Raw genomic sequence first — 115,343 nt, 5'->3', positions numbered from 1 at the left:
CCGGCATGGTTCGTAGCGGGAATCCGTCAGTTTTTGGCAGCATTGATCATGCTTGTGGTACTTCTTTCAAGAAAAGAGTTTAAATGGATCGGCTGGAAAAATCTAGGCTATCAGATTGTTTTTGCTTCTCTGATGCTGATCGTGGCGAACGGAATGACGACAGTAGCTGAGGAAACCGTATCCAGCAGCCTGGCTTCATTAATCAGTGCCTGTTCCCCGATTCTGGTATTCCTGGGAAGTCTGGCAGTTGGTCTTCAAAAGTTCAGTTTCAGAGCGCTGGCTGGTGTTCTGCTGTGTTTCAGCGGCATCCTTTTTATTTTCTGGGATGGCATACAGGATCTTGCCAATCCGGAGTACAGAATGGGAATGATCTTTCTTTTCTGTGCCATAGCAGGGTGGGCTTCAGGAACTATTTTCACCAAGAAACTCAATATACAAAGTGGTAATATCACGCTGAACCTGTTTTATCAGTTCCTGTTTGCAGGTGTAGTACAGATTATTTTTGCTTTCCTGTTTTCAGAAAATTATAACTTTGGAAACTGGTCTTTAAAAAGTATTTCAGCAATGATCTATCTGGCTGTTTTCGGTTCTGTCGCAGCATTTTTTGCGTTCCATTATGCTTTAACCAAAATATCTCCTGTGCAGGTTTCCATACTTGCCTATGTGAATACCATTATCGCCATATTTCTGGGCTGGCTGATTATGGATGAAAAAATTTCTCTTAAATTTATCCTTGCAGCTGCCATGATCATCTGTGGGGTTTTTATTATTAATTATAAACCGGAAATGTTTAGAAGACAGAAGGTCGAAGCTTAGATGTCAAAATGCAACGATGATTATTTTCAACCACAAAATGTACAAAAGTTTTTTTAACACTTTAGTTAATCAAAGCTGGCAATAAAATCGCGTAGAAGAGCAAATAAGTTTTCCAAAAATCTAAGATTTTTATATTGACAAAACAACAGAAAATATCTCAATCATCTGTGTTCCTCCGCGAAATCCATGGAAAATAAATAATAACCACAAAAGATGCAAAAGTTTTTAAACACTATAGTTATTTTTAAGTTAAATGTATTGAGTATAAAAAGAACACCTAAGATTTAAAAAATCAGAGATTTTCATGGATAAAATTTGAACCATTAAGATTGGAATTAAGTTTTTAAGATCATTAAGGAAGCTTTGTTTTAATGACTACGGCTTAACAAATCTTTAGATTTCTCTTAACTTGTCTTACCTCCTTCACTGATCTTAATGTTTCAAAAAATAGCCTAAATCATCTGTGAAAGTCCGCGAAATCCTTGGGAAATAAAATAATTAATCAAAAACCTTATTTTTTAAGATAATATTTTAAATTAGAGTCGATACCAGCCAGTAGATTTTATATTTTCCATATTTTTTCTTATATTGTTTACACCAACATCTACAATATGCTAAAAAACACATTTTTCATCCTTTTTGTCGGTTCTTTTCTAATGATCAGCTGTGATTATAAGGAAAAAGAAAAAAGTCTGACGGAAAGAGAAAAACAATTACTCGAAAAAGAAAAAATATTCGCTAAAAAAGAATCCGAATACCAGGCCCTCATCAAAATGAGAGACAGTATCTTTTCAAAGAAAGATTCTGTAGTGATTGCTGCATGGCCCGCAGATATTTCCGGTCCCTGGAATGGAAAGGTAATCTGCACGGAGTCCAACTGCAGTGATTATGCGGTAGGCGATCAGCGAACCGACACCTGGGAATTTGACAGCGACTCTACCCAACTGGTGACCAAGATCGTTAACAATAACAATCTCGTAAGGCTTTACTCCGGAAAGTATGAGAATAACGAAATCAGGCTTTCATTCAAAACCGATTCCACCGCTAAAAAAAGTGTAGAGATGAATGTCCTTCTCAATGACATCTCTGCCAATAAAATTAAAGGAACCAGAACCGTGACGGCTGATAATGGCTGTACCGCCAGATTTTCTGTCGAATTAGTACGTTCCACCAAATAAAAACACCTATGATTTTACTGAGTATACATAATCTGAGTTTTCCTATAGAAGATCCGGTATTAAAATTCCTGTTGGTACTGGTCATCATCCTTGCCGCTCCCCTGCTTTTAAACAAAATTAAAGTCCCGCATCTTCTGGGATTGATTATCGCTGGTGCCGTGATAGGACCAAACGGATTCAATGTACTGGCCAGAGACAGCAGCATTGTGGTGACGGGAACTACGGGGCTTCTCTACATCATGTTCCTGGCCGGATTAGAGATCGATATGGGCGATTTTAAAAAGAATAAATGGAAGAGTCTTACGTTTGGGCTCTATACCTTTATCGTTCCTTTCGTCCTTGGTTATCTCGGAGGATACTATCTTCTGCATTTCTCTGTATTAACGTCTATCCTTTTTGCCAGTCTTTTTTCTTCGCATACCCTCATCGCTTATCCTTTGGTCAGTAAATTGGGCATTGCAAAAAACAAGGCAGTCAACATTACAGTCGGTGGAACGATGATCACCGATATTCTTGCGCTTTTGGTGCTTGCCGTGATCGTGGGAATGTCACAGGGTGATGTAGGGACAGAATTCTGGGTAAAACTTTCCGTTTCCTTTATTGTTTTTGCCCTGATTGTACTAATCATATTTCCCATTATCGGAAGGTGGTTCTTCAAAAGGGTGGATGATAAAATTTCGCAGTATATTTTCGTGCTGGTCATGATTTATCTGGCCGCTATGCTGGCTGAACTTGCCGGTGTAGAAGCCATTATCGGAGCATTCTTTGCCGGATTGGCTTTAAACAGACTGATTCCGCATACCTCATCCTTGATGAACCGGGTGGAATTTGTAGGAAATGCCATCTTTATCCCGTTCTTCCTGATCAGTGTAGGAATGCTGATCGATTTTAAGGTTTTCTTTAAAAGCTGGGAAACGCTTGAAGTGGCCGGAATTATGCTCGTTGCCTCCATCGGAGGAAAATATATTTCTGCAGTCATGACGCAAAAGACCTTCAGACTTTCAAAAGAGGAAGGAAAACTGATTTTCGGGTTGAGTTCAGCTTCTGCAGCTGCAACATTAGCATCGGTTATGGTAGGATATAACATCATCCTCTCCGAAACCGAAACCGGCGAACCGGTAAGGCTATTGAATGAACACGTCCTGAACGGAAGTATTCTGCTGATCCTTATTTCCTGTACAATTTCTTCCTTTATCTCAATGGCAAGCGCGCAAAAAATTGCAGAAAGCGACAATGAGGATACGGTGTCCGGCGACAGTCATGAGGAGGAAAATATCTTGCTGGCCATCAATCACGAGGAAACGGTAGACAGAATGGTAAATCTGGGAATCCTGATCAAAGCCCATTCAAACACGGAAAATCTCTTTGCTTTAAATGTCATTAATGAAGATAAAAATGAATCTTCGGTGAAAAATGCGGAAAAACTTCTTCATCAGGCTGCAGATGCCGCTTCTGCCGCGGATGTGAAGATGCAGACACTTAAGAGATACGACAACGACGTGATTAATGGGGTTAAAAATGTAATCAAAGAACAGAATATCACAGATCTTATCATCGGTCTTGAGGATGAGAAAGGCTTCTCCCCTTCTTTCGTCTATAATCTTTATAACGGATATCTGCAGAATGATGATGTGAATGTACTCGTTTATCACGCTGCACAACCTCTTTCCACGATTAAGAAATATGCAGTGATGATTCCGGAAAACGCCCATAAGGAAGCAGGATTTTTCCATGCCCTTCTGAGAGTATGGAATGTCGCCAGAAACTCCGGTGCAACAGTCGTTTTTTACGCTCCGGAAAATATTCTTGATATTCTTCAGAAAATCGTTAAAAAGGCCAATATAGAAGCGGAATTCATCATTATGAGTACGTGGCAGGATGGTGAAAAAACCGCAGCAAAGCTTAAAGAAGATGAAGCACTTATTGTTCTGATGGCTAAACGAGGTATGCAGTCGTATGTTCCGAGGATGAGACTTATTCCTGAATTATTGAACAGACATTTAAGGGATAACAATTATCTCCTAATCTTCCCGTTCTCAGAATTTGACGAAAACAGTCCAGAGATCCGTTCTGTGGGGAACCATGATGATTTTATGGAGATTGGAAATGTGATTCAGAAGATATTTAAGTAAGGAAGGAAGTTTGAAGCTCGGAGAGGGAAGTTAATGAAGTTTAAGTATAGAACTTCCAGTGTACCACTATTAAACTAAAACAACATTGAAAACAAATAAAATAATCCTGCTGGCTGCCGTTTTAGGTTTCCAATTTTCGTTGGCTCAATTTGCAAAAATCGTTGATAAAGACGGGTATGCGAATTTGAGGAAAGAAGCAGACGGGAAAAGTGATATTGTGGGAAAGATCAATTCGAATGAGATCCTTTATATTTTCAGCCCTGAAGATAACAAGAACTGGCTTAATGCCGATTACACTGATAAAAATGGAAAAAATCTGTCAGGATATATTCACAGTTCAAGAGTCAAGTATATAGAATCTTACGAATCGGTGCCTGCCGTTTCTATTAATGAAAACAAAGCGGTTTTTAACTCAAAAAACATCACTGTTACTATAGAATCTGAACCTTTTAATTACAAGGAAAATAAAAAGTATTTTTCAACTACTGAATACAAAGATTATAAAGTTGAGGATAAATTTAAAGGCCAGCAGATCTGGGGTACGGATGGAACCATTCCGCAGACTCACTATCAATCGATTTCTTTGAAAATAGGAGGAAAAACAATTCAGATTCCCCCAAAGGAGATTGAAAACCTATTCAATATCAATACTGAATCTGCTGCCTGTTATTTTGATTCGGAACATGATACTTTGTACATCAATATGGTGAACTCAGATGGAGCCGGAGGATATGCCGTTCTTTTTACAATAGAAAAGGGAATTTTTAAAGGAAAAACAGTCATCATGCCTTTCTAACAAGAATATCTAAAAAAACATCCATGAAAATCAACTCATTACTCATCCCGTTCATGGCTATCGTTTTATTTTCGTGCAAGGACAAAAAAGAACCTGTTGAACATGAAATGGCGCAGCCTTCTGTCGCTGATACTGTGGTGGCAGCTCCTCCGTTGGAAATAAAAACAGATTCTGCTACGATAAAGGAGCCTGAAAGTATAAAGTCTGAGGAAGCAGAAACGAAAGACTCTGTCATTTCCTATCAATTCGCGTTCAATAAATTCCCTTCAAAGAACTATAAGTTCGTCAAAAAAGCAAAACTGGATTTTTCCAGTGATGAAGGTGCCTCCAATTTCAGAACAAGAATCAAAGATGCCTATGCTGCCGGCACTCCCGATTTCGCCAGTTACTACATCACGGTCACTTTCGGATGTGGAACAAGCTGCATTATGGGAATGATGATGGATGTGCGTGATGGAAAAATCTATGGGCTTCCTTTAGGTGAAGAAACTTCCTGTATGTTTGCAGAAGACCGGGCGATCTTCAATCTGAACAGCAGACTGTTTATAGCCAGCATCTGCAAAGAATCTCCTGAAGATGAGAATGTATATTATCATGCTTTTGTCTGGAATGAGCAAAAGAAGGATTTTGAAAAGGTGGAGGAGAAAGATATTAAGTAAGAAAATTTAATAGGATAAAAAAATAAAAGCTTTCTATATTGAGTTTTTTTTACAGTACTTTTGCACTTCAAAAAAAACCAATACTATGAAACGAATTCTTTCTGTACTAGCCATCTTTTCATTGGCCAGTACCTCAGTCTCTGCGCAGGACGGGTCTCTTGATCTTAACTTTTTTAACAATGGACATGGAGCTCATGATCCTGTTTATAAAATCCTTGTCGCTCCTGATAATAAAATATACCTTTCGGGATCCTTTCTCAACATCAGCAACAATACCCCTCCCGTAAGCCGGGTAGCCCGTCTCAACGAAGATGGTACCATTGACAACACATTTAATGTAGGAGTTGCTACCAATACTGGAAGCGGAGTATCTAACATCAGTCTTCAGCATGATGGCAAATTATTAATAACTGCCGATTTTACACCGTTTTCTTCCATTGAGAGTATGAGAAGGTTTAATGCAGACGGAAGCCTTGACCCGACTTTCAACATGGGCGATATCATCAATTCAGGGCCAACATCCGTTATCCCCTTACCCAATTCTAAAATAATCATTGGGGGCAGTTTTACCCAGGTTGGCGGCAGCGGAAAAAACAGGCTTGCCCGACTTTTACCAGATGGCAATATAGACAATACCTTTAATATAGGCAGCGGCGCCAACGGTACAGTAAGTTTGGTAAAGGTACAGTCTGATGGAAAAATCATTGTAGGAGGACAGTTTTCGAGCTTTAACGGTGTTGATAAAAAAAGATTGGTAAGATTAAATCCGGATGGTTCCATCGACAATACTTTTGTTACCGGAGATGGTCCCAATGCTACCGGAGGTATGCGATCTTCCTTTATCCAGCCAGACGGAAAAATAGTAATCTGCGGAACTTTTACCACTTTCAGCGGACTCAACAGAAACGGTGTTGTAAGACTGAATACCGATGGATCTGTAGACTCTACATTTTCTATTGGAACAGGTCCTAAAAAGAATAGCGGGACTGCTCCGGAGATTAATAGTGTCACTGTTCAAAGTGACGGAAAAATTGTACTGGTGGGATATTTTGACACCTTTAACAATATTGCCAGAAGAACAATTGTAAGACTTAATCCCAATGGATCAGTTGATACATCTTTTATATCACCCGGCGCAACCTATGATGTAGCAACAGGAGGAAGTGATAATGGAAGACTTCATACTGTAGCCATGCATAAAAACAGAATATTGTTGGGAGGATATTTCGTTTCCTATGGTGGTGTACAAAGAGGTTATTTTGCCAGACTGAACAATACAAGTCTTACTCTTTCAACTCATGAACAACTTGCCTCATCAGTTTCAACAACAGTTTCGCCCAATCCGGCCAGAGAATCAGTAAAAATTAAAAGTAATGCTGAAATAGCAAAAATTCAGATATTTTCTCCCGAAGGCAGATTGGTATTAGAAAAAGATACTCAATCTAAGGAAACTGAAATTAATATTAAGTCCCTTACAGCAGGCAGCTATATGATTAAGCTTATGAAGAAGAATGGATCAGTTGAAAGTAAGAAACTTATCAAAGAATAAAAAGAAAAAGCAGCCTGTTATATAGGCTGCTTTTTTTATCTGTATCAAATGACTTATTTATTCCGCGATCACTCTCACCATACTTTTCACTTTCACCAGTTTTTCCATCAATTCTTCTCTGGTATCGGCCAGTACATTGATGTGTCCCATTTTCCTTCCGGGCTTGGTTTCAGTTTTTCCGTATAAGTGGATGTACGTTTTTGGAAGCTTCAGAACATCATCCATTCCTTCGTAAATGACTTTTCCGGCATGTCCTTCTGCCCCTACAAGATTCAGCATTCCGCTGTACCCGAAAGCATCCGTATCAGCTAAAGGCAGGTTTTTCACCACACGATACATTTGCTCGAATTGGGAATTCGCATTTCCTTCCTGGCTTTGATGACCGGAATTGTGTAGCCTCGGCGCGGTTTCATTCACCCATATTTTTCCTTCTTTGTCCAGGAATAATTCGATGGCAAAAAGTCCCGGAGAATTGACTGCATTCAGAAATTTCTCTGTAATAGAATCGATCTGTTTCTGGATATCTTCGCTTAAAAATACCGGACAGATATTAAAATCCAATAGGTTTAATTTAGGATCAGCGACCATTTCAGTCACAGGAAATGTTTTGGTCTCCCCGTTTTCATTTCTGGCAACGATCACGGAAAGTTCTTTGTCGATGTCTACCAGACTTTCGATCACCGATGCTTCTTTCCATACATCCTGATAATCTTCTTCTGTTCTGATTACCTGTACGCCTTTTCCGTCATAACCTCCCGTATTCATTTTCTGTACAAACGGCATCGGCATCATAATCTTCTCATCACTGTTCCACACCACCTGAAATTCAGGGCTTGGAATATCATAGGTTTTGTAGAATTCTTTCTGAAGGATCTTCTGCTGAATGGTTTTAATGATAGCAGCATTCGGAACTACTTTTATGCCTTGTTTTTCAAGCTCGGCCAACGCATCTGCGTTCACATGCTCTATTTCAATAGTCACTACCTCTTTATCTTTCCCGAAGTTCAGTACCGTTTCAAAGTCATTGAAATTTCCCTGGGTAAAGTGGGAAATATTGTTGCACGGCGCATCAGATGCCGGATCCAGCGTATAAAATTCGTCGTCGTATTTCAGTGCGCTTTGTATCAGCATTCTTCCCAGCTGTCCGCCTCCTAAAATTCCTATTTTCATTCTTACTTTTATTTTTTCTGTTAGATTTTCTTAATGGAAAGCTTTATTGAACCTTATCAATCTTTAAATATCCCAGTCCCATTGGATTTTCCTGATTTTCTGCATCAGATTTTGTCAGTACAATAGAATATTTTTCTTTCATTTTTTCAGGAAGGATATCATTGACATTAAAAATATCGTCAATATCAACTCCGTGTTTGTCATCCACATGGCTTACGGCGCCTTCAAAACCCATCGTTGCATAAAATTCCGTAGCTTTTGCCCTTTTGATGATCTCTCCCATTGATTGTCCAACCATCAGATGCTGCTCGTGAAATTCTTCAAAAAAACCTCTCTTGTATCCTCCCAAATTAAGAAAATACAGTTGGTTTTCGGAAGGCTGATCTGTCTTTTCCACGATCTTCACCTCATATCCGTCTGCGAATTTCACTTCCTGATGACAGTCTAAATGGATCTTTCCTTCGGCTTCTTTCCAGAAATCCTTCATATCGGGAACGAGATCTTTAAGATTTTCTGCGATCCCGAAAAACACGTCATGCTGCTCGATATTCCTGCCCTTGGGCGTTGCACCGAGAATGATATAAAATAATTTCATTTCACTTTTCATGCCTACAAAAATACGTCAAATTTATCTTTTTTAAACGTTTGGCAGAGTACGGCAATAGTTTTATATTTGTAGCATGTCAGAAATCATCATTCTGTTCCTCGGCGCGGTTTCAGCCGGTCTTTTAGGTTCACTTACGGGTTTGGGAGGAGGAGTTATCATTATTCCTTTATTAACGCTGGGTTTCGGCGTTCCTATGCATTATGCAATCGGTGCTTCTTTAATTTCTGTGATCGGAACTTCCTCCGGTGCGGCGGTAGCTTTCGTCAAAGAAGGTTTTACCAATATGCGGATAGGAATGTTTCTGGAGATCGGAACTACAGCAGGCGCTATTATGGGAGCTTTGCTTTCCGGAATGCTTAATCCGAATACCATCGGGATCATTTTTGCCAGTATTCTTTTATTGACTGTGGTTTTAAATCTTAAAGGAAAACCAGACCATCAGGAACCTTTGATTAAAGGAAGCCTGGAAGAAAAACTGAAACTCTACGGAACTTTTCCTGATAAAGGCGTTTTAAAAAGCTATTCTGCAAGAAATACCGTTCCTGGATTTTTAATGATGATGTTTGCCGGTGCGATGTCCGGACTTTTAGGAATCGGTTCCGGTGCGCTTAAAGTATTGGCGATGGACAATATGATGAAACTGCCGTTCAAAGTTTCTACAACAACGAGTAACTTTATGATTGGTGTAACGGCCGTAGCCAGTGCCCTGATCTATTTCCAGAGAGGTGAAATCATTCCTGTGATCGTCGCTCCTGTACTGATTGGTGTGGTAGTAGGAAGTTTCATCGGTTCAAAAACTTTAATGGTTTCGAAAACAAAGAAATTAAAAGTTTTCTTTGCGATCGTGATCACCATCCTGTCAGTGTATATGATGTATAACGGTATCAATAAAAGCTTCAGATAATGAAAAAGAATTTTACAGATGTAGATCTGAACCGTTCGGTAGGAAATCTTCTGAGACTTGGCGTTATTTTGTCTGTAGTGACCTCACTGGTAGGTTTTATCAAGCTATTCGTGGAAGGCTTCGAAATGCCTAAAAAATACTCCAGCCTGGATATGGGTTCCTCTTCTGAAAAAGTATGGGGAATGTTCTGGAATTCTCTGTGCAAAGGAGAAGGAATGGCTATTATTCAACTGGGAATTTTATTACTGATCTTTACCCCTTTGGTAAGGATTATCTTCGCTTTGATCGGGTATTTAAAAGAAAAAGACTACGTATATGTAGTCATTTCCTCTATTGTTCTCGTGATTATGGCGATCAGCTTTTTTACAGGCTACGCTCATTAATTTTACATTTCATAAAACTCCAGCGGAAGTTGGTCCGGATCCTGGGTAAAGAAAAACTCTTTTCCGGTATATTCATCTATGCGGATGTCTTCACAGGTAAGGCCTTTGGCTATAAGTTCATCTCTCTTAGCTCCAACATTCTCTACAGAAAACGCCAGATGTCTTAAACCACAGGATTCTGGGCGGGAAGGTCTTTCCGGCGGATCAGGGAATGAAAAAAGCTCGATTACATAATGGTCTCCGATAGCCAGATCAAGTTTGTAAGACTGTCTTTCTTCACGGTACACTTCACGGATGATATTCAAGCCTATCACTTCAGTATAGAATTTCTTTGAAACTTCATAATCTGAACATATAATGGCAATGTGATGGATCTTCATTTTATATTTTTATAGTGTATTAAATTTTTCTATCAACAGTTTTTTATAAATTTTTCTGAGTTTTCTATCTACTTCTGCGGCTTTCAGAGCCTCTCCTATTCTTGCAGAATTTACAATGACTTTTGTTGTATTATTATCTTTTGAATACATATTAAACTGAACATCCCAAATGGTCTGGTCGCCCAGCTGAAGCGTGTTGATTTTATATTCATTACTCTCCTCTATCATTTTGAAAGCTACCGCTTTTATAGAATCATCAGATACATGATAAAATTTTTCGTTATTGTAAAGATTTTTCTGTTCAAATTTCCCCATACCGAAAAACCGTCCTCTGTTCATGGATATAATCCTTGCAGTATCTTTTGCTACTATAATATCCCTCTTCTTTAGCTCCGAAAGCACCTCATTCTTTGATTTATTGATTTCAAAAGAAGTATTATTATTAAAGTTAAGATTCCCGGAATAAGGTACGTATGAAAAATACCTGCTTCCATTTGAGGTTGACATCAAGATCAGCATTGAGGGCAGCAATACAAAGGATGGATTGATCTTCTTAAAAGCAAAATGGTCAATAATTCGTGTATTTTTAATCAACAGATAAGGAACATGAAGTAGCAGCAGAACCAGCAAATCTGTATAATCTACCACCCTGTGAAGCGGAATGGGTGACACGGCATTATACAATTGGATCAGATTCTCCGAATAAGGAGATTTCCAAAAGGTAAATAAGAAACCTGCCACAAAAACAGAGTATTGTTTCAGTTTTGGAAACAGATACGTGAGAAGCATTGGCAGCAGGATAATTCCCACCACATCCGACAGTTTGCCAGTGAACCAGCCTGTATATTGGAATTTAAAAAAATGGTCGTTTAAAAACAGGATAACCAGACAGCTTATAAAGATGTAGTTTAAGATCAGATTTCGGTTCCTCATTATTTTATTTCTCTGCAGTTTTCTTTTCTTCTGGTATCAATGATGTACTGAATTTTCCAGTCGTTCTGCTGTTTCACCAACTGAAAACTATTTGCCCCGCAATGTGAAAACTTCCCTTTAAAATAGAAAGAATATGGGGTAAATACACTGGCAAGTCCTCCGTCTGTATGAACGGCATCGATGATTATTTTTTCATCCAGATCGTCCTTTGAAAATTTGGAAACAGAAGCGATAAATTCCTGTACGTTTTCATTTTTCACAGTTCCGTCCTTGGCGATGCTCTGTAAAATAGCATTTTCCGCAAAAGCTGATTTTACAAGTTCAGGATCAGCATTTTTCATGCCAAGAAACAGATTACGGATGGGTTTTTCAATGTCCTGATTCTGCTGTCCGAAACAGAACGTACAGAACAGTAAAGCGAGTGCAGCAAGTTTATTCATAGGATTATCAATTAATCTGACCCAATAAAATTAGGAAAAAATCCGGGAAATAATTAAAATTAACAAAGTTTAAAAAGTGAATTAGGCTCCATTACCTGGAAATAGATTATTTTTATCCGTTTATTTGATATTATGTGGGGAATTTATTTGTTTTTAATTGCATTACTGGTTCTGTTAACCATACTTCCTAAAATCCAAAATGCACATTGGGTATTCAGAGTTCCGGAATTTGGCAAGATCCAGATCACGTATGTTGTTGTGATTACATTTGTTATAGGCTTTCTGATTGATCATCCTCAAAATTTCTGGTACGGACAGGGGCTTTTGCTCTTACTGTTTGTCCATCATGGGGTGACGTTGGTCAAATACACCCCGCTATATCCGGTAAAAAAATATAAACAGCGTCATCAGTCTTCTAAAAAAATACATTTTATTTCCGCTAATGTGTACCAGTTCAATAAGGAATACAACCGGTTTATTCAACTTATTGAAAAACATAAACCCGAGGTCTTTATGACGATGGAAAGTAATGGCGACTGGGAAAAAGCGATGACCGTTCTTGAAAAAGACTATCCGTTTCATCATAAAGTGACACTTGAAAACACGTACGGCATGCATTTCTACTCAAAACTTGAGATTAAAAGTGCACAGACGCATTATTTTGTGGCTGATGATATTCCGAGTATTGAAGTTCATCTGAAGACGGAAGATGGTTTTTCATTTGTCTTTTTTGGGGTGCATCCGCCGCCGCCAAGTCCTACAGAAGAGGAAACTTCAAAAGAAAGAGACGGAGACTTATTAAGTGCTGCGAAACGGGTGAAAGACATCAAAGAACCTGTGATTGTTGTTGGAGATTTCAATAATGTGGCATGGTCAAAATCATCCATATTATTCAGAAAAACCAGTCATCTGATTGATCCGAGAATAGGGCATTCCTTTGTCTCTACCTTTCACGCCAAGTACCTTCTGCTGAGATTTCCGATTGACTTAATGTTCCACAGTGAAGATATTTTCATCAAAGAACTTAAAACTCTTGAAAACTTCGGTTCCGACCATCTTCCGGTGTACTGTGAATTTTTTATTGATCATCACAACGACGACCAGGAAGATAAAGTAGAAGAAGCTACTACAGAAGAAAAAGCTGAGGCTGAGGAAATGATACAGGAAGGAAAGCAAGAGGATGGAGACCGTGATGCAGTGGTAACAGAGGGATAGAATTTAATTCCCAATAACATACAACGTTACGATCGCAATTTTTTCAAATTAAACCTGTAACTTGTTTAAACTTTTGAGTTGGAAAAGCGCAAAGGAACGCAAGTTTTTTTCTAATTCGAATGCTTTAAGGCGCGAGGATTTTATCTCCGATAAAATTGTAGGCCGTTTAATAAACGCCAATAAAGTTGCTGAAAATCTTGGATTTTCCTGCGCCTTAAATTTATCCTCATTTTGGTCAAGCTTTGCATTCCTTTGCGCTTTTCCAACTCTGAAAGGATATAATAAATGTCTGGCTGAAATGAGTTCATAAAATATTTTCGTTCGCAAGGGTGTTTCACTCAGCAAAAACAGCAATCAACATTAACATAAAAAAGCCGTTCCATCAGTGATGAAACGGCTTTTTCTATTGTTGGATTATTCTTAGAATAATTCTTTTCTGATGATGTTCTGGCTTCTTTCAGGGCCTACAGAAACTAAGTATACATTGATTCCCAGGTATTTCTCGATGAACTCGATGTATTTCTGAGCGTTGTCAGGAAGTTCGTCGTAGCTTCTTACTTTGGTAAGATCTTCGTTCCAACCTGGCAGATCCTGATAGATCGGCTCGTAGTTGTACAATTTCTCCGTTGAAGAAGTGAAATAATCAATGATTTTTCCGTCTTCTGTCTTATAATGCGTTACGATTTTCAGGTTTTCGATTCCTGTAAGAACGTCTAATTTAGTGATAACAAGGTTGTTGATCCCGTTGATCATACAGGCGTGCTTTAAAGAAACAAGGTCTAACCAACCTGTTCTTCTTGGTCTTCCTGTTGTAGCTCCGAATTCACCACCGATCTGTCTGATCTTTTCGCCTAATTCATTATCAAGCTCAGATGGGAAAGGTCCGTTTCCAACTCTTGTACAGTATGCTTTTGCAACCCCGATAAGGTTTTGAAGTGACGTTGGCGGAACTCCTGCTCCTGTACAAACTCCTCCTGTAGACGGAGAAGATGAAGTTACGTACGGATAGGTTCCGAAGTCGATATCAAGCATCAATGCCTGAGCTCCTTCAAAAAGAACGTTTTTACCGTCTCTGATGGCTTCATTCAATTCAACTTCCGTATCTACGATTCTGTCCTGAAGCTGTTTTCCAAGCTCTAAAAATTCATTGTAGATTTCTTCAACATCTAAAGTCGGTTTTCCGTAATATTTTTCGAAAAGAGAGTTTTTAATTTTTAAGTTTTTCTCAATTTTGTCTCTTAAAATTTCAGGATTTAAAAGGTCGATCATTCTGATTCCCACTCTTGAAATTTTATCTTCGTAGCAAGGTCCGATTCCTTTTTTAGTGGTTCCGATTTGCGTACCTCCGTGTTCTTCTTCACGGTAAGTATCCAAAAGAATGTGATAAGGCATGATCACATGCGCTCTTCTGCTGATAAAAATGTGGTCAGTTTTCAAGCCTTTGCTTTCAATCTGGCCAACTTCTTTAATGAAAGATTTTGGGTTTACCACTACTCCGTTCGCAATGATACACTTCCCTTTGCACTGTAGAACTCCTGAAGGGAGAAGGTGCAAAACAAATTTCTCTTCACCCACATAAACCGTGTGACCAGCGTTGTCTCCACCCTGGAAACGAACGACATAATCCGATTTAGCTGATAAAACATCCGTGATTTTTCCTTTACCTTCATCTCCATATTGAAGACCTACAACTACGTAAGTTGACATATTTTTCTTTTATTTTAGATTCATGCAAAATTACTTTTTAAAAATAGGGTGGGCAAATTATGGGAGGATTTTATTTTAAGTAAAAGTAGTTTTATAAGTTCTCCAATGACATAAAACCAGAGACTGTATTCCTGTTGATGGACATCCAATCCCTGGTTTATATTATAATTCTTGTCCGAAAAAAAATGACCGATCATAAATACTCACTGTATATCTTCATCTGGAGGTGGTATATTTACCTGTGCATCAACAGTAAATGATTCTATTTCTTTCACTGTTTTCAGTTCTTTTATATCACTGTGCTCCATAGTCCCTACAATGACACCAAACTCAAAAGTATTATCTACGGACATGCCTAATTCTTCCAGTTTGTCTACAATACTATCCATATGATGAATATTACTGTCGCTGATTGTCAGAACGATGTTTGATTTCATATGATGGTTTAAGGGGCTACCGCAAAACCTGATCCGATATCCATTGCCGGTAAAGGCAACTTTTGGGATATTCTTTTCAGTTCACTAATGATCTCGTAAGGGGAAGCAGAAGGATATTTCTCCCACAAAAGGGCTAAAATTCCGGCTACATGCGGAGTGGCCATACTCGTGCCCGAAATAGTTCTGTATCCCATCGGCATGGGCCATGAAGAATATATATCAACTCCAGCGCATGCAATATCTACTTCACCATATGGGTTAATATGCCTGTTCGAAAAATTGGCCAGATTATTTCCTGAGTCTAATGCTGCAACAGCAAGAACCGAAGGACAGTTGGCAGGGCTTCCAACCGGATTAAACTGATTCCATGCCCGTCTGCTTTCATTGCCTGCAGCGGCCACTACCACCGCACCTTTTGAAAGCGCATTCATCCCTGTTTTTTCATATACAGGATCATATCCCTGTCCGGGAAATATTGGCGAACCCAAAGACATAGAGATAACCTTGCAGCCGTTATTGGCGGCCCAATCCATGCCATTAACAATCCATGCCTGCGCGCCACTTCCTTCATTATTTAAGACTTTCCCGGCATAGATAGCCGAATCTTTTGCAACACCATACCGAACTCCGGTATCATTGGTATTTCCGCATGCAGTTCCTATACAGTGAGTTCCGTGTCCGTGTAAATCATCTACCTCCTCGTCTGGAACAAATGAATAAGTCTGAATATTCCGCCCGATAAAATCAGGATGCTCATAATCAAATCCTGTATCCAGTACAGCAATTTTAACGTCTTTTCCTGTGTAATTTGAGATATCACTTTTTGTTTGCATGATTCCCCAGGTTGCCTGTGGTGCTGAAATAACAGATGGAACTTCATCCGGAACATATACAATTTTTTCCGGTTCCAGATAAAAACCTCTGTCTGATGTTTCTTCCAGTATTTTAATCTGTTCACTGTCTCCGCCAACAAGGGCAATTCCTAATTCATTGTAAAATAAAACATCAGCATCTGCTAGTTTTGCTTCCGTAATAGGCTCATTCCTAAAATCATTGGAACTTGCAACGCTAAGCCCCATATTATTTCGTAATAATTCTGAGATATTACTGAAAGGCTGTTTCTCATCCAGAATTATAAAATAACGGCCTGTATACAATGGGCGGCTATCAAAATCATAGCTGTAATTTTTGGCCATAAAATTTTCAAATGCCTGAAGTCTTTCCGTGTTCTCCGGAAGAAAAGTCTGTTTTCCTAAAATTGGTTTTTTCATAGGTAATAATTTTTAATCGTTAGTTTTTTAATGTAAAACATGAATTATTTTGCAGATTAATATCTGACAAATCGTGTTCTGCCACTCTACTTTTGTTGATACTAAATTAGATTGAAGTAACTTGTGAGTCAATTACCCGTTTGTGTAATTTATATGATAAGTCATCTTCAGATTTACCTTTGGGTTAAATACCAAAAATTACAGTAAAATCAGAAAAGAGTACTTCAGATCAAGAGTAAAATCGCATTTTATATTTTATAAAATCAATTTGAAAGAAAATGAAATTGAAATCATCAAAATCCTTCATCAGCAAATGGATATTTCAAGCAGATTAGATGAATAGATCATAAACCTTTGACCTTTAATCAAATTTATTTATTCACTATCTTTGGTCGTATTCCAAAATAACCATAGTTCCTTCCACCATGAGATCATCCCAAACATCATCCTTCCTTTCCCCATCTCCCACCAGCGAAACAAAGCTCTTCCACACCCTTTTCACGCCCAATGAAGTTCCCGTAAAAGCCACTTTGCTCATCATACACGGCATGCAGGAGCACAGCGGAAGATATGCTGAAATAGCAACTTATTTTGCAGATCAGGGAATAGCCGTACTTACCTATGACCATTTAGGACACGGAAAATCGGTGAAGGAGAAAAAAGGCATCGGGTTTTTCCAGCTTAAGCAACCGGATGAAAAACTTATTTCCGACGCTGAAGCAATGGGCGACCATCTTATACAACAATATCCGGATGTTCCTCATTTTGTTCTTGGGCATTCTATGGGATCATTTGTGACACGCTGCCTTCTTCAGAGAGCCGGAGGTAAATTTAATGGAGCAATCATCACCGGAACCGGAGGTCCTTTGGCAGGCATCAACTTAATCAACGGTTATCTATCGTTGGCCAACAAAATAGCACCTCACTATCCTACTTATCTCAATACTCTTTTTAATACGGTCAATAATAAATCTTTTAAGAACGACAAAGACTTCAGTGATACAAGCTGGCTGAGCCTGAACCCGGCCAACAGAAAAGCATTTGCAAAAGATGAGCTCTGCGGAGTTCCTTTTACCAATAATGCTTTTTATGCCTTATTCAGTATTTACAAAAAAGCTACAGCAAGAAACTGGGCAGTTTCTATTCCAAAATCCTTCCCTCTTCTGTTTGTGAGTGGTCAGAATGATCCTATCGGAGATTTCAGCAAAGGAGTGATGAAAACCGTCGGGTATCTAAAGCAGGACGGATTTAAAGATGTCAGCGTGAAAATCTATCCCGAGATGCGCCACGAGATATTAAATGAGGAAATCAGACAAGAGGTTATCAATGAAATATCTCAGTGGATTTCAAAGTATTTATAAAGCTAAACATTACTGCACTTTTACAAATGGATTGCCGGATTCTCTAATTCTATTTAAATAAGTTGGTTCATAGAAAATTTCAATGTTGACATTTGTCATTGCGAGCCGCAGGCGAAGCAATCTAATTCACATCATCAAAATATAGAGCATAAGATTGCTTCGTCGTTGCACTCCTCGCAATGACAAAAAAGTAAAAATTTCATCTCCGATAAAATTGAATACCACTAACTGAATACTTATTTACCTATCCAACCCTGCTGAAAATCTTGATTTTCTTGCGCCTTAACACTCTTTTAATCATCCCTTGTGCCGTTGCGATAATCCAATAGTAAATACTTTTCACGTTCAAACCTTATAGGTTTTAAAAACCTATAAGGTTTAAATCAACAGCCAATAAAACACAAACATCAGCGAAATCCGCGGAATCTGCGGGAGAAAAAATCAACAGAATATCATTCAATCCAAAATAATCTCCCTCTCCACTCCTATCTCCTCGAGAAAGATCTCATCATGGGAAATCACCAGCAATGTCCCTTTGTAATCCTTAATAGAAGCCGTTAAAATTTCCACATTCTGTAAGTCCAGATTATTCGTAGGCTCATCCAGGATGATCATATCCGGAGCCTTACTGCTGATAGAAAGTCCGCACAGAAGCAATCGTAAACGTTCACCTCCACTTAATACTCCACATTTTTTATCCCAGGCTTCCTTTCCAAACAGAAATCTGGACAGCAAGGTTTTCACTTCGGATTCCTGCATAGCACCGTCATTAAACTCCTGTGCAAATTCATAAACACTGATATCTTTCTTAATCAGAGAATATTCCTGATCAACATATATCGTATTACAATCTGATCTCATCATTTTTCCTTCGGACGGATTCAGATTACCCAACAGCATTTTCAGTAAGGTCGTTTTGCCCGACCCATTTGATCCCTTGATTGAAATTCTTTCTCCGCTACGGATCTCAAGGTTGATCGTATTCTTCCAAAGAGTCTCAATGCCGTATTTAAAATTAATATTTTCAGCACTGATCAGTATTTTTCCGGAATGAAGACTGGAATCATTGAAATTCACTTTCATCTGGTCTGAGTTTTTCAAAGAGGAACGCAAATCCCGGAGATCACCGGAAATCCCACTGATCTTTTCTGCATGGACTCCTTTTAATCTGGACGTATTTTTCTCGGCATTATTGCGGAGTGTATTCATCATAATTCTCGCGACTCCGGATTTTTCCTGCTTCTGTTTTCCTCTTGCATCCAGCTTCTGTTTCCGTTCTATCGTTTCGCGTTCTTTTTCTTTGGCCTTTTTCAGAGCCCGTTCTTTGGCATGAATATCATTGTGAAGTGCCTCCTCCTCTATTTCTTTCTGTTCAGCATAGAAATCATAGTTTCCTCCATATGCAGAAATTCCCTGATTGCTTAATTCAAATATAGTATCCGCAAGATTCAGCAGCGTGCGGTCGTGGCTTACCATAACAACCTGGGCATCTGTTCTCTCGATGAGACTGTATAATAATTTCCTGCCATCAAGGTCAAGATGGTTCGTAGGTTCATCCAATAGAATAAGGTCCGGAGTATTGATCTGAATTCCAGCCAGGAAAACTTTGGCTTTCTGACCTCCGCTCAGGTTTTCCAGTTTCTGGTCTAATTTCAGATCTTCAAGTTTCCACTCATGTAAAGCACTTTGGCTGCGTTCTTCAATCTCCCAGTCGTCATTTAAGATTTCAAAATACTCTTCGTCCACTTCACCACTGGTGATCTTTTGGAGGGCATTTAGTTTTTGGTCAATTTTCAGACATTCTGCGATGGTAAGATGATCAAAGTTCCCGAACATCTGCGGAACATAGTACATATCGCCTTTCACGGTGATACTTCCTTCTAAAGGTTGAATTTCGTGAGCAATTATTTTCAGGAGTGTAGATTTCCCTACACCATTACTTCCGACAAGCGCCGATTTTGTTTGGGATGGTATTGTTAAATGGATAGAATGAAACAGAAGGTCTCCTCCCGGAAACCCGTAGGACATATTTTGCAGTAAGATCATGATTTATTTCTTGTAATAATTAAACATCAGCAACGCACCGGTCACTGTTTGATAACATCGAAAAGAAATTAAATCCTACATGTCTGTATAATTGGGTTTTGGAACTGCAAAGATAGCAATTTCTCTCCAATCCTCTTTTTCCTGATAAAAAACATATGGCTTTTACCCTGTTTCGAGATCGGTCAAAATTATTAGGGTCAGAATTCGCCTCCTTTGTAAAGATAGTCAATCGTAGAATTGACGGGACAATTGAGTGTAATCAAAGATTTTATATCTCTATTATTTTTAATACATTCTCTTTAAACGGGGCATTATGAAATCGGGTGCAAAAGTAGAAAAGATTTTGATCAAAAATCCGTAACTTTGCCAACTACTAAAATTTTTTATGGAAAGCATTAAAGTTCACGACAAAACTTTCGTTCCTTATTTGAAGGACGCCGAGATTCAGCAAATTGTAAAAGAAACAGCTTTAAAGATTTATGAAGACTACAAGGATGAAGTTCCTGTTTTCATCGGGGTTCTGAACGGAGTGATCATGTTCTTCTCAGATCTTTTAAAATATTATCCCGGTGAATGCGAGATTGCTTTCATTCAAATGAGTTCTTATGCAGGAACTGAGTCTACAGGGATCGTTTACCAGAAAATGGAACTGACTAAAGACGTGAAAGACCGTCACATCATTCTTGTGGAAGATATCGTAGACACTGGAAACACTGTTGAAAGTTTATTCAAATATTTCACAGAGACACAGCGTCCGAAATCTGTAAAACTGGCTTCATTCCTATTGAAACCGGATGTATACAAGAAAGACTTCAAACTGGATTATATCGGAAAAGAAATTCCAAATAAGTTTGTTCTTGGTTACGGACTTGATTATGATGAGATAGGAAGAAACCTTGCCAATCTGTATCAACTGGAAGAGGGACAAATCAACCATTAATTTCTGCTACTAGCTTTTGGCTACTAGCCATTAGCTTTAAATATTAAATCGAAATAAAGTAAATATTAACTAAAAAAGCTAAAGGCTGAAAGCGTATTGCTGAAAGCTGCAAGCGAATCAACATTATGATAAACATTGTTCTGTTCGGCCCTCCAGGAAGTGGAAAAGGAACACAAGCTCAAAACCTGATCGAAAAATTCAACTTAAAACAGATTTCAACAGGCGACCTTTTCAGATACAACATGAAAAACGACACTGAGCTTGGAAAACTGGCTAAGTCTTATATCGATAAGGGAGAACTGGTTCCGGATCAGGTAACGACGGATATGCTGATCGACGAGCTTAGAAAGCCAACCGATACCAACGGATTTATCTTCGACGGATACCCAAGAACTACGGCTCAGACGCAAGCTTTGGAAACCATCGTAAAAGAGGAACTGAACGACAAGATTGATATCTGCCTATCCTTGGTGGTAGAAGACAAAACTTTAGTGGAAAGACTTCTGAAAAGAGGTGAAACCAGTGGAAGATCTGACGACAGCAATGTAGAGATCATTGAAATCAGAATTAAAGAATATTATACTAAAACAGCAGAAGTAGCCGAACTTTACAAGCAGCAGGGAAAATATGTTGAAGTAAACGGCGTAGGAGAAATTGCTGAAATTTCCCAGAAGCTTTTCGCTGAAGTCGAAAAAATTAAATAATCGGGATATGGTGTACGGGATTGGAAAAATTCGAATCCCGTAAACCGCAACCCGCAACACAAACTATATGTCTAACTTTGTAGATTACGTAAAGATCCATTGTAAAAGCGGACACGGAGGTGCAGGTTCTGCCCACCTTCGCCGTGAAAAATATATTCCTAAAGGCGGTCCGGATGGAGGCGACGGAGGTCGTGGCGGACACGTCATCATGAGAGGAAATGCTCAGGAATGGACTTTACTTCCACTTCGATACACCCGCCACATCAAAGCGGAACGTGGTGAAAACGGAGCGAAAAGCCAGCTGACCGGTGCTGACGGTGCTGATATTTATATCGATGTTCCAATCGGGACCATTGCTAAAAATGAAGAAGGAGAAATTATCGGCGAAATTCTTGAAGACAAACAGGAAATCACTTTGATGCTTGGAGGAAAAGGTGGAAAAGGAAATGAGCATTTCAAATCTTCTACCAACCAGACTCCAAGATATGCACAACCGGGAATGGATGGTGAGGAAGGATTTGTGGTTTTCGAGCTTAAAATTCTAGCCGATGTAGGTTTGGTTGGTTTTCCTAATGCAGGAAAATCTACACTTCTTGCGTCTGTATCAGCGGCAAAACCTAAAATCGCCAATTACGCATTTACAACGCTGACCCCCAATCTTGGTATTGTGGATTACAGAAATTACAAATCATTTGTAATGGCTGATATCCCGGGAATCATCGAAGGGGCTGCTGAAGGAAAAGGTTTAGGACACAGGTTCTTAAGACATATTGAAAGAAATTCTATCTTATTATTCTTAATTCCCGCTGATTCTGAAAGTCATTTTCAGGAGTTTAAAATTCTGGAAAATGAATTGACGGAGTACAATCCTGAACTACTGGATAAAGATTTCATCATTTCGATTTCCAAATCTGACCTTCTGGATGAAGAGCTGAAAAAAGAAATCGCAGCTGAATTTCCGGAAAACAGAAAACCGTTATTCTTCTCCGGTGTTACGGGAGAAGGCCTTGTAGAACTGAAAGACGCAGTCTGGAAAAAACTTCACGGATAAAAGATGATACAGTCATTAAAGAAAATAACAGCACCCGCTGTTATTTTTGTTTCATTTCTTCTGCCCTCCTCGGCTTATGCTCAAGGGGGTGATTCATTCGTGGAAGCACCCAGATTGGATGAACCGGCACCTTTCAGTGATAAAGCGTTTTTCAGGTTTGAATTCAATAAAAGATTAACCTACAATAAAATTGCTGATCAGGGTACAAGTAATGAAGTAAATGAGGTGATCGAATACTATACCAATGACACGGACCTGTCTGTTCTTTCTTTTAACAACAGCAGAAACGGGTTCATTTACAATTTAAAAAAAGACACCAATCCTGTTCTTCCCGTTCTGATCAAAGACGAAAATAAAGAAATAAAGCCCGGAAATTTTGACTATTTCAAGGGTGATATTCCTTTGGAATCGGAAATTGCGGATATTAAGAAAAGAAAAAAGGCAAAAACCGATCAGGTACTGGAATTGGTGGAAAAGAAAGCAGACAACGATCTGATTCATTACAAGTACAACCTTATTCATAAAGGAAAAACGAATGTCGCAGTGATTGAACTGGACATTGCCAATACAGATAAGGACTTCAATAACAATATCCTGTTTGATATGGAACCTTTGTTCTTCAAGAATAAAATATCCTTTGACAAAGGGGAAATCAAGAGCTATTCTTATTACAACACTGCCAAAAAGAGAACAAAGTACTATGAATCAATGAATATTGACCCGGTACTTATACGATTATCATTCACCAAAGGCTGTTGTGTTTCATCTCTGGAATAAGTTCACTGCTGAACCCAATTCTATTTGGAATAATTATTGAAAGAACCCAGAGAAACCATTCCCTATGAAATATGTATTGAGCCTTTGTGCACTGATATTTTTATTTTCCTGCACTACACAGAAAACGGAATCACAATATTCCAAAATTGAATATCAGGCAGGCGCATGTTTTGGATCCTGCCCTATTTTCACGATGACCATTAATCCAGACAGGACAGCAATACTGGAAGCAGAACACTTCAATTTCTCCAAAGATTTTTCAAAAGGAGAATTTTCAAAACCACGGGAAGGAACTTTTAAAGCCGTAATTAAAGACTCTGACTACAAGAAGCTCGTTTCTTTACTGAACGGTCTTGATGTTAAAAACCTTCAGGATAAGTACGGATCAAGAAATATCACGGATCTTTCCACGTCCTATCTGAGAATTAATTTTACGGATGGAACTTCCAAAAATGTAGAAGACTATGGCAAAAGAGGAAGTGAAAAGCTGAGAAAAGTCTACCTCTTCATTGAAGACCTGAGACATAACCAGCAGTGGACAAAAGTAAAATGATCCGCTTAAAAATATTTAGACTACCTTTGCACCGTATAATTCCTTCACATTGAGGGAATTTTATTTTAAATTAAAAAAAACAGTTCATTTGAATTTTACAGACCTAAACTTAATAGAACCTATTGCAAAAGCAATTGAGGAACAGGGATATACAAACCCTACGCCCATTCAGGAGAGATCTATCCCTGAAATCTTAAAAGGCAGCGACTTTTTAGGATGTGCACAGACAGGAACGGGAAAAACAGCGGCGTTTGCTATTCCTATTCTACAGAATTTATCAAAAAATAAGACCAAAACCAATCATATAAAAGCCCTGATCTTAACGCCGACAAGAGAACTTGCCATCCAGATCGAGGAAAACATTAATGCATACGGAAAATATCTTCCGCTTAAACAGCTCGTTATTTTCGGAGGTGTAAAGCAGGGAAATCAGGAAGCCGCCCTTAGAAAAGGAATCGATATCCTGGTAGCAACCCCGGGAAGACTTCTGGATTTTATCGCTCAGGGAATCATCAGCTTAAAAAATATTGAGATCTTTGTTCTTGATGAAGCTGACAGAATGCTTGACATGGGTTTCGTACATGACGTAAAGAGAGTGATCAAACTTCTTCCACAGAGAAGACAGACATTATTCTTTTCTGCAACCATGCCTTCTGAAATTCAGAAATTAGCAGATTCTATCCTGAATAATCCTGTGAAAGTAGAGGTAACTCCGGTTTCTTCCACTGCAGAAACGATTAAGCAGGCGGTTTATTTTGTAGATAAAGATAACAAACTGAACCTTCTTTCTCATATTCTGGAGAACGAGATCGCTGATTCTGTACTGGTATTTTCCAGAACGAAGCATGGTGCGGACAAAATTGCCAGAAAACTTCAGAAAGACAATATCTCAGCAGAAGCCATTCACGGGAATAAATCTCAGAATGCGAGACAGAATGCCCTGAATAATTTTAAGTCCGGAAAAACAAGGATTCTGGTAGCTACAGACATCGCTGCAAGAGGTATTGACATTGATGAGCTGAAATATGTGATCAATTTCGAACTTTCCGACGTTTCTGAAACCTATGTTCACAGAATCGGAAGAACGGGAAGAGCCGGTGCTGAAGGATCTTCAATCTCTTTTGTAGACAGTCTTGACCTTTTAAACTTAAGAAATACAGAAAAGCTGATCGGGAAGAAAATTCCTGTGGTAAAGGATCACCCTTTCCATACTGAAAATCTGGTCGCACAGAAAAGAGATTCCAATAACAAGCCTATGGCAGCTGGAGGTGGAAGACCAAGGTCTCCTAAGCCTCAAAATAATAACAATAATAAGCCGGCCGGAAGCACTCCTACAGGGTTCAAGAAACCTAAGAATAAGAATTTTACCAGAAAAAAATAATATGAAAGCCCTTTCCAACGAAAGGGCTTTTTTTTATATAAAAATTCAAGGGAGGTACTAAATCCCTTCTATCTCTTTCCGAACTGAAAAGCAGTAAGCCACAATACTGAAAGGCAGGCAGGCCGCCAGATAGGTGGTTGAAAAAAGGTTATCCTGAAAACCAAATCCGAAAAGCAGATACTTTTCCGTTACAAAACTAAGCATCGTTAAGAAGACAATGTAGGCCGAAAAACAGAAGACATCATTTATTTTTCTGACATAAAACGATAACAATAAGGCGGCTGCCAGAAAAACCAGCATGACCCATGTATTACTCTGCCCCTGAAGCGTCAGAGGATTGTGTTCAATGATATACTCAAGATTTTTAGCAGGAAAAAAGACAGTAAATAAAAGGACAGCTACGGTCAGCAGAAAGGCTGCTACGGTTTTTATTTTAGACTTCGTATTGGTTGCTAAAAAAGGTTTAAGCAGGAAAATAATCAAGGGAATAACGACTACACTTCGGGTCAGAAATAAAACACCCAGGCATATTCCTAACAGCACCGGTTTCTGAAAATAATTTTCTTTAAACTTAGTATGCCAGAAAAGGATAAATGCAGCTGCGAAAATAAAGGATGATATAAAATCGCTCTTGCAGACTGCTTCGTAAATATAAGCCAAAGATATTCCCAACATTAATATGGCTGTGAACCTGATCAGGTTGCTTTTAAATTCCAGCATCACAGCATACGAAAACAGCAGAAAAGCAGCTACCTGAAGATAACCTACATTTCCCAAAAGATAAGCAGGAAGAGCCATCAATAGCTGCCCCGGAAGATAGGAGGACAGATTCCCCATAAAATTTCGAGTATCATAAATATATTTTCCGTGAATCCAATGATCTAATGAGAAATCCAATGTCTGCCAGCGGTCGATATTCAACTGGTAAGGATCTTTTAAAACATGGCATAAAGCTATATAACCTACTCCTAAAACACCCGTCAAAAGATAGACGAGCTTTACATTGATCTTTTGGGTCAACAGTTCATTCTTTCTGAGAAAAAACAGTAAAACATGTACAGCAGTAAAAGCAATAATCAGAATACTGATTGGAACCAATGACTGGCGGATCCCATATTTGGTCAGGAATAAAAAATTAACCACAAAATAGACTGCAAATAGCATTAAACTGTTGGCTTTATTGTCTTTCATATAGGTTAAAGTTTTATTCATCTGAAATTCTTAGTTTCCAAAAATTCTTACTGCATTTTCTGTAGTAATTCTGTCGATTTCTGTAAAATTTTTGCCGTAGATATTCACTAATTTTCCGGCTACCAGATCAAGGTAAGAACTTTCATTTCTTTTCCCTCTGTGCGGAACCGGAGCCAGATAAGGTGAATCTGTTTCCATGACGATTTTATCCAATGGAATTTCATTCAGAAACTGATCGATCTTTCCGTTTTTAAAAGTGACAACACCTCCGATTCCCAATATAAAATTCAGATCAATCGCATGCTTAGCCTGCTCCAAATCTCCTGAAAAGCAATGAAAAATACCACGAAGTTTCGGATGTTTTTTTCTCTCCAACACCTCGAATGTTTCATCAAAGCTTTCTCTGGTATGGATGACGATAGGAAGGTCTTTTTCTATGGCCCAGTCGATTTGTTGTTCAAAAGCTTTAACCTGAATATCCAACGTAGTTTTATCCCAGTAAAGATCGATCCCGATCTCTCCTATCGCAGGGAAATCTCTTTCGTCCAGGTAGTTTTTAACGGTTTCAAGTTCTTTCTCCCAGGATTCCGGCTTTACATAGCATGGGTGAAGTCCCATCATGGAAATAATCTGTCCGGGATATTCTGTTTCCAGCTGAAGCATTTTCCCATGGGATTCTGAATCGATAGCGGGAAGATAAAACTTCGTGATTCCTTTTTCTACAGCCCTTTGGATGGCTTCTTTTCTGTCTTCATCAAATTCTTCTGCGTATAAATGGGTATGTGTATCAATCATTTTCTTAAAATTTTAACAGATCTTCATAAGGGTTTTCCAGTTCCATCAGCAGGCCGAACGCCGGCTCCGTCTTCATTCCCTGTTTCTTCAGTTCTATTATTTTATGTTTAAAATCTTCTCCTTTTTCCTGTAATATTCTGTATTCTGCCACCATATGACGGTAGGCATTCTGTTCAGTGGACGGTTTTTTCTGTCCGAAAATCTCTATGGGAAATTCTTCAAGCATAAAGTTCAGGACAATGCATTTTTCTCCGCGTACCACAATATTTTCAACTTTTACATAGGTATCTCCCGGCATTAATCGCCTCATAGCGATTTCATCTAAAAAGTCTTCTTCACATTCAAGATCTACTTCACAAATAATATCCAGATCGCTGCTTTCGATATCAATTTCAATGGGAATTGTTCCCGCCAGAACTGGAGAATAGTCTTTTAATTTTTCGAAAACCTGATATTTTTTCAGGACATCATAGGCTCTTTTCTGTCTTTCATTGCCAGATTTCAGGTATTCAATATGAGTAAAATCAATCATTTAAAAATATTTTATGCCTTACTTTTTCGCGCTGAGCTTCAATCCTTGCATCAAGCTTTTCTCTGAACTCTATATATTTCGGATCCTTATCATCATCTGTTCTGTGTTCCAATGCTTTATTGATCTTAAAACTTTCTTTGATAAAACTTTTCGTCGCATCCGAAAAATAGGCTTCCCCGAACTTATCAAAGATGTAATTGACAGCCTGCGACGTAGGATGAATCAAATCTTCCTTGTAAAAACGGTAATCACGCAGATCATCCATTAAGATCTCATAAACGGGCAGATAATGACAGTTATTCAGCTGCAAAAGTGCTTCATGCACGGCTGTGATCAGTTTGGATTTGCTCAGTTGGTTTTCAATCATTCCATCTTTGGTATGACGTACCGGCGAAACGGTAAACAGGATCTGTACATCATCACGGCAGATATCTTTGAGGTTTAAAACCGTATTATAAATGGAATCCGTAAGTTCCTGATGCGAAAGCAGCCTTTTTTCAAAAAACTTCTGCGGGATCTTGTGACAGTTGGCAGCCAGCTTTTTCTTAGGAATAAATTCATAAATAAATGAAGTTCCGTACGTGATGATCACCCAACCAGCATCCTGCAGAAAACGGTTTCCCACTTCTATTCCGGCATTGATTGTATCCAGAGTCTGGTGGATATATCTTCTGTCGAAGCTGCTGTGATGGTCCAGAGAGATAAATTCATCATTAAATGTGATGAGCTCATCTTCGGTATAAAACTCGGAATCATGAAGCCTTTTGACCGCATTACTGATCGAAAACGGATTAAAGATAGTCCCGAAAGGATTATTCACCGTCTGAAGCTGTCCCTCTCCCAGCAAATCTGTCATTTCAGAAGCAAAACAGGATCCTATTGAAAATATTTTATCTTCGATATCAATCTTTTTTTCCGATGGGGGAATGTCTACTTCGGTTCTGAATTTCATAAATTGATTTGATAATTTGATAATACGATGATGTGATGATGTAACCAAATCATCAAATGATCACATCACCACATTAACTCTCTCTTCTCAACAGGTAGTTTGCCAGTTCAGCAAAAGGTTTTTTCTTGTCTTCCGGGATATTGATCTTCTCAAGGTAGCTCTGTCCGATCTCGTTGTGTTTCTGGATCAGGCGTAATGCTTTCTCATCAACTTTCGTTCTTCTGAAGATCTTTTCTACGCCATATACTTTGTCGATATTATCGGTTTTTTTACCGTACCAGTGATCCAATTCTTTTCTTTCTTCGTCTGTAGCGTGTTCTCTTGCTAAAAGATACAGGATGGTTTTTTTGTTCTCGTAAATATCTCCGGCATGTTTCTTCCCAAACTGTGCCTGATCTCCGAATACATCCAGATAATCATCCATAATCTGGAACGCAATACCGATGTGTTTTCCGAAATTGAAAATAGCTTTGGCATCTTTAAAATTAGCTCTTGCAATAAGTGCCCCTATTTCAAATGACGATGCACTCAGAACTCCTGTTTTGTACGTAATCATTCTGATGTAGTCATCATAAGTTACATCTTCCTGAGTTTCAAAATTGATGTCATACTGCTGTCCTTCGCAAAGAAGAAGTCCGGTATGGGTAAATATTCTGATACACGCTTTGAAGATTTCAGGTTCAAGATCTTCAAAGAATTTATACGCTTTCAGCATCAGTCCGTCTCCGGAAAGAATCCCGACATTGATTCCGTGTAGGGTATGAATGGTAGGTTTATTTCTTCTCAAAGGGGCTTCATCCATAATATCGTCATGGATCAGGGTGAAATTATGGAAAAATTCGATCGCCAGCGCCGGTTTTATGGCCTGTTTCAGATCTCCGCCGAACAGGTCGCACGCCATCAGCACCATAATAGGACGAAGACGCTTTCCGCCGTGGGAAATGATGTAGTTCATCGGGTCATAAAGTTCTGCAGGCTTGTCTTTAAAAGTATACTTCGTGATGGCTTCAGCAACGATTTGCTGGTATCTGTCTAAAAATTCCATAAAATCTTATAATTTGAACAAAAATACAATTTTTCGAGGCTTAGTCTCAAAACTTGAGGAGTAAAATAAAAAATAAAATACACTCAAACCTTATAGGTTTTGAAAACGTATAAAGTTTCTTTAACTAAAATATACCTTTTGTTATTTTTAAGTTCTTTTTTTAACCATAAAGGGTGTTTATAATGATGTGCTCTCGCAAATTTAGCTGATGGAGCAGATTCTCATCTCACGCTTTTTAAACATTAAGATCAATGAAGCAAGTAAGGTTAGTTAAGAAAAAATCCAATGATTTTTTTTAGTTGTACGTCTTACAGCGAAGCTAAAACTTAATATACTTAAAAGCTTAACAGAATCTTAATGGTTTAAAGTTTTTCTCATGCAAATCTTGCAGACAAAGCAGATTAACAAAGATAAAAAATCTGCATCATCTGATTAATCTGCGTGAAATTGTAAAATCATTTGACCAGTCTCCATTCTCTTTTTCGAGGCTTTATAAAACAAAAAACTTTGCCCCGGGGGACAAAGTTTATATTATATATTTCAACTTTTAAATTAAGTTAAAAACGTTACAGCAAGATAAGTAATCGCAGCAACAATTGCCGAAATAGGAATCGTTAGTACCCAAGCCCAAAGAAGACTTACGGTAATTCCCCATCTTACGGCAGAAATTCTCTTCGTTAATCCTACCCCGATGATAGAACCGGTGATGGTATGTGTTGTAGATACAGGAATACTTAACTGATCTGTAATAAAAAGCGTGATCGCTCCAGCAGTTTCAGCACTTACTCCTTCCAATGGAGTCACTTTTGTAATTTTCGTACCCATTGTTTTGATGATCTTCCAACCTCCACTCATTGTTCCTAAACCAATCGCAAGGAAAGATACTAAAGGAACCCAAAGATAATGCTGGGCAAAGTAATCAAAACGACCTGCAGAAGGGATATTCAGATAAACAGGGTCATGAAGCATCTCTACGTGATAGTAGATTAAAGCTGCCCCGATAATCCCCATTACTTTCTGAGCATCATTCAGACCGTGACCTACACTGAAAAGCGCTGAGGAAACAAGCTGTAATCTCTTGAAAGACTGATCTGCTTTGTAAGGGTTTGATTTTTTATAAAGGTGAACAATAATTAATGTAATGATGATGGAGATCACCATCCCTATGATCGGTGCCATAAAAATGAACAGGAAAATAGGAATTACTTTATCAAACTTCACAACACTCTGAGTAGTCAGTTGAAGAAAAGCCTGTTTTAGTGTAGCAAATAAACCTAAATCCGGTTGTGCAGCTACCACATCATGATAATCCAGCATAAAAGCATGCATAAGCGCTGCTCCTAAAAATCCTCCGATCAGCGTATGAGAAGATGAAGAAGGGATACCAAACCACCAGGTTAAAAGGTTCCAGGCAATGGCTGCCAGAAGACCCGAAAAGATCACCTCAAGTGTGATGAAATTCTCATTAACCGTTTTAGCGATCGTATTTCCAATCCTGAATTCACCTATCACATAGGCTGCTAAAAAGAAAGCTGCAAAATTCCAAAGGGCTGCCCAAAGTACCGCCTGAAAAGGGCTTAAAACCTTGGTAGAAACAATGGTTGCAATGGAGTTGGCCGCATCATGAAAACCATTAATATAATCGAAAATTAAAGCCAGAGCAATAATAACCGTAAGTAAAATCGGAAATTCCATTTCTGTTAGTTATAATTGTTTAAGCGTATTTAATCATGATGTTCTCAATCGTGTTGGCAACATCTTCAGCTTTGTCAGTTACTATTTCAAGATAATTAAGTACAGATGAAACTTTGATAATGTTGATGGCATCATTGGTTTCAAACAGGTCTACCATTGAGTTGGAAAGCAGGTCATCTGCAATGTTCTCAATAGAGTTTACTTTGATACAAGCTTCTTTCACCTGATCCATATTCTTAAACCCTTTAAGGTTTTTCATCGCATTCTGAATCTCAAGACAAGCCTTGTGAATCAGTAGTGAGAAATCTGAATACGCCTTCATCTCAGGCGATTTGTATAAGAAAATGTATTTTGTGGAAGCGTAGATGTAATCAGCGATATCATCAAGGCCGGTTGCCAGGGTGTGAATATCTTCACGGTCGAACGGCGTAATGAAGTTTTTTCCTAATTCAACGAAGATCTCATGCGTAAGCTCATCATTTTTGTGTTCGTAGTCGCTCATTCTTTTTAACATCGTGTCGTCGTTAAGATCGAAATCTCTGATCCCGTTGTTAAAGTCTTCCGACATTGCAACTAAATTCTCCGTTACCTTTTCAAAAAGTACAAAGAAGATTTTATCTTTTGGTTGAAAAGCGTGGAAAATATTACCAATTCCCATTTTTATGTATTTATAATTTGGTGCAAATTTCCTAAAAAAGGATTTGCCCTGAAACTATATGACATTAAGTTTTGTTAACATACGATTAACACCTGATTATCAAACAAAAAAACCGGCTAAAAGCCGGTTTGTATAGTGTAGTATGAGTATTAATTAGCCTCTTCAGCTCTCATATCTTTTCCTTTGAATTTCATTGATGCAATATTACTCAAAAGCTCTCCTTTGAATGATTTTTCAATTTCAAAGAAAGAGAATTTCTCTAAAATTTCAATATCACCAATTTCTGCTCTTTTTTTGCTTCCTCCAGCTGGTGAAGTTGCTTTATTAATAATATCCAAAACATCAAGTTTCTTCAATTGATCTTTTTTCCCTAAGTTGAAGAAGAATCTTACCATGTTTTCATTCTTTCTTCTAGGTTTTCCGCCACGTTCTCTTCCGCCATCTCTGCTTCCTCTTACGTCACGGTCTCCACGGTCACGATCTCTTCCTCTGTCACGGTCTCTATCGCGTCCTCTGTCTCTTCTTGAATAATCATCATCTCTGCTGCTCAGTTTCTGCTCAGCAAGGTCATGCTTATCTTTGTAGTAAAGCGCAAGATCTTTCAATTGGAACTGTAGTAATTTATGTACCAGTTCTTCTTTTGTGAATGCACTTAAATCAGGGATTAAGCTGTCATTGAATTCAAAGATATCTTCTTCGTGTTCTGTAAATAATTTTTCAAAAACACCTCCCACCTGAGCTTTGATAATATCATCACCCGTTGGAATAAATTTCTCAACGATATCAATTTTCGTTGCAGATTTGATCTGCTTCAGTTTTCTGCTTTCTTCAGGCTTTATTAGAGCCATTGAAATACCGTCTTTCCCAGCTCTACCGGTTCTTCCACTTCTGTGAACGAATACTTCCGGATCATCAGGTAAAGAATAATGGATAACGTGCGTTAAAGAGTTTACATCCAAACCTCTTGCTGCAACGTCTGTCGCTACAAGGATATCGATGTTTTTCAGTCTGAATTTCTTCATTACCGTATCTCTCTGCGCCTGAGAAAGATCCCCGTGAAGGGCATCTGCCGCATAACCGTTCTGCATTAAGAAATCAGCTACCTCCTGAGTTTCCATTCTTGTTCTACAGAAAAGAATAGAATACTGGTTCGGGTTCGCATCAATCAATCGCTTAAGAGCTTCTTTTTTCTGACGGTATCCTACTACGTAGTATTCGTGCTTGATGTTCTTCTTAACTTCGTTAATAGAACCCACAGAAATACGGTGAGGATTGGTAAGATAATTTTTAGAAATTCTCTCCACTTCTTTATTCATCGTTGCCGAGAACAAGAAAGTCTGCTTTGTATCCGGTGTTTCTCTAAGAATTGTTTCCAACTCGTCTTTGAAACCCATAGAAAGCATTTCATCAGCTTCGTCTAAAACTAACCAATGAATCGCAGAAAAATCAAGTGCTTTTCTGTTGATAAGGTCGATTACTCTTCCCGGAGTACCCACAATAATTTGCGGCTTGTCCTTTAAAGAACGAATCTGATCCATAATACTGCTTCCACCGTAAACCGCTGTGGTTTTGATGTCTTTCATGTACTTGGAATAATTTTTTATGTCTTTAGAAATCTGAAGACATAATTCCCGTGTCGGACAAAGCACCAAAAATTGGATTTTGCGACTCGTTTCGTCAATCATATCCAAAATCGGAAGCGAAAACGCTGCTGTTTTGCCTGTCCCTGTCTGCGCAAGTGCGATCAAATCGCGAATATCTGAAAGAATGAAAGGGATAGTCTGTTTTTGGATTTCTGTCGGGCTTTCGTAACCCAGTTCGCCAACTGCCTTAAGGATGTCAGGACTTAAATTGGACTCCGTAAATAAATTCATTAAATATTTTAAAATTTTTGCAAAGATACAATAAATATTTGATTTGTTTTTGAATAAAGTTCTAAATATGTAAAGTTTAATTCAGAATCCTTTAATATATTTTTAATTTTTAAAAAATTAAATCCAAAAAAACGGGCTTTGCGTTAAAAACATGTTAAACATTATTTTTTTTTATTAAATTGGATTGATTTTTTCGGTATTATTTATGAATTTTCAAAAATAAGACCATTCAATGTAAATTTTTCTTTTTATAACTCCGTTTCTTGTTATTGAAATATTCCCAGTATCCATGCCTTCATTTCAGGATTTACTAACCCGTTAAGAATGTTTAAATTACTGCGAATTCAGGGATTATTTAAAATTATAATTATTTTTTGCAAAATGCAAAATACCTCCCCTTTTCATTGGGTTGCAGCTTTATTTTTATCCTTTTTTAAGTCCAATCATAAAATTCCATGGTTCATTTGACAAGACTTCTATGATGACTTTAAATTTTCAATTCTTAAGAAATAAGAAGACAGAGACCTCCATTTAATTTTGGTCACCATAAGTATATTTTTTAACTTGGTTCATTTAAGTCATATCCCGATTACTATTAAATCCCAAAAAAAAATATGAGCACAATAAAGCCCGAAACATTTACATTTTTAAAAAACCTGACCAACAATAACAACCGTGAGTGGTTTACAGAAAATAAAAACCTTTACACCGAATCTCAGGGAAATGTCATCGCTTTTCTCGATGAACTGATTAAAGAAATGGCTGGATTCGATGAAGAATTAGGCAAGCTTGACGGCAAAAAAGCCCTGTTCCGAATTTACAGGGACACCCGGTTTTCAAAGGACAAAATACCTTATAAAACCAATTTCGGAGCCTCTTTAGGAATGGGAAAAGGCAGCCAGAAAGGAGGTTACTATCTTCATATGGAACCCGGAAAATCTTTTCTTGCCGGTGGTATTTATATGCCTGAATCTTCTGTATTGAAAGAAGTAAGAAAGGAAATTTCTTTATATGGCGAGGATTTTCTAAAGATCATTAATCAGAAGGACTTTAAGAAACATTTCCCGGAGCTTGATCAGGATGATCAACTGAAAAAAATCCCTCAGGGGTTTGAAAAGGAAGACCCGATGGGTGACTATTTAAAGCTTAAAAACTTCATCGTGGTTTATAACCTGAAAGATGAGGAAGTTCTGGATAAAAATGCGGTCAAAAATATAACGAAGATTTTTAAACTGATGAAGCCTTTCAATGATTTCCTGAATACGCCCTTTCTTTAAAACCCCTGAAATACATTTTTTTTAACGCAAAGGTTGATTTTTAGAATGTAAAATTTTAAAGGTACAAAGAGGGAATCAATTTCATTGATTCTGATGAAGCGAATGGGAAACAGATGGTTTAAAATTTCGCGCAGATTATACTGATTACACAGATTTTTAATGTTTAATGATCTATCTGCTTTATTTGTTAAATCTGCGTGAGTAAAAAAAATAAAAAAAACGTTCATATAAACTGATGAAATCTTTATCTGAAATACAATGCTTTTTTTAACGCAAAGGTTGATTTTTAGAATGTAGAACTTTAAGGTTGCAAAGAGGGAATCAATTGGCATTGATTCTGATGAATCGAGTGTACAAAAGAGTCATTAAAAATTCAGCCTAACCTTAGCAAAAGTTTATACAAAAAAAAAAGAATCTGCGTAATCCGTGAAATCTGCGGGAGATATTTCCTCACAATTTTCACGAATTACGCAGATGTTTATATTTATCTACAGAAGAACTGCTTTTTTTAGAATTTCATCACATCCTTCACCACTCCATTTTTTTGCGTGTGCTGAAGCAATTCGGTTTCTATGAATGCTTTGATCTGATCTTCTGATCCATTATTCGGGAACAGCAGATGTACATTGGCTCCGGCATCCAGTGTGAAGAATAACGGAAGACCTGTTTCTCTACGGAAATCCCAAACTTTATTGATCACTTCCATAGTTCCTGTTTTCATCAGGATAAAGGCGGGATCACTCATCATCATCATGGCGTGCAGGGTAAGCGCTTCGTGTTCTACCAATTTGATAAAACGCTCCATATCACCGCTCTTTAAGATCTCTTTCATCGGAACAAAATTCTCTCTTGCCTCCTGAAATCTTCTTTCTGCATAAGGATTGGTGTTCATTAAGCCGTGTCCTACCGTTGAAGAAACACTTTTTTGCCCTTCATGAATCAGTAAAACCCAGTCATTGAAGCTTTTAAAGATCTCATGAATTTCAGCATCCGGATATGGCACAGCAAATAAATCAGAACTTCCTTCCACCTCATCTGACGTTCCCCAAACTACCAAGCCGTTGTATAAGCTTCTGCAAGCACTTCCACTTCCCAATCTTGCCAGAAATGAAGCTTTTCTTAATGATTCCTCTTCAGAAAGTTCATTGGAAAATATTCCGTCCAGTTTCATCAGGCATTTTGCAATAGCTCCGAATCCTGAAGCAGAACTTGCGATCCCGGAACTGTGCGGAAAGGTATTTTCAGTTCTGATGATGTATTTTCCCTTCAGAATCCATGGAAGATACTGTTCGATATTTTTGAAGTATTTTTCGATTTTTTCGGCAAATTTCACCTCTTCATTTCCTGCTAAAAAAGTCTGCACCGAGAATGGTTCATCCGCCAAAAACTCCATAGAAGTATTGGTTTTACAATGATTCAGCGTATAACTGATGCTCGGGTTAGCAGGGATCTGGTTTTCATATTTACCCCAGTATTTGATCAGGGCAATATTAGACGGACAGCTTTCTGAAACTGTCTGGGTATGAATGGTAAAATTTTGTTTTCCTAGAAATTCTTGTGTTGTCATAGTCTGATTTAAAATAATAAAACTCTTTTATTGAACCACAAAAGGAACTTTGCTCCTGTGGTTGATCAAGCTTTATTTCTAATACATTTTCTCTATAATATCCGCGTATTTTTTAAGCACTACATTTCTTTTGACTTTCAATGTAGGGGTAATTTCGCCGGTATTGATATCAAATTCAGCAGGCATCAACGTGAATTTCTTCACTTTTTCATAATCTGCCAGATGAACCTGTAATTCTTTAATTTTTTCTTTATACAAAGCAATAATGCTTTCCTCTTTTACCGCGGTTTCCCAATTGGTAAAAGGAATGTTGTTCTTTTTAATATAATCCTGTAAGAACTCAAAATTCGGAACAATAAGTGCGGAAACGAACTGTCTTCCTTCTGCTACCAGCATGATCTGCTGGATAAAGTTATTATTGGTCAGAAGATTTTCGATCTGTTGTGGAGCCACGTACTTACCGTTGGAAGTTTTCATAAGATCCTTGATCCGGTCTGTGATGATCAGATTACCTTTATCGTCAAATTTTCCGGCATCTCCGGTTTTGAACCATCCGTCTTCTGTGAAAACTTTCTGGGTTTCTTCCGGCTTGTTGTAATAGCCTTTCATGATTCCGTTTCCTCTGGCCTGGATCTCGTCACTTTCACCGATACGGATTTCTACACCCGGTAAAGGTTTTCCGCTGGTTCCATGTTCAAAATGGGTCAATGGGAAAAGGGTAAGCGTGGCCGTTGTTTCTGTCAGTCCATAACCAACTGTTACGTGAATGCCTACAGAATCGAAGAACTTTGTCACTTCAGGAGATAATGATGCTCCGCCACAAGGCAAGAACCACAACCTTCCGCCCATCTTCTCTTTAATTTTACTGAAAACAAGCATATCTGCAATAGATTCTTTGCATTTTAATCCAAAAGGAATCGCCTGTTCTTTTCTTCTCAGTTCTGCAGTCTGCCATCCTGTTGCCAGTGCCCAATCGAAGATTTTTTTCTTTAGTGATGAACCTTCTTCTGCTTTTTCTAAAACTCCGGCATATACTTTCTGGAAAAATCTCGGTACCGCACACATCATCGTAGGTTTCACCTCTTCCAGCGTTTTTGCAATATTCTTCGGATCTTCCAGGAAATAGACCCTTGCCCCGCCGTAAAGACAAAGCAGGCTCCAGCTTCTTTCGAAAACGTGGGTCAATGGCAAAAATGCCAGAGAAAGTTCTTCCTCAAAGTTTTTGAATTTAAAAAACTCGAAATGAGAATCGAAAGCTTTGATAAAATTTCCGTGGGTAAGCATCACTCCTTTCGGGGTTCCGGTGGTTCCGGACGTATAGATTAGCGTCGCTGTATCGTCATTTTCTTTAGGACAGATCTCAAGCTTAGAAGACGATTTGGCTATAAAATCTTCAAGATAAAAACTGTTGAATTCTTTTTTGATCCAGATTGATTTTTTAGAAACAATGATCGTTTCCAATGGACTTCCTTCTTTCTTTAGAATTTCCAGACACGCATCATACTGCTCCTGGTTGCCTACCAATATGGCTTTAGCTGAAGAGTCATTGATGATATATTCCGCCTGTTCTGCATTATTGGTTGAATAAACAGGTACCGTAATGGCACCCATCGCCATGGAGGCCAGATCAAAGATCATCCATTCCGAAGAATTGTCTGCGTAGATCGCTACTTTATCATTTTCCTGAATTCCTGCATTTTTTAATGCATTAGCAGTTTTAAAAACAATTTCACCGAATTTTTTCCAGCTCAGTTCTTTCCACGCCTCATCTTTCTTTTTAAAGCCAATCGCGGATTTCACCGGATGTTTTTCTACATTTTTTAGGATAATTGCTGCTGCAAGATTCATGAATTCAGCTTTTTGTCGTTAATATAATTTTTAAGATGAAAATCAATACTTTCCGTCACAGGAATCAACTGATAACCGATCTCTTTTTTAATCTTCTGATTGGAAATGGTGTTAAGGGATGATATGGATTCAATATTGGATTTCGTAATGATTCTCAGCTTCGGAATCAGCCAGCCGAAAAGGATATTGGCGAGTCTTCCGAGGTTTAACTGAAATTTCGAAAGAATTTTCGCCTCCTTCAATCCTAGCTGTGAACGGATCTGTTTTCCAAGATCTGCATATCTTTTATTTTCAGATATCAGAATAAAACGTTCTCCGAAAGCATTCTTCTCCATCAGATCAATGGAAATCCGAGCAGCATCTCTTACGTCGATATAACTGGTTCCGCCGGAAAATGTAAAGCCGTTCTTTTCAAAAGTAGGGAAAATATCTCCACTGCTTTGTCCCCAGTTTCCGCTTCCAATGATCATTCCCGGATTGACGATGATGGTATTCAGGCCTTCCGCAGAAGCTCTCCACACCTCCATCTCAGCAAGGTGCTTTGAAATGGCATAGGCAGAATGTTCTTCTTTAGGATTAAATTCAGAACTTTCGTCCAATTCTCCATTTTCATTAAAAATATCCAGAACCGCAATGGTGCTTACGTGCAGAAATTTTTTCACTTCTGAACCTTCACAGGCAAACAGCAGGTTTTCTGTACCCTTTACATTGGTATGGTACATTTCTTTTTCATCATGAGGATGGAAACTTACTTTGGCGGCACAGTGATAGACCTCATCTACCCCTTTTAATGCATTCTGCAGAGCGTCGAGATCATCAAAATCTACGTCTACCCATTCGATCTTACTGAAAAGATCATCAGGATTCTCTGTATAGAACCCGTAAGAATGCCTTACATCGTTTAAATTGCTGCCCGGTCTTTTGGAAGCACGCACGCTTTTCCCTTTTTTAAGAAGTTCCAAAACGATCACCCTTCCCAGGATTCCGGTTGCACCCGTTACAAAAATCATTAATTATTTACTTGATTGCTGACTAAAATATGACAATATTTTCGATCCGGCAATTCTTCATTTTCCCGATAGGATTTTATGAAAAACTGCTTATGCAAATTTGCGATTTTTAAAGCAGAATTCCGCTTAATTTAACCAATATTATCATTTTTACAGACTTTATAAATAATTTAACCACAAAAGGGACAAAAGTTTTTTTTGACACTTAAGTTGTAAATAAAAGATTTGATTTGCAGTGGTAAAAAATCTGTTGAATCTGTGTGATCTGCGGGAGATAAATGTTTGAGTGATTTTTGAAACATTAAGAATATGGAAGGGATTAAGTTCCATTAAGAAAAATCAAATAGATTTTTAATTCAAGGTTACTTAAAGCAGAGCTTGAGGGTGGCAAAAATTCAAAGAATTTTTGACGGGGTGGTCCTTTTTTACTTTAAATATAAAAAAAGCCCTTCAGATTAACAAAAGGGCTTTGAGTATTGATTAGTGATGACTTTTTAAGCCATAACCATATTGTTTCTTCTTGGAGCTTTGTCACAAAGAACGTCTGCGATGCTCTTGGAAATCATATTGTCTTCCGTTAAATTATCTAACCAGAAAAATTCACCTGCTGCATTGATCTCAATGAAATAATATTCGTCTTCAGGGGAAACAATGATGTCTATCGCACCATAATCTACATTGTAAACATCTAAAAGTTCAAGGAGCTTGGCTTCAACATCTGCCGGAAGCTCTGTTCTCTCCCACTTCGTCAATAGGTTAACACCATCTTTTCTCCAATCCACTTTAGCATCTTCAGACTGCTGAGAATCTATTTCAAATGCATAAACGTCCTGTCCTACGATGGTAACACGAAGTTCTCTTTTCTTTTCTATCTTTTTCTGAAACTGCATTGGGCAATACACCAATGAATCCAGTTCTTCAAGCTTGTCTTCATTCACCACGTTGGTAAAAACTACACTTTCTACCCCGTCTTCATAAATAGCAAAACCGGTCTGCATTTTTGCCACTACATTCTTGTGCTTAATAATAAACTGTCTGGCTTCCTCCGGATTGTTTGTCAGGCAGGTTTCAGGAATTTTAAGTCCTAATTTAACTGCAATTTTCAACTGTTCCTCCTTGCTGTCCAGTCTTCTGTAAATACCCGGTTTCCCCAGTGCATAAGCATCTACAGACTCTATAAATCCAAAAAGCGTATTGCGGATCTCGCCCATAGCGGCTCCGTAGAATTTTTTATCCAATTCTTCTTTCAGCCCGTTTCCGATGTTGTAAGCTCTTCTGTACCAAATAGCCGCAATATCATCCAGACGGTACTTTTTATCTTTGGTTTCAAGGATACTTACCCATTCTCCATCCTGAAAAATGGTGGACAGTTTGTTTTCTATAGGATACAGATCTACATCGAAACGTACGACCTCACAACCGTTTTTTTCTATGTATTCCGTTACTTTTTCAATTGAAAAATTATCTGCAGTATGCGTAATGATTAGTATTTTATTCATGGGTATTGATTCTTTTTATAAGGTTATCGGCAATTTTTTCTGCAATGGGAAAACCCAGCTCGTTCTGCAGCATTCCCCATTCTCCCTGTGGATTTACTTCCAGGAAATAATATTCCCCGTCTTTTCCTCTGATCATGTCAATAGCTCCGATATAAAGTCCCATTTCTTCCATCATTGAAGTAAGGCCTGACTTTATATGCTCAGGAAGTTCGTAGGCTGACCAGGTATAATCTCCGTTGGCCAGTCTCCAGTCTGCATTCTCGCTGTTGTTGATTTTTCCGGTAAAGAAATCTCCGGCCAGGTAGACAATCCTCAATTCGTAAGCTTTGTCGATATAAGGCTGGAAGATCATCGGGCAGTACGTGATGTCTGAAATATTCTCAAGCGTATCTTCTTCAATGATCATGGTTGAGATCAGATTTTCTCCGTTCATGGTCTTTGCAGTCAGGCTGTGAAGTTTAGCAACTGCTTTTCCGCCGCAGAATTCATGAAAAAAGGCAGTAATCTTTTCTTCATCGTTGGAAAAAATAGTTTCAGTAACGGTCAGGCCGCTTTCTTTGGCCAGTTTTAGCTGAAGCATTTTATTTCCGTCGATTTTTCTTTCATTTTCAAAAGGATTGATCCATGGAATATTTTCCAGAACAGTGATCAGGTTATAGCGAAGGCTTGCGTATCCGCTCAGGAATATTTTTCGGTAGTCTTCATCCAGTTCTTCGGGAGTGCTTATTCCCCAGGCTTTCCTGTGCCATACTCCTTTGATATCTCTGGAATGTATGGTATTTCCGGACTCATCCGTGAGTTCAAATGAATTTTCATTCACACTGATCTTCTGGAAATGATTCATACGGTCCGAATTCAGTCTGAACCATGGAATATTTTTGGAGGTAAGATATTCAAAAAAGATATCGATATTGTAAAAATCCTTTGAGTGGGTGATGCAGAGAATCATGTGCCGCTTTTTATTAAAAAAGGAAACTTAATGGTAAGTTTCCTTTGATATGATTGTATTAATACGATTAATATTTTACGTCTTAATCTAATGGAATTGTTGGAGAATCATCATCCCCGTCAGATGGATATTTCATAGTAACCATAAGATCGTCGTTAGGAGAAGTTACTATATCAACAGCAGGATTAGTAATGGAATCCTTTAAAATGTTTGTTACACCACTCGAAGCTCCTCCTTTTACAGTCTCAGCATCTTTAATTTGCTTTTCAAGGAATGATGCGAAAAAAGGCTTCTTTGTTGATTTTTTGTCTTTCATAATAATTTAGTTTGGGTTTAATATACTTGATTTCTTGTATACAGAAATTTAAATAACACCATCATCACCGTCTGAAGGATACTTCATAGTCACCAAAAGATCCTTGTTCGGACTTGTCACATGATCAAAAATCTGTGCAGTAACATTATCTTTTGAAGGAATGGTCACAACGTCGTTGTCCATATCAGTAATAATTCCGGCTCCTCCCTGAATAGTTTCGGGGTCTTTGATTTGTTTTTCAAGGAATGAAGCAAAAAAAGGCTTCTTTTTTGAGTTTTCGTCTTGCATGGTTATTGAGTTTTAGTTAAAAAAAATATTTCGTTGTAGCGTTTGATTACAAATCTTCCAGTTCTCCACCCTCATCACTGTCAGAAGGATATTTCATCGTTACGATCTGATCTCTTACAGATGATGTAACATTGTCAAGAATTTGGGATGTAATGACATCTCTTGTAGGTACTGTAATCATGTCAACAGTAGGTGCAGTAATTCCACCTCCCTGGATTTTTTCAGGATCATTAATTTGTTTCTCTAAAAATGAAGCAAAAAAAGGTTTTTTTGAGTTTTTCTTTTCCATAAGTTAATATATTTAGTTTTTTGTTAAAACTAAAGTACAAAAATTTCAATACGTGGGGAAATATTATCTTATTTTAAGAAAATTTTAACTAAATAATTGAATAGACGGAATATAATTAATGTAAATCAAGAAATTCTTTCACAACATTCGCGAAATCAACTGGATTTTCAGCCTGAACCCAGTGCCCGGCATTTTTCACAGTGACTATTTTAGCTTTTGGAAATTGCTGCTTAATCCCGTATTCATCCTGTGGAAGGATATAATTTGATTTTTCGCCTGCAATGAATAAAGAATCACCTTCGAAAACACCAAATTTTACGGCATTCGAAACAAATTCGTTATATTTTTCAGATAAAGTTTTAAGATTAAACCTCCAGTCCAGTTTTTTATTGTCATCCCAATAGAGGTTCTTGGCTAAAAACTGTATTGTAGATTTTTCAGGAATATACTGGCTCAACACCGTTTCTACCTCACCTCTTGAACCTACAGTGTTGAAATCTACCGTTTCAAGAGCTTTGATGATTCCCTGATGATGCGGAGGATAAGCCTTAGGAGAAATATCTACCACAATAAGTTTATCTACTCTTTCCTGATATTTCAAAGCAAACTGCATGACCGCTTTTCCACCTAAGGAATGTCCTAATACATGAGCTTTCTGAATACCATAATGATCCATATAGCGGGCAATGTCGTCCGCCAGATCATCATGTGACATACTTTCGGAATGAAAGCTTCGTCCGTGGTTTCTAAGGTCAATTAAGTGTACGGGAAGGTATTCACCCAAGTCTTTTCCAAAACTTCCCCAGTTGTCCAGCATTCCAAACAGTCCGTGAAATACAAGCAGCGGCGTAACCGTAAGATTTTCGCCAAATATTTTTGAGTTTAAGATGTCCATTTTTTTTATTTTAGATATTAGAAGTTAGAAACTAGAAATTAGAGGTTGAATATTTAAAATGCGTCTTGAGCACTAACTTCTAGCCTCTAATTTCTAACTTCTTTTTTACCATTTTGCCAAACGTTTCAGATACGCCTGAACCGTATTTTCAAGTCCCATATATAGTGCTTCAGAAACCAAAGCATGACCTATGGACACTTCAAGAAGATTCGGGATATGGTCTGCAAAATATTTTAAGTTTTCAAGGCTAAGATCGTGTCCTGCATTGATACCCAAACCGAATTCTGTAGCGACAACAGCAGTATCGTAATAAGGTTTTATGGCCTGTTCTTTATTCTCAAGGTAGTTTTTCGCGTAGGCTTCAGTGTAAAGTTCTATTCTGTCTGCTCCTGTTTTTGCAGCATGTTCTACCAGTTCCGGCAAAGGATCAAGAAAAATAGAGGTACGAATTCCTGCGTTTTTAAATTCTGCGATAATTTCCGTCAGAAAGTCTAAGTGCTTCTTGGTATCCCATCCTGCATTGGACGTGATAGCGTCGTCTGCATCAGGAACCAGCGTTACCTGTTCCGGTTTTACTTCCAGAACCATATCAATAAAAGAGCGGTGCGGATTTCCTTCAATGTTGAATTCAGTGGTCACCAATGGTTTCAGATCGTAGACATCTTTCCTTGTGATGTGTCTCTCATCAGGTCTTGGATGGATGGTGATCCCTTGCCCTCCAAATTCCTGGATCTTCACTGCTGCCTCCGTTACACTTGGCGTTTCGCCTCCTCTGGCATTTCTTAATGTCGCAATTTTATTAATGTTTACGCTTAGTTTTGTCATTTCTTATTTAGATGTTATTTTTTTGAGAAATTAGATAGTAGAGGTTAGAAATTAGTTTTTAAGTCTACTTCTATATCTCTAAAGCCAGATCAGAATAAGCGGTCGAATCACACTAAATTCTAAATTCCAGCTTCTAACTTCTCTATTCTACACTTTAATACTCACCTGCATCACCTGAAGATCAAATTCCTTAGATGCAACAAGCAAGTGATCAAAAATATCAGCCTGAATCTGTTCAAAGTGATCCCATTTGGAATCATTCGCGAAACAATATACTTCAAGGGGAAGTCCCTGCGGTGTAATATCGAGCTGACGAACCATTCTGACTCCCTCCTGATCGATATCAGGATCGTTTTCTATATATTTTTGAGCATAATATCTGAAAACCCCGATATTGGTCAACTGTCTTCCATTGATGGTTTTATCGTTATGTTCCAGATTTTGTTTTTCTTTTTCAATCTCCAGTGTTTTCTCTTCCAGATACTCTGAGATCAGGTTGATATCTTTTAACCGTTCAATATCTTCTTCATTTAAAAATTTAAAGGAATTGATATTAAAGTATACGGATTTTTTAATTCTTCTGGTATTGGATTCAGACATGACCTGAAGGTTTTTGATCTCCGTGGTCAATAAATCATAGGTTGGAATTGTAGAAACGGTTTTATCAAAATTGGTGATCTTCGTTGTGAGAAGGCTGATATCTGTAATATTTCCTTCAATGCTGTATTTTGGAATGCTTACCCAGTCTCCTACTTTTAGATTTTTAGAGGTTGCCACGTGTATCCCGGTGACAAAACCTAAAATAGTATCTCTGAAAACGAGTACCAGCACCGCAGTAATGGCTCCTAAACTCCCTACAATCGTCGTTCCTTTGATCCCGAATATCACACAAAGTCCCACCACAGAAAAGATGAAAATCCCCAAGATCTTTACCGTTTCTGAAATAGCATTCAGTGCCATGATCTTGTAAAAGTCCTGTTTTATAGTGAAATAATATCTGAAACCTGTTAAAGATCTGTATAACATTCCAGCCAGAATAAGAACCAAACCTAAATTGATGGATCTGTTGATGAAAATATTGGTTTTAGGCAGTGCCGTTGCCGGAAATATGGAAGGATGTATCGCTCCTACCACCAGAAGGGCAGCAAAATGAGCTACAGAATTGGAGATCTTAGACTGATAAATAGACCGGATGATCGGGTATTTTTCATCATTTCTGAAAAACCTGAAAACAAAGTTGATTATAAATTTAAAAACAAAATCAACCACTAAAAACACGGCACACAACAGCGCCAGTTTGACAATAATATGAACAACCCAATCCATTCCGCCGGGTGTTACCTGACTGATATACATGTAAAGCTGATCGCTTATTTCCTGTAAAAAACTTTTAGTGTCCTGTATCTCGTCTTTCATTACAGCAAATTTATAAAATTAAGAATGATGATGTTACTATTGACAATCAATTTTCATCCCAAATATTCAAAAGGCCTCTGTAAATCTTCTTTTTTCCTATCTTGCATTGATAATTTTAAAGAATGGATACAACGCTTATTAATATTCTCTGCCTTATTTTACTGTTTCTGGGAATACTGGGAACATTTCTTCCTGTCCTTCCCGGGCTTTTGTTAAGCATTTGCGGACTTTTAATTTATAAATTCGGGACCGATGCGGATCTTCCCATGATTTATATCTGGGCATTCGGAATTCTGACTGCGGCTTCTGCAGTCCTGAACTATGTAATTCCTGCAAAAACGAACAGGAAATACGGAGGAACGCGCTGGGGAAGCATCGGATCTATCGTCGGAACGATTGTGGGAATTTTTATTCCTATTCCTTTAGGCTTTCTGATCGGAATGTTTGCGGGTGTATTTATCGGAGAACTGCTTCATGACAGCAAGGATATGAACAAAGCTTTGCAATCTACTAAAGGCGCTTTTATCGGGTTCATCTATGGAACAGGATTCAGTCTTGTAGTGGGTGTGGCCATGTTTTTGGTAGTAGTTTTGGATATGCTTGATGTTATTTAGATTAAGATTGGAAGCTGGAAGAGGGAGGATGGAAGTTTATGGTCTCGTATTTTTAACTTTACTAAAAAAGAAATTATGTTTCACAAAGCCATTATATTCAGTCTGGGAATGCTGACCTTAGCGGGATGCGATGCCCAAAAGAAGACGAAGACACCGGATTCAGCTGCCAATACCAGCGGGACCAAATCTTCGGTTCAGAAAGAAGGTATCATCTACCTTAATCAGGGAGAAAATAAATTCCTGAAAGAATATGATATGAATGTCACGTTCAAAGGTATTTCTGAGGACAGCCGCTGTCCAGAAGGGGTTAACTGTATCTGGGCCGGAGTTGCCGTAGCACAGATCGAAGTGATGGGAACCTACACGAGACCCACCGTTTTACTCCTTGCTTCTTCAGACAATGCAGGTAGAAATTATTATATGTCTCAGGAATTCAACGGATATACAATTTCCATGAAAGAGATCACCCCTTTTCCAAAATCGGATGGTGGTGTCAAAGCTTTGGAAGGAAAATATAAAGTAGCCTTTACGATAAAAAAGACGGAAGGGTCTGCGAATCCGGATGCTACCAGGAAATAGGCTTCTTTCCTTTTGAGATCAGGTATTCATTGATCTTTGAGAAAGGCTTGCTTCCATAAAATCCTCTGTATACAGAAAACGGTGACGGGTGCGCCGATTTTAAGATAAAATGCTTGGCCGGATCAATGAGTTCGGCTTTTTTTTGTGCAAAAGCGCCCCAAAGAACAAAAACGACATTTTCTTTTTTATCTGAAATTTCTTTGATAACAAAATCTGTGAATTTTTCCCAGCCTAAATCTTTGTGAGAGTTCGGAGAATGGGCACGCACCGTTAAAGTAGCATTCAATAGTAAAACTCCTTGCTTTCCCCAGTCATCCAGTTCTTTTGAAGTCCTTTCCACTCCTACGTCATCTTTCAGTTCGGTGAAAATATTTTTAAGAGAAGGCGGCGCTGTTACCTGTTCGGAAACAGAAAAGCACAAACCATTGGCCTGAAAGTCATTGTGATAGGGATCCTGACCGATAATCACCACTTCAACATCTTCAAAAGGCGTAATTTCCAATGCTCTGAAGATTTGATTTTTAGGTGGAAATACTTTGGTGGTGGCATATTCCTGTTTTACTTTTTCCCAAAGGGTTGTAAAATAAGGCGTGCTTTTTATCGGGGCTAAAACTTCTGTCCAGGTCATGAGTTTGGTATGAAAATGTATTAATAGTACAAAAATATCCTTTAATTACTGGATGACCAAATTTGATGATGCGGTGATGTGTTGATTTGATAATTTGATGATGAGATAATCAGGAACTACAGGTTTATTGTTTTTTATGTAAGCTAAAAACAATATTATCGGGAAACCCTTCATCTGTTCTCCCCTCTTCTAAAATAAAATGATGCTTTAGCAAAAGACCTTTGGAGTTTTCATTAAATTGGCTTGTAATGGCTATAATTTCCCGTAAATACAACTCATTAAAACCAAATTTTAAAACAGCTTTCAAAGCCTCAGACATTATTCCCTTTCTGTGATAATCGGGTAATAATTCATAGCCGACCTCAGCCGTTTTCCGGTCCTCAGAAAAATTCCAAAGGCATATCGTTCCAATAAGATTGGGTTGATCTTTAAAGGCAATTCCAAAATAAGCAGTCTGATTATTCTGCGTTTTTTCTTTTATCGTTAAAATAAATTGCAGGGCATCGTAGTTGTTTTTCGGGGAATTTCTTTTCACAAACTGATTAGTAACTTCGTTGCTGCGAATTTTCAGAATGTCTTCAACATGGGTTTCGTTGATATTTTTTAAAATTAAGCGTTCGGTTTCCAGTTTCATCTTCCAAATTTACTAAAATGAATGCATTACCTGTTTCCAATCTTCAAATTAATTGATTTTCAAATTAACATTCACATTTTCTCACTAAATTTGCACTGTGTATATAAATAAAGAAGATTTAAACGAATTAGAGTTTCCGCAATTGCTCGCGGAAATCTCTCCATTTGCGTATTCTCCGAAAACGAGAGAAAAGATTCTTCAACTTCGTCCCATGGAAATTGACGAGGCGGAACTTTCCCTGAGAAAAACGTCGGAATATCTTTCGAGTTTTGAAAGTTCAAATGCAATTCCATTCGATGAGTATGAAGATATCGAAAGTGAGCTGAAAGTGATGCTGATTGAGAATTACCGTCTGGAAAACAGTGCTTTCATCAAAATAAAAACTTTAACTGAACAGATAGGAAAACTACAGAAATTTTTTCCAACCATGCCTGAAACGTTCCCTACCTTGATAGGTGATGTTTCTGTACTGGAGTTTAAAAAAGAAATCATTGATAAAGTAGACAAGGTCTTTAACAGATTCGGAGAAGTGAAAAGTGATGCCTCTCCTGTTTTGAAAGAGCTTAGGGCTGAAATCCAGATTGCTAAAAAAGCCATTCAGGAAAATTTCAACCGTGCGCTGTTCAATTACGGACAAAGCGAATTTCTGGATGATATCCGGGAAACGATTATTGAAGACATGAGGGTTTTAGCCGTAAAATCCGGGTTCAAGAAAAGAGTCGCCGGAAGGGTTTTAGGAATTTCAAAGACAGGTTCTATCACCTATATGCAGCCGGACAGTGTGGTAAAACATTACTTCAAGCTGAAGGAAAGTGAAGAGGAAGAGAAAAAAGAAATAGATAAAATACTCCGAAAACTCACGGCTGAACTGGCTGAATTCCAACCTCAGCTATGGCAATACCAGGCTTATATTTTTGACCTTGATCTGACGAGAGCTAAAGCAAAATTTGCAGAACAGGTGAACGGAATTCTTCCAAAGATCAACCGTCACAGAACACTAAAGCTGAAAGATGCCTTCCACCCGCTTTTATGGTTAAGAAATAAAGCAGAAAACAAGACGATTCACTCACAGAGCCTTTCATTAACGGATCACAACAGAATCATATGTATTTCCGGACCGAATGCAGGAGGAAAATCTATCACCCTAAAAACAGTCGGACTGCTTCAGCTAATGATACAGACTGGAATTCTGGTACCGGTGCATCCAAAATCTGAAATGTTCTTCTTTGAGAAGATTATGACGGACATTGGCGACAACCAATCCATTGAAAATCATTTGTCTACGTATTCATCAAGGCTTAAGAAAATGTCCGGAATTATCCGTGAGGCTGATGCCAATACATTACTTCTTATCGATGAATTCGGGACAGGATCTGATCCTGAGCTTGGGGGTGCGCTGGCGGAAAGTTTCATGGAGTATTTCTATGATAAAAAGAGTTTTGCCATTATTACGACTCACTATACGAATATCAAACTGGTGATCGAGCAGCTTCCGAATGCTGAAAATGCGGCTATGCTTTTCGATGAAGAAACGCTGGAACCTATGTATAAACTTGAAGTGGGACAGGCAGGAAGTTCATTTACTTTTGAAGTAGCAGAAAAGAACAGAATCCCGAGATTCATTATTCACGCTGCTAAAAAGAAAGTAGAGCACGATATTGTTAATCTTGATAAAACGATTGTCAAACTTCAGCAGGAAAAATTTGAAGTTGAAAAACTGAAAACCGATCTTGCCGAACGAAAAGAATCCGTAGAAGACAAGCGTGACAATCTTCAGAAACTGAATGAGCAGCTGCAACAGAAACTGTTCAATTTCCAAAAACTGTATGAAGATGAACACCGTAAGCTTCAGTTCGGAAGTAAAATTGAAGCGTTCATCGACAGCTATGTGAAAGGAAAGTCAAGGAAAGATGTGGTCAAAGATTTCGTGAAGATTCTTGAACAGGAAAAATTCAGAAAGATTGGCGCAGATAAAGATGAAACCAAACGTCTTCAGGTGGTTAAAAGAAAAATCACCCAACAGCTTAAAAAGGAAGATGTGATCGAAAAAATTGCTGAAACCAATGAAAAACTGGAAGAGAAACGCAAAACCGACCGCGCGGTGTGGATGAAAGAAGGGCAACGTGTCCGAATTCCGGGAAGCACCAGCGTAGGAACCATCGAGAAAATTTCCAAAAATAAAGTGACTGTGAATTATGGTACTTTTAAGACGACGATTAATGCGGATGAGTTGGAGAGGATTTAATGATTCGATGATGTGATAATACGATGATTTGATGATGATAGGTTGAGGATTTGCTTTTTGTGGATTTTACAACTTTTAACTTTATAAAAAATAGCGCTGGATTTTTCAGCGCTATTTTATTTTTACTTATTTCCTGATGAATTTCAGTCGGGTTGTATTTTCTTTATTTTTAAACTGAATAAAGTAAATTCCTTTAGCAAGATGACGAATATCTACCGTATTCCCAGATGTTCTGCCCTCTCCTGTTTTTTGACCTGAAACAGAAAAAATTTCATAGTCCGTTTCTGATGAAAGTCCTGAAATATGTAAACTTTCTGAAGCAGGATTCGGATAAATGGTGATGTCTTTGGATTTCGCAGTTTCATTTACCGCAAGGCTTGCAGGATCTATAAGTTCAATTTCATAGTCTTCAATTTCTCCATTAGATGAGCATGTCACAATATCAACATAGGGTGAACTTATAATTCTCATTGCGAGTTTACAAGGCTTCTGAGGATCCTGAGAAGGCACCGAGAAAGTTCCGGTAACCGTCTGACTGGTACTTCCATTTGAAGATAGAATGACCTCAGAAGGAGTACTTCCTAACGAACCATCACCATCAAAATCAACAAGCACACGCAAGTATCCGGGAGACTGAGAACTTGGACCGGCTTTCGTTACTGAAATCGTATTGCCTGTACTGCCTAAAACCAATTTTACTTTACGGCTGGGATCATCAAAATATTTTGTGAAAGCAGAATTCCCTGAATTACTGATCATAGGAGGCAAACCAACAGCATTTACCGTTACATTCGATATGTATAAACTGGGTACATAACTGGGATTACTCGAAGGCGAAATTAAACAGTAGTTATTAGCACTAGCAAAAAAAACAGGACTTGAATCACCTCCACCGGCCTGTACATTACTTACTGTCACTTGATACTGTTTACATCTTTGCAAATCTGTAAGGTCAATACTTGTACTTGTTGTATACCGTGAACCTCCAGAACCCGGTATCCCAACTATATCATATTTTACTAAATGTCCCGTTCCAATAACAGGATCCCATGAAACTGTAGCGCTTGTACCTGTAATGTTGGTGACCTTTATATTTGAAGGGGGTTTAACCGTATTTAAATGTTCTGTTTTGGTAATTAAAACACTGCTTTGATAAAAGTGAACACAAAAAAACATTACGAATAATGAAAATAATTTTCTGGTCATGAGATAGTTTTTAATATTTACAACAAAGATATTAATTAAATTTAAGAGAAATTAATCTGTCAATCTAAAATTCCCCACCTTTTTTAGCTCTTATTTTTTGATGAATTTCAGTCGGGTTGTATTTTCTTTATTTTTAAGCTGAATAAAATAAATTCCTTTAGCAAGATGACGAATATCTACTGTATTCCCAGATGATCTTCCCTTTCCTGCTTTCTGACCTGAAGCTGAGAAAATCTCATAATCCATTTCTGATGAAATCCCTGAAATATTTAAACTTTGCGAAGCAGGATTCGGATAGATGCTGATTTCTTTGGATTTTGAAATTTCATCTACAGCCAACGTCTGGCTCACAAAAGTAACACCGTAATCTTCCACTTCGCCGTAAGTAAATGTTCCACAAGAACCTGTCGGCAATGTTTGGCTGGTTATTACTCTCATGGCGGTACCGCACTGGGATACTGTTACTAAGGGAGGAACACTGAATGTAGATGTTTTTGGCGCCGTAGAATTGACAGATGCAGACATCATCATTTCGCTGGATTCAAAAATTCCGTTAGAGTTAAAATCAATCCAGGCTCTTACATATACAGTTCCCGGTGTACCTGCCCAGTTTTGTTCTACTGACAGGACATTATTTGTGGTTCCTATACCAAGCTGAATGCGACGTGTCAAATCAGGACGATAATCTGTGTAGTTCGAGGCTCCTGAAGCACTCACCATCTGTGGAAGTCCTGTGGACGGAGTCATCATCACTTTTGACAAATGCATCATATTAGCATCTACAGATCCGGCCTGACAGTAATTCAACTGGGTATAAAACGTCACAGGAGCAGATATATCTCCTGAAACATTGTCTGTGACCTGAACAACATAGCCGGTACACGGGGTTAATCCTGAAAGGTTACATGCTGTCCCAACTGAAACTACCACCGCCATCCAAGCTCCGCCACTTACCGGTCTGAATCTTACCGTATAGCCATTAGCTCCCGGTACAGCATCCCATGTAACATCAGCTGAAGTGAGGTTAATATTAGAAACCGTTACGTTGGCCGGAACCGTGAACATTTTTTTTGTTAAAAGATTTTCCGTGTGACGGGCAGCCTGAAATTGAGGCACCCCGCTTAAAAACATAAGCATAAAGAATAGATTTCTTGTCATATTGATTGGGTTATTAGCTTTCAGCGGAAAAATAATTTAAATTATCTACATATCATTACATTTTCATTGATAAATATTACATTCTTATCGTATTTCTGTAAAAACAACCAAGTATTATTTGATCAGAAAATAAATTTTTGAGGGCATATTGATAATTTTAATCAAATCCCGTTATATTTTACCGATTCAAAAAACATTTAATTTATATATTTGAGGGATCAAAAAAATTTCATAAAATGATTTCCGTAAACAGAGCATTGTACCTATCCGCTTTCAGTCTTTTTTCTTTAGCATTTGTCAAAGGGCAGAATAAAGTTCCTTTCGGTGTTGTAAAAGCTGAGGAAGGCTATGCCAATGTACGTGTCCACAAGGATAACTACAGAAAAATCGTAGACAAAATCCGTATGCGTAAAGGTGATGTATTTGTTTATGTAAAACCTGCTCCGGGAGAAACAGAATGGATCTGGATCAAATATCCTGAAAAACAGGACGATGAAAAACCTTTTGTGAGATATGAAAATCTTGAGAAGGAAGGTATGGTAAACAAAGAGCGTATTGCTTTCATTGACCAGCTGCCACAATTTACACCTTCTAAATCTAAGAACGGAAAATCCCTTATTTTTACCGATAACAGCAATCCTAAAATCCCTACCTCTCAAAGAACCAAAGTGGTGATCGATGTTTACCCTTCGAATGCGGGTTACAGAAAGCAGGAAAAGGATACGGACGGAAAAATCCTTACCATCGATAAAATAAAACCTTGGGGAATCAAAGATGCGCTTCCGGAAGGGATGACTGAAATCAAGTCGATTCGTGTACAGCAGCCGGGAAGAGGTTCTGTTTTTGTAAGGGAAGCTATTAAAAATATGTTCCAGCCTACTATGGATTTCAATAATGTAGGAGTAACCGCTCTTGACAATGATCACATCTATCTTTATATGATCAATGGTTCCGGTGAGAACAGGTATGTCACCCTTTGGGCCATCAAGGAAGGAAGAGTGATGAGCCAGATTATTTACAATAATCCGGAATAATTACCATTTTTCGCTGTAATATTCTTATTTTTGCCCTGAAAAAGTTTTACGCTTATTCATCACAGAAACTGGTTCTGCTTAACGCAGATTAAAAGGGAACCGTGTGAAAATCACGGACTGTCGCGCAACTGTAAGTAACTGAAGTCTTTATCAAAAAATCCACTGTGAGGGAACGGGAAGGAGGTAAAAGATGTTACAAGTCAGGAGACCTGCCTATTTCTTTAAACAAGAAACTTTCGCGATTTGAAGTTGATTGATCTGATGGATGCTTCAGGAATTCCTATGATTCCTGTCATTGCTCTGTTATTTTGATCTATTTCATTTTGCATTAATTAATAATGAAATATGACTACAGAAGAAAGAATTGCAGCATCCGAAACCAGAATTTTTAAAGCGGTTTTCCCCAACACAACGAATCATTATGACACTCTTTTCGGAGGTACTGCCATGCAGCTGATGGATGAAGTAGCATTTATCACAGCGACCCGTTTTGCCAGAAAAAGAGTGGTTACCGTAAGCAGCGATAAAATTGATTTTAAAAAACCTATTCCCGCAGGAACTATTGTTGAACTGATCGGCAAGGTTTCCTACGTTGGAAAAACGAGTATGAAAGTGAATGTGGAAATCTACACAGAGCAAATGTACTCTTATGAAAGAGAAAGAGCAATCGTGGGAGATTTTACTTTTGTGGCGATTGATGAATCTAAGAAACCAATCAGAATACTATAATTGATGAGTTTCGGGGCGGCCTGCGGCCGCCCCGAAACTATCTATACTCTACAAAACAGCAATTTAAAAATCCTTATTTTGCTTTTCAATCTATCTATCTTACAACCTTATCCGTATCCAGACTTCTGGTCAGCAACGTTTCAAAAGCCTCTCCCATTTCGTCTGATGCTCTTGTAATGGCATTTTCCAGCATATTTCTGATCTGCTTTTCGGTAACACCGGCTTCTGTCCAGCTTTTTCCTGAAGTATGTGAGTTTAGGATAAATGGCATGATACGGTCAATAGAACAGGCAAAAATAGCATCCGGTGTGCTTTCTTCCTCAAATTCCAGCCACAATTCAAAGAATTCTGTGCGTAAAGGTTCATCCAGGATTCCAAAGATTTTCTGAGCTGAAATCTTTTCTCTTTCAAATTTGCCGACCATGGCTTTTTCATCAAAAAGGAAGGTGTCTCCCGCTTCTATTTCCACCAAGTCGTGAATGGAAAGCATTCTTATTACCCTTAAAAGATCAATATCCGCACGGTATTTAGCATATGGATAAAGGATCTGTGCCAGGATAATGATCTGCCATGAATGTTCCGCTGTATTTTCTCTTCTGGAATCATCGGCATTGTAATTTCTTCGCTGTACGTTTTTCAGGGCATCTACTGCCAGGATAAAATCGATCTCCTTCTGTATTTTCATTTCTTTTTATTGTTTTAATCTGACTTTGGGATAAAGTATCTGTTTTTGTCTGTTTTGAAACCTCAATTACTAAGGTTGAGACTGAGGTAAAGGCTGAGAGAGATTAAGAGGGTGATTTGTATTTTCAACACTAAAACGCCGATGACTCCCAAAACTCATAACCCGAAACTCTAAAACCCTCTGACTCTCAAACCTGAATTCAGGCTATTCTGTTGTTTTTTTAACCACCCATTTGTTATTGATCTTCTCTTTTATAGTGACTTTGGCAGGTTCTTCGCTCATATCACTTATTTTTTCATAAACCAGATCGAGTCCTTTATTCGGAATCACCTGATATTCGTAGGTGTAGAGTAAAGAAGCTCCGGACCTAGCGTAAGTGGTTAATCTTTTACGTTTGGGATCTACATCAAACATTCCCTGGTAGTCACTGCCAATTTCGGTAAGTTCTTTACTTAAGACAAATTGATTTCTGGTTGAATTAAAGACGTATACATCATACGAAGCACTTCCGTAGTTTCCTCCGCTACCGTTTCTCAGGGCGACATCTTCCGTCCCATCAAAATTGAAATCATCAAAAACTATGGGATCGTCATGCATCAGTCCGGAAGTAAGCTGCATTACCTCTATTTTGGAGGGTCTGAAGCCTTCTTTAAACGATAAAGCCATATCATCGGAAACGAGTGTCTGTATTTTTTCACCGTTTTTATTGAACAGGATAACGTTTGCTTTATGTCTGCACTGCCCGGTAAAGCATTCTTCCACATTAATTTCAGCATTATATTTTTTGGAGGCGTCTTCAACAGCAAAGCGGTATTGTCCGAAGCACAAAGGCCCCAGCAGCAGCAATGCAGATAAAGGCCGGTAAAATAAAAAGGTTTTTGTCATTTGGTATAACATTAATTTAAATATTTCATGAGAATTAAGAACAAAAATACGAATCACCAGCTACAATTTGTCATTTTTTCGGTTGATTTTAACCTGATATTCAATTATCCAAATTTCGGATAAAAATTTATTCAACTGATAATCAATACATTAAATTGTTTCTTTTAAAAATTTCACTACTTTGTATTGCATATTACCATTTTAATTACATATCTTTGTAATGTAAAATCGGAAGAAGTTCATCTAGCTAGGAACATTATTCTGAAAATATAACTAATTAACAAAACTTATTAAAGATGAATACTGAAAATACCAAAGCGCAAATGCGTAAAGGAATTCTGGAATTCTGTATTTTAAGTCTCATCAACCATCGTGAAATGTATGTTTCCGACCTGATCGATGAGCTTAAAAAAGGAAAACTGGATGTAGTGGAAGGAACCCTCTATCCTCTCCTTACAAGACTGAAAAACGGCGAGTTCCTTTCCTACAGATGGGAAGAATCTACAGGAGGACCCCCAAGAAAATATTACCAGATCACAGAAAAAGGAAAACTTTTCTTGGACGAACTTCAAAATACATGGGCTGAACTGACAGCGTCAGTAAACCAAATCACTCAAAAAATTTAAAAAACAAAGCTATGAACAAGACACTCTCAATAGGACTCGCAGGTTTTTCTTTCACCATAGAAGAACACGCATATATAAAGCTCAGCGATTACCTGAATGCACTGAGAAGCTCATTGGATGCTTCAGAGGAGGAGGAGGTAATGCATGATATAGAAATAAGAATGGTAGAAATCTTCAGAGATTCTTTAGGAAAACGTGAAGTGATCAACGATACGGACGTAGAGAAAGTAATCGCACAGATCGGATCTCCTGAAAAAATCGAAGAACAGGAAGAAGCTTACTATTCTGAAAAGAACACGAAAAGAACACACCAGGCAGGTGCTGAATTTACAGATAAGAAACAACTGTTCCGTGATCCGGAAAGACAAAAAATCGCCGGCGTATGTGCAGGACTTGCTCACTATGTAGGAATGGATATCACCGCAATGAGAGCGATCTGGCTGGGAATCTTTGTACTGGGTATTTTCACAGCAGCGATTTCTTCTTCACTGATCGGCCTTCTGTATGTTATTCTCTGGATTGTACTTCCAAAAGCTGAAACCGCTGCAGATTACCTGAAAATGAAGGGAAAGCCTATGAACTTCGACAATCTTAAGAGTGAATCCAACAAACTGGTTCAGTTTGCCAACGAATCTACTCAGAGGGTCGGAGAAATGTACAACGAAAGCAAACCTTATATTGATAATGCAGGCAGCGGAGTATGGAATATCCTGAAATACTTTGTAGGTGGAATCTTCGTACTTATGGCGATAGGAAGCATCATCGGTATATTTGTGATCTTCGGACTGTTCGGTATGGATGCAGATTTTCCAGGTGCCAATGAGATGAGATTCTATATGGATGACAACAATCTGGACAAAGTGCTGGTAGCGATTATGATCATTGGATGTTTAATTCCTACTATCCTTTTCAGTTTATTGAGCATCAAGATCTTTTCTCCTAAGACTAAACTTAGAAATATAGGATGGGTAATCGGAGGACTTTTCCTTCTGCTTATCGGACTTGGAACTTATTTCGGAGTAAGCATGGCTAAGAAAAACCTGATCTACAAAGGAAGCAAGGAAGACACGGAAAATATTGCCATCAACACTACCTCTGATACCCTTTATGTAGATGTGAAGCAGGTCAATATTCCTCAGAATTTCACGGCTTACGATGACGACATTTATTCTGATAAGAAAACGGTTTACAAAGAAGATTATATCTCTGTAGAAGTTACAAGAAAACCTGAGGTGAAAACACCTTACCTGATCATTAAAAAAGAAGGAAATGGTTATAACGTTCCTGTTCAGATCAACGTACCTGTAGAAATCGTAGGAAACAAGATAATGCTTCCCAACTACATCAAGTATCCTTACGAGCACAGATTCAGACATTACAGGGTAGATTACGAATTGGTAATTCCTCAAAATGCAGTAGTAATTCCTGTGAAAAAAGACGGAATTGATTTCGATGGAGATCTTAACGGAGACGGAATTAATGACGACGATCAGGACAGAGACGAGAACGGACACATCAGAATTGAAAAAAATAAAATTTCTGTAAACGGTTCTACGATTGAATACAACTCCGATGATAAAGACAGCCTTATCATCAACGGGAAAAAAGTTCCGAAAAACCAGGCTGACGTTGTTATTGATTCTATGAAGTCCAGCATCAAAAAGATGAACAAGAACGTAGACATCAAAATCAAAGACGGAAAAGACGAAATCTCCATACAAACTAAATAATTAACTTCAGAGAGTGCAGGAGGTGTGAATGGAAGGCAACCGTTTGAAATTCACACTCTTCTTCTCTCAGAAACCAGAAAAAAAAAATTATTTAGTTCGCTATGTTAAAAAAATGTTATACCTTCGTGTAGTTAAAAATAATTAACCAAATCAATAAAAAACACCTTAACCATGGTACAAGTTGCACTAGAAATTGTAATGAAGATCGCAGATTTAATCAGCGGTTTGTTTTAAGAGCGATAATATTTCAATATATTTGTAAAGTATAACCTGTTTGGTTATACTTTTTTGTTTTAATCTAACGATATATGAGAAAACTGATAGGTAAGTTAATGTTAAAGATGCTGGGCTGGAAAGTCGTCCTGCAGGGCGATGTAAATAGCCTGAACCGATGTATCCTGGTGGTGGCACCACATACCCACAACATGGAGTATCTATTGGGAAATCTTGCCTACTGGTCTTTAGAAAAACCTTTGAAAATCATCATTAAAGATGCCCATACAAAAGCGTGGTACGGGGGCCTTGTAAGAGGTCTTGGCGGGATCGGAATCGACAGAAGTCAGAAAAATGATCTGGTGAATTTTGTGGCCAAACAGTTTGAAAAAGAAGATTTCAGTCTTGTGATTACTCCGGAAGGCACCAGAAGCTGGGTTCCGAAATGGAGAAAAGGATTCTATCATATGGCATTGGCGGCGAAAGTCCCTATCGTTCTGGCAGCAGGCGATTTCAAGAGAAATATCGTTTACTTAGGCTACACCATTCCTTACGAAAGAATTGCTTCTGTTCCTTTTTCCGAGATTATGGAAGAGATCCAGGATTATTACATTAAAAATGATATCGGACCCAAAATCCCTGCTAACTGGAACCCGAATATTATGGGAACTGGTACGGAGGACGAAGCCAAAAGCTAGAAGCCAAAGCCATCATCCGATTATCAATCATCATTCATCAATTATCATTCATACCAATACAATGAAAGGTCAGACTAAAGAAGAACTCCTTGTATTCCTAAACAGCTGGGGAAACGGGGTAACATTAGCCAAAACACTTGAAATACAATTCATCGATATCGACGTTGAAAATGAAACCCTGACCGCCACGATGCCGGTACAGCCAAAGGTACACCAGCCGTTCGGGATTCTGCACGGAGGAGCAAGCTGTGTACTGGCAGAAACGCTGGGATCAAGCCTTTCTAATATTTTTATCGACGGAAGTAAATATTACGGTGTAGGTACAAATATCAATTCCAATCACCTTAAAAGTAAGAAAGACGGCATCGTAACAGCTACAGCACGTTTCATCAGAAAAGGAAAAACGATGCATGTTTCCGAAATTGAAATCAGGGATGAAAAAGGAATCCTCATCAATCATACTACGATGACCAACAATATCATTCTGAAGTAGAGAAAAAAAATCAATAAAAAATAGAAGACTCAAAAAATTTGGGTCTTTTTTTATGCCGAACTGTGATTTCTTACCCTTTGAAATTATCTTTCCAAATTCGGCACAACGTCAGGTAAAACCGGGAACATTTTCATAAAAAACTCTCCATTTAATTTTGACATTTTTAAGACTAATAATACCTTTGCTGAAAGGAAAATCAACCTGGGAATTTCCTATACTATTTCCAGCCGGTGATTTTCAAAATCTATCTATAATTAATGATTTATTTCAAACTTCCTTTCGACGAAACGTTATATTCAACTGATCAGAAACAAGACAAAGAATCCGTAAGCTTTCAGTCTTTTGATCTTTTGAGGCAAATTACTTTTGAAGGTCATATCATCAACGCTTCCGGGCAGTTTGAGAACGATACCATTACGAATGAAAATCTGCTGAAAGATGAAAGTCATTTCAATGAAGAAACCAAAGACGAATATATAAACACGCTTCATCAGGTCATTGATGTCATTAAAGACCATGATCTTCCTAAACTCGTCTACTCCAGAAGGAAAATCTTCACTGACTTTAACGAAATCGATTATAAGGAAAGTTTTAAAAAGCTCTGCACGTCTTACCCCAACGCCTTCAGATACCTCTTCAATGACGGACAGAATGCCTGGATGGGTGCTTTTTCAGAGACTTTGGGGAAATTCAATAAAACAACGCATCAGTTTGAAACCATGAGCCTTGCCGGAACACTTCCGGTATCTGAGGAATGGACAGAGAAGGAAATTGATGAGCAAAAACCCGTTACATCTTATATCAAGGATATTCTTGAAAATTATTCAGAGAACATAGAAGTGTCGGAAACCTACGATCATATCTCTGGAAACATCAAACACCTCAGAACAGATTTTAAGGCCCGTATACAGCCTGAAGATCTCGACAGCCTTATTCATGACCTTCATCCTACTCCGGCAGTATGTGGAATTCCGAAAGACTTCTGCAAACAGAACATCCAGAAGTTTGAAAAATTTCCACGTGAATTCTATGCCGGCTTCATTAAAGTAGAAACCGATGAAAGTGTCATGTATTTTGTGAACCTCCGATGCGCAAGACTGTATAAGGATTCCGTACACATCTTTGTGGGTGGCGGTATCACTGCACAAAGTGATGCGGAAAAAGAGTGGCGTGAAACCGAACTGAAATCAGAGGCTATTTTAAAGAATCTTGTGGTTTCTTAGTGAGAGGTGGCTTTGAGTACCTCACCCACCCAGAGGTTTTTGCCTTATTATTTCCCGGATGTACACTTAATTTTATAAAGCGCACTTGGTGGCTGAGGACTTTAAAGCCATCAGTAGTAAAGCAAAAAACCTCTTTCCAGCGAAAGAGGTTTTATTATATAGAATAATGTGATTCTGAGATTATTTCTTCACTCCAATCCTGCTCCATGTATCTAACACGAAAAGCAAAATCAAACCGAGAACTGCTGAAGCGATTGAAAATACAAACTTCAGGTTATCTTCTGATAAAAGATCCGTTTGCCAGTCTAATGCATAAAGATTGATGGCAATAAAAACGATAAACACAACTAGAAATACTTTATAAAACTTCTGCATGATTCTTAAAAATTAATATAGTTCTGCACCAATTGGGCAAAGTTAGCGGTGAATAATTTTATTGAAATCGCCAAAAGAATGATCCCGAAAACTTTCTGAAGAATAGACAACGTTGCCTCCCCCATTCTGTTTTCCAGCCACTTCGCCGATTTCAGCACCAAATATACGAAAATTGTATTGAGAACAATTCCTAAAATAATATTAATGTCATGAAATTCAGCTCTAAGAGATAGCGTTGTTGTAAGGGTTCCGGCACCGGCAACCAGCGGAAACGCAATAGGGACAATGGATGCAGCTTTTGCTTCAGTGGTTTTATTGATCTCGATTCCCAAAATCATTTCCAGGGCTATGATAAAAATCACAAAAGCTCCTGCAATCGCAAATGAATTGACGTCTACTCCGATAAGCTTTAGAATTTTGTTTCCCACGAAAAGAAAAACAATCATGATCACTCCGGCAGTAATGGATGCCTTTCCGGCTTCTATCTGGCCAAACTTCTGCTGAAGGCTTACCACGATAGGAACAGAACCGATAATATCGATCACGGCGAAAAGAACCATAAAGCAGGTAACGATCTCTTTAATAGAGAAATCATTAAATATTTCCATCTCTTTGTAATTAATAATTTCGCAAAAATATGAAAAAAAAGTGATTATTTGCTAATTCGTGAATACAAATTAACAACTGCTTTTAAAAGTTCATCCATACCCTCTGCAGATTTCAAAGGCGAGTATTTCTCCATTTGAATTCTTTGCAACAGATTTCTGTACTCCTCTGCAACGGAAGACCCTTTATGACTTTCCAGGAATGTTCTGAATTCCTCTGAAGAACTCTTGAAATACTGGTTTCTTACCTCAAGATCCATTTCTTCCAGCGTATCAAAGAACTTTGGATAATCGCCGTTATCTTTAAGATTTTCAAGATAGCTGAAATAATCATTAATATCTGTCTTCAGTGTTTCTCTGATTTCCTTTTCTGTTTCTGCCACAGAACCAAGCGGTTTCGGAGATGCTGTTTCTCTAACTAACGCTCGTTTTTTTTGCCAAGTCTTGAATAATAAGTAGATCACAAATAATCCTACAAGAATGGCAATATTGGTTAAAAGAATACTCCAGTGGAATTTACTTTTTTCTTTTACTTTAAATGTGGTCGTCTTTAGAACCGGCGTATTTACCGTTTCCAAAAGTGTGTTGGTATATTCATTTACCTTTTCAACCGTTGTGCGGGATTCCAAAATCTGGTCATGAGAAAATGCACTCAAGGCCAGGGTTTCCTGTCCAAGATCTACATATTCACGGCTTGCCGGATCAAAGAAAGCAAATTGTTCAGTCTGAATCGAGATAGCACCTGATTTTTTAGGAATCACTACATAATTCGCGAACATTTCTCCTTTCATTCCGGTTGTTCCCGGAGCTACTTTAGAGGTTATTTTCGGAGTAAAAAATTCATAATCCGGAGACGCTAAAATCTTTGGAAGATACATATCCGGTAGGTTTCCTTCTCCAGACACTTTGACAATCACATGGATTGGTTTTTCAACTTCTATCTTATCCTTGGATGCATTATAAACATTCACACTGAAGTTCCCGACTGCATTTTTGAAGCATTCAGGGGAGCCTTCCGGAAGTTTTTTTACATTAAGCTTTACTTTATTGGAAACAATTTTATTTTTATTCGCATAAGAACTTACTGATGCTGATACGGAAGGAACCTCTACATAGCCTGCTTCGTTAGGAAACACCATGAATACCGCCAAAGTCTGTGAAGCCATATTTCCAGCACCGGAAGGATCAATCTCTGATTTGCTCATGCTTATCGCATGTACATTGATGTTATCCTGATTCGGAAGACGCACATCTTTCACCTTTCTGAAATTGTCCATATTTTTGGAGTACACCCTCAAAACTGCTATGGTTGGTTGATCCTGATACACCTCACGGTCTTCAATCTCCATATTCAGATACATCTCGCTGGCCATATTGGTAGCAAGAGATCTCTTTTCAATAATATCTTTTATATTGACGTCAAAAGGTTCGGTCTTGTAAATCTTGTTATTAACCGTTACCAATACGGAACCAATCTTTACCTTCCCTTTTTTCTTAGGCTCAAGAGCAATTCTGGTGACTTTTTGAGTAATAAGGGTATTGGTAGCCGGGTCAATCACGGTATTGGTTACTGATCCGCTTCCAATGATGGTAAATTTTGAAAGATCGGGAAGCTGAAAACGGGTCTGTGGTTCTAGGTCCACTCCATTAAGTTCAAGAATAATCGTAAGATTCACAATGTCCTTTCCATTATAATCTGTCTTATCAGACTCCATAAACAGGTTGACCTGTCCGTAAGAAATTACGGATGCAAAAATAAACAGTATGTAAATTAATTTCTGCTGCATCACCAATCTTTTTCGTTGCTCTGAGGCGTCGAATAAGAGTTCTTATTTAAGATTTTTCTGGCGGTTTCTTTTTCTTTTTCGCTTACTTTATCTAATATGGCATTTTCCAAGTCTTTAGGGATCTTCCCTTCATTATTCTGGTCCTGCTTAGGAGTATTCCCCTGATCGCTTTTCCCTTCATTCTGCGGGCCATTGCCCTGATCCTGCTTCTGATCTTTTTTATCGCCTTTCTGATCATCCCCTTTGTTCTGATCATCACCGCCACCACCGCCTTTTCCTGAGTTATTCTTCTCGTTCTTTTGCTGCTGTTTTTCTTTTTCTTTCAGCTTGGCAATTTCAAAGTTCTTTCTCGTTGCTTCATTATAAGGATCCTGTTTCAGGGCCTGCTTATAATAATCAGCCGCTTTTTCAGGCTGGTTCATCTGCATGTACGTGTTTCCAAGGTTGTGAAGAGCAGCCGTTTTATCAGGCAGGGTCTGTGAAAGCTTTTGGGCTTTGTCAAATTCTGCTTTGGCCTCTTCATACTTCTTGCTTTTATACAGAGCATTCCCCAGGTTATAATGAGCTGTAAAATCTTTTTCATTCTTTTTTACCGCCTCCATATACTTGGAAGATGCTCCATCATAATCTTTACCGTTGAATTTCTGATTGCCTTCATACACCAGTGTACGGTAGTTTTCCTGCCCAAACATGAGGTTTGAGAATGACAAAGCAATTAGAAACGATAAAAAAATGATTTTAGTATTCATCAAATGCAAAATTATTCGTTTATATGTTAATAAACAGACTTCTATTTGTTAAAGTTCGGTTAAAGTATTTATTTAAAATCTTGATAAACAAAGAATAAAATATTATACGTTGAAATCTTTTTTCGGGTTCAATATATAAATTAAAAAGAAGAAGAAAATGGATACTATTAAAAAATATTGATAATAATGATTCGCATTCTGAGATCTCACCAAAGTCTGTGCAGAGGAAGCCTTTTTATTCATGGCATCGATGATCTTATTGGGCGCCTCATTGATGTTGTTTCCGTCGATATAGTCGCCTCCTGTAGATTCAGCCATCTTTTTAAGGGCTTCGGTTTGTCTTTTGGAAATAACAGTTCCTCCATCCATATCCGTTTTGTAGCCCATCAGCTGTCCGAAAACATATTCCGGTACCGGTGCGCCTTCGTCTGTTCCTATTCCTACTGATGTTATGGAAATTCCTTCCCTATTAGCCAATCGGATGGCTGCATTGTCATTCCCTTCATTGTCTTCACCATCGCTCAGCAGGATCACTTTTCTTGAGCCTTTGCTTACATTTTTAAACTTTTCAGCTGCCGCCTGCATTCCTTTCAGAAAATCCGTCCCCTGAATCTTCATAGAACTTGTCTCCAAAGCACTTATGTAAGTTTCTGCCGTCCCGTAATCTGTCGTAAGCGGCATAATGGAAACTGCTTCACCTGCAAAAATCACGATCCCTATCTTATCATTCTTCATCTTCTGCATGGTACTCAACATCAGATTCTTTGCTTCCATGAGACGGCTGGGATCAATATCTTCCGCATTCATAGAATTGGAAACATCCAGCATAAAAATCACATTATTAAGCCTTTGATTGGTTTTCACTTCTTCCGAACCATTCAACAGATCGATAATGGAAAATATCAGGAAAAGTGTTCCCAAAAGATATAAAACAGGGAAAAACTTTGTAAATCCTGATCTGTTTTCAAATAAACTATCGTGAAATCTGCTGTCTGCAAAAATCTCTCTCTTTTTCTTTTTCCACTTCAGATAACGGACCAGAAAGAAAGACAGCAGCGGCAAAAGCAGCAGCAAAAGTAAATACCAGTAATTTCCTAAAGACCAATTCATCAGCTTAAAAATTTATATAATACCCATCGCAGCAATGCATCAAAAAACAGCATTCCCAATGCGATCCATAGGAAGATTTTAAAATATTCGTCGTAGTTGTACAGCTTGGAAACCTTAATGTCAGATTTTTCCAACTGGTTGATTTCATCATAAATTTCCTCCAGACTGCTGTTGGAAGTCGCTCTGAAATACTTACCTCCTGTAGTCTGCGCCACTTCTCTCAAAGTATTTTCATCAATCGTTACTTCCGTTTCTGTAAAGATCAGATCCCCGAAAATATCCTGTGAGGTAGGCATCAGTGCAAAACCATTGGTTCCAATCCCTATGGAGTATATTTTTATATTATTGTTTTTGGCCAGTTCTGCAGCAACTTGCGGAGGTATTGCATTTTGAATATTGCTTACTCCGTCCGTCATCAAAATTACAACCTTACTTTTAGCTTTGCTTTTGGTCAGGTGATTCACAGCCACGGAAAGTCCTTCTCCTATCGCTGTTCCTGGTTCAAGACCTAAAGAATTAAGGTTTTTAATTTCATCAATAACCACCTGATGATCTGAAGTCACCGGTACTTTGGTAAATGCTTCCGCAGCATAGGCTACCACTCCTATTCTGTCATTCGGACGCTTTTGAACAAACTTGATGGCAATATCTTTTAATGCGGTAATACGGTCCGGACTAAGGTCTTTGGCAAGCATACTCAGCGAAACGTCTATAGAAAGCATAATATCTACCCCTTTGGTATCATCCCGGTCCTGAGAGACGGTAAAAGTTCTCGGTCTGGCCATCGCAATAATCAGCGCAGAAAGAATGATGTATTTCGAAAATTTAAGCAGGACCAGCACCGCACGGATTCCTCCACTGTCATCCATATTCTGGATGGTAGGAACTTTTATGCCTTTCCTTTGCTTTCCGCCCGCATCTTTAATAAAAAGGGGAATGAAGAGCAGAAAAAGCAGCAGGAACCACGGACTGTAAAATTCAAAATCAGGCATCCTTTCTTAAGTTTTCAAATTCTAAATCTTTTGATGATCTCTTCACAAAATCGCGGATATCTGCAAAATCTTTTTCCATAGTCGTCTGATCAGGGAAAGTCTTGGCAAATTTCACCAGGTCTCCTCTTAAAAATACATCTTCCACGATCTTTTCGTTTTCCTGGGAAATGGTGTTGTTTTTTTTCATCACCTCAATAAGATCGTCGGTAAGAAGAACATCCGCCGGGAGATGATATTGTTTGGCGATAAATATTCTTGATATCTCTATTAATTCAACATAAAAGGAACGGAAATTACCGCCTTCAATGTATTTTTTCTTTTTTAAGGAATCCAGCTCTTTCAATGTCTGATTGGTTGCAACCGCAGGTGAGCTTTTCGATTTCCTGCCCCATTTGATAAACATAATAACAGCAATAATCAGTGCAATCACCGCAAGGGCAGCGAGAATGTAAAACTTATAGAGTTCCCAGTAATCTTTGGTTTCAAGTTTTACTTCTTTATTATTCATGATATCATTGATCTGATCGGCCTTTTGAGCGGTATTGATCACATCAATTTCATAAGGAATGGTTTTTAAAATCTTTCCTCCTACATTGAACTCCAGTTCGGGAATGGTAAATTTCCCCTCGTCATAGACTGAAAACTCAATTTTTCTCTCGTAGAAATTCTGATTCTGTCCGATGCTGTCTTTAATTTCCTCAAAGTGGAAAGGAAGCAGCTCGTTTTTAGGCGCAGCCACGACCTGCAGGTCATGCACATTGTCGATTTTAATTGTTAAGCGATTGACTTCACCTAAAGCAAGGGTCTTCTTTTCGAGCTTCGAAGACAATATCTGTGAAAAAGCATTTGCACAGATGAGAAAAGACAGTATGAATAATATTTTTTTCAATTTCAAATAATAGAATTAAGGCCAGGCCTTTGTTATTGATATTTACTTCTTCTGGAAATAATTATACAGCATTTTAGAATAATCTGCACCGGTGCTCATATTCATAAAGCTGGCCGAGCTGTTGGCAAAATCTTCTTCCAGAGCGCGGACTTTCTGTTTTTGGGCTTCGGCAAAGGTATACCTCCATCTTGCGCTGGACGTATTGGCCCAGACTTCTTTTCCTGTTTCGGCATCATGCAGCAGAGCATAGCCTACATCAGGGATTTCATTATCTTTTTCGTCATAGATCCTCATTCCGAGCAGCTGATGCTTTTTCGAGGCTACTCTCAGCATTTTGGAGTCATATGTATCTTCAAAATCCGAGAACAGAAAAACCAGAGATTTTCTTTTGAAAATCCCCATCATATACTCCATCGCCTTATCAATTTTTGACACGGCAGGCACATAATCTGCGGTCAGAATATTACTGATGATCGAAAGAATATGCTTTCTGCCTTTCTGCGGCGGAATCACTTTATATACTTTATCTGCGAACAGGATCAGTCCTACTTTATCATTATTTCCTGCAGCCGAAAATCCAAGGCTGGCAGCGATTTCAGCTACATATTCCCTCTTCAGCTGGTTTTTGGTTCCATAGTCCATAGAGGCTGAAATATCTACCACGATCATCATGGTGAGCTCTCTTTCCTCTTCCATCACTTTGACGAACGGCTCACGGAATCGTGCTGTTTTGTTCCAGTCGATTCTTCTGATTTCGTCTCCGAACTGATAAGGGCGCACTTCCGAGAAAGTCATTCCCTGTCCTTTAAAAGCACTGTGATACTGTCCCATAAGCGAAGCTTCCGTCTTCTTTCGGGTGCGGATCTCTATCTGCTTTACTTTTTTTACAATATCTTTTATTTCCATAATGTGGGGGCGGGTTTCGAGTTGCGGGTTACGAGGTTTCTGCCGCACTTCCATCTTCCATTTTCCATCTCATAACAACTCCCTTTCTTCCCTTCTCTTTAATCCTTCAGTTCAATCGAAACATTCAGCCATTCATTGTCAAATTTCGGGCTGTATTTTTTATAAAAATTAATGGCCGGTTCGTTCCAGCTCAATACCTGAAAAACCATTCCGCTGTACTGGTTTGATTTTCCGTATTCCAAAGTGGCATCAAACAAAAGTTTTCCGATCTGTTTTCCTCTCATTTTTTCGGTCACAACCAGATCTTCAAGATATAGTCTTCTTCCTTTCCAGGTTGAAAATCTGTCGTAATACAGGGAAATCCCTACTATTTCATTATTGAGTTCAGCAACAAAAGCTCCCCAAACCGGAGACGTACCGAAGCCATCTTCTATAAATTCATCCAACGTTAAAGTCACTTCATGAAGTGCTTTTTCATATTCTGCCAGTTCACGGATCAGCTCCAGCATGGGAGCGCAATCTTCCTTAACTGCTTTTCTGATGATCACTTCACTCATTACGGCGCCTGAATTTTAGCTAATATTCTGCTGACAATCTCTTCTGCTGTAATTTCTTCCGCCTCAGCTTCGAATGTAAGACCAATTCTGTGTCTTAATACATCCTGCGCCAATGCTTTCACATCTTCAGGAATCACAAAAGCTCTTCCCTTCAGGAATGCATACGTTCTGGATGCAATCGCAAGGTTGATGGATGCTCTTGGAGAAGCTCCGAATCCGATGTAGTTTTTAAGTTCGGAAAGTCCGTAGTTTTCAGGATAACGGGTTGCAAAAACCATATCCAGAATATATTTTTCGATCTTTTCATCCAGATAGATCTGGTTGATCAGTTCTTTGGCATCTACAATATCCTGCAGAGAGATCACTGGCTTCACAATAGGCTGGTGAGAGGTTGAAACCATTCTCATCACGGTTCTTTCGTCTTCAAAACTCGGATAATCTATTTTACATTTCAGCATAAAACGGTCACTCTGAGCTTCCGGAAGCAGATAGGTTCCTTCCTGATCAATCGGGTTCTGAGTAGCCAGTACCAAAAACGGCTTTGGAAGTTTCATGGTTTCGTCACCAATGGTTACCTGCTTTTCCTGCATCACTTCCAGCAGTGCCGACTGAACTTTTGCCGGCGCACGGTTGATCTCATCCGCCAATACAAAATTCGCAAAAACAGGACCTTTTTTTATGGTAAAATCGTTGTCTTTAATATTGAAGATCATGGTTCCCACCACATCCGCGGGAAGCAGATCGGGGGTAAACTGTATCCTTGAAAATTCACCATGAACAGCTTCTGCCAGGGTTTTTATCGCCAGGGTTTTTGCCAATCCAGGAACCCCTTCCAAAAGAACGTGACCATTTCCAAGAAGTCCCACCAAAAGGCGGTCTATCATATATTCCTGTCCAATAATCACTTTGTTGATTTCCTGTCTCAGAAGAGAAAATAAGTAGTTTTTTTCTTTTACTTTTTCCGTCAACTGGCGGATATCTTCGGCTTGATATGTATCTGACATAGCTTTAATTAAAATAAGTGGTAAATTTCTGATAAATACTGGCATTAATCAACATAATGAATGCCATTTTTGAGTTAAAGTTTGTTAAATATTCCGGGATCAATAAAGCAACGGGATGCATATAAAACAACTTTCACTGTATAAAATCAATTCATACAGTGACAGTTACGGTAATATTTCCTTATAAAACAGAGTGTTAAATGGTCAATCGTCAATTTTGCTGCGCAAGTCAATGGTGAATAGTTCCACGCTGGTAAAATTCACTATTGACCATTCACCATTCACAAAAGTTTCATTTCAATGGTCAATTTTGCTGCGCAAGTCAATGGTGAATGATTCTCTGCTGGTAAAAATTCACTATTGACGATTTACAATTCACGAAAGCTTCATGTCAATGGTCAATTTTGCTACGCAAGTCAATGGTGAATAGTTCCACGCTGGTAAAATTCACTATTGACCATTCACCATTCACAAAAGTTTCATTTCAATGGTCAATTTTGCTGCGCAAGTCAATGGTGAATGGTTCCCTGCTGTTAAAAATTCACTGTTGACGATTCACAATTCACGAAAGTTTCATTTCAATGTTCAATTTTGCTTCGCAAGTCAATGGTGAATGGTTCCCTGCTGTTAAAAATTCACTGTTGACGATTCACAATTCACGAAAATTTCATTTCAAGGGTCAATTTTTCTTCGCAAGTCAATGGTGAATGGTTCACTACTGGTAAAAATTCACTATTGACAATTCACAATTCACCTTACTAAAGTTTAGTAATCTTAATAGTAAAGACATTTTCCGGCATATCAACTGTTTCTTCATAAGCTCCGACGTTGATAAAATATTCAGTTCCTGCCGTTGTAGTGAAGGTATAGGTTTCTGCAGCTCCGCCACCGCCGGCATCTACCGCTTTCACACAGGTTAAACTGGTACATGTACCACTATAAATATCCATCTGCGGATCATAAGTACTGCCTGCAGGCATTGTGATTCCCACGGTAAACTGACCACCGTCTCCTGTAAATTTAAACCAGGTTCCGTCATTCATTGCATCAGCACATGACGTTATAAATCCATTATTATTAGTGGCAGACATTGCATCACTTTGTGTGTATTCATAAGGGAAAGCAGATGCTGCTAAAGCTCCCGAACAGGCATCATTGGCCGGAATCGGAGGAATGGTTTTAAATGTAATATCAGCACATCCTAAAGACTCCAGGCCGGCTGAAACTGCAGTCACTTTGAAATAATAGTTCGTATCACGGTTAAGGGCAGTGGATGGCGTAAAATTAACCCCTGTCACAGACTGCTGATTAATAACATCCGTCCCTCCAGGAGTTGTTCCCAGTGAAATTCTATAGGAATCCGCTCCAGAAACTGCCAGCCATCTGATATTCGGAAGCAGCGATACAAACTGGGTGCCGTTTGTAGGATAATTCACAAAAGGACATGAAGGACCTGGCTTGGGCGTTAAACCTGAAATAGTAACAGCAGATTTGTAATCCGCTCTTATACCTCCCGGTGGAGTTGCAGGATCAACTACCGCACGATCTCCCTTGTAATAAAGGGTAGAATACGGAATATGAGGATACACACGAAACGCTTCATCAAAATTATTAATATCGATACTCTGCGAATTCTCTCTGGCAGCAATCACTAAATTATCTGTGTTATTATAGGCAAATGGAGTGGTAAAAGTAACCTCTACTTTATTATTGGTTTTGGTCACAGTCCCTGTAAAAACCTGAGTCAGCTGTGCAGCCGGAATCCAGTCTGTACCGGATGTAAATGCTGTTTTTGCAGTATGTCCTACATAAACGGTCCAGTCCGAGGAATCATTGATTGTGGCAGATGGATCCAGATAAAAGGTAAGACCTGTAATATTTCCTGCAGCTGTAGCATTCAACTCCTGTTTAGGGTAGATCTGCTGAACATATGAATAGGAAAAAAAACTGCTTATGGGTGCCGTTCCGACATTGGTACTTGTGATGTTTAAATTGATCTGGGCATTAAACGCCGAAACTATCAATAACAAAGATAAAAGTAAAATTCTTTTCATAATTAATAAAGTCATCAATAACAATGATGCTAATTTAATAATAAAGTTTTGATATTTATAACAAATATGATTATTTCACCCATTAGATTAATTATTTAAATCATTATCAATAAAACGATGTATAAAAACAATTCAATAAGAATATTTGATAAAAACAATTCATCTGCAATTGCAAATGTTTTACATAATTAACAATGAAACAGTGAATATTTTAAAATTAACTAACCAGAAAACAACTTTAAATAGATATTTTAATATATTTGTAACAAATGCCAATCATATGTATAAAAAGCTATTTTTTGCGGGTCTTTTTTTCGCGGGTCTATTTAAATCACAGACAACCAACAGAATGAATCTGATTTCAGATGCCGTTTATTATGACGGTTATGCTGCTACGGTATCCGATCCGGTTCCTGCAGGTCTCATCAGGCTGGGAAACACCAGATATGCAAGGAAACTGACAGATGCTGAACTCAATTCCTTTAAAGCAAAAATTGCCATGAGGGTGAGCATCGGTGCTCTTTGTGACAACTATGACCGTCTGGGAAGTGTTTATTTAGCGATGGTTCCAAAAAACCAGCCTACTTATACGATGAATGATGCAAATGTAAAAAGAATCGAAGTCGGCAGATACATTACCCCGTTTATGAGTAAAAACCGTACTCCTAATGAGGTACCTTATACGTATGATTTAAGTAATATGTACAATGTATTTCATGATGCCGCATTACGCACAAGCTATGATATGTATATGGAACTGGATGTTTTCGGTGTTCCTTATGCCGCGCAGACACAGGTTGCAGGATGCGCCGGCAGAATTGATGTTTTCTCAGGAAATCTTACTTTTTTCTCAACAGATACGGGAGCTACCATCACCGACCACAACTCTATTGTTCCTATATTAACGTATAAGACACTCAATAACTACAACAGCACGGATGTTCCAGGTGAAACCGTCAGGATTGTTAATTTCAACCTTCCGAGTGCCGTTACCAATGCCCGTTTCTTTGTCATATCTACTCCTCACGGAGCCAACAGTGGCGGTGAAGAGTACGTAAGAAGACAGAATTACACGTATATAGATGATGTGCAAATGCTTACTTATACTCCCGGAGGAATTTCCTGCGAACCGTTCAGGGTATACAATACACAGGGCAACGGAATCTATGGGGCAGCGGTGAAGTCATTTGCAGAATGGACTTCATGGAACAACTGGTGTCCGGGCAATTCAGTTCCGATCAGAGGATTCAGCATGCCTAATTTAACCGCTGGAAATCATACTTTAAAGCATACCATTCCGACAGCCGTTTTCAATCAGCAACAAGGAGATGTCTACTTATCTGTTTATATGCAGGGCAAAAGCAGTGCAGTACTTGATGTAAAAGATATCAAGACCGTGGATGTGAGCATTTATCCCAACCCTACTTCAGATTTTGTGAATATAAGATCCAAGTCGGATGTAGCTTCGGTAAGTGTTTTCAGTATTGAAGGAAAAAAATTAGCCGAAACCCGCGGAGAAAATAAAATTAATATTTCAACGTACCCTGCAGGAGTCTATTTACTGAATATTATTCTAAAAGACGGAATAACTTTCAAACATAAGATCATCAAAAAATAGATATACTTAATCATATCTTACCTAAAACATACAACTCCTTTGAATATTTTCAGGGGAGTTTTTTTGTTTCGAGATGCGGGATTCAAAACAAATATCAACCAGCACTACTACTATCAAACATCAACTTAACTCTAAAACCCAAAACGCTCCGACCCTCAAACCCTCAAACTCTAAAACCCGAAACTCCCACCCCAAACCCATATTAACCTATTTTTTCACCATTTAAGAACATTTAATTTAATCCTTTATCCAAAAAATTGTCACTTCCAGTTTATTAGACTATTTTTGGTGATTAAAAAATTTTGTAAAATGAATTATCATTTTCAAGCACACAGACAGGTGAGAAAGAACCTTTTAGGCATCTTACAGAACACTTCGCACGAAGATCTTCTATTGATTCCTGATGGTTTCAACAACAATATGTACTGGAATATTGCACACACCGTTGCTACCCAGCAGCTGCTGCATTATTATCTGAGCGGAAATCCCTTCAGAATTGATAAATATTGGATCGAAACCTACAAAAAAGGCACTCTCCCAAACCTGAATGTACAAAAATCCGAAGTGGAAGACCTTGAGTTTTTACTCACTGAAACTTCAAAGATTTTGATGAAAGATTATGACAGTGATTTCTTTTCAGACTACACACCGTACACCACAAGTTTCGGGATGGATCTGAAAAGTATTCAGGATGCCATCATCTTTAATAATATGCATGAGAGCCTGCATTATGGCTATATCATGGCGCAGAAAAGAGCAATATTGGGCGAAAAATATTAGTATTTTGATGAAGAAAATTTTCTTTTTACGGTTTCTCCTTTTTGGATTACTCATCTTCAGTATGGTGAATTGCTCCCCTAAGAATGAGACAGTAAAAACGCAGTCTGCTGACAGCCTTACCAAGCCATCAGCTGATACAGTTTCAGAGGTTCATCAACCGGAAATAAAAGCTCCTGAGAACTGGAAAGACATTTTCAAATCTGTTCCAAAAGAATGGACCATGCTTACCAAAAAAGACTCAGGATACATCATTTACATTCCATGTGATTATCAAAACCAAAAAATCATTTTGAGTCACGAAGGAAAATATGCATTGGAACACATCATTGGGCAGGATGCTTATTATTTTGAGATCAAAAATATTACCAAAAAAGGAAGTACATACCTTTTTGAGCTGCATGAGGAAAGTGCAGAAAAAGGGCAGGAAAATGTAAATTATACATTGGATATAAAGGATAATAACCAGGCAGTATGGGGTGTTTATAATGACGTAAGAAAATTAACGGAGATCACGACTACAGATTCAGGCTTTGAAAACAAGTACAAAACAGTAGAAGAACCTCCCTGCCTTGACTAAGTTTAACAACAGAAAAAATAAATTTTGACAAACGAAAACAAAAAAGACGATTTCATTTTCGGACTTCGTCCTGTAATAGAAGCTATTGAAGCGGGAAAAACGATTGATAAGATCTTTGTGCAGAATGCACTTCAGGGTCCTATTTATGCTGAGCTAAAGACTATTTTAGCCAAACATAAAATTCGTCCCAACTATGTTCCGATTGAAAAACTGAACCGTTTTACAAGAAAAAATCACCAGGGTGTAGTTGCTTTTATTTCAGATGTTCCGTTTCACAGAGTGGAAGATATTGTTCCGCAATTGTTTGAGGAAGGAAAAACGCCTTTCCTTTTAATTCTTGACAGACTTACGGATGTGAGAAACTTCGGGGCGATTTGCAGAACAGCAGAATGTGTTGGGATAGATGCCATTATTATTCCTGAAAAAGGAGGAGCACCTATTAATTCAGATGCTATCAAAACATCTGCAGGAGCACTTTACAATATCAAAATCTGTAAGGAACCGAATCTTGCTCATGCGGTAGATTTCCTTCAGCAGAGCGGTATTTCTGTATTTGCAGCGACTGAAAAAGCTCAGAAACTGATCTATGATGTGAATTTCACGGAGCCTTGTGCTATCGTGATGGGGAATGAAGAAACAGGAATTTCTAAGGAAGTAATGCACCATTCAGACGAAAAAATAAAGCTTCCGATCGAAGGAAAAACACAGTCACTGAACGTTTCTGTAGCATGCGGAGCTATTTTGTATGAAGCGGTAAGACAGAAAATCGTAGCGGCTCCAAGTGTATAATCAGTAGGGCCAGAAGTGTTTTATGATGACGTTTATGGTATCGTTATTGATACACAGAACGAAAATATCAGTAAAATTTAAACTTAAAAAATTTCAAATGAAAAACGTAGCAGCATTAATGCTTATCTCATCTATAGCTCTTGTATCTTGTAAAAAAGAAACGGCAACCATCACTAAAGTAGATCCTAAAACAGGAAAAACAGTTACGGTAGAAGTTCCTGCCGATTCTGTAGCTAAAGTGGCGGAAAACCCGGCGATCAAAGATTCTGCAGGAGTTTTCACTCAAACTTTTAAACTGGAAAAGGGAAAGACTTATCCTCTTACCACTTACCAGAGAGACGTAAAAACGATGGAAGATCCTCAGGGAAAATCAATCACAGCAACGAGTGAGTCTACAGATGAGATGAATTTCACGGTAAACGATATCAAGGGAAATGTATATGACATGACGCTTAATCTTGTGGCTAAAAGAAATTCACAAAGTGCACAGGGTAAAACCATCATCGTAGATACCAAGCAGGCTATTCCAAAAGAAGATGACCTTAAAATGATCTGGAATATCAACAGAGCACTTACCGGCAACAAGCTTAACATGAAAATGGACACTAAAGGAAATGTGATCTCCATTACAGGTTTTGATGCAGTTTATACCAAAGTAACCACTGCGGTAGGAACTCTTGTTAAAGATGCCAATCAAAAGGCAAGCGTTGTAGCTAGTCTTAAGGAAACTTTCAACGAAAAAGTATTGAAAGAGCAACTTTCTAAAAACTTAACGATTATCCCTAAAAAAGGAGCTAAAATCGGAGAAAAATGGACCACTACTGAAAATGCAGATGCAAGCGGAACCATGAAGGTAACTTCAAATTATACATTAAAAAGTGTAGGAAACGGAACTGCAGAAATTTCTGTGACAGGAGGAATTCCTAAGAAAACGGAAAAGAAAACGCAGGGACCAATTACACACAGCCTTAGCAGTGAGCTTGCTCAGAACGGTGTGATTAAGTTTGACCAAAGCACAGGATGGATCGCGAACCAGAATATTGATGTAAAAACAACTCAGACCGAGACTATTTCAGACGGAAAACAGTCACAGTCTATGAAAAGCATCTCAAAATCTTCTGTGATGATCAATCCTTCTGCAAAATAATTGAATTAAAGACGTTTTAAAGTCTGAAGATTTAAGATTGAAAGGGTATTGGAGTTTGAGAGGAAGTTGTTACCATTGGTAATTACTTTCAGGATTATTTTGTACCCTTGAATTTTAAACTTTACGCATTAAACCATACACTTGAATTTAAATTAGAAATTATGAAGTACATTCTTGAGTTAGTACTCTCAGCCATCGTTATTTTCTTTGTCTGGAATATCCTGAGAAGGGTGTTCTATAAATCTTTTTACAGTTATAGGTTTAATAACAATAGAGATAACAAACAGCAGCAGGATCTCAACAACTCGAATAAGAATAAACAGAACCTCAACTGGGATGCAGAAACAGTTGACTATGAAGAGGTAAAAGAAAGTAAAGATAAAAGGTAAATATTCCAAGAAATAAAAGATAATAACCAGCATGGCTAAAAATAAAAACTTAATTTATATTGCAATTTCACTCGTTGTATTTATAGTTTTAGCATTTTTATACTCCACCCCTGTTTTTTCAGGAAAACAGCTTTTTCAGCATGATATCGTACAGTACAGAGGAGGCGCAAAAGAACTTCTCGACTACAGAGCCGATACCGGAAACGAAACCTACTGGAGTGATTCCATGTTTGGCGGAATGCCCACCTATCAGATGGGAAGCCAGTTCAAAGGTGACATCATCAAAAAGATCGACAGCAACCTAAACTTCCTGCCAAGACCGGTCAATTATCTTTTCCTCCTTTTTGCAGGATTTTTCTTCCTTGGAATGGTAGCCGTCAGAAACTGGAAATACGCTTTACTGGGCGCCACTTTCTTTGGCTTATCCACCTATTTTTATATCATTATTGCGGCAGGACACAACGGTAAAGTCAATACCATCGAGTATTTCGCACCGCTTCTTGCCGGAATCATATTAGTCTATATCCGGAAACAGTATATCTGGGGATTCATTGCAACGACCCTGTTTATGGGACTTCAGATTGCAGCCAACCACCCGCAGATGACGTATTATCTCTTCCTAGCCTTAGGATTTTTATTCCTTTCCGAGCTGGTAAGAGCAATCCAGAAAAAAATTCCGATGAAGCATTTTCTGATTTCATCCGGAATTATTGCTGCTTCATGTGCCATAGGTGTCGGGATGAACTCTCAAAGGATTATGGCCAATTCCGAGTACATCAAAGAAACGGTACGTGGAAAGCAGATCCTTACCAATGACAGCCATACTTCAGGAGAATCAGGACTGGATAAAACCAGCATTCTGATGTGGAGCTACGGAAAACTGGAAACACTGAATCTTTTCATTCCAAGATTGATGGGTGGCGGAAGCCAGGAACCTGAAGCTAAGGAAATGATGAATAAAGTTCAGGAACTTATCCAGGAAAATGTAGGCTCACAGGCTGAAATGGACAGAATTTCAAAAGGATTCAACGGGGTTACCTATTGGGGAGACCAGCCGGGAACCTCAGGACCTGCCTATCAGGGAGCCGTTGTATGTTTCCTTGCTTTATTAGGATTCTTCTTTGCATGGAAAAAATACCGATACTGGATCCTCGGAGCATCCATTCTGACCGTTCTGCTGGCGTGGGGAAGCAACTTTATGCCGCTGTCTGACTTCTTTATCGACTACGTTCCTTTTTACAGCAAATTCAGAGCACCATCTTCTATCTTAGTCGTTGTGGAATTATTATTCCCTCTGATTGCTATTATCGGGATCTACAGGTTCTTTACCGATGAAAAATTAACGGAGGAATACAAAAAGAAAATCCTTATCTATGTAAGCGGAGGAACTTTAGGGTTTCTTCTGATTCTTCTTCTTTTTGGAAAATCACTACTTGGCTTTTATACAGACGGTGAAAAAACCTATTTCCCACCTTTCCTTTTGGATTATCTATCTGAAGAGCGATTTAAATTATTCAGAATTGATGCGATAAAAGCATTGCTATACGTAGCGATAACGGCCGCAGTTCTTTTCATGACCATGAAGAAGAAACTGAGCCAGAACATCGCTTTGATCATCATTGGAGCCGTGAGTTTATTCGATCTTTGGACGGTAAACAAGCGTTATCTGAATGATGAAAATTATGTAGACAAAGTATTCGCTGAAAATCCTTTCCAGACAGAAAGTTCAGATCTTCTGGCGGAAAAAGTTCAGGGAAATCCGAATTTAGAATCTATCGTGGCCAATGTGAACGTTAATAAAACGCTTGAAACCATTGCTGAAAGAGATAAAACACACTACAGGGTTTTCAATAATATTTTAGGAACATTCAGCGAGACGAATACGTCTTATTTCAAATCTTCAATCGGAGGCTATCATGCCGTGAAACTGAGAAGATATGATGACGTGATCAATGAATATTTCCAGGTGATGGACTCTGTGAAAGTACCGAATATCCTTAATCTTCTTAATGCAAAATACTGGGTAATGGGCGGCCCGGACAAGCCTCAGGCCATGCCGAATGCCAAAGCCAACGGAAATGCATGGTTTGTAAGCGACCTTAAATTCGTGAACACGCCGGACGAAGAAATCAAATCTATCGGAGTAATCGACAGTAAGAAAACAGCTGTGATGGCGGCAGAAGATAAAGCCTATTTCACTGGGAAAACAGTGCAGGCAGATTCAACGGCATTTATCAATTTAACGAAATATCAGCCGAACGAACTGGAATTCAAATCTCAGTCGAAAACCCCTCAGCTGGCTGTATTCTCTGAGATCTATTATCCTCATGGCTGGAAAATGTTTGTAGACGAAAAAGAAGTTCCTTATATCAAGGCAGATTATCTTTTGCGTGCGGTACACGTTCCTGCAGGAACCCACAACATCAGAATGGTCTTTGAACCGGAAGTGATAGAAAAAGGTAAATGGCTGTCGCTGCTATGCTTCGGACTGTTTATCGCACTGAGTGGCTTCGGGATCTTCTGGACGAATAAGAATAAGAAAAAAGAACAGCTCGTTGAGAAAACTGTTTAACGTTTAAAAGTTATTGTTCAAGGTTAATGGAACAAAAAAAAATACTGATCATCACCTATTACTGGCCTCCTGCGGGAGGTCCTGGTGTTCAAAGATGGCTGAAGTTTGCAAAATATCTGCCCGAATCCGGCTGGAGTCCGGTGATCTACACGCCCGAAAATCCAAGCTATCCCCTACTCGATGAAAGTCTTTTAAAAGATGTTCCACACAATATAGAAATTGTAAAAACCAAAATCTGGGAACCCTATCAGCTGGCTGAAAAGCTGAACAAAAGCAATAAAAAATTCAAAGCCGGTCAGTTTGATGTCGGTAAAAACCAAAGCTGGAAATCCAGGCTTTCAATCTGGGTGAGAGGAAATTTCTTCATTCCGGATGCCAGAGTTTTTTGGGTAAAGCCTTCCATTCAATTCCTGGAACAGTATTTAAAAGAAAATAAAATAGATGTGGTCGTGACTTCCGGGCCGCCCCACTCTCTTCACATGATCGGTCTCGGACTGAAAAAGAAATTCCCGGATCTGAAATGGATCGCCGACTTCCGTGATCCATGGACGGAGATTTCCTATTACAAACATTTAAAACTCACCAAAAGTTCTGATAATAAACACCGTCAGCTTGAAAGTGCCGTTTTTAAAACTGCTGATATCACTCTGGCGACAAGCTATACCGATGCTGAAAACTTCAGAAAAGCGGGAGCCAATGCCGTTTGTATTACGAATGGATTTGATGAAAGTGATGCTTCTTCTTCACCTATTGAAACAGTGAACGGACAAAATAGTAAATCTTTCACATTAAGCTATATCGGAGTTCTTGAGCAATTAAGAAACCCTGAAAATCTCTGGAAAGTTCTTGATGAATTAGTCAAAGAAAATAAAGACTTTGCAGACCATTTTACCCTGAAATTTGCCGGAAGAGTTGATGATAAAATTCTTCAGTCAATAGAAAGTTCAAGCCTGAAAAACCACATCCTGAATCTGGGCTATATCTCCCATGACAAAGCTGTGGAAGAGATGGCGAACTCCAATCTGTTACTGATCACCAATTTCCCGAATGAGTCTTCCAAAGGAATTATTCCCGGGAAAATATTTGAATACCTGGCGACTGGAAAACAGATTATTTCTTTCGGTCCGGGCGAAGCGGATGTTTCCAGAATACTGGAAGAAACTGCCTCAGGAAAACATTTCAGCTACGAAGATTCCAAAGCGGTTAAAGATTTTATCCTTGAGAAATATGAGCTGTGGAAAAAAGGAGCTCTGCTTGAAAACACTCAGAATATAGAACAATTTTCAAGAAGAAATCTGACTAAAAAGCTTGTTGAGATTTTAGGTTAATCTGGAACAAAATAAGAACAAAAAATATAATAGATGCTTCGACTCCGCTCAGCATGACACTTAGTAAACTTTACGTTACCTATTAGAGATGTCATGCTGAGCGAAGTCGAAGCATTCTTATGATAACCTTGCGTTATTTAATGATAATTAATTCACTAAATCGTCCACTGATCATTCACCACAGCCACCAGATACTGTTTACCCTGAAATTCTTCAAAGACAAAACGGATGGTTTTCCAATCCATTTCACCATTCTTTTCAGTGCCTTTTATATAGTTTTCGGTAAAGTCTTTACCGGAATATATCTCCTTTAAATTATTAAGTGAATTTCCGCCAGCCTGGAATTTGTTTAATGAATATTGTGATCCTGTGAAATCTTTGGAGAAGACCCATTTCGTCAGATAATCATTGATGCTGGCTTTGTACGGATCTCCTGAACCGTCCTGAGCGCCCCAAGTAAATAAGGTCTTTGTCGGCTGAAACTTTTCGAAATCTTCTTTGGATAAATGTTGATCTTCCTTAGGGTTTACAAATCCATACATTGAAAAACTGATTCCTTTTTCGGGATGAATAAAGGAGGTAAAGGTTTTATAATCTTTATTTTTCAAAGCCTGCAGAATTAAATCATTAGCTGCTTTTACAGCTGCTTCATCTGTTTTTTTCTGTTGTGCCGTGTTTTCAATATTCTTTTCCTTAGCCAGAGCCATAGAATCTACCACGTTGGGAACTGGCTTTTCCGGGGTTTTCTTACAGCCCGTCAATAGTGCTAATACGAATATTGGAATAATAAGGTTCTTCATCTTTTCAATTTTTTAATGCTGAAGAAACACCAAAACTGGTGCCAATACAATCGTCTTCATAGATAAGTTCTGTTGTCTATTTTTCGCTTCATATCGTGGTTTTAAGTAAATTTGTTCTATGGAAATTTTAGACATCCTCATCATCGGAGGCGGCCCCATCGGTCTTAACTGTGCTCTTGAAGCCCAGAAAAATAATTTAACCCATCTGATCATAGAAAAAGGAACCATCGTCAATTCCTTATACCATTACCCTTTATACATGCGTTTTTTCTCCACTGCTGAAAAACTGGAGATCGACGGCATTCCATTCATCTCTACAGCACCCAAACCTGGTCGTCAGGAAGCTTTGGAATACTACCAGGGCATTTCAAGACACAAAGAAATCAATATCAATCTCTATGAAAGAGTTCTGAAAGTTTCCAAAAGCGGGAATCTTTTTGATATTGAAACCTCAAAAGCGGCTTACAAAGCAAAAAACGTCGTTATTTCCACAGGATTTTATGATATTCCGAATCTGATGAATATTCCCGGAGAAGACCTTCCAAAAGTGAAGCATTATTATACAGAACCTTATCCCTACGCAAAACAAAAAGTGGTTGTGGTAGGATCAAGCAATTCCGCAGTAGATGCTGCTTTGGAAACATATAGAAAAGGGGCCGATGTAACGATGATTATCCGCCACTCTGAAATTTCAAAAAGCGTCAAATATTGGGTAAAACCGGATATCGAAAACAGAATTGCAGAAGGAAGTATCAAAGCTTATTTTAATTCTGAAATAAAAGAAATCACAGAAAACACCGTCATTTTTAAAGATGAAAATGGGCAAACCAACGAAATTGACAATGATTTTGTTTTGGCACTGACCGGATATCTCCCTGATTTTGACTTTCTAAGGAACTCAGGAATAGAACTGCATGGTGACTGCCTGAATCCGCTTTATCATCCGGAAACCATGGAGACCAATGTCCCGAATCTATATCTGGCAGGGGTTGTTTGTGGAGGAAAGGATACGCATCTTTGGTTTATTGAGAACTCGCGTATTCATGCAGAGATGATTGTAAGGAATATTGTTTTGGGGAGAGAACCATGAGCCTAGAGACAAGAATCAAGATTTTATGTTTTAGATATCAGATTTCAGACATTTTTGTTATACCATTCAATTTAGTAAATCGAAGAATATTACCCCTCAAATATATGAAGTTAGCCTTACTGAAAATCTTTGATTTTCTTGCACCTTACATATTCGCATAACTTAAGTACCTTTCGCCTTTGCGTTTCCAAAAAGAGTTTAAATCGCTAAGGCGCAAAGATATTTGAATATATTGTGTTATTAAGGCGCAAAGATTTTATCTCCGATAAAATTGATTGGGGGTAGATACTAGTTGATGTTAGATATACTAAAAAACAATCAGATATGGTATAGTTGTCTACAGCCCTTCACAACCTCCATCTTCAGACTTCCATCTTCCATCCAAAAACTCTCAAACTCTCAAACCCTAAGACTCTCCCACTCTCTTCTTCAGCATCCACGGGATTACAAAATAGAACCCAATTGCAATACCTATTGCCAATACACCTGTTGCTATCCATAGTGTATTGAAGCCTAGCTTATCTGCAGTCATCGTTCCCACATATGGCGTAATGATAAAGGCTATAGCAACGGATATTCCATTCATTCCCATGTAAGCCCCTTTGTTGTTTTCACCGGAGCGCAACGCGGTTATCGTAGATATAAACGGCAGAGTCCAGATTTCACCGATACACAGCAGTGTCATGGAAACAATAAGGGTAAGGATCGAATAATCAAATGCTAACATGGCATACGAAATACCACACAATATAGTTCCAATAAGCAGCGTAAAGGCAAGACTGAAATACTTTTCCGCGATCTGTACAAAGCCCATTTCAAGCAGTACAATAAGGAACCCACTATAACCAAGGATGTACCCGATATTCTGTTGGCTTAAGTGCGCCGTATCTTTATAAAAAATAGTCAGGGTACTGAATAACTGGAAAAAACAGATGGCAAACAGCATACAGAAGAAACTGTAAAGCATGAATTTTCCGTCGCGGTATGGGGAATTTTCTTTTTTTATGGCTATGGCTTCTTTTGCTTTTTTCGGTTTTAATGAAGCTTCTTTATTCCGTTTTCCGAAGAACCGGATATACATTAAACCAGCCAGCAAGGCGGCCAGAGCATTACTGAAAAATAAAAATTCATAAGAAATGGCAGATAATATTCCTCCAAGCGCAGGGCCTATTGAAAACCCAAGGTTGACAGCCATCCGATTGAGGGAGAAAGCTCTGGTAATATTTTCGGGTTTAGCATATTTAGTGATCGCCACAGAGTTCGCGGGACGGAAAGTTTCGCTGACAATGCTCTGAATCAGAATAATAGCAGCCAGTCCCACTTCTGTTTTAAAAAGCGGAATCAGACAGAACAGAGGTACGCTCAGCAGCAGACTCAGGCTTTGCACACGGTATTCTCCGATTTTATCCGTAATCAAACCTCCAAGCCATGAGCCCAATACGGAACCTATTCCGAAAAAGCTCAGAATAATTCCTGAATTTTCTATACTGAAATGGAGATAGCCCGTCATGTACACTCCTAAAAAAGGAAGTACCATAGAACCTGCACGATTGATGAGCATGACCAGCGCCAACATCCAGCTCTCTTCTGAGAGTCCTTTAAAAGAACCCGTATATACGCTAATTAATTTCACAATATTATTTTTTGGGGAGAAAACCTAGTAAGATGCAAATTTAGGTAAATTGGTCCGGAAAGCCCTTTAAAAGGTACTTTTTTTATCAATCACCTCAATAGAGGCAAGAATATACCAGGCTGGGATAAAATCAGCAAATATTCCGCTGCAACCTTACAATCAACTTTTATAATTTTCGTAAATTGCAGTAACAATGGGATTTTTGACCTTAAAATTCCAAAATTTAAAGTAAAATTTTAATCAAACCAATACACAAAATGATAACCTACGAGAATTTACATGATACGCTATCGTTTTACAGTATTGACTGCCGGCAATCTTATTATATCTCTTCCGGAAATCCTATTTTCAATTTTCCCGAGACACCTTTTCGCATGGACTATTATGCTTTGTGCATTTGTACGGCCGGAGACATAAACATTGAAATCGATAGCCGGAAATATCATGTGGATGCCCATAGCTTCCTGGTTGCGGCTCCGTCTACCATTGTCAAGTTTCTGGAAACCAGTGAAGATTTTAAAATGAAACTCCTCTTTTTTGACAAAAACTTTCTGATCAAAAATATTTCCAATCCTTTTATCATTGAAAAAATGAATCTGTTTTCGAACGGTTCCTACAGCATTGTCAAGACGAATGAGAAAAACTCAGCACTGTTGCAGAACCTTTTGGATTATCTGAAGAAAAAATCCAGAAAGCAGGGAAAATTTACCGAAGAAATTGTCCGTACCATTATTTTCAATCTGCTTCTGGAAACAGCGGATATTATGGAAACGGAAAATGACAGCTGTATTGAAAAAGAAGAAGGCAAAAAAGATATTTTCTTAAAATTCAGTCAACTGATCCGGGAAAATATACGAAAGGACCGGACGGTTCAGTTCTATGCCGATCAGCTTTTCGTTTCCAGTAAATACCTTATCGAAGTCATTAAAAAGGCAAGCGGCAAAACACCTCATCAGGTTATCGACGAAGCCCTGTTGAAGGAATCTTATGTGATGTTGGGCAGCCCTGAAATTACGATTTCAGAGATTGCTTTTGAGCTGCAGTTTAATTCCGCATCAGCTTTCGGTCGCTTTTTCAAAAAACATACGTCCATCTCTCCTTCCGAGTACAGAAACCGGGAAAATATTCAGTCGTAAGAATTTGGGGATAGTAATTCTGACATTAGGGATATATCCTGCATAATGAATAGAGGTACCTTTATACTGTTAATTAAAACAATACATAATGAGTACGATCAATTCAAAATTCGACCAGGTTTTAAATGCTTCTGAGCAATTCGGAAAAGTAAACCACGAACCGGATTCCAGTAAAGAAGTTCAGATTAACACTCCTGAAAAAACGATGCCTTTTTCAGACCAAATCGGAAACTATCAGCGTAATAAAGGAATTCCCTTAAAATCCTATGAAAACAGCAAAATTTATATTGTAGGAAGCGGTATTGCGGGAATGTCTGCCGCTTATTATTTCATCCGTGACGGCCGTGTTCCGGGGAAAAACATTATTTTCCTTGACCAGCTTAATGTAGAAGGAGGTTCACTGGACGGTGCCGGAAATGCAAAAGACGGCTACATCATCAGAGGTGGACGTGAAATGGATATGACCTATGAAAACTTATGGGATATGTTCCAGGATATTCCTGCTCTTGAACTTCCTGCTCCATACAGTGTTTTGGACGAATACCGTCTGATCAATGATAATGACCCGAATTATTCAAAAGCGAGACTGATCCACAATCAGGGAGAGATCCAGGATTTCAGTAAATTCGGACTTGAGAAAAAAGACCAGCTGGCCATCGTGAAACTTTTATTAAAGAAAAAAGAGGAGCTTGATGACCTTACGATTGAAGACTATTTTGCGGAATCATTCCTTAACAGTAATTTCTGGTTCTTCTGGCGCTCTATGTTCGCTTTTGAAAACTGGCACAGTTTATTGGAACTGAAACTGTATATGCACAGATTCCTTCACGCTATCGACGGAATGAAAGACTTCTCCTGTCTGGTATTCCCGAAATACAATCAGTTTGACACTTACGTTACGCCTTTAAAAAACTTCCTTGTTGAAAAAGGAGTGCAGATCCAGTTTAATACTTTGGTTAAAGATCTCGATATCCATATCAATACGGAAGGAAAAACAGTGGAAGGCATCATCACGGAACAGGATGGCAAAGAAGTGAAAATTCCTGTCGGAAAAGAAGATTACGTGATTGTCACCACAGGATCTATGACCGAAAGTACATTCTATGGCGATAATAATACAGCCCCTGAAATCACACTGGATAACAGCAGTGCAGGACAAGGCCCGGGATGGATGCTCTGGAAAAACCTGGCAGCCAAATCAGAAGTCTTCGGAAAACCAGAAAAATTCTGCAGCCACATTGAAAAATCGTCATGGGAATCTGCTACGCTTACATGCCGACCTTCTGCTTTTACGGAAAAATTGAAAGAATTATGTGTGAACGATCCCTATTCCGGAAGAACAGCTACCGGTGGAATCATTACTATAACAGATTCAAACTGGGTGATGAGTTTTACGTGTAACAGACAGCCGCACTTCCCTACTCAGCCTGATGATATCTTAGTGGTGTGGGTATATTCCCTTCTGATGGACAAAGAAGGAAACTACATCAAAAAAACAATGCCGGAATGTACCGGAAATGAAATCCTTGCAGAACTTTGCTATCATTTGGGAATCACAGATCAGCTGGACAATGTGGTGGAAAATACGATTGTCCGCATTTCATTTATGCCATACATCACTTCTATGTTTATGCCAAGAGCTCAGGGCGACCGTCCGAGAGTCGTTCCGGAAGGCTGTACCAATTTAGGACTGGTAGGACAGTTTGTAGAAACGAATAACGATGTGGTCTTTACTATGGAAAGCTCCGTAAGAACGGCTAGAATTGCAGTATATAATCTTCTTAACCTTAATAAACAGGTTCCGGATATTAACCCGTTACAATATGACATCAGACATTTATTAAAAGCTACCCAGGCTCTGAACGACTACAAACCATTCATTGGAGAAGGACTTTTAAGAAAAGTATTGAAAGGAAGCTACTTTGAGCATATCCTGGTAGACCGTCCGGAAGAAAAAGAAGAACATGAATCTTTTATTATGGAACAGTTCGGTAAATTTCAGGACTGGATCAAAGGGGTGAAAGGATAATACTTAAAAGGACTGGAAGATGGAGGCTGGAAGTTACTATCGGATATTAATTTTCGATAGTTGCCGATCAATTCCAAAATAAAGGGAAGCAAATAGTTTTAAAATTTCACGCAGATTATGGAGATGATGCAGATTTTTACCTTTGTTAATTTGCGAGAGAAAAAATTTAAACCATTAAGATTTCTGTTAAGCTTTTAAGAATATTAAGTTTGAGCTTCGCTTTAAGACGTACAGCTTAAAAAATTATTTGATTTTGTCTTAACTAATCTTACAGACTTCATTGATCTTAATGTTTAAAAAAGCATGAATTAAAATCTGCTCTATCAGCTAAATCTGCGGGAGTAAAATTTAAACCATTAAGATTTCTGTTAAGCTTTTAAGAATATTAAGTTTGAGCTTCGCTTTAAGACGTACAGCTTAAAAAATCATTTGATTTTTTCTTAACTAACCTTACCTTCTTCATTAATCTTAATGTTTAAAAAAGCATGAATTAAAATCTGCTCTATCAGCTAAATCTGCGCGAGTAAATCATTTTTCTTAAGCTCACAAGAGTTAAAACAAAAAAGCAGGACTTTTTCAGGTCCTGCTTTTATATTGATTGTGGTAAGATTATTCCGGTTTGAAAGAATCTTTCAACGTTACAGTACGGTTAAATACCAGATTAGAATCCGTAGAATCCTGGTCTTTCGTAAAGTACCCGATTCTCTGGAACTGAAGTGGCTCTCCTATGGCTACCTCTTTAAGGCTTGGTTCAGCAAATCCTTTAATCGTAATTACGGATTCCGGATTGATGAAATTAAGGAAATCTACATCCTTTTCTGCATCAGGCTGCTCTACTGTAAAGAGTTTATCATAAATTCTCACATCTACCGGAATGGCATGAGTAGCAGATACCCAGTGAAGTGTACCTTTTACTTTTCTCAAACTTTCTTCCGTTCCGCTTCCTGACTTGCTCTTTTCATCATAACTGGCGTAGATCGTAGTGATCTCACCGTTTTCATCTTTCTCAACTCTTTCCGCTTTGATGATGTATGCTGATTTCAAACGAACTTCTCCGCCTAATTTCAGTCTGAAGAACTTATTATTTGCTTCTTCTTTAAAGTCTTCTCTTTCGATGTATAATTCTCTGGAGAAAGGAACTTCTCTTGTCCCTGCATTTTCCTGCTCAGGATTATTTTCAGTTTCAAGCCATTCTTCCTCGCCTTCAGGATAGTTTTCAATCACCAGTTTTACCGGATCTACCACTGCCATTACACGTTTCGCCACCTTGTTCAGGTCTTCACGAACGCAGAAATCAAGCAATTGGATCTCGATCAGGTTTTCTCTTTTCGCAACTCCCACTTTTTCAATGAAGTTTTTAATGGATGTCGGCGTGAATCCTTTTCTTCTCATTCCTGAGATCGTAGGCATTCTCGGATCGTCCCAACCTGTTACGGCATTTTCAGCAACCAGTCTCTGTAATTTTCTTTTAGACGTGATCATATAAGAGACATTCATTCTTGCGAATTCTCTTTGTTTTGGTGCTATCTTAGATTCATCATAAACCTGCTCCAGATACCAGTTATAAAGTGGTCTGTGGTTTTCAAATTCCAATGAACATAATGAGTGTGACACTTGCTCCAGATAATCGGATTCACCATGTGCCCAGTCGTACATAGGATAAATTTTCCATACTGTACCGGTTCTGTGGTGAGGTCTTTTCAGGATTCTGTACATCACAGGATCACGTAAGTTCATATTCGGGGAAACCATATCGATCTGCGCACGAAGAGACATTGCACCTTCTTCAAATTCTCCGTTCTTCATTCTTTCGAACAGATCAAGGGACTCTTCTACCGGACGGTTTCTGAACGGCGACTCAATTCCCGGTTCTGCAGGATTCTTTCTCTGCTCGGTGATCACCTCAGATGGCTGCTCATCTACATAAGCTTTTCCTTCTTTGATCATCTGTACGGCCCATTCGTAAAGCTGCTGGAAGTAGTCGGATGCATATAGCTCTTTGTCCCATTTGAAACCTAACCATTCGACATCTTTCTTGATAGAATCTACGAATTCCTGTTCTTCTTTTTCAGGGTTCGTATCGTCGAAACGAAGGTTTACGGGAGCGTTGTACTTTTCACCCAGCCCAAAGTTGATGCAGATGGCTTTTGTGTGGCCAATATGCAGGTATCCATTAGGTTCAGGGGGAAAACGGAAACGAATCTGATCTTTTTTCAGACCGTTTGCCATATCATCTTCAATAATTTGCTCAATAAAATTGAGTGATTTTTTTTCTTCTTCCATTATTAAATTAGCTTTTATTGTATGCAAAAAAAGTTTTACAAAGTTAAGGAAAATTTAGGGCTTACGAAAATGATAATTTAAAAGCAAAACTGATGATAATTCAATATTTTTCATTAATTTCGATGAAACTAAAAACCGTTTGTAAAAATTACTGAATATGGCTGTTTATATCCTAAGCAATCGTAAGATCGTCCGTCATAAGGGCGAAAAAGTAGACTCATTTTCTAATGATGAATACTCTATTCCCAATTTCAGGATCGCAAAATGTGATTTTGACACCTACAAAGAGCCCACCGCAGCGGCCAAAAAGAAGAAAGACTACACCAACAGGAATATTTTAAACTACAAATTATTTTCCGAGCCTGAGAAACAAGGTTATCAGGACGTTCTGGAAGTTTTACAGAACGAAAAAGGCTTTAAGAAATCTACGCTTACAGCCAATAATCTCGGCGGAACCCAGCGAATGTTCTATGAACTCTATAAAAATATGTCTTCCACAAAAGACAGGAGCGATGTTCTGATCTTCATCCATGGTTATGCCTATGATTTTGATGATGAATTAAAAGCTATGATTGACCTTAAAAAGCTGTTCATTGATAATCCGGCATCGCCTGTTGAACATATCCTTTTCGTAAGCTGGCCTGCCTCGAGCAGCATTGTTCCTCTGACTTATTTCGATGATAAAGCATCAAGCATTAATTCAGGATCTTCGCTGATGAGACTTTTCTATTTTTACACTCAGTTTTTAAAAGATATTTTTTCAAACCGCGATCTGGCTCCCTGCAATCAGAGGATACATCTGATGGCCCATTCTATGGGAAATAGAGTGCTTCAAAGTATGCTGTACAGCTTAAAAAAGGAAAATATTCTTCGCGTCATCGATCAGGTCCTTCTTTTAAATGCAGATGTAACGTATAAAGTGTTCGAAGATTCGGAAGACTCATTCAATAAACTCCCGCTTCTGGCTAATCGTGTTTCTATTTATTTAAACAGGAAAGATACGATACTGGGAATTTCACAGTTCACCAAAAATATTCTGACCCCGAGATTGGGTAAAAACGGACCGGGTGATATTGAAAGATTCAAAGATATTGTCTCAATCATCGATTGCACTTTTGTAAAGGATGATGTGCTGAACAGCTTTAAATATGAAGTGGGAAATCATTGGGGATACCTTTCCAGCTCTATGGTACAGAAGGATATTTACCAGAACTTATACGGTATAGACCGGAACTTAATCACCGGAAGATCAAAGGATAACGAAAATACATTCACTATTATTTCTTAACAGTATATTAAAAAACAGACCATGAGATGAATCATATGTTAAACTTTAAACCTGTGTTTAAATTGGCACAAAGATTGTAAATTTTCATTAAACAGAGAAATACAAATTTCATCATGAAAAGAATTAAAAGCAAATTTTCTTACATATTGAACTATATTAAGAAAGCAATTTTCGTAAAAGACGTGATTTAATTGACAAACATTAACCCTTAAAAAAACAAAAAACTATCCGACCATAATACTACTTTAGACGATCTTCAAATACCTGTTGACTTCCATTTTTCAGTATGGAAGCAAAATTACTTTTTACATACAATCTATGATTCCCCTGTAAAGAAAAATAATTTCACAGGATCAACAAGTCCCCGGAAGGTGAATTTAGTTAATTTAAGTTAAATTGTTGCGTAATAAAAAAAAGAGATTGAAATTTACTTTACTAAACAAATTAAAATCTTTATTATGAAAAAGTTAAGCGACAACATGAGAAAACTTAAAAAGGGAGAATTAAAAACAATTAAAGGAGGGCTTGTTCCACTGGGCTGCAACAGCTGGGATCCAAGAAAAAGATGCTGCAGATCATGGGATTCTGAACACTCAAGCAATCCAACTTGCGAAGACGCTCCTCCTCCATTTGCATAAATATCAATTCATCCATTATATTTTGAACCACAACAGCTCATTTCTGAGTTCCAAAACTGATTCAAAATTATTTACAAATAAAGATCCGGTGCCCAAACCTTGCGGCATCGGACTTTTTTTTGTGAAGGTATACTGTGCGATGGCATTCAGGCCAATATTACTTTCCAGGGCAGAAGTGATCCACCAGCCGATATTCTGTTCTTCTGCCAGAGAAATCCATTCGTCTGAACCTGCAAAACCACCAACTAATGCTGGTTTCAGAATAATATACTGTGGCTTGATGGTTTCCAAAAGTTTTTTCTTTTCAGAAGGATCTGTAATTCCTATCAGTTCCTCATCTAAAGCAATAGGAGTTGGCGTTATCGCACATAATGATGCCATATCAGCCCAATTACCTGCTTTTATCGGCTGTTCAATAGAATGAATATGAAGATCGGCAAGCTGCTGTAAAACAATCTCTGCCTCTTCCCTATTGAACCCGCCATTGGCATCTACACGAAGCTCAAGCTGATCTTTTGAAAATTTCTCTCTTAATTTCTGAAGAACCTTATGTTCAGATTCCCAATCTACTCCGATTTTCAGTTTGATGCAGTGAAAACCGTTTTCAAGCTTTTCGCGGATCTGTTCTTCCATATAGTGAACATCACCCATCCAGATCAGTCCATTGATCACAATAGCTGATTTTCCTTCCGTAAACTCACTTGGAAAATACAAATGGCCTCCCTGCTTTAAATTTAAAACAGCCTGCTCATATCCGAACCATATCGATGGAAATTCTTTCAGTTCTTCTTTTAAATACCAACCATCCTGATTGATATTTTCACAAAGCCACTGCAGTTTCTCCTCATAATCCGGCCGGTCATCAAAACTCAATCCTCTGAACACGGCGCACTCTCCTGTTCCCTTTTTTCCGTTGTCTTCAATTTCGAGAATAAAGGTTTCCTTTACATGCAAAACGCCGCGAGATGTTCCGCTCGGGCGTTTGAATTCTAATAAATATCTGGAATATTTTGCTGTCATTATTTTACACTGTCGATCCGCATAAATTCCTCTGCTTTTTCCACCATGTTGATACTTCCGCAGAAAAACGGAATTCTCTGGTGAAGCTCTGTAGGCTCTACTTCAAGAATTCTTCTGAATCCGTCAGTAGCTTTTCCTCCCGCCTGTTCAGCAAGGAATGCCATAGGATTACATTCATACAATAATCTCAGTTTTCCGTTTGGAGCCTGAGAATAAGAAGGGTAAATATAAATTCCTCCTTTCAGCATATTTCTGTGGAAATCTGCCACTAAAGAACCGATGTATCTTGAAGTGTAAGGACGATCTCCTTCCTCCATCTGGCAATACTTTAGATAATTTTTTACACCCTGAGGAAATTTGATATAGTTTCCTTCGTTGATGGAATAAATTTTTCCACTGGTAGGAAATGTCATATTCGGGTGGGAAAGATAATAGGTTCCCAGTGATGGATCCAAAGTAAATCCGTTCACTCCATTTCCTGTAGTGTATACAATCATGGTAGAAGAACCGTAGATCACATATCCTGCAGCGATCTGGTTAATTCCTTTTTGAAGGAAATCTTCCAGCTGTACCGGAGTTCCCGGTTCCGTTACTCTTCTGTAAATAGAGAAAATAGTTCCTACAGAAACGTTGACATCGATATTTGAAGATCCGTCCAAAGGATCAATCAGCACTACATATTTACTTAAATGACCGTTTTCACCGCATTTAATGTCTATAAAATCATCATTTTCCTCAGAAGCAATACCACAAACCACCTCTCTCTGAGACAAAGCCGTAATAAAAATTTCATTGGCAATCACATCAAGTTTCTGCTGTTCTTCCCCCTGAATATTCTGGTTGCCGGCAGCTCCTGTAATATCTACGATTCCGGCTTTATTTACTTCTCTGTTTACCACTTTCGAAGCCAATCTTATAGCGCTCAGAAGACGGGAAAATTCACCTGTAGAATACTGAAAATCGTCCTGCTTATCTATAAGAAATTCTCCTAAAGTCTGTAATGGTTGATTTGACATATTTTTCTTTTTACGTTTTCCCCAAATTTCGGAAAATTTATCCGAGAAATAAAGCTTTTATTAGAAAAGACCTTAACCACTGTATACCAACACAATACAAACACGTCCAACAGGTACGCTTAAATTTTTCACTGCGATATTAATCCCCATTTGATGACAATAAATCAATAAAATTCTGATAATTCCCGTCAAGTCTCAATTTTAATAAAATCTTAATTCCTTCCGATGGCCGGATACTTTCATATCTCGTTGTAAATTTATAATTTTGACCTCCGTAAAAAACTCATGTAATTTTTAATCTAACAATTTTATTTTAAACAAATTAATGAAAATTTTCAAGTTTGGTGGAGCGTCTGTGAAAGATGCCGAGAGTGTAAAAAATGTGTCTATGGTTTTACAAAGCCAGGGATTTGCCAAGTGTTTGCTGGTTATTTCAGCAATGGGCAAGACGACGAATGAATTGGAAAAAGTGGTAGAGCTTTATTTCAAGAAGGATAACTATCAAACTGAGATTGAAAAGATAAAACGAAAACACATTGAAATTGCAGATGGTCTGTTTCCTGAAAACCATGCCGTTTTTGCTGAGATCAATGTATTTTTTGATGATATCGATTCTTTTTTACGAAGAAACAAATCTCCTAATTACAGCTTTGTCTATGACCAGGTGGTAAGCTGTGGAGAAATGATCTCTACAAAAATCTTAAGCGAATACCTGAACGAAATTCAGTTTACCAATCAGTGGCTGGATGCCAGAGATTATATCAAAACTGATAATTCTTATCAGGAAGGTACGGTAGATTGGGCAAAAACAGAGGAATTTATCGCCACTTTAAATCCTGAAATCTGCTATGTAACGCAAGGATTCATTGGTTCTGATGACAATAATTTCACGGTTACTTTAGGAAGAGAGGGTTCTGATTATTCTGCCGCTATTTTCGCTTACTGTCTGAATGCGGATGCCATGACGATCTGGAAAGATGTACCGGGAGTAATGACCGGAGATCCGAGAAAGTTCAGTGATGTGACCCTTCTTTCCAATATTTCTTATGAGGAAGCAATTGAATTGGCTTATTACGGAGCCAGTGTCATTCACCCAAAAACGTTACAGCCGCTTCAGCAAAAAGCGATTTCTTTTTATGTAAAATCTTTTGTAGATCCTACCAAAGAAGGGACTAAAGTAGGAGCTTCAGACCATAATCAGCATGAAGAATCCTATATTTTAAAAGAAAATCAGGTCCTGTTAAAAATATCAACCAGAGACTTCTCATTCATTGCAGAAGATCATATGAGCCTTATTTTCGGGTACCTTTCCAAATATAAAATCAAAGTGTCTCTGATGCAGAATTCAGCTATCTCACTGGCTTTGTGTCTGGAAGATAAATTTGACCATGTAGATGAGCTTAATGAAGAACTTCAAAAAATATTTAAAACCAAAGCGGTTAAAAATGTATCTTTATTCACAGTAAGAAATGCGAAAATGGATCATATTGACAAATTTTACCAGGAAAAAAATGTATTATTGGAACAGATTTCCAAAAATACGGTTCAAATGGTAACACAATAATTTTAACTGCGACTAAACACATATGAGTTTAATTTCGAAAAACGATCTTATCACAGCTTCCGGCTTAAGCAAAATCGGGTTCCTGAAAAACCCGGTAGCATCTGCCGTGATGAGCATTGCCAAAATAAATGAAGTTAATAGATTATACGACAAACTAAAAGATAAAGAAGGCAAAGACTTTTTCGACTCATTTGTAAGAGAAAGAAACTTAAGTTATATCGCTTTTGAGGAAGATCTTGCAAAAGTTCCCAAGACGGGACCGTTCATTCTGGTTTCGAATCATCCGCTGGGTGCCATCGACGGAATTTTAATGTGCAAAATCCTCTCAGAAGTACGTCCGGATTTTAAGGTCATGGGAAATTTTCTTCTGGAAAAGATCAAACCTATGGAACCGTACGTGATTTCTGTGAATCCTTTTGAGAACAGAAAAGAAGCGTACAGCAGTACTTCGGGAATGCGTGAAACCCTGAAACACCTTCAGAACGGAGGATGTGTGGGGATTTTCCCTGCCGGAGAAGTTTCCAATAAAAACAACCCTTACGGAGAAATCCTGGACAGAGAATGGGAAAAACCTGCGCTTAAGCTGATCAGAATGGCTAAAGTACCGGTAGTTCCTTTGTATTTCCATGCTAAGAACAGCCGTCTATTTTATCAGGTAGCCAAGCTTCATCCAAGTTTACAGACGCTGATGCTTCCTGCTGAAATGATGAATGACAGGGAAAAACCAATCAGAATCAGAATTGGAAAACCCATCACGGTGAAAGCAATGGATGAAAGTGAAACCATTGAAGAACTAGGTGAGTTTCTGAAGCGTAAAGTGTATATGATGAAATCTTACTATGAAAAGAGAAAATCATTGGCACAAAGCATCAATCTTAAAAATTTAACGGTTAAATTTCCTCTTTTAAAAGAAGAAAACATCGTTCAGAATATCATTGACGAAACTCCAAAAGAAGACATTCTTAAGGATATCAACAGACTGAAAGGAACGGATAAAATGCTTTTCAGTAACGGAAATTACGAGATCTATTTCACGACTTACGAGGAAATCCCTTCGGTGATGAGAGAAATCGGACGCCAGAGAGAGCTTACTTTCCGTGCTGTAGGCGAAGGAAGTAATCTTCCATTTGACTTGGATGAATACGACAAGCATTATCATCACCTTTTTCTTTGGGACAGCAGCGCGGAGAAACTTGCCGGAGCTTACAGAATGGCTTTAGGTAAAGAGGTGATGAAGAAATACGGTATCAAAGGATTCTATACAAGCTCTTTATTTGAGTTTGAGCAGGATATCCACCCGTTCTTCAAAAAAGTGATCGAAATGGGCCGTGCCTACATCTGTGAGGAATATCAGCAGAAACCACTTCCGCTTTTCCTTTTATGGAGAGGAATCGTCCATGTATGCTTAAGAAATTCTGATCATAAATTCCTGATGGGCGGTGTAAGTATTTCCAATAAGTTCTCAGAATTCTCCAAATCTCTGATGATTGAATTCATGCGTTCTAATTATTTTGATTCAGCAGTTGCTCAATATATCACGCCTAAAAACGAGTATAAAGTAAAGCTGCGTGACAGGGATAAAAATATCTTTTTTGAGGAAATGGAATCTGATCTTAATAAGCTGGACAAGATCATTGATGACCTTGAACCAGAATTGAGACTGCCTGTTCTGATCAAAAAATACATCAAGCAGAATGCTAAAGTAATTGCTTTTAATGTAGACCCGAACTTCAATGATGCCATCGACGGATTGATGTATATCCGAATCAGCGATCTTCCGGAAAGTACGATCAAGCCTGTATTGGAGGAGATGAGCGACCATATCAGAAAAGAACAGGAAAATAATTCGGCTGAAAATCAGTAAGTTTTATTTTTATTAAAAAAAAGTACGGTGAATACTTGCTTCATATAGAAAAACTTACTACTTTTGCATCACTTTAAAACAACGAAGTAAGTCAACAAAAATATAATGGTTTCTTAGCTCAGTTGGTAGAGCAATGGATTGAAAATCCATGTGTCCCTGGTTCGATTCCTGGAGAAACCACTTTAAAACCTCTAATTCATTTTAGAGGTTTTTTTGTGCTTATTAATCATGGGATTTTCTATTTTTTTTGATCGTCTGCAATACTTGGAGAGTAAATAATGTTTTTACCACGCAAAGAAAATAAATATTCATCTATAAAGGGAAGTAAAGGAGAAATCAATTTCATCGATTCTGATGAAGGAAATGAATACAGACTATATAATTTAAAAATTTCGCGCAGATTATGGAGATGATGCAAATTCTTACTTTTGCAAATCTGCTTTATCCGCACCATCTGCGTGAACAAAAAATCCAAACCATTAAGATTCTCTTAAGCTTTTAAGAATATTAAGTTTTAGCTTTGCTTTAAGACGTCCAGCTTAAAAAATCATTTGATTTTTTCTTAACTAACCTTACATCTTTAATTCATCTTAATGTTTAAAAAACGAAACATTACAAAAGGCGCAGAGACTTTTGCACAATTAAGTTTTTTAAGTCTATCCTACATCTGCAAAAAAAAACATACATTAAGATTTCCACCTATAATACATTTTATACTTCAGAATGTAATATTTTTATACATTTACGCCACCACACTCATTAATCAAATCCAAAATACATGAACAAAAAGATTCACTTCCTGACTTTTCTTTTGCTCCTATTTGCCGTTAAAGCATTTTCCCAGACCACTGACAACCCTGAACTTCAGAAAATGGCAGATGATGACCAGAATGCAAGGAAAACAAGTCCAATCAACTGGGAGATTGTCAGCAAGGAAGACAGCCTGAGACGTGTCAGAATTTTTACGCTATTGAAAGAAGATAAAGTAAAGACCGCAAAAGACCATTTTAACTCCGGGATCGTCTTTCAACATGGCGGAGATACCATTTCTTCTGGAATGGCAGTTAAAAGCTTTGAAAATGCACTAAAAATGGATCCGAGTCTGAACAGATGGTGGTATGCCGCCGCAGTAGACAGAGATCTTATGTACAAAAAGAAGCCGCAGATCTATGGAACACAATTCTTCAAAGATAAAACCACGAATGGCAAATGGGCCAGATACAAGATGGATCCTTCAAAAATCACTGATGAACAGAGGAAATATTACCGCGTAGAAACCCTAAAGGAGCAGGAACAAAAAGAAAGGGAAATGAATCAGACTCCGTTAAATGATGCTTACGCTTCTGAAAAATCTGTTGACAAAATCATTACCCTCATTAAATCAGAACATAAAAAAGGGATCCAGTCTGTATATAATGTCAGCGAAAGCCAGATCAATAGTTTCGGTTACCAGCTGATTCGTGATAAAAAAACAGATGACGCTCTGAAGATCTTTAAATTAAATATTCAGCTCTATCCGAAAGCATGGAACACGTATGACAGCTATGGGGAAGCACTTTTACAAGTCGGGCAAAAGAAGGAAGCTTTGGAAAATTATAAAAAATCATTAGAATTGAATCCTGAAAATGAAAATGCGAAGAAAATTTTAAATGAATACAAATAACTGATGACCAAATCATTGAAAGATAAAACCGCCCTACTTAAGGCGGTTTTTTAAAATAAATGATAAAAAAAGTTGCGCGGTATTGGAAAATATTATACTTTTGCACCCACGTTAAACAACGAAACAATTGGTTTCTTAGCTCAGTTGGTAGAGCAATGGATTGAAAATCCATGTGTCCCTGGTTCGATTCCTGGAGAAACCACAAACCGTCTTATTAAAGGCGGTTTTTTTATGCCCTTACATCAACGCTTCTACAATTTATAGTTATACCCGATCTGAACATAAACTGGAAGTAATGGCTTCGTTTTAAAATCCTGCGAAATCACATTTCCGAATTTTAAATAGATATCCTGATTTCCGAAAGAATATCCGCCCTGAGCACCATAATAAAAATTTCCACCTGTTGCCGGTTCATACCATCCATTTTTGACTTCAGGATAAATGTCTTTGTAATGTTCGGAATGCTTAAAGTGAGTAACAATCGCTTTATCAAATCCCACTTCCACTCCACCAAACCATTTGGGTCTGTAATAGCCTACGACTCCGGCCATATCCAGTCCGAAATTCGCTATAGCTGCATTTTCATTTTCAAACCGTCTGAAAATACCCTGAACTCTTGTGGAAAACTGAAAGTCATGAACCTTGATCCACCTTACATTCGCTCCGGCCTTTGCTTTATAATCATCCAGCAGTGTATTTCCGGAAGGAATGGAAAACTCAGCACCGACCGTCATTGGAAACAGTTTATGATTAAATTTATAAGCATAACCAAGACCGAAAACCACTCCGTACTCAGCTCCAATATTGGCATTGAAAATATGTTTTTCTTTACCAGCATTAGCCCAATTGATAACCTGTGCATTTACAGTATTTAGCATCAGGCCCAGAAAGAGGACTGTTTTATATATTGTATTCTTCATTTGTGTTGTATTAAAGACCATTGATAAAATTGATTATTTGTGGTTTTGTCTGATTGTTCCAGGCGCTGTAATTTGTAACGATCCCATCATGACCTACTCCTGATATTTTTACAATAGAAGGATTGTGATAACTTGCCGTAATTTTTTGAGCCCAGGAATCCGGATAAGCTTTATTTCGTTCACTGTAAAAGAATAAAACAGGTCCATTGTAATTTTGAATTCCCTGAGAAAAATCAATATTGTACTGCTCACCGATGTCAAAGAGCGCATCCATGATCACCGCTCCACTTCTCCAGCTCATACTTGAATCAAAATCGCCTTCTCCGGTGATATCATTTTTGGAGGCAAGCATCGACATTTTATAGTCTAAGATCTCATGCTGATCCTCTTTCCCTGAAATAAACTGATCCATGTAAGCTGCATCATTGAGAATCTCACTCCACAACTTGAATGATCTGGATTCTTTCACATAATCTTCAATATCATCCCATTTAAGTCCACCTGGCTCGCATAAAATAAGCCCCTGAATATCGTTCGGATATTTTCCTGCGTATCCGGAAGCCAGGATTGCTCCCCAGGAATGTCCAAACAGAACCACTTTCTGCTCCGGTGTTTTGCGGTAATGGGCAATAACGGCATGCAATTCATTATAGATTACATCCATTGCTCCCCCGCCAAGTGATGTATAGGACTTTTTAGAAAACCGCTGGGAAAGTCCTGAGCCTCTCTGATCATAAAATACCACACGGAAACCTTCCGCAGCAAGATCTTTCCCATTGAGAAGATAACGGTAATCTCCTCCCGGACCGCCATGAAGGGAAATAACAATGGTTCCGTTTTCTGGACCGAAAGCCTCAGAATGAAGCATAGCACCATTAGCATAAATGGATGGTAACGAAGAATCCTGATCTACTGTTTTAGGAACCAGATTTCCGGGTTCGTCAATAGTACGTCCGTCTGTACAGGAAAATAACAAAGTAAAAATAGTAAAGGTAGCCAGAACGGCATTCCTTTTTTTTAAAGCTGTCATACTCTAGGGTTTAAAAATTATGATGCAAAGATTCATCATTCCCCACAGTCAATCGCCCCAACAGGAAGGTTGGGACAAATAAAATAATCCAAGTAATCTTTTGATTTAAAAACACTTATGAAACATGAAACCTTTCCCCTGAAAGTTGAACCCTCAGATCAGGGAGTTTTCTGGTACTCACTGGGAGTAACTCCCGTATATTTCTTGAAATTACGGTTGAAAGATGTCTTGGAATTAAACCCGCATTCAAAAGCGATGGAAAGTAATGTATACTGTCTGCTTTCAGGTTGTGAAATTCTGTTTAGAAATTCCTCTATCCTTTTTTCATTGATGAGCTCGTAGAAGTTTTTTCCTTCTTTAGAATTGATCACTTGTGAAAGATAATTCGGATGGGCATTCAGCATGGTTGCAAGCTCATTCAGTGTAAGATTCGGATTGATAAACGGCTTTTCACGATTCAAAAGATTTATTAACCTTACATGAATATCATCAATATTTTCTTCCGTCAAACTTGATTTCTGGTATTTCTTTTCAGTTAAAACTATCGCTTCTTCTTCGTTATTATTTTCAAAAATAAGGTCTGAATTTACAGGACTACCCACTAAAACAGACGCCGACTGATTAAACACCTGAACCTGCTTAATCCCAAAATAGCCCAACCACAGAATAAATATGGTTACCGCCCCATAAATAACATTCACCTGTTCAGTAAAGAGCACAAGTCCCCAAATCACAGCAATCCAAATAATAAGATACAGCAGCCAGTTAAAGTTAATTTTTTCTGTGTTGGAAAACTGCTGGACCATATTTTTCCTGAAACGATAAAGAGCCGAGAACGAAAGAACTACGTAAACAATTCCCGAAAGATAAATGGAATACAGTTTCAGAAACATTTCCGTCTCAAACTCTCTTCCGTGATGTTTGAATATTTCCACCCTTTCTGTAAACGGAGCCATATAAAATGACAGAAATAAAAGATTACACACAATAAGCGGTACAAAATGCAGCAGATATTTCCACGAAAACGGTTTGGGAGAAGTCTGTCTTTTGATATACAGATATAAAAACGGACCATATACCAAAGGAAGTGAAAATCCAAAAAAGACAAACGACGGATAATAGGTATACTGATTCGTGAGAAGCATATAATGCCCTGCAAGATTCAGTCCGACAGCCAAAAGCCACGCTGATAAAAGAAGATCTGCAGCACTTTTATTTTTCTTTGTAATCAAAAGAAAAGCTAAGAAGAAGGCTAGAAAAACTCCGGACAGAAAAAGCATAGAAAAGCTTCAGTATTTTGTTAAGTGAATGAAGATTAATAGTGTTGCGACAAAAATAGATATTATTTTAAAGCAAATTCACTCACAATACATTTTAATTTGAAAAGTCAATTTTGCTCCGCAAGTCAATAGGCAATAATAGACCGCTAGTAAAATTCACAATTGACAGTTCACCATTGACAATTACTGTCTCCCAAATCACTATTTTACAAAAGTTTAGCATATTATTTTCTACGTATTCATGTACTATATTCTGATTTTCGCTAAGTTTTTAATAATTTAGTTCTGAAGTATGTGGGTTTTACTTAAAATATTCAGACATACTATTACACCATCACTTGACAATATGAAAAACATTCTTAATGAATATTCTAAATATGGCCCTCTGTTTCTGGTAGGCGAAGAGCACTATGAAGAATTCTGCAGCTATTTACATGAAACCGTTTACAAAAAAACTGATTTTTTCTTGAAAGAAGGTGAAGAATGCCAGTATCTGGGTTTTCTCAAAAGTGGTTTTATGCGAACATTCTATATTAATGAAGGCGGCGAGGATGTGAATTTCAATTTTCATTTTGATAATTATTTTTTCACGGATTATGAGAGCATTCTTTGTCATACCAGATCAAAGATGAATATCAAAGCGGTTAAAGATTCGGAAGTCCTTTTACTGCATAAAGATGATCTTCAGAAACTTTATAAAAAAGATGCTTACTGGCAGGAATTTGGGAGAAAAATGACGGAAGTGATTTATCTGAATGCCAAAAAAAGAATCGAAGAACTTCTCTATTATTCTCCTGAAAGACGGTATAACAACCTGCTGACAGAGAATCCCAAGATCTTTCAATTGGTCGCCCAGAAACATATTGCAAGCTACCTCGGAGTAAAACCACAATCGTTAAGCAGAATCCGGAACAGAACTTTAAAACGTTAACTAAAGTGAACATTTTTTAGAAAGTATACTCCTAAATTTGTGATACAAAATGTAAAGAATAAAAATATGGAAAACAAAAATGTAACAATTATTTTAGTTCACGGAGCCTGGGGAGACGGATCTCACTGGAGACACGTTATTGAAAATCTTCACAGCGAAGGCTACAAAGTACGCAGTGTTCAGAATCCATTGACTTCTATGGATGAAGACATTCAGAAAACAAAAGATCTGATTGACTTACAGGAAGGAAAAGTACTTTTGGTAGGACATTCTTACGGAGGTGCAGTAATTTCCGGGGCCGGAAATCATGATAAGGTAGTAGGATTGGTTTATATTGCTGCCTTTGCACCAGATAAAGGAGAAAGCTTAGGAAGTATTTTCGGACGTAGAGAACAGCCTGCCGGAGGAGCGAATATCGTTCCGGATGAAAAAGGATTTTTATGGATTAAGTATGACAAATTCCATGAAAGCTTTGCTCAGGATCTGAACCCTGAAGATTCAGTGGTGATGTCTTTATCTCAAAAACCTATTCACGGAAGCATTTTCGCTGCTGAAGCCGGAGAACCTGCATGGAAAACAAAACCAAGCTGGTATCAGGTTTCTGATAATGACAGAATGATCCCACCTGCTACGGAAAAGGAAATGGCAGAAAGAATGAATGCTAAGAAAATCATCCATCTCGACGCCAGCCACGCTTCATTGGCCACACATCCAAAGGAAATCACAGAACTGATCAAGGAAGCGGTGGAAGCTGTTTCTTAATGAGCTATTGATTTTAAAAGTATAAAAAACAGTAAACAGGTTTCGGCCTGTTTATTTTATTTTAAGGAAATCCCGGCAGTCTTAAAATTCGTTAATATAGAGCCTTCCGGCATAAAATCATCGTCTATAATTTGGAAAATAACTATCTTCGCCTACAAATCTAATTTGAAAATGAAGAAGATCATCTCCGGGGTATTTGTTTTCTGCTCGGCCGTTATCATGGCTCAGGAAGCTATACAGTTTCAGGAATTACCGTTCAAAGACGTCATCGCAAAGGCAAAAAAAGAAAAGAAACTTGTTTTCGTGGATGCCTATACCACATGGTGTGGACCGTGCAAAATGATGGAAAAGAACGTATTTACTAAAAAATCTGTCGGAGATTATTTCAATGCCAACTTTGTGAATGCCCGATTCGATATGGAGAAAGGCGAAGGAAGAGAAATAGCAGCCAAATATGGAGTGCGCTCCTATCCTACTTACCTTTTCCTGAATGGTGAAGGTGAACTGGTTTCCCAAAATACCGGATATATGGAGGAAAGTATGTTTGTCGCTATGGCTCAGGACATCAATTCGCCAGGGAATTCAAAAGGTTCTTTAAAAGAGCGTTTTGCCAAAGGAGAAAAAGATCCGGAATTCCTTACCAATATTATGAGACTGAATTCTTCTTCAGATTATGATTTTGCTAAAAAAGCTTCCGAGCGGTATTTTGAAAACAAAAAGAAGACAGAAGAAATTTCGAAAGATGAAATAGGCCTTCTATTATTCTTTGTAAAATCTACTGAAGACAAAAACTACAGCACATTTACATCCAGAAAAGCTGACATCATCAAATATCTGCCTGAAGAAACCTATAACGAATTTGACAATCAACTTAAGCTATCAAAAATCGTAGAGCAATCTATTGATGATAAAAACAAGAGAATCAACGAGGAGTATTTCATGAAAACGGCCGAGCCATTAGTAGGAAAACAACTCGCTCAATCTAAACTAAACCAGACGAAACTCAGTTACTACGAGCAAAATGCCAATTTTCCTGAATTTGAAAAAGCGGCGTTAGAGTATTACAACAATTCCGATGCATTTGAGCCTAATGAACTGCTTAGAGCAGCATGGGTATTCGGTGATCACATCAAAAATCCAGCATCATTAAAGAAAGCCGCGGAATGGGCTGAAAAATCTGTGATGCGAGGCGAAACACCGGAAAACACGTATATTCTTGCAAAGCTATATTTCCTGACCGGGAAGAAGGAAATGGCCCAAAACTATGCTGAAATGTCCAGAAATATGGCAGCTCAGACTGGAAAAGATTCCAAACTCGCAGAAGAATTACTGAAACAAATAAAATAATGCTGAAACACAAATTTCTTACTACCTCTATCGCGCTCCTTGCTGTAGGAACCCTTACGGCTCAGGAACAGGAAAAAAGTCTGTACATTAAAGGAAATGCACTTTTAGCTCCAATAGGAGTGATCAACGTGGGTGTTGAAAAACAATTAACATCAAAAATTACCCTGCAGGGTGATGTTCTGGTTTCTCCATGGAAATCTTTTGCCGGACATGAAATGCAGTACTACTCACTGTCTGCTGAAGGAAGGTATTATTTTAATCAGGCATTCAAAGGTTTCTACCTTGGGGCCAATATAGCAGTTGCTGCTTTCAATGCTCAAAAATGGAGTTATTGGTCTGACAGCCCAACCACTGATGAGTTTGGCAGAACTTTTATCACATCTAACCTATACCAAAAAGGGTATTCCTATATATTAGGTATTACTGCAGGGTATCAATTCAGACTGTCTGACCGTCTGAACATGGACATTTATGGATCCATAGGTTCTTCACAGGATTTCTATAAAGGCTACGACCGTGTATCAGGAGACCGCTATGATGTCGCTAAAAAATATAATAAAAGCGGGGAAATCATCCCATACAGAGGAGGTATTATGATCTCTTATAAACTAAAATAACATCATGAAACTGTTCGGAAAAAATCATATTATCATTTCAGTGATCACTTTTATAATTCTTTTTTTAATGAATTATATTGGAAATGATCTGCCTGATAAGCTTGAAAGAGCTTTGATGACAGCTTTTGCCGGAGTTATAGGATTATCCCTGGGGCTTTTCATTCTTAATAAAGGCAAGAACGATAAGAACCCTCCGCAGAATTTCGACTGATAAAAAGTGAAGTGTGAATTGTGAATTTGGCTTCGCCAGTGAATTTTTGAAATATAGATTCACCATTGACTGGCGAAGCCAAATTCACAATTGACTTTTTAATTAGTCCTGATACATAACGTACTTTGTACGAATCTTTTCAAATTTTTCCAGGCCGTTTTTCCATGAAGCTTTAATTTCCTGGATAGATTTTCCGGCTATAATCTGTTTTCTGAACTCATCGGTTCCGGCCAGTTTATCAAAGAACAGGTTTTCAAGGAAGAATCCCTGTTGCGGATTTTTATAGCTTTTATAAGATTTAATCAACCAATCAAGATTCAGTTCTCTCAGGTCTTTCGAGTAGGCTGAAAGATTTTCACCGTAGCACAATTTCCCGTTCAGGAAAGGATCTTTTGCTCCAAAATTAGGTTTTGGTGTAAACTGGTAAGGTAATCCCTGTGTCCATGGAGATCCGTAGATCTGAAAGGGAAGATTGGTTCCTCTTCCTACTGAAACCTGAGTCCCCTCAAAGAAACATAAGCTTGGATATAAATTGATTGATTTATCGTTCGGTAGATTCGGGGAAGGTTTATCCAAGATCGGATAACGCTGTTTTTTGTGGTAATTTTTCATAGGAATCAGCGTATATTTTGCCTGAACTCCATTTTTCAGCCACTTTTCGCCATTCACCATTTTCCCGTACTCTCCTATCGTTAGTCCATAGACTACAGGAACTTCATGCATTCCCACAAAACTTGACCATTTCTTATTTAAAACCGGCCCGTCTGTGTAGCCATCATGCGGATTCGGGCGATCCAGCACCATTATTTCTACATTATTTTCAGCTCCGGCCTCCATTAAATAAGCTAAGGTTGAAATATAAGTATAGAACCTCACCCCTACATCCTGAATATCAAAAACGACAATATCAATTCCTTTTAACTGTTCGGGTTTTGGTTTTTTATTGTTTCCGTATAGAGAAATAATCGGGATTCCTGTTTTGGTATCTACTCCGTTTTTCACTTTCTCACCGGCATCTGCATCTCCTCTGAAGCCATGTTCAGGAGCGAATATCGCTTTGATTTTAATATTGTTTTTAACTAAAAAATCTACGACATGATTTTTATCACTCATCAACCCGGTTTGGTTGGTTACGACACCTATCGTTTTATTTTTCAACAGAGGCAGATAAAGTTCAGATTGATCTGCTCCGGTTTTAAAATCCGGTTTTACTTGAACCTGAGAATAATATTGGTTGAATACTCCTAAAAAAATTAGGCAAATCAGAAGTAAATTTTTAATTTTGAAATCTAAATTCATAAGCTTGAAATTTCCTTTATATTTCTCTAGAAAAATAGCGTTTTCCAAAGATAACAAAAATAACCTTTCAAGAGTGATCATCTTCATCGGCAGGCTTTCTGTAGCTTTGGGGATCATTGTTTCTCTGATTACTGTATCTACGGGCTTCGGTTCGAAGAAAGCCATCAAAGAGAGACTGGCAGATTTCAGCGGACACATTACGATACGATCTACAAGATCAAATTCTTCGTACAATACTTCCGTTCTCGACAATCAGGGATTGAATATTCAAAAGATTAAAGAACTTCCTGATGTGGAAAGTGTTCAGCGGTATGCTACGGTAACCGGAATCATGCGTAATGAGCACAATTTTTCGGGGATTATATTTAAAGGAATCGGAAAAGATTTCGACAGCCTCAGATTCAAAAAATTTCTTGTAGCCGGAACCACTCCAAAAGTAACGGAAAAAGGATATAACAATGATGTAACCATCTCACAGAAGATTGCTAATGACCTTCACCTTAAAGTAAACGACAGCATTGTTACCGTATTTTCAAAAGCTGATCAGAAACCGATCTACCGTAAATTCAGAATTATCGGGATCTATAAAACGGATATCAAGATGATTGATGAACAGTTCGTCATCGGCGGAATCAATCATGTGAGAAAAATTCAGGAAATGAAACCTGATGAAATAGGGGGTATCGATATATTCTTTAAAAACGTCAATGATATCGACAAAGATTTTCCGGACATTGAAAAACTGATCGGCTATAAAAATTACGCCGAAAAAGCAACAGATAAATTTCCGCAAATCAACGACTGGATCAGTATTTTCGATACCAATATCGCCTTGATTATCATTATCATGCTAATTGTTGTGGTGATCAATATCATCATGGTTCTTCTGATTCTGATCATTGAAAGAACCAATTCTATCGGTCTTTTAAAGACTTTGGGAGCAAGCAATTCACAGATCAGAGCGACTTTCATCAACTATACTCTGATCATTATGATTCCGGGACTTCTGTACGGAAACGCTATTGGTCTTGGCCTTATTTTACTTCAGAAATTCTTCGGTATTATTAAACTTAATCCCGAAAACTATTATGTAAGCACGGTTCCGGTAGATTTAAATCCGATAGCTATCATTTCTATTTCAGTAGGAATTCTTATTATTTCGGGGCTGGCCCTGATTATTCCGAGCTACCTGATCAGTAAGATTTCTCCGGTGAAAGCGATTAAGTATAACTAGCAATGGCTAATTGTCAATGGTCAATTGTGAATAGTCAATGATGAATGACAGTAATTAATTTTATTGTCGTGAAAAAATTCACTATTGACTTTTCACCATTCACAATGCTATTTAAAAGGCCTTTCGTTAATAAAATTCACCAGTAACCGTTGTCCATTGACTTTATAAATCATAATCTTTAATTTACGCAGCTAAATTTTAAAGCATTATCTTTGCACCGCTTATAAAACATTTATGAAATACGCAAAAAATATTCTTGAAACGATAGGGAATACACCTCTTGTAAAACTTAACAAAGTATTAGGAGAAGACTTTCCTGCATTAGTTTTAGCAAAAGTAGAAACATTCAATCCAGGGAATTCCGTAAAGGACAGAATGGCTCTTAAAATGATAGAAGATGCCGAAAAAGACGGCAGATTAAAGCCAGGAGGGACCATTATTGAGGGAACTTCAGGAAATACAGGAATGGGACTGGCACTTGCAGCCATCATCAAAGGCTACAAATGTATCTTTGTAACCAATTCCAAGCAGTCTAAGGAGAAATGTGACATCCTTCGTGCTGTAGGTGCGGAAGTTATTGTCTGCCCTACCGATGTGAAGCCTACAGATCCGCGTTCTTATTACTCAGTGTCTAAAAGACTGGCTAAAGAAACAGAAAACGGATGGTATGTGAACCAATATGACAACTTATCCAACAGAACAGCTCACTACGAATCTACAGCTCCTGAAATCTGGGAACAAACGGAAGGAAAGCTTACCCATTTTGTGGCAGGTGCCGGAACGGGAGGTACTGTGACCGGTTGCGGAACATTCTTTAAGGAGAAAAATCCAAATATTAAAGTAATAGGTGTTGATACCTACGGTTCTATCCTGAAGGAATTCCATGAGACGGGTGAACTTCACTATGATCATGCTTATACCTACATTACAGAAGGAATCGGGGAAGATATTATTCCTGAGAACTATGATATGTCTGTTATTGATCATTTCGAAAAAGTAACGGATAAAGACGGTGCTGTTTATGCAAGAAAACTGGCTAAGGAAGAAGGGATTTTCTGTGGATATTCTGCGGGAAGCGCAATTGCTTCGCTCATCCAGATGAAAGATCAGTTTACGAAAGATGATGTGATCGTAGTCCTTTTCCATGACCACGGATCAAGATATGTAGGAAAAGTCTACAATGATGAGTGGATGAAGGAAATGGGTTGGTTAGATTAATCAAAGACAGGAAGTAAATCCTTTTTATATCAATAGAAAATCAGAGCAGTTGCTCTGATTTTTTTTATGGTTTGATATTTCTCTTTGCTATCTGTTTGAGCGTATCATAATCTGCTTTGCTCATGGATTTCTTTGGGAACATATAATTGAACTTTCCTTCTAATGAAATAAATTCATCGTTGGCATCAAAATACTTAAAATCTTCCCATTTACTTAATTCCTCCTGATGATTGAGATTCACGTTAAAAATCTCATCATTAAATCTGATCTCATACATTTCAGAATCCTCCAGAGACTTTAAATATCTGTTCACTTCTTTTTTCCAGCGGGAAACTTTATTGATGCTCAAAGAAAGATACACTGTACACAGCAGAAATAAAAAGCTGACAAAATATAGGATTCCAAATTTTTCTTTGCTTAAATCATCTTTAAAAAAGAATAAAATCAATAGAATTAATCCTACAACTATCGTGGTAACGGTTTTTCCTTTGGTCGTCTGTGAAAAAAATAAACTTCCCTGATTGCCGCTGAAATAAATTTCTTCAAAATCCTTTCTGTTTACATGTAATTTAATGACTTTCTCTCCATTCATTTTTTAGAAATATTTAGTTTGTTTTAAAGATGTACAAAACTAAATTAAATATCTTCATATTGGTCATTTATTGCAGAAAGTTTATTCATCAGATCACGGTTTCTGCGTTTTAAATCTTCCATTTTGCGGAGCATATCACTAATAACTTCCAACCCCGGAAGATTGATTTCCAGATCGTAATGCCAGTTGGTAAATCTTTCGAAAACGGGTAGATCTTCATATAACAAATACCGGACTTCATTCTCTGTTTCTATATTCAGTAAACCAATATCCACCAGTTCATCAAAAAAAGTGATCTCTATATTGTATATTTTTACGAGTTCTTCTCGCGATATTCTTTCACTCATGGCTTAGGAATTTTTAAGTTGTTCAAAAAGTTCTTTCTGCTTGTCCGTAAGATCTGTCGGCAGTTTCACCTCGTAGGTCACGAAAAGATCTCCGGACTGGCCTTCTTTTTTATACACCGGGAAACCTTTTCCTTTCAGTCTTACCATTGTTCCGTTTTGCGTTTCAGGTTTTACTTTAAGGTTGACACTTCCGTCCAGTGTATTCACTTTTACGTCACCTCCCAAAAGAGCAGTATACAGATCAATGGATACTTTTGTTTTCAGATCATCCCCGACTCTTTCAAAATTGGGATCTACCGGAATATTGAATGTGATGTAGAGATCTCCATTTGGGCCTCCATTAAATCCGGGACTTCCGTGACCTTTCAGTTTGATCTGCTGACCATCGTACACACCTGCAGGAATCGTAATTCTTACCTTCTTACCATTGATCTCAAAAGTCTGCGGATGAGTCTGTGCAGCATCTTTTAAATTTAAATTCAGTTCAGCATTCACGTCCTGTCCTTTGAATTTCCCGGAAGAACTTCCTCTTGAGCTTTTCCCAAAGCCACCACCTGCTCCGCCAAACATACTCTGGAAAAAATCTGAAAAATCTTCACCTTCGCCGAAGTCAGCACCGGAAAACCCTCCGCCACCGCCATAGTTCTGCTGCTGGTATTGCCATTGCTGCTGTTGTGCTTTTTCATATTCTTCGCCATGTTTCCAGTTTTCACCGTACTTGTCGTACTTAGCCCGATTTTCGGGATTGCTGAGGACTTCATTCGCTTCATTCAGTTCCTTGAATTTCTTTTCGGATTCTTTATCGTCCGGATTGAGATCAGGATGTAATTTTCTTGCCAGCTTTCGGTAAGCTTTTTTGATATCATCCTGAGTTGCGCTTTTATCTACGCCTAAAGTTTTATAGTAATCTATATAAGCCATAGAAATGAGGTTTACTCAAATTTATGAAATTTATCTCTGAAAATCAAAAGGCTATCTCAAAAATGAGATAGCCCGTTATATAATAAATCTGTAAGGAATTATCTGTGAATAATCTTGTCATTTGTACCGTCATTATCATAACGGTTGTCCGCAGATGAATAACTATTTGTAGCTCCATAGTTACCGGTATAATATTTACCATACGTTCCATTAGTTAAAAAGCCATAACTGTATTGCCAATAAGCGGCTTTCACAGTACCATCCGGTGTTGGGTTTCCTAATAACAGGACTCCCGCTGCATGAGGTGACGCCATGGACGTTCCACTGACTGTATTATATCCGCCATTTGGCCATGTTGATTTTACATTGTATCCCGGAGCAGCATAATCTACACAGGTACCATAATTAGAAAAATAGGCCCAAAAGTCTCCGGGCGCTATTGCAGAAATTGTGTAAATATTAGCATGATTAACAGCGGCAGGTGAATATAAATTTGCATTATCATAAGAATTTCCTGCAGCTACCGCTACCTTAATCCCTTTTTGAGCCACTTTTAAAAGAGCATTGTCTGTGGCTGTATGCCTGTAAGGTGCTTTTGGACCTAAGCTCATATTAACTACATCATTTACTGAAGCATTAGCATATACATAGTCCAAAGCAGAAACAGACCATGAAAAGTCTCCCTCCCCGTTATTATTCAGAACTTTCAATGCAACCACTTTGGCTCCTGCAGCAACACCAACAACTCCTATATCATTATTAATTGCCGCAATAGTTCCTGCAACATGGGTTCCGTGTCCGTTTCCGTCATCAGGATTATTATCTCCTGCAAAAGAAATACTTCTCTGCGTATCTACATTAAGATCAGGGTGATCCAGATCAATTCCCGTATCAATTACCCAGGCGGTTTTTCCGGCACCATTTCCAGCACCTCCTATTCTGGTGATTCCCCAAGGAGTTTCCTGTCCGGTAACAGCTTTAGAAGCAACTGTTTCTTCTATCGGCTTACCTAATGTGATCAAATAATCCTGATCAATGCTTTGTACTCTACTGTCTTTTTTAAGAAGCTCCACATCAGCATCCGTAAGATTTTTAGCAACAAAACCCTCCAGGGCGTAGCCAAAAACATTGGATATTTTCTGATTGTCAATGCCCAGTTTCAAACCTTCTGCATTACTTCTCAACTTGCTTAACAGTACGCTGTTGTTTCTCTCATAGCTTTCTTTATCACCGCCTGTACTTTTGGCAACTCCAAGGCCGTTTGCATTTAGAACACCGTCTTTTAAGACAACGATGTACTGTCCCTGAATGGGCTTCGAAGAATCGGAAGAAACTGAACTTTTTAATGCAGCTGTTTCATTCTCTTCTTTTAAATCACTTGTTCTATCCGTATTACAACTTGTAGCGAACAGGGCAATGATCATCAGTAACGAAATTTTGTTTTTGTTTTTCATAATGTGTATTTGTTTTAAATTAAACAGGAGCCAAAGTATTAAAAATAATTCAAATAAAACAAATTAATTTTACCAAATAAACAACAAAACAAACTAAAGGTTATTAATAAAATAATAAAATAGATAATTAAAAATTAAAATAATATTACAAAACACATCAATTCATAATAAAATTTCACCAGAACAGGAATAATACTTTGATTTCATACTTATTACTTTTAACCTCAAAAAATCTGATATCGGTGCATTCATTATTTATTTTACACTAAAAAAATAACTTATCTTTGATAAAAAGCGTTGAATGAAAGAGGTACTGAACAACTACTCAGGAATTATACTTTTACTATTAGGAATTGTTGCGGGAAGCATTATAGGTATTACTGCTCCGGATATTGTGGATTATATCAAGCCACTGGGTGATATCTTCCTGAACCTTCTTTTTGTGAGTGTAGTACCACTGGTGTTTTTTGCCGTTTCCAATTCTATTGCTTCCCTGGAACAGCAGTCTAAGTTTGGAAAAATCATTCTGGTGATGTCCTTCACTTTTCTGTTCTTTATTTTAACGGCGGCAGTTTTTACAATTTGTGCCGTTTATGTATTTCCTGTTTCAGGAGTTTCAGGCAGTTCGGAACTAATTTCTGAAGCTGCCAGTGAAGACAGCTGGGGGAACAGGATTGTCAGTTTCTTTACTGTTGGAGAATTTACGCAGCTTTTTTCAAGGCAAAATATGCTGGCTCTATTAATTTTCGCTTTCATGACTGGGTTTGCAGCGCGAAAGTCAGGAGAAAAAGGTCAGCCGTTCAGACTTTTTATCGCTTCAGGATATGAGGTGATGAAGGAACTTCTTCTATTGATTATGAAGCTTGCTCCTATTGGTCTTGGAGCTTATTTTGCTTATCAGGTAGCTACACTGGGGCCACAACTTTTTGGATTTTATGCTAGACCATTAGGTCTTTATTATATCGCAGGAATCGTTTATTTCTTTGTCTTCTTTTCACTGTACGCTTTTATGGCAGACGGGCAAAAGGGAATCAAAAGTTTCTGGACGAATGCAGTATACCCTACTCTAACTGCCCTGAGCACCTGCAGCAGCTTTGCCACAATGCCAGCTAATCTTCAGGCCGCCTCTAAAATCGGCATTCCGAATTCTATAGCGAACCTGGTAATCCCTATCGGAACCACGCTGCATAAGAATGGCTCTTCCATGTCATCCATTATCAAGATATATGTTGCTTTT

At 38.2% G+C, this 115,343-nt stretch carries 110 protein-coding genes, 2 tRNA genes and 1 riboswitch (2 of these 113 cut by a window edge); of the genes, 54 read left to right on the top strand and 58 right to left on the bottom strand.

The features are described from left to right. The 6 genes from IW22_RS17635 to IW22_RS17610 all read left to right on the top strand — a co-directional run. Nucleotides 1-816: the 3' portion of a DMT family transporter gene (locus tag IW22_RS17635; protein WP_034728967.1), read on the top strand. 93 nt of this gene lie to the left of the window's left edge; the window shows 816 of its 909 coding nt (coding positions 94-909); its start codon lies beyond the left edge, outside the window; it ends in the stop codon at nt 814-816. 611 nt (nt 817-1,427) lie between these two features. After that, nucleotides 1,428-1,994, top strand: a complete 567-nt coding sequence (locus IW22_RS17630) for a hypothetical protein (protein ID WP_034728964.1) — start codon at nt 1,428-1,430, stop codon at nt 1,992-1,994. An 8-nt stretch (nt 1,995-2,002) separates the two neighbouring features. Further along, nucleotides 2,003-4,126, top strand: coding sequence for a cation:proton antiporter (locus IW22_RS17625; RefSeq protein WP_034728962.1), 2,124 nt, complete (start codon nt 2,003-2,005; stop codon nt 4,124-4,126). 85 nt (nt 4,127-4,211) lie between these two features. Further along, a complete protein-coding gene (locus IW22_RS17620) occupies nt 4,212-4,922 on the top strand; it encodes an SH3 domain-containing protein (RefSeq protein WP_034728959.1) in 711 nt (236 codons plus the stop codon). A gap of 23 nt (nt 4,923-4,945) precedes the next feature. Beyond that, complete coding sequence (locus tag IW22_RS23755) at nt 4,946-5,581, top strand: hypothetical protein (RefSeq protein WP_131401755.1); 636 nt, start codon at nt 4,946-4,948, stop codon at nt 5,579-5,581. 85 nt (nt 5,582-5,666) lie between these two features. Continuing rightward, nucleotides 5,667-7,130, top strand: coding sequence for a T9SS type A sorting domain-containing protein (locus IW22_RS17610; protein ID WP_034728956.1), 1,464 nt, complete (start codon nt 5,667-5,669; stop codon nt 7,128-7,130). A 57-nt stretch (nt 7,131-7,187) separates the two neighbouring features. On the opposite strand, the gene IW22_RS17605 is transcribed toward IW22_RS17610, so the two are convergent. Further along, nucleotides 7,188-8,300, bottom strand: coding sequence for a 5-(carboxyamino)imidazole ribonucleotide synthase (locus IW22_RS17605; RefSeq protein WP_034728953.1), 1,113 nt, complete (start codon nt 8,298-8,300; stop codon nt 7,188-7,190). Between the two features lie 43 nt (nt 8,301-8,343). Continuing rightward, nucleotides 8,344-8,895, bottom strand: coding sequence for a DUF1543 domain-containing protein (locus IW22_RS17600; protein WP_034729150.1), 552 nt, complete (start codon nt 8,893-8,895; stop codon nt 8,344-8,346). Between the two features lie 85 nt (nt 8,896-8,980). Between IW22_RS17600 and IW22_RS17595 the strand changes: the two genes are divergently transcribed. Both IW22_RS17595 and IW22_RS17590 read left to right on the top strand, forming a co-directional pair. Further along, nucleotides 8,981-9,811, top strand: coding sequence for a sulfite exporter TauE/SafE family protein (locus IW22_RS17595; protein ID WP_034728950.1), 831 nt, complete (start codon nt 8,981-8,983; stop codon nt 9,809-9,811). Next, nucleotides 9,811-10,194: a DUF1634 domain-containing protein gene (locus tag IW22_RS17590; RefSeq protein WP_034728948.1), complete on the top strand. Its 384-nt coding sequence runs from the start codon at nt 9,811-9,813 to the stop codon at nt 10,192-10,194. The genes IW22_RS17595 and IW22_RS17590 overlap by 1 nt, the downstream gene beginning before the upstream one ends. Before the next feature lie 2 nt (nt 10,195-10,196). On the opposite strand, the gene IW22_RS17585 is transcribed toward IW22_RS17590, so the two are convergent. The 3 genes from IW22_RS17585 to IW22_RS17575 are packed head-to-tail and all read right to left on the bottom strand — an operon-like array spanning nt 10,197 to nt 11,947. Further along, nucleotides 10,197-10,574 (bottom strand): VOC family protein, encoded by a 378-nt coding sequence (locus tag IW22_RS17585; protein WP_034728946.1) that lies wholly within the window; start codon nt 10,572-10,574, stop codon nt 10,197-10,199. A 9-nt stretch (nt 10,575-10,583) separates the two neighbouring features. Continuing rightward, nucleotides 10,584-11,507, bottom strand: coding sequence for a hypothetical protein (locus IW22_RS17580; RefSeq protein ID WP_034728943.1), 924 nt, complete (start codon nt 11,505-11,507; stop codon nt 10,584-10,586). Further along, on the bottom strand, nt 11,507-11,947 hold the full coding sequence (locus IW22_RS17575) for a nuclear transport factor 2 family protein (protein ID WP_034728940.1): 441 nt from the start codon (nt 11,945-11,947) through the stop codon (nt 11,507-11,509). Before IW22_RS17575 ends, IW22_RS17580 begins: the two co-directional genes overlap by 1 nt. A gap of 132 nt (nt 11,948-12,079) precedes the next feature. Here IW22_RS17575 and IW22_RS17570 point away from each other — a divergent pair, with 132 nt between their 5' ends. Continuing rightward, nucleotides 12,080-13,162: an endonuclease/exonuclease/phosphatase family protein gene (locus IW22_RS17570; RefSeq protein WP_034728937.1), complete on the top strand. Its 1,083-nt coding sequence runs from the start codon at nt 12,080-12,082 to the stop codon at nt 13,160-13,162. Between the two features lie 420 nt (nt 13,163-13,582). Here the strand turns inward: IW22_RS17570 and IW22_RS17560 are convergent, their stop codons facing one another. The 3 genes from IW22_RS17560 to IW22_RS17550 all read right to left on the bottom strand — a co-directional run bounded on the left by IW22_RS17560 (nt 13,583) and on the right by IW22_RS17550 (nt 16,577). After that, nucleotides 13,583-14,869 (bottom strand): adenylosuccinate synthase, encoded by a 1,287-nt coding sequence (locus IW22_RS17560; RefSeq protein WP_034728930.1) that lies wholly within the window; start codon nt 14,867-14,869, stop codon nt 13,583-13,585. A gap of 203 nt (nt 14,870-15,072) precedes the next feature. Next, a complete protein-coding gene (locus IW22_RS17555) occupies nt 15,073-15,306 on the bottom strand; it encodes a hypothetical protein (protein ID WP_034728927.1) in 234 nt (77 codons plus the stop codon). A gap of 8 nt (nt 15,307-15,314) precedes the next feature. Further along, nucleotides 15,315-16,577 carry a S8 family serine peptidase gene (locus IW22_RS17550; protein WP_051891285.1) on the bottom strand — a complete coding sequence of 421 codons (1,263 nt, stop codon included), beginning with the start codon at nt 16,575-16,577 and terminating at the stop codon, nt 15,315-15,317. Between the two features lie 163 nt (nt 16,578-16,740). On the opposite strand from IW22_RS17550, the gene IW22_RS24050 reads away from it, so the two are divergent. Next, nucleotides 16,741-16,920 (top strand): type II toxin-antitoxin system RelE/ParE family toxin, encoded by a 180-nt coding sequence (locus IW22_RS24050; protein ID WP_081873974.1) that lies wholly within the window; start codon nt 16,741-16,743, stop codon nt 16,918-16,920. A gap of 82 nt (nt 16,921-17,002) precedes the next feature. Continuing rightward, entirely contained in the window at nt 17,003-17,938 is a 936-nt protein-coding gene (locus tag IW22_RS17545) for an alpha/beta fold hydrolase (RefSeq protein WP_034728924.1), read from the top strand. A 456-nt stretch (nt 17,939-18,394) separates the two neighbouring features. On the opposite strand, the gene IW22_RS17540 is transcribed toward IW22_RS17545, so the two are convergent. Next, nucleotides 18,395-19,984, bottom strand: a complete 1,590-nt coding sequence (locus tag IW22_RS17540) for an ABC-F family ATP-binding cassette domain-containing protein (protein ID WP_034728923.1) — start codon at nt 19,982-19,984, stop codon at nt 18,395-18,397. A 385-nt stretch (nt 19,985-20,369) separates the two neighbouring features. Between IW22_RS17540 and IW22_RS17535 the strand changes: the two genes are divergently transcribed. The 6 genes from IW22_RS17535 to IW22_RS17510 all read left to right on the top strand — a co-directional run bounded on the left by IW22_RS17535 (nt 20,370) and on the right by IW22_RS17510 (nt 25,390). Next, nucleotides 20,370-20,924, top strand: coding sequence for a phosphoribosyltransferase (locus IW22_RS17535; RefSeq protein WP_034728922.1), 555 nt, complete (start codon nt 20,370-20,372; stop codon nt 20,922-20,924). A 125-nt stretch (nt 20,925-21,049) separates the two neighbouring features. Continuing rightward, the gene (locus tag IW22_RS17530; RefSeq protein WP_034728921.1) at nt 21,050-21,628 is read left to right on the top strand and encodes an adenylate kinase; all 579 of its coding nucleotides are present in this window, start codon (nt 21,050-21,052) and stop codon (nt 21,626-21,628) included. Nucleotides 21,629-21,695: 67 nt separating this feature from the next. Then, nucleotides 21,696-22,679 (top strand): GTPase ObgE, encoded by a 984-nt coding sequence (gene obgE, locus IW22_RS17525; protein WP_034728920.1) that lies wholly within the window; start codon nt 21,696-21,698, stop codon nt 22,677-22,679. Between the two features lie 3 nt (nt 22,680-22,682). Then, nucleotides 22,683-23,456 carry a hypothetical protein gene (locus IW22_RS17520; protein ID WP_034728919.1) on the top strand — a complete coding sequence of 258 codons (774 nt, stop codon included), beginning with the start codon at nt 22,683-22,685 and terminating at the stop codon, nt 23,454-23,456. A gap of 64 nt (nt 23,457-23,520) precedes the next feature. Further along, the gene (locus IW22_RS17515; protein WP_034728918.1) at nt 23,521-24,009 is read left to right on the top strand and encodes a DUF6438 domain-containing protein; all 489 of its coding nucleotides are present in this window, start codon (nt 23,521-23,523) and stop codon (nt 24,007-24,009) included. Between the two features lie 88 nt (nt 24,010-24,097). Then, nucleotides 24,098-25,390: a DEAD/DEAH box helicase gene (locus IW22_RS17510; protein ID WP_034729144.1), complete on the top strand. Its 1,293-nt coding sequence runs from the start codon at nt 24,098-24,100 to the stop codon at nt 25,388-25,390. Nucleotides 25,391-25,447: 57 nt separating this feature from the next. Here the strand turns inward: IW22_RS17510 and IW22_RS17505 are convergent, their stop codons facing one another. The 8 genes from IW22_RS17505 to IW22_RS17470 form a co-directional block, all read right to left on the bottom strand. After that, entirely contained in the window at nt 25,448-26,581 is a 1,134-nt protein-coding gene (locus tag IW22_RS17505; protein ID WP_165571900.1) for a hypothetical protein, read from the bottom strand. A gap of 30 nt (nt 26,582-26,611) precedes the next feature. Beyond that, nucleotides 26,612-27,376 (bottom strand): TatD family hydrolase, encoded by a 765-nt coding sequence (locus IW22_RS17500; RefSeq protein WP_034728914.1) that lies wholly within the window; start codon nt 27,374-27,376, stop codon nt 26,612-26,614. A gap of 4 nt (nt 27,377-27,380) precedes the next feature. Next, nucleotides 27,381-27,908: a DUF4269 domain-containing protein gene (locus IW22_RS17495; RefSeq protein ID WP_034728912.1), complete on the bottom strand. Its 528-nt coding sequence runs from the start codon at nt 27,906-27,908 to the stop codon at nt 27,381-27,383. Continuing rightward, entirely contained in the window at nt 27,901-28,860 is a 960-nt protein-coding gene (locus IW22_RS17490) for a GSCFA domain-containing protein (RefSeq protein WP_034728910.1), read from the bottom strand. The genes IW22_RS17495 and IW22_RS17490 overlap by 8 nt, the downstream gene beginning before the upstream one ends. Nucleotides 28,861-28,933: 73 nt before the next feature. After that, nucleotides 28,934-29,905, bottom strand: a complete 972-nt coding sequence (locus IW22_RS17485) for a polyprenyl synthetase family protein (RefSeq protein WP_034728908.1) — start codon at nt 29,903-29,905, stop codon at nt 28,934-28,936. A gap of 552 nt (nt 29,906-30,457) precedes the next feature. Then, on the bottom strand, nt 30,458-31,600 hold the full coding sequence (locus tag IW22_RS17480; protein ID WP_034728906.1) for an inorganic phosphate transporter: 1,143 nt from the start codon (nt 31,598-31,600) through the stop codon (nt 30,458-30,460). Nucleotides 31,601-31,619: 19 nt separating this feature from the next. Next, nucleotides 31,620-32,258 carry a DUF47 domain-containing protein gene (locus tag IW22_RS17475; protein ID WP_034728903.1) on the bottom strand — a complete coding sequence of 213 codons (639 nt, stop codon included), beginning with the start codon at nt 32,256-32,258 and terminating at the stop codon, nt 31,620-31,622. A 149-nt stretch (nt 32,259-32,407) separates the two neighbouring features. Further along, the gene (locus IW22_RS17470; protein ID WP_034728901.1) at nt 32,408-34,132 is read right to left on the bottom strand and encodes a DEAD/DEAH box helicase; all 1,725 of its coding nucleotides are present in this window, start codon (nt 34,130-34,132) and stop codon (nt 32,408-32,410) included. 614 nt (nt 34,133-34,746) lie between these two features. Between IW22_RS17470 and IW22_RS17465 the strand changes: the two genes are divergently transcribed. Then, a complete protein-coding gene (locus IW22_RS17465) occupies nt 34,747-35,409 on the top strand; it encodes a DUF2461 domain-containing protein (protein WP_034728899.1) in 663 nt (220 codons plus the stop codon). A 508-nt stretch (nt 35,410-35,917) separates the two neighbouring features. Here the strand turns inward: IW22_RS17465 and IW22_RS17455 are convergent. From IW22_RS17455 to IW22_RS17405, 11 genes are all read right to left on the bottom strand, one after another. Next, entirely contained in the window at nt 35,918-36,976 is a 1,059-nt protein-coding gene (locus IW22_RS17455) for a diphosphomevalonate/mevalonate 3,5-bisphosphate decarboxylase family protein (protein ID WP_034728895.1), read from the bottom strand. 78 nt (nt 36,977-37,054) lie between these two features. Further along, complete coding sequence (locus IW22_RS17450; protein WP_034728893.1) at nt 37,055-38,824, bottom strand: AMP-dependent synthetase/ligase; 1,770 nt, start codon at nt 38,822-38,824, stop codon at nt 37,055-37,057. After that, nucleotides 38,821-39,834 (bottom strand): NAD-dependent epimerase/dehydratase family protein, encoded by a 1,014-nt coding sequence (locus tag IW22_RS17445; RefSeq protein ID WP_034728891.1) that lies wholly within the window; start codon nt 39,832-39,834, stop codon nt 38,821-38,823. The genes IW22_RS17450 and IW22_RS17445 overlap by 4 nt, the downstream gene beginning before the upstream one ends. 494 nt (nt 39,835-40,328) lie before the next feature. Continuing rightward, nucleotides 40,329-41,333 carry an MvdD family ATP-grasp ribosomal peptide maturase gene (locus IW22_RS17440; RefSeq protein ID WP_034728890.1) on the bottom strand — a complete coding sequence of 335 codons (1,005 nt, stop codon included), beginning with the start codon at nt 41,331-41,333 and terminating at the stop codon, nt 40,329-40,331. Further along, nucleotides 41,326-42,282 (bottom strand): MvdC/MvdD family ATP grasp protein, encoded by a 957-nt coding sequence (locus tag IW22_RS17435; RefSeq protein WP_034728889.1) that lies wholly within the window; start codon nt 42,280-42,282, stop codon nt 41,326-41,328. Before IW22_RS17435 ends, IW22_RS17440 begins: the two co-directional genes overlap by 8 nt. 82 nt (nt 42,283-42,364) lie before the next feature. Further along, nucleotides 42,365-42,598 (bottom strand): microviridin/marinostatin family tricyclic proteinase inhibitor, encoded by a 234-nt coding sequence (locus IW22_RS17430; protein WP_034728888.1) that lies wholly within the window; start codon nt 42,596-42,598, stop codon nt 42,365-42,367. 48 nt (nt 42,599-42,646) lie between these two features. Then, nucleotides 42,647-42,886 carry a microviridin/marinostatin family tricyclic proteinase inhibitor gene (locus IW22_RS17425; RefSeq protein WP_034728887.1) on the bottom strand — a complete coding sequence of 80 codons (240 nt, stop codon included), beginning with the start codon at nt 42,884-42,886 and terminating at the stop codon, nt 42,647-42,649. Between the two features lie 46 nt (nt 42,887-42,932). After that, on the bottom strand, nt 42,933-43,175 hold the full coding sequence (locus tag IW22_RS17420) for a microviridin/marinostatin family tricyclic proteinase inhibitor (protein WP_034728886.1): 243 nt from the start codon (nt 43,173-43,175) through the stop codon (nt 42,933-42,935). A gap of 115 nt (nt 43,176-43,290) precedes the next feature. Beyond that, nucleotides 43,291-44,070, bottom strand: coding sequence for an alpha/beta fold hydrolase (locus IW22_RS17415; RefSeq protein WP_034728885.1), 780 nt, complete (start codon nt 44,068-44,070; stop codon nt 43,291-43,293). Nucleotides 44,071-44,175: 105 nt separating this feature from the next. Then, complete coding sequence (locus tag IW22_RS17410; protein WP_034728884.1) at nt 44,176-44,895, bottom strand: pyridoxine 5'-phosphate synthase; 720 nt, start codon at nt 44,893-44,895, stop codon at nt 44,176-44,178. Between the two features lie 147 nt (nt 44,896-45,042). Then, nucleotides 45,043-46,311 carry a mechanosensitive ion channel family protein gene (locus tag IW22_RS17405; RefSeq protein WP_034728882.1) on the bottom strand — a complete coding sequence of 423 codons (1,269 nt, stop codon included), beginning with the start codon at nt 46,309-46,311 and terminating at the stop codon, nt 45,043-45,045. Between the two features lie 122 nt (nt 46,312-46,433). Here IW22_RS17405 and IW22_RS17400 point away from each other — a divergent pair, with 122 nt between their 5' ends. Together IW22_RS17400 and IW22_RS17395 are read left to right on the top strand one after the other, a co-directional pair. Continuing rightward, a complete protein-coding gene (locus IW22_RS17400; RefSeq protein WP_034728880.1) occupies nt 46,434-46,925 on the top strand; it encodes a DUF456 domain-containing protein in 492 nt (163 codons plus the stop codon). Between the two features lie 75 nt (nt 46,926-47,000). Next, a complete protein-coding gene (locus IW22_RS17395) occupies nt 47,001-47,504 on the top strand; it encodes a hypothetical protein (RefSeq protein WP_034728877.1) in 504 nt (167 codons plus the stop codon). On the opposite strand, the gene IW22_RS17390 is transcribed toward IW22_RS17395, so the two are convergent. Both IW22_RS17390 and IW22_RS17385 read right to left on the bottom strand, forming a co-directional pair. After that, complete coding sequence (locus IW22_RS17390) at nt 47,491-48,132, bottom strand: uracil-DNA glycosylase (RefSeq protein WP_034728876.1); 642 nt, start codon at nt 48,130-48,132, stop codon at nt 47,491-47,493. The genes IW22_RS17395 and IW22_RS17390 overlap by 14 nt on opposite strands. A 124-nt stretch (nt 48,133-48,256) precedes the next feature. Further along, on the bottom strand, nt 48,257-48,766 hold the full coding sequence (locus tag IW22_RS17385) for a GNAT family N-acetyltransferase (RefSeq protein WP_034728873.1): 510 nt from the start codon (nt 48,764-48,766) through the stop codon (nt 48,257-48,259). A gap of 97 nt (nt 48,767-48,863) precedes the next feature. Between IW22_RS17385 and IW22_RS17380 the strand changes: the two genes are divergently transcribed. Then, the gene (locus IW22_RS17380; protein ID WP_034728871.1) at nt 48,864-51,011 is read left to right on the top strand and encodes an endonuclease MutS2; all 2,148 of its coding nucleotides are present in this window, start codon (nt 48,864-48,866) and stop codon (nt 51,009-51,011) included. A gap of 126 nt (nt 51,012-51,137) precedes the next feature. On the opposite strand, the gene IW22_RS17375 is transcribed toward IW22_RS17380, so the two are convergent. Both IW22_RS17375 and IW22_RS17370 read right to left on the bottom strand, forming a co-directional pair. Further along, nucleotides 51,138-52,217, bottom strand: coding sequence for a fibronectin type III domain-containing protein (locus tag IW22_RS17375; RefSeq protein WP_034728870.1), 1,080 nt, complete (start codon nt 52,215-52,217; stop codon nt 51,138-51,140). Between the two features lie 90 nt (nt 52,218-52,307). After that, nucleotides 52,308-53,375 carry a GEVED domain-containing protein gene (locus tag IW22_RS17370; protein WP_034728868.1) on the bottom strand — a complete coding sequence of 356 codons (1,068 nt, stop codon included), beginning with the start codon at nt 53,373-53,375 and terminating at the stop codon, nt 52,308-52,310. 236 nt (nt 53,376-53,611) lie between these two features. Between IW22_RS17370 and IW22_RS17365 the strand changes: the two genes are divergently transcribed. Together IW22_RS17365 and IW22_RS17360 are read left to right on the top strand one after the other, a co-directional pair. Beyond that, nucleotides 53,612-54,409 (top strand): hypothetical protein, encoded by a 798-nt coding sequence (locus tag IW22_RS17365; RefSeq protein WP_034728866.1) that lies wholly within the window; start codon nt 53,612-53,614, stop codon nt 54,407-54,409. Nucleotides 54,410-54,461: 52 nt separating this feature from the next. Further along, nucleotides 54,462-54,641, top strand: a riboswitch (cobalamin riboswitch). Between the two features lie 113 nt (nt 54,642-54,754). Then, on the top strand, nt 54,755-55,138 hold the full coding sequence (locus IW22_RS17360; protein WP_034728864.1) for an acyl-CoA thioesterase: 384 nt from the start codon (nt 54,755-54,757) through the stop codon (nt 55,136-55,138). A 94-nt stretch (nt 55,139-55,232) separates the two neighbouring features. Here IW22_RS17360 and IW22_RS17355 read toward each other — a convergent pair whose 3' ends face one another. Further along, nucleotides 55,233-55,823, bottom strand: coding sequence for an HD domain-containing protein (locus IW22_RS17355; protein WP_034728862.1), 591 nt, complete (start codon nt 55,821-55,823; stop codon nt 55,233-55,235). A gap of 204 nt (nt 55,824-56,027) precedes the next feature. Next, nucleotides 56,028-56,708, bottom strand: a complete 681-nt coding sequence (locus IW22_RS17350) for an XAC2610-related protein (protein ID WP_131401754.1) — start codon at nt 56,706-56,708, stop codon at nt 56,028-56,030. Between the two features lie 296 nt (nt 56,709-57,004). Here IW22_RS17350 and IW22_RS17345 point away from each other — a divergent pair, with 296 nt between their 5' ends. The 5 genes from IW22_RS17345 (at nt 57,005) to IW22_RS17325 (ending at nt 61,691) form a co-directional block, all read left to right on the top strand. Next, nucleotides 57,005-57,334 carry a PadR family transcriptional regulator gene (locus tag IW22_RS17345; protein ID WP_034728860.1) on the top strand — a complete coding sequence of 110 codons (330 nt, stop codon included), beginning with the start codon at nt 57,005-57,007 and terminating at the stop codon, nt 57,332-57,334. Nucleotides 57,335-57,345: 11 nt separating this feature from the next. Continuing rightward, nucleotides 57,346-59,064 carry a PspC domain-containing protein gene (locus IW22_RS17340; RefSeq protein WP_034728858.1) on the top strand — a complete coding sequence of 573 codons (1,719 nt, stop codon included), beginning with the start codon at nt 57,346-57,348 and terminating at the stop codon, nt 59,062-59,064. 308 nt (nt 59,065-59,372) lie between these two features. Further along, nucleotides 59,373-59,975, top strand: coding sequence for a 1-acyl-sn-glycerol-3-phosphate acyltransferase (locus IW22_RS17335; RefSeq protein WP_034728854.1), 603 nt, complete (start codon nt 59,373-59,375; stop codon nt 59,973-59,975). A gap of 61 nt (nt 59,976-60,036) precedes the next feature. Beyond that, nucleotides 60,037-60,468, top strand: coding sequence for a PaaI family thioesterase (locus IW22_RS17330; protein WP_034728852.1), 432 nt, complete (start codon nt 60,037-60,039; stop codon nt 60,466-60,468). 257 nt (nt 60,469-60,725) lie between these two features. Continuing rightward, on the top strand, nt 60,726-61,691 hold the full coding sequence (locus IW22_RS17325; protein WP_034728850.1) for a chorismate-binding protein: 966 nt from the start codon (nt 60,726-60,728) through the stop codon (nt 61,689-61,691). Nucleotides 61,692-61,871: 180 nt separating this feature from the next. On the opposite strand, the gene IW22_RS17320 is transcribed toward IW22_RS17325, so the two are convergent. The 11 genes from IW22_RS17320 to IW22_RS23750 form a co-directional block, all read right to left on the bottom strand. After that, complete coding sequence (locus IW22_RS17320; protein ID WP_034728849.1) at nt 61,872-62,066, bottom strand: hypothetical protein; 195 nt, start codon at nt 62,064-62,066, stop codon at nt 61,872-61,874. Nucleotides 62,067-62,071: 5 nt separating this feature from the next. Beyond that, on the bottom strand, nt 62,072-62,674 hold the full coding sequence (locus IW22_RS17315) for a MarC family protein (protein ID WP_034728847.1): 603 nt from the start codon (nt 62,672-62,674) through the stop codon (nt 62,072-62,074). Between the two features lie 44 nt (nt 62,675-62,718). Beyond that, entirely contained in the window at nt 62,719-64,458 is a 1,740-nt protein-coding gene (locus IW22_RS17310) for a BatD family protein (protein WP_034728845.1), read from the bottom strand. After that, nucleotides 64,458-65,207 carry a tetratricopeptide repeat protein gene (locus IW22_RS17305; protein WP_051891283.1) on the bottom strand — a complete coding sequence of 250 codons (750 nt, stop codon included), beginning with the start codon at nt 65,205-65,207 and terminating at the stop codon, nt 64,458-64,460. The genes IW22_RS17310 and IW22_RS17305 overlap by 1 nt, the downstream gene beginning before the upstream one ends. Before the next feature lie 102 nt (nt 65,208-65,309). Further along, nucleotides 65,310-66,317: a vWA domain-containing protein gene (locus IW22_RS17300; protein WP_034728842.1), complete on the bottom strand. Its 1,008-nt coding sequence runs from the start codon at nt 66,315-66,317 to the stop codon at nt 65,310-65,312. Beyond that, nucleotides 66,317-67,309 (bottom strand): VWA domain-containing protein, encoded by a 993-nt coding sequence (locus IW22_RS17295; RefSeq protein ID WP_034728841.1) that lies wholly within the window; start codon nt 67,307-67,309, stop codon nt 66,317-66,319. Before IW22_RS17295 ends, IW22_RS17300 begins: the two co-directional genes overlap by 1 nt. After that, on the bottom strand, nt 67,302-68,198 hold the full coding sequence (locus IW22_RS17290) for a BatD family protein (protein ID WP_410492861.1): 897 nt from the start codon (nt 68,196-68,198) through the stop codon (nt 67,302-67,304). The genes IW22_RS17295 and IW22_RS17290 overlap by 8 nt, the downstream gene beginning before the upstream one ends. A gap of 42 nt (nt 68,199-68,240) precedes the next feature. Then, nucleotides 68,241-69,104: a DUF58 domain-containing protein gene (locus IW22_RS17285; protein ID WP_034728836.1), complete on the bottom strand. Its 864-nt coding sequence runs from the start codon at nt 69,102-69,104 to the stop codon at nt 68,241-68,243. Nucleotides 69,105-69,202: 98 nt separating this feature from the next. Further along, entirely contained in the window at nt 69,203-69,661 is a 459-nt protein-coding gene (locus IW22_RS17280; RefSeq protein WP_034728835.1) for a GNAT family N-acetyltransferase, read from the bottom strand. Next, nucleotides 69,661-70,665, bottom strand: a complete 1,005-nt coding sequence (locus tag IW22_RS17275) for an AAA family ATPase (RefSeq protein WP_034729139.1) — start codon at nt 70,663-70,665, stop codon at nt 69,661-69,663. The genes IW22_RS17280 and IW22_RS17275 overlap by 1 nt, the downstream gene beginning before the upstream one ends. A gap of 758 nt (nt 70,666-71,423) precedes the next feature. Beyond that, a complete protein-coding gene (locus IW22_RS23750) occupies nt 71,424-72,719 on the bottom strand; it encodes a hypothetical protein (protein WP_051891282.1) in 1,296 nt (431 codons plus the stop codon). A gap of 349 nt (nt 72,720-73,068) precedes the next feature. Between IW22_RS23750 and IW22_RS17265 the strand changes: the two genes are divergently transcribed. The 8 genes from IW22_RS17265 (at nt 73,069) to IW22_RS17230 (ending at nt 81,919) form a co-directional block, all read left to right on the top strand. After that, a complete protein-coding gene (locus IW22_RS17265; protein WP_165571899.1) occupies nt 73,069-74,337 on the top strand; it encodes a peptide-N-glycosidase F-related protein in 1,269 nt (422 codons plus the stop codon). Between the two features lie 309 nt (nt 74,338-74,646). Next, nucleotides 74,647-75,117, top strand: a complete 471-nt coding sequence (locus IW22_RS17260; RefSeq protein ID WP_034728833.1) for a DinB family protein — start codon at nt 74,647-74,649, stop codon at nt 75,115-75,117. A 7-nt stretch (nt 75,118-75,124) separates the two neighbouring features. Next, on the top strand, nt 75,125-75,694 hold the full coding sequence (locus tag IW22_RS17255) for a hypothetical protein (RefSeq protein WP_131401753.1): 570 nt from the start codon (nt 75,125-75,127) through the stop codon (nt 75,692-75,694). A 24-nt stretch (nt 75,695-75,718) separates the two neighbouring features. Beyond that, nucleotides 75,719-76,483: a 23S rRNA (guanosine(2251)-2'-O)-methyltransferase RlmB gene (gene rlmB, locus IW22_RS17250; protein ID WP_394332553.1), complete on the top strand. Its 765-nt coding sequence runs from the start codon at nt 75,719-75,721 to the stop codon at nt 76,481-76,483. Nucleotides 76,484-76,580: 97 nt separating this feature from the next. Then, the gene (locus IW22_RS17245) at nt 76,581-77,630 is read left to right on the top strand and encodes a DUF6263 family protein (RefSeq protein WP_034728829.1); all 1,050 of its coding nucleotides are present in this window, start codon (nt 76,581-76,583) and stop codon (nt 77,628-77,630) included. A gap of 161 nt (nt 77,631-77,791) precedes the next feature. After that, nucleotides 77,792-78,019: a hypothetical protein gene (locus tag IW22_RS17240; RefSeq protein WP_034729133.1), complete on the top strand. Its 228-nt coding sequence runs from the start codon at nt 77,792-77,794 to the stop codon at nt 78,017-78,019. 31 nt (nt 78,020-78,050) lie between these two features. Next, nucleotides 78,051-80,591 carry a YfhO family protein gene (locus tag IW22_RS17235; RefSeq protein ID WP_034728827.1) on the top strand — a complete coding sequence of 847 codons (2,541 nt, stop codon included), beginning with the start codon at nt 78,051-78,053 and terminating at the stop codon, nt 80,589-80,591. A 26-nt stretch (nt 80,592-80,617) separates the two neighbouring features. Further along, nucleotides 80,618-81,919: a glycosyltransferase family 4 protein gene (locus IW22_RS17230; RefSeq protein ID WP_034728826.1), complete on the top strand. Its 1,302-nt coding sequence runs from the start codon at nt 80,618-80,620 to the stop codon at nt 81,917-81,919. Nucleotides 81,920-82,074: 155 nt separating this feature from the next. Here the strand turns inward: IW22_RS17230 and IW22_RS17225 are convergent, their stop codons facing one another. Continuing rightward, nucleotides 82,075-82,719, bottom strand: a complete 645-nt coding sequence (locus tag IW22_RS17225) for a hypothetical protein (protein WP_034728824.1) — start codon at nt 82,717-82,719, stop codon at nt 82,075-82,077. 118 nt (nt 82,720-82,837) lie between these two features. Between IW22_RS17225 and IW22_RS17220 the strand changes: the two genes are divergently transcribed. Further along, entirely contained in the window at nt 82,838-83,809 is a 972-nt protein-coding gene (locus tag IW22_RS17220) for a YpdA family putative bacillithiol disulfide reductase (RefSeq protein ID WP_034728823.1), read from the top strand. A 406-nt stretch (nt 83,810-84,215) separates the two neighbouring features. Here IW22_RS17220 and IW22_RS17215 read toward each other — a convergent pair whose 3' ends face one another. Next, complete coding sequence (locus IW22_RS17215; RefSeq protein ID WP_081873973.1) at nt 84,216-85,385, bottom strand: MFS transporter; 1,170 nt, start codon at nt 85,383-85,385, stop codon at nt 84,216-84,218. Nucleotides 85,386-85,699: 314 nt separating this feature from the next. Here IW22_RS17215 and IW22_RS17210 point away from each other — a divergent pair, with 314 nt between their 5' ends. Continuing rightward, complete coding sequence (locus IW22_RS17210) at nt 85,700-86,578, top strand: AraC family transcriptional regulator (protein WP_034728819.1); 879 nt, start codon at nt 85,700-85,702, stop codon at nt 86,576-86,578. A gap of 88 nt (nt 86,579-86,666) precedes the next feature. Further along, entirely contained in the window at nt 86,667-88,607 is a 1,941-nt protein-coding gene (locus IW22_RS17205) for an oleate hydratase (RefSeq protein ID WP_034728818.1), read from the top strand. 609 nt (nt 88,608-89,216) lie between these two features. On the opposite strand, the gene IW22_RS17200 is transcribed toward IW22_RS17205, so the two are convergent. Continuing rightward, a complete protein-coding gene (locus IW22_RS17200) occupies nt 89,217-90,890 on the bottom strand; it encodes a glutamine--tRNA ligase/YqeY domain fusion protein (protein WP_034728817.1) in 1,674 nt (557 codons plus the stop codon). Nucleotides 90,891-91,047: 157 nt separating this feature from the next. Between IW22_RS17200 and IW22_RS17195 the strand changes: the two genes are divergently transcribed. Then, the gene (locus tag IW22_RS17195; RefSeq protein WP_034728816.1) at nt 91,048-92,178 is read left to right on the top strand and encodes an alpha/beta hydrolase; all 1,131 of its coding nucleotides are present in this window, start codon (nt 91,048-91,050) and stop codon (nt 92,176-92,178) included. Between the two features lie 458 nt (nt 92,179-92,636). Beyond that, nucleotides 92,637-92,816, top strand: a complete 180-nt coding sequence (locus IW22_RS17190) for a hypothetical protein (RefSeq protein WP_034728815.1) — start codon at nt 92,637-92,639, stop codon at nt 92,814-92,816. Between the two features lie 15 nt (nt 92,817-92,831). On the opposite strand, the gene menC is transcribed toward IW22_RS17190, so the two are convergent. Next, entirely contained in the window at nt 92,832-93,836 is a 1,005-nt protein-coding gene (gene menC / locus IW22_RS17185; RefSeq protein ID WP_034728813.1) for an o-succinylbenzoate synthase, read from the bottom strand. Further along, nucleotides 93,836-94,852: a class 1 fructose-bisphosphatase gene (fbp, locus tag IW22_RS17180; protein WP_034728811.1), complete on the bottom strand. Its 1,017-nt coding sequence runs from the start codon at nt 94,850-94,852 to the stop codon at nt 93,836-93,838. The genes menC and fbp overlap by 1 nt, the downstream gene beginning before the upstream one ends. 325 nt (nt 94,853-95,177) lie before the next feature. On the opposite strand from fbp, the gene IW22_RS17175 reads away from it, so the two are divergent. From IW22_RS17175 to IW22_RS17150, 5 genes are all read left to right on the top strand, one after another. After that, nucleotides 95,178-96,416, top strand: a complete 1,239-nt coding sequence (locus tag IW22_RS17175) for an aspartate kinase (RefSeq protein WP_034728809.1) — start codon at nt 95,178-95,180, stop codon at nt 96,414-96,416. Between the two features lie 22 nt (nt 96,417-96,438). Then, nucleotides 96,439-98,280, top strand: coding sequence for a lysophospholipid acyltransferase family protein (locus tag IW22_RS17170; protein ID WP_034728807.1), 1,842 nt, complete (start codon nt 96,439-96,441; stop codon nt 98,278-98,280). 107 nt (nt 98,281-98,387) lie between these two features. Then, a tRNA-Phe gene (locus IW22_RS17165) sits at nt 98,388-98,460 on the top strand. 598 nt (nt 98,461-99,058) lie between these two features. After that, nucleotides 99,059-99,943 carry a tetratricopeptide repeat protein gene (locus IW22_RS17155; RefSeq protein WP_034728804.1) on the top strand — a complete coding sequence of 295 codons (885 nt, stop codon included), beginning with the start codon at nt 99,059-99,061 and terminating at the stop codon, nt 99,941-99,943. 129 nt (nt 99,944-100,072) lie between these two features. After that, nucleotides 100,073-100,145, top strand: a tRNA-Phe gene (locus IW22_RS17150). A gap of 49 nt (nt 100,146-100,194) precedes the next feature. Here IW22_RS17150 and IW22_RS17145 read toward each other — a convergent pair. The 3 genes from IW22_RS17145 to IW22_RS17135 all read right to left on the bottom strand — a co-directional run bounded on the left by IW22_RS17145 (nt 100,195) and on the right by IW22_RS17135 (nt 103,173). Then, nucleotides 100,195-100,863 (bottom strand): hypothetical protein, encoded by a 669-nt coding sequence (locus tag IW22_RS17145; RefSeq protein ID WP_034729131.1) that lies wholly within the window; start codon nt 100,861-100,863, stop codon nt 100,195-100,197. Nucleotides 100,864-100,873: 10 nt separating this feature from the next. After that, nucleotides 100,874-101,893: an alpha/beta hydrolase gene (locus IW22_RS17140; RefSeq protein WP_051891279.1), complete on the bottom strand. Its 1,020-nt coding sequence runs from the start codon at nt 101,891-101,893 to the stop codon at nt 100,874-100,876. Nucleotides 101,894-102,051: 158 nt separating this feature from the next. Continuing rightward, entirely contained in the window at nt 102,052-103,173 is a 1,122-nt protein-coding gene (locus IW22_RS17135) for a helix-turn-helix domain-containing protein (protein WP_034728803.1), read from the bottom strand. Nucleotides 103,174-103,519: 346 nt separating this feature from the next. On the opposite strand from IW22_RS17135, the gene IW22_RS17130 reads away from it, so the two are divergent. The 5 genes from IW22_RS17130 (at nt 103,520) to IW22_RS17110 (ending at nt 107,041) form a co-directional block, all read left to right on the top strand. After that, on the top strand, nt 103,520-104,104 hold the full coding sequence (locus IW22_RS17130; RefSeq protein WP_034729126.1) for a Crp/Fnr family transcriptional regulator: 585 nt from the start codon (nt 103,520-103,522) through the stop codon (nt 104,102-104,104). Between the two features lie 66 nt (nt 104,105-104,170). Then, on the top strand, nt 104,171-104,866 hold the full coding sequence (locus IW22_RS17125; protein WP_034728802.1) for an alpha/beta hydrolase: 696 nt from the start codon (nt 104,171-104,173) through the stop codon (nt 104,864-104,866). Nucleotides 104,867-105,037: 171 nt separating this feature from the next. After that, entirely contained in the window at nt 105,038-106,213 is a 1,176-nt protein-coding gene (locus tag IW22_RS17120) for a thioredoxin family protein (protein WP_034728801.1), read from the top strand. After that, nucleotides 106,213-106,830, top strand: coding sequence for a DUF3575 domain-containing protein (locus tag IW22_RS17115; protein ID WP_034728800.1), 618 nt, complete (start codon nt 106,213-106,215; stop codon nt 106,828-106,830). The genes IW22_RS17120 and IW22_RS17115 overlap by 1 nt, the downstream gene beginning before the upstream one ends. Before the next feature lie 4 nt (nt 106,831-106,834). Further along, entirely contained in the window at nt 106,835-107,041 is a 207-nt protein-coding gene (locus IW22_RS17110; protein ID WP_034728799.1) for a hypothetical protein, read from the top strand. A 102-nt stretch (nt 107,042-107,143) separates the two neighbouring features. Here the strand turns inward: IW22_RS17110 and IW22_RS17105 are convergent, their stop codons facing one another. After that, nucleotides 107,144-108,340, bottom strand: coding sequence for an exo-beta-N-acetylmuramidase NamZ domain-containing protein (locus IW22_RS17105; protein WP_034729123.1), 1,197 nt, complete (start codon nt 108,338-108,340; stop codon nt 107,144-107,146). A 4-nt stretch (nt 108,341-108,344) separates the two neighbouring features. Between IW22_RS17105 and IW22_RS17100 the strand changes: the two genes are divergently transcribed. Both IW22_RS17100 and IW22_RS17095 read left to right on the top strand, forming a co-directional pair. Then, complete coding sequence (locus tag IW22_RS17100; protein ID WP_034728798.1) at nt 108,345-109,574, top strand: ABC transporter permease; 1,230 nt, start codon at nt 108,345-108,347, stop codon at nt 109,572-109,574. A 234-nt stretch (nt 109,575-109,808) separates the two neighbouring features. Next, nucleotides 109,809-110,792, top strand: a complete 984-nt coding sequence (locus IW22_RS17095; RefSeq protein ID WP_034728797.1) for a PLP-dependent cysteine synthase family protein — start codon at nt 109,809-109,811, stop codon at nt 110,790-110,792. 64 nt (nt 110,793-110,856) lie between these two features. Here IW22_RS17095 and IW22_RS17090 read toward each other — a convergent pair whose 3' ends face one another. The 4 genes from IW22_RS17090 to IW22_RS17075 all read right to left on the bottom strand — a co-directional run bounded on the left by IW22_RS17090 (nt 110,857) and on the right by IW22_RS17075 (nt 114,106). Continuing rightward, nucleotides 110,857-111,384 (bottom strand): hypothetical protein, encoded by a 528-nt coding sequence (locus tag IW22_RS17090; RefSeq protein ID WP_034728795.1) that lies wholly within the window; start codon nt 111,382-111,384, stop codon nt 110,857-110,859. A gap of 44 nt (nt 111,385-111,428) precedes the next feature. Further along, nucleotides 111,429-111,731: a chaperone modulator CbpM gene (locus IW22_RS17085; protein WP_034728793.1), complete on the bottom strand. Its 303-nt coding sequence runs from the start codon at nt 111,729-111,731 to the stop codon at nt 111,429-111,431. 3 nt (nt 111,732-111,734) lie between these two features. Beyond that, nucleotides 111,735-112,652, bottom strand: coding sequence for a DnaJ C-terminal domain-containing protein (locus IW22_RS17080; RefSeq protein ID WP_034728791.1), 918 nt, complete (start codon nt 112,650-112,652; stop codon nt 111,735-111,737). Nucleotides 112,653-112,750: 98 nt separating this feature from the next. Continuing rightward, nucleotides 112,751-114,106, bottom strand: coding sequence for a S8 family serine peptidase (locus IW22_RS17075; RefSeq protein ID WP_051891278.1), 1,356 nt, complete (start codon nt 114,104-114,106; stop codon nt 112,751-112,753). Nucleotides 114,107-114,407: 301 nt separating this feature from the next. Between IW22_RS17075 and IW22_RS17070 the strand changes: the two genes are divergently transcribed. Beyond that, nucleotides 114,408-115,343: the 5' portion of a dicarboxylate/amino acid:cation symporter gene (locus IW22_RS17070; protein ID WP_034728789.1), read on the top strand. The gene runs 264 nt beyond the window's last position; 936 of the gene's 1,200 nt are visible here — the first part of the coding sequence; its start codon is at nt 114,408-114,410; its stop codon lies beyond the right edge, outside the window.

The sequence above is a fragment of the Chryseobacterium sp. JM1 genome, from assembly GCF_000737715.1.
GTDB lineage: Bacteria > Bacteroidota > Bacteroidia > Flavobacteriales > Weeksellaceae > Chryseobacterium.
This window is presented reverse-complemented; position numbering and strand designations above follow the sequence as displayed.

What these genes read in the sequence shown, in the direction of transcription:
- IW22_RS17410 (WP_034728884.1), bottom strand. Translation starts at nt 44,895, where the DNA reads ATGACAAAACTAAGCGTAAACATTAATAAAATTGCGACATTAAGAAAT.
- IW22_RS17295 (WP_034728841.1), bottom strand. Translation starts at nt 67,309, where the DNA reads ATGCCTGATTTTGAATTTTACAGTCCGTGGTTCCTGCTGCTTTTTCTG.
- IW22_RS17305 (WP_051891283.1), bottom strand. Translation starts at nt 65,207, where the DNA reads ATGAATACTAAAATCATTTTTTTATCGTTTCTAATTGCTTTGTCATTC.
- IW22_RS17595 (WP_034728950.1), top strand. Translation starts at nt 8,981, where the DNA reads ATGTCAGAAATCATCATTCTGTTCCTCGGCGCGGTTTCAGCCGGTCTT.
- IW22_RS17190 (WP_034728815.1), top strand. Translation starts at nt 92,637, where the DNA reads ATGAAAAAGTTAAGCGACAACATGAGAAAACTTAAAAAGGGAGAATTA.
- IW22_RS17220 (WP_034728823.1), top strand. Translation starts at nt 82,838, where the DNA reads ATGGAAATTTTAGACATCCTCATCATCGGAGGCGGCCCCATCGGTCTT.
- IW22_RS17255 (WP_131401753.1), top strand. Translation starts at nt 75,125, where the DNA reads ATGAAGAAAATTTTCTTTTTACGGTTTCTCCTTTTTGGATTACTCATC.
- IW22_RS17125 (WP_034728802.1), top strand. Translation starts at nt 104,171, where the DNA reads ATGGAAAACAAAAATGTAACAATTATTTTAGTTCACGGAGCCTGGGGA.
- IW22_RS17365 (WP_034728866.1), top strand. Translation starts at nt 53,612, where the DNA reads ATGATTTCCGTAAACAGAGCATTGTACCTATCCGCTTTCAGTCTTTTT.
- obgE (WP_034728920.1), top strand. Translation starts at nt 21,696, where the DNA reads ATGTCTAACTTTGTAGATTACGTAAAGATCCATTGTAAAAGCGGACAC.
- IW22_RS17435 (WP_034728889.1), bottom strand. Translation starts at nt 42,282, where the DNA reads ATGATTCTCTGCATCACCCACTCAAAGGATTTTTACAATATCGATATC.
- IW22_RS17120 (WP_034728801.1), top strand. Translation starts at nt 105,038, where the DNA reads ATGAAGAAGATCATCTCCGGGGTATTTGTTTTCTGCTCGGCCGTTATC.
- IW22_RS23755 (WP_131401755.1), top strand. Translation starts at nt 4,946, where the DNA reads ATGAAAATCAACTCATTACTCATCCCGTTCATGGCTATCGTTTTATTT.
- IW22_RS17420 (WP_034728886.1), bottom strand. Translation starts at nt 43,175, where the DNA reads ATGGAAAAGAAAAACTCAAAAAAACCTTTTTTTGCTTCATTTTTAGAG.
- IW22_RS17145 (WP_034729131.1), bottom strand. Translation starts at nt 100,863, where the DNA reads ATGAAGAATACAATATATAAAACAGTCCTCTTTCTGGGCCTGATGCTA.
- IW22_RS17175 (WP_034728809.1), top strand. Translation starts at nt 95,178, where the DNA reads ATGAAAATTTTCAAGTTTGGTGGAGCGTCTGTGAAAGATGCCGAGAGT.
- IW22_RS17455 (WP_034728895.1), bottom strand. Translation starts at nt 36,976, where the DNA reads ATGACAACACAAGAATTTCTAGGAAAACAAAATTTTACCATTCATACC.
- IW22_RS17490 (WP_034728910.1), bottom strand. Translation starts at nt 28,860, where the DNA reads ATGAAATTCAGAACCGAAGTAGACATTCCCCCATCGGAAAAAAAGATT.
- IW22_RS17415 (WP_034728885.1), bottom strand. Translation starts at nt 44,070, where the DNA reads ATGGACATCTTAAACTCAAAAATATTTGGCGAAAATCTTACGGTTACG.
- IW22_RS17505 (WP_165571900.1), bottom strand. Translation starts at nt 26,581, where the DNA reads ATGAAAGACAATAAAGCCAACAGTTTAATGCTATTTGCAGTCTATTTT.
- IW22_RS17075 (WP_051891278.1), bottom strand. Translation starts at nt 114,106, where the DNA reads ATGAAAAACAAAAACAAAATTTCGTTACTGATGATCATTGCCCTGTTC.
- IW22_RS17285 (WP_034728836.1), bottom strand. Translation starts at nt 69,104, where the DNA reads ATGGAAATAAAAGATATTGTAAAAAAAGTAAAGCAGATAGAGATCCGC.
- IW22_RS23750 (WP_051891282.1), bottom strand. Translation starts at nt 72,719, where the DNA reads ATGAAAAGAATTTTACTTTTATCTTTGTTATTGATAGTTTCGGCGTTT.
- IW22_RS17465 (WP_034728899.1), top strand. Translation starts at nt 34,747, where the DNA reads ATGAGCACAATAAAGCCCGAAACATTTACATTTTTAAAAAACCTGACC.
- IW22_RS17240 (WP_034729133.1), top strand. Translation starts at nt 77,792, where the DNA reads ATGAAGTACATTCTTGAGTTAGTACTCTCAGCCATCGTTATTTTCTTT.
- IW22_RS17370 (WP_034728868.1), bottom strand. Translation starts at nt 53,375, where the DNA reads ATGACAAGAAATCTATTCTTTATGCTTATGTTTTTAAGCGGGGTGCCT.
- IW22_RS17575 (WP_034728940.1), bottom strand. Translation starts at nt 11,947, where the DNA reads ATGAATAAACTTGCTGCACTCGCTTTACTGTTCTGTACGTTCTGTTTC.
- IW22_RS17515 (WP_034728918.1), top strand. Translation starts at nt 23,521, where the DNA reads ATGAAATATGTATTGAGCCTTTGTGCACTGATATTTTTATTTTCCTGC.
- IW22_RS17390 (WP_034728876.1), bottom strand. Translation starts at nt 48,132, where the DNA reads ATGACCTGGACAGAAGTTTTAGCCCCGATAAAAAGCACGCCTTATTTT.
- IW22_RS17495 (WP_034728912.1), bottom strand. Translation starts at nt 27,908, where the DNA reads ATGATTGATTTTACTCATATTGAATACCTGAAATCTGGCAATGAAAGA.
- IW22_RS17320 (WP_034728849.1), bottom strand. Translation starts at nt 62,066, where the DNA reads ATGCAGAAGTTTTATAAAGTATTTCTAGTTGTGTTTATCGTTTTTATT.
- IW22_RS17555 (WP_034728927.1), bottom strand. Translation starts at nt 15,306, where the DNA reads ATGAAATCAAACATCGTTCTGACAATCAGCGACAGTAATATTCATCAT.
- IW22_RS17360 (WP_034728864.1), top strand. Translation starts at nt 54,755, where the DNA reads ATGACTACAGAAGAAAGAATTGCAGCATCCGAAACCAGAATTTTTAAA.
- IW22_RS17540 (WP_034728923.1), bottom strand. Translation starts at nt 19,984, where the DNA reads ATGATCTTACTGCAAAATATGTCCTACGGGTTTCCGGGAGGAGACCTT.
- IW22_RS17330 (WP_034728852.1), top strand. Translation starts at nt 60,037, where the DNA reads ATGAAAGGTCAGACTAAAGAAGAACTCCTTGTATTCCTAAACAGCTGG.
- IW22_RS17315 (WP_034728847.1), bottom strand. Translation starts at nt 62,674, where the DNA reads ATGGAAATATTTAATGATTTCTCTATTAAAGAGATCGTTACCTGCTTT.
- IW22_RS17205 (WP_034728818.1), top strand. Translation starts at nt 86,667, where the DNA reads ATGAGTACGATCAATTCAAAATTCGACCAGGTTTTAAATGCTTCTGAG.
- IW22_RS17310 (WP_034728845.1), bottom strand. Translation starts at nt 64,458, where the DNA reads ATGCAGCAGAAATTAATTTACATACTGTTTATTTTTGCATCCGTAATT.
- IW22_RS17275 (WP_034729139.1), bottom strand. Translation starts at nt 70,665, where the DNA reads ATGTCAGATACATATCAAGCCGAAGATATCCGCCAGTTGACGGAAAAA.
- IW22_RS17110 (WP_034728799.1), top strand. Translation starts at nt 106,835, where the DNA reads ATGAAACTGTTCGGAAAAAATCATATTATCATTTCAGTGATCACTTTT.
- IW22_RS17610 (WP_034728956.1), top strand. Translation starts at nt 5,667, where the DNA reads ATGAAACGAATTCTTTCTGTACTAGCCATCTTTTCATTGGCCAGTACC.
- IW22_RS17135 (WP_034728803.1), bottom strand. Translation starts at nt 103,173, where the DNA reads ATGCTTTTTCTGTCCGGAGTTTTTCTAGCCTTCTTCTTAGCTTTTCTT.
- IW22_RS17470 (WP_034728901.1), bottom strand. Translation starts at nt 34,132, where the DNA reads ATGAATTTATTTACGGAGTCCAATTTAAGTCCTGACATCCTTAAGGCA.
- IW22_RS17600 (WP_034729150.1), bottom strand. Translation starts at nt 8,895, where the DNA reads ATGAAATTATTTTATATCATTCTCGGTGCAACGCCCAAGGGCAGGAAT.
- IW22_RS17625 (WP_034728962.1), top strand. Translation starts at nt 2,003, where the DNA reads ATGATTTTACTGAGTATACATAATCTGAGTTTTCCTATAGAAGATCCG.
- IW22_RS17115 (WP_034728800.1), top strand. Translation starts at nt 106,213, where the DNA reads ATGCTGAAACACAAATTTCTTACTACCTCTATCGCGCTCCTTGCTGTA.
- IW22_RS17085 (WP_034728793.1), bottom strand. Translation starts at nt 111,731, where the DNA reads ATGAGTGAAAGAATATCGCGAGAAGAACTCGTAAAAATATACAATATA.
- IW22_RS17395 (WP_034728877.1), top strand. Translation starts at nt 47,001, where the DNA reads ATGTTTCACAAAGCCATTATATTCAGTCTGGGAATGCTGACCTTAGCG.
- IW22_RS17590 (WP_034728948.1), top strand. Translation starts at nt 9,811, where the DNA reads ATGAAAAAGAATTTTACAGATGTAGATCTGAACCGTTCGGTAGGAAAT.
- IW22_RS17210 (WP_034728819.1), top strand. Translation starts at nt 85,700, where the DNA reads ATGATAACCTACGAGAATTTACATGATACGCTATCGTTTTACAGTATT.
- IW22_RS17530 (WP_034728921.1), top strand. Translation starts at nt 21,050, where the DNA reads ATGATAAACATTGTTCTGTTCGGCCCTCCAGGAAGTGGAAAAGGAACA.
- IW22_RS17300 (WP_034728842.1), bottom strand. Translation starts at nt 66,317, where the DNA reads ATGAATTGGTCTTTAGGAAATTACTGGTATTTACTTTTGCTGCTGCTT.
- IW22_RS17155 (WP_034728804.1), top strand. Translation starts at nt 99,059, where the DNA reads ATGAACAAAAAGATTCACTTCCTGACTTTTCTTTTGCTCCTATTTGCC.
- menC (WP_034728813.1), bottom strand. Translation starts at nt 93,836, where the DNA reads ATGACAGCAAAATATTCCAGATATTTATTAGAATTCAAACGCCCGAGC.
- IW22_RS17105 (WP_034729123.1), bottom strand. Translation starts at nt 108,340, where the DNA reads ATGAATTTAGATTTCAAAATTAAAAATTTACTTCTGATTTGCCTAATT.
- IW22_RS17430 (WP_034728888.1), bottom strand. Translation starts at nt 42,598, where the DNA reads ATGAAAGACAAAAAATCAACAAAGAAGCCTTTTTTCGCATCATTCCTT.
- IW22_RS17265 (WP_165571899.1), top strand. Translation starts at nt 73,069, where the DNA reads ATGAATCTGATTTCAGATGCCGTTTATTATGACGGTTATGCTGCTACG.
- IW22_RS17090 (WP_034728795.1), bottom strand. Translation starts at nt 111,384, where the DNA reads ATGAATGGAGAGAAAGTCATTAAATTACATGTAAACAGAAAGGATTTT.
- IW22_RS17630 (WP_034728964.1), top strand. Translation starts at nt 1,428, where the DNA reads ATGCTAAAAAACACATTTTTCATCCTTTTTGTCGGTTCTTTTCTAATG.
- IW22_RS17350 (WP_131401754.1), bottom strand. Translation starts at nt 56,708, where the DNA reads ATGACAAAAACCTTTTTATTTTACCGGCCTTTATCTGCATTGCTGCTG.
- IW22_RS17440 (WP_034728890.1), bottom strand. Translation starts at nt 41,333, where the DNA reads ATGAATAAAATACTAATCATTACGCATACTGCAGATAATTTTTCAATT.
- IW22_RS17585 (WP_034728946.1), bottom strand. Translation starts at nt 10,574, where the DNA reads ATGAAGATCCATCACATTGCCATTATATGTTCAGATTATGAAGTTTCA.
- IW22_RS17580 (WP_034728943.1), bottom strand. Translation starts at nt 11,507, where the DNA reads ATGAGGAACCGAAATCTGATCTTAAACTACATCTTTATAAGCTGTCTG.
- IW22_RS17140 (WP_051891279.1), bottom strand. Translation starts at nt 101,893, where the DNA reads ATGACAGCTTTAAAAAAAAGGAATGCCGTTCTGGCTACCTTTACTATT.
- IW22_RS17570 (WP_034728937.1), top strand. Translation starts at nt 12,080, where the DNA reads ATGTGGGGAATTTATTTGTTTTTAATTGCATTACTGGTTCTGTTAACC.
- IW22_RS17425 (WP_034728887.1), bottom strand. Translation starts at nt 42,886, where the DNA reads ATGCAAGACGAAAACTCAAAAAAGAAGCCTTTTTTTGCTTCATTCCTT.
- IW22_RS17325 (WP_034728850.1), top strand. Translation starts at nt 60,726, where the DNA reads ATGATTTATTTCAAACTTCCTTTCGACGAAACGTTATATTCAACTGAT.
- IW22_RS17385 (WP_034728873.1), bottom strand. Translation starts at nt 48,766, where the DNA reads ATGAAACTGGAAACCGAACGCTTAATTTTAAAAAATATCAACGAAACC.
- IW22_RS17450 (WP_034728893.1), bottom strand. Translation starts at nt 38,824, where the DNA reads ATGAATCTTGCAGCAGCAATTATCCTAAAAAATGTAGAAAAACATCCG.
- IW22_RS17375 (WP_034728870.1), bottom strand. Translation starts at nt 52,217, where the DNA reads ATGACCAGAAAATTATTTTCATTATTCGTAATGTTTTTTTGTGTTCAC.
- fbp (WP_034728811.1), bottom strand. Translation starts at nt 94,852, where the DNA reads ATGTCAAATCAACCATTACAGACTTTAGGAGAATTTCTTATAGATAAG.
- IW22_RS17130 (WP_034729126.1), top strand. Translation starts at nt 103,520, where the DNA reads ATGAAAAACATTCTTAATGAATATTCTAAATATGGCCCTCTGTTTCTG.
- IW22_RS17245 (WP_034728829.1), top strand. Translation starts at nt 76,581, where the DNA reads ATGAAAAACGTAGCAGCATTAATGCTTATCTCATCTATAGCTCTTGTA.
- IW22_RS17535 (WP_034728922.1), top strand. Translation starts at nt 20,370, where the DNA reads ATGGAAAGCATTAAAGTTCACGACAAAACTTTCGTTCCTTATTTGAAG.
- IW22_RS17340 (WP_034728858.1), top strand. Translation starts at nt 57,346, where the DNA reads ATGAACAAGACACTCTCAATAGGACTCGCAGGTTTTTCTTTCACCATA.
- IW22_RS17280 (WP_034728835.1), bottom strand. Translation starts at nt 69,661, where the DNA reads ATGAGTGAAGTGATCATCAGAAAAGCAGTTAAGGAAGATTGCGCTCCC.
- IW22_RS17195 (WP_034728816.1), top strand. Translation starts at nt 91,048, where the DNA reads ATGGCTGTTTATATCCTAAGCAATCGTAAGATCGTCCGTCATAAGGGC.
- IW22_RS17500 (WP_034728914.1), bottom strand. Translation starts at nt 27,376, where the DNA reads ATGATTGATACACATACCCATTTATACGCAGAAGAATTTGATGAAGAC.
- IW22_RS17560 (WP_034728930.1), bottom strand. Translation starts at nt 14,869, where the DNA reads ATGTCAACTTACGTAGTTGTAGGTCTTCAATATGGAGATGAAGGTAAA.
- IW22_RS17475 (WP_034728903.1), bottom strand. Translation starts at nt 32,258, where the DNA reads ATGGGAATTGGTAATATTTTCCACGCTTTTCAACCAAAAGATAAAATC.
- IW22_RS17080 (WP_034728791.1), bottom strand. Translation starts at nt 112,652, where the DNA reads ATGGCTTATATAGATTACTATAAAACTTTAGGCGTAGATAAAAGCGCA.
- IW22_RS17335 (WP_034728854.1), top strand. Translation starts at nt 59,373, where the DNA reads ATGAGAAAACTGATAGGTAAGTTAATGTTAAAGATGCTGGGCTGGAAA.
- IW22_RS17485 (WP_034728908.1), bottom strand. Translation starts at nt 29,905, where the DNA reads ATGGAATTTTTAGACAGATACCAGCAAATCGTTGCTGAAGCCATCACG.
- IW22_RS17200 (WP_034728817.1), bottom strand. Translation starts at nt 90,890, where the DNA reads ATGGAAGAAGAAAAAAAATCACTCAATTTTATTGAGCAAATTATTGAA.
- IW22_RS17345 (WP_034728860.1), top strand. Translation starts at nt 57,005, where the DNA reads ATGAATACTGAAAATACCAAAGCGCAAATGCGTAAAGGAATTCTGGAA.
- IW22_RS17260 (WP_034728833.1), top strand. Translation starts at nt 74,647, where the DNA reads ATGAATTATCATTTTCAAGCACACAGACAGGTGAGAAAGAACCTTTTA.
- IW22_RS17445 (WP_034728891.1), bottom strand. Translation starts at nt 39,834, where the DNA reads ATGATTTTTGTAACGGGTGCAACCGGAATCCTGGGAAGGGTGATCGTT.
- IW22_RS17095 (WP_034728797.1), top strand. Translation starts at nt 109,809, where the DNA reads ATGAAATACGCAAAAAATATTCTTGAAACGATAGGGAATACACCTCTT.
- IW22_RS17550 (WP_051891285.1), bottom strand. Translation starts at nt 16,577, where the DNA reads ATGAAAAAACCAATTTTAGGAAAACAGACTTTTCTTCCGGAGAACACG.
- IW22_RS17235 (WP_034728827.1), top strand. Translation starts at nt 78,051, where the DNA reads ATGGCTAAAAATAAAAACTTAATTTATATTGCAATTTCACTCGTTGTA.
- IW22_RS17480 (WP_034728906.1), bottom strand. Translation starts at nt 31,600, where the DNA reads ATGGAATTTCCGATTTTACTTACGGTTATTATTGCTCTGGCTTTAATT.
- IW22_RS17230 (WP_034728826.1), top strand. Translation starts at nt 80,618, where the DNA reads ATGGAACAAAAAAAAATACTGATCATCACCTATTACTGGCCTCCTGCG.
- IW22_RS17355 (WP_034728862.1), bottom strand. Translation starts at nt 55,823, where the DNA reads ATGAAAATACAGAAGGAGATCGATTTTATCCTGGCAGTAGATGCCCTG.
- IW22_RS17170 (WP_034728807.1), top strand. Translation starts at nt 96,439, where the DNA reads ATGAGTTTAATTTCGAAAAACGATCTTATCACAGCTTCCGGCTTAAGC.
- IW22_RS17215 (WP_081873973.1), bottom strand. Translation starts at nt 85,385, where the DNA reads ATGTTGGCGCTGGTCATGCTCATCAATCGTGCAGGTTCTATGGTACTT.
- IW22_RS17520 (WP_034728919.1), top strand. Translation starts at nt 22,683, where the DNA reads ATGATACAGTCATTAAAGAAAATAACAGCACCCGCTGTTATTTTTGTT.
- IW22_RS17605 (WP_034728953.1), bottom strand. Translation starts at nt 8,300, where the DNA reads ATGAAAATAGGAATTTTAGGAGGCGGACAGCTGGGAAGAATGCTGATA.
- IW22_RS17225 (WP_034728824.1), bottom strand. Translation starts at nt 82,719, where the DNA reads ATGAAGAACCTTATTATTCCAATATTCGTATTAGCACTATTGACGGGC.
- IW22_RS17400 (WP_034728880.1), top strand. Translation starts at nt 46,434, where the DNA reads ATGGATACAACGCTTATTAATATTCTCTGCCTTATTTTACTGTTTCTG.
- IW22_RS17405 (WP_034728882.1), bottom strand. Translation starts at nt 46,311, where the DNA reads ATGAAAGACGAGATACAGGACACTAAAAGTTTTTTACAGGAAATAAGC.
- IW22_RS17545 (WP_034728924.1), top strand. Translation starts at nt 17,003, where the DNA reads ATGAGATCATCCCAAACATCATCCTTCCTTTCCCCATCTCCCACCAGC.